At 75.0% G+C, this 97529-nt stretch carries 54 protein-coding genes and 1 pseudogene; 26 read left to right on the top strand and 29 right to left on the bottom strand.

The window, feature by feature from the left end:
- Window positions 1-131 precede the first annotated feature (131 nt).
- Window positions 132-1769, bottom strand: a complete 1638-nt coding sequence (locus tag ACPXCB_RS25845; protein WP_425878219.1) for a BCCT family transporter — start codon at window positions 1767-1769, stop codon at window positions 132-134.
- A 571-nt stretch (window positions 1770-2340) separates the two neighbouring features.
- Here ACPXCB_RS25845 and ACPXCB_RS25840 point away from each other — a divergent pair.
- Window positions 2341-2931 (top strand): D-alanyl-D-alanine carboxypeptidase family protein, encoded by a 591-nt coding sequence (locus ACPXCB_RS25840; protein ID WP_425878217.1) that lies wholly within the window; start codon window positions 2341-2343, stop codon window positions 2929-2931.
- Window positions 2932-2962: 31 nt separating this feature from the next.
- On the top strand, window positions 2963-4219 hold the full coding sequence (locus tag ACPXCB_RS25835) for a hypothetical protein (protein ID WP_425878215.1): 1257 nt from the start codon (window positions 2963-2965) through the stop codon (window positions 4217-4219).
- 3 nt (window positions 4220-4222) lie between these two features.
- Here ACPXCB_RS25835 and ACPXCB_RS25830 read toward each other — a convergent pair whose 3' ends face one another.
- The 6 genes from ACPXCB_RS25830 to ACPXCB_RS25805 form a co-directional block, all read right to left on the bottom strand.
- Entirely contained in the window at window positions 4223-5176 is a 954-nt protein-coding gene (locus ACPXCB_RS25830) for a TauD/TfdA family dioxygenase (RefSeq protein ID WP_425878214.1), read from the bottom strand.
- A gap of 84 nt (window positions 5177-5260) precedes the next feature.
- Window positions 5261-6019: a thioesterase II family protein gene (locus ACPXCB_RS25825; RefSeq protein WP_425878213.1), complete on the bottom strand. Its 759-nt coding sequence runs from the start codon at window positions 6017-6019 to the stop codon at window positions 5261-5263.
- A gap of 269 nt (window positions 6020-6288) precedes the next feature.
- Window positions 6289-6678, bottom strand: a complete 390-nt coding sequence (locus tag ACPXCB_RS25820; protein WP_425878211.1) for a DUF2267 domain-containing protein — start codon at window positions 6676-6678, stop codon at window positions 6289-6291.
- Window positions 6679-6820: 142 nt separating this feature from the next.
- Window positions 6821-8182 (bottom strand): MGH1-like glycoside hydrolase domain-containing protein, encoded by a 1362-nt coding sequence (locus ACPXCB_RS25815; protein ID WP_425878210.1) that lies wholly within the window; start codon window positions 8180-8182, stop codon window positions 6821-6823.
- Window positions 8179-8997 (bottom strand): sugar phosphate isomerase/epimerase family protein, encoded by an 819-nt coding sequence (locus ACPXCB_RS25810; RefSeq protein ID WP_425878208.1) that lies wholly within the window; start codon window positions 8995-8997, stop codon window positions 8179-8181. Before ACPXCB_RS25810 ends, ACPXCB_RS25815 begins: the two co-directional genes overlap by 4 nt.
- Window positions 8994-10034 carry a zinc-binding dehydrogenase gene (locus tag ACPXCB_RS25805; protein WP_425878206.1) on the bottom strand — a complete coding sequence of 347 codons (1041 nt, stop codon included), beginning with the start codon at window positions 10032-10034 and terminating at the stop codon, window positions 8994-8996. Before ACPXCB_RS25805 ends, ACPXCB_RS25810 begins: the two co-directional genes overlap by 4 nt.
- Before the next feature lie 116 nt (window positions 10035-10150).
- Between ACPXCB_RS25805 and ACPXCB_RS25800 the strand changes: the two genes are divergently transcribed.
- The 5 genes from ACPXCB_RS25800 (at window position 10151) to ACPXCB_RS25780 (ending at window position 14744) form a co-directional block, all read left to right on the top strand.
- A complete protein-coding gene (locus ACPXCB_RS25800; RefSeq protein WP_425878205.1) occupies window positions 10151-11545 on the top strand; it encodes an ABC transporter substrate-binding protein in 1395 nt (464 codons plus the stop codon).
- Window positions 11542-12504, top strand: a complete 963-nt coding sequence (locus tag ACPXCB_RS25795; protein WP_151454691.1) for a carbohydrate ABC transporter permease — start codon at window positions 11542-11544, stop codon at window positions 12502-12504. Before ACPXCB_RS25800 ends, ACPXCB_RS25795 begins: the two co-directional genes overlap by 4 nt.
- Entirely contained in the window at window positions 12504-13370 is an 867-nt protein-coding gene (locus ACPXCB_RS25790; protein WP_425878203.1) for a carbohydrate ABC transporter permease, read from the top strand. The genes ACPXCB_RS25795 and ACPXCB_RS25790 overlap by 1 nt, the downstream gene beginning before the upstream one ends.
- 50 nt (window positions 13371-13420) lie before the next feature.
- Window positions 13421-14017 (top strand): GNAT family N-acetyltransferase, encoded by a 597-nt coding sequence (locus tag ACPXCB_RS25785; RefSeq protein WP_425878201.1) that lies wholly within the window; start codon window positions 13421-13423, stop codon window positions 14015-14017.
- 121 nt (window positions 14018-14138) lie between these two features.
- Complete coding sequence (locus ACPXCB_RS25780; RefSeq protein ID WP_425878199.1) at window positions 14139-14744, top strand: class I SAM-dependent methyltransferase; 606 nt, start codon at window positions 14139-14141, stop codon at window positions 14742-14744.
- A 126-nt stretch (window positions 14745-14870) separates the two neighbouring features.
- Here the strand turns inward: ACPXCB_RS25780 and eccB are convergent, their stop codons facing one another.
- Window positions 14871-16256, bottom strand: a complete 1386-nt coding sequence (gene eccB, locus ACPXCB_RS25775; protein WP_425878197.1) for a type VII secretion protein EccB — start codon at window positions 16254-16256, stop codon at window positions 14871-14873.
- Window positions 16257-16468: 212 nt separating this feature from the next.
- On the opposite strand from eccB, the gene ACPXCB_RS25770 reads away from it, so the two are divergent.
- The 6 genes from ACPXCB_RS25770 (at window position 16469) to ACPXCB_RS25745 (ending at window position 21906) form a co-directional block, all read left to right on the top strand.
- Window positions 16469-16738: a metal-sensitive transcriptional regulator gene (locus ACPXCB_RS25770; protein WP_089000744.1), complete on the top strand. Its 270-nt coding sequence runs from the start codon at window positions 16469-16471 to the stop codon at window positions 16736-16738.
- A 136-nt stretch (window positions 16739-16874) separates the two neighbouring features.
- Window positions 16875-18278 (top strand): MBL fold metallo-hydrolase, encoded by a 1404-nt coding sequence (locus tag ACPXCB_RS25765; protein ID WP_425878196.1) that lies wholly within the window; start codon window positions 16875-16877, stop codon window positions 18276-18278.
- A 139-nt stretch (window positions 18279-18417) separates the two neighbouring features.
- Window positions 18418-19020: a rhodanese-like domain-containing protein gene (locus ACPXCB_RS25760; protein ID WP_425878195.1), complete on the top strand. Its 603-nt coding sequence runs from the start codon at window positions 18418-18420 to the stop codon at window positions 19018-19020.
- A complete protein-coding gene (locus tag ACPXCB_RS25755) occupies window positions 19017-20048 on the top strand; it encodes a TSUP family transporter (protein ID WP_425878193.1) in 1032 nt (343 codons plus the stop codon). Before ACPXCB_RS25760 ends, ACPXCB_RS25755 begins: the two co-directional genes overlap by 4 nt.
- A gap of 259 nt (window positions 20049-20307) precedes the next feature.
- Window positions 20308-21021: a spermidine synthase gene (locus tag ACPXCB_RS25750; protein WP_425878192.1), complete on the top strand. Its 714-nt coding sequence runs from the start codon at window positions 20308-20310 to the stop codon at window positions 21019-21021.
- Window positions 21022-21729: 708 nt separating this feature from the next.
- A complete protein-coding gene (locus tag ACPXCB_RS25745; protein ID WP_192581396.1) occupies window positions 21730-21906 on the top strand; it encodes a hypothetical protein in 177 nt (58 codons plus the stop codon).
- Here the strand turns inward: ACPXCB_RS25745 and ACPXCB_RS25740 are convergent.
- A complete protein-coding gene (locus ACPXCB_RS25740; RefSeq protein ID WP_425878190.1) occupies window positions 21863-23491 on the bottom strand; it encodes a glycosyltransferase 87 family protein in 1629 nt (542 codons plus the stop codon). The two genes, ACPXCB_RS25745 and ACPXCB_RS25740, sit on opposite strands and share 44 nt — an antisense overlap.
- Before the next feature lie 109 nt (window positions 23492-23600).
- On the opposite strand from ACPXCB_RS25740, the gene ACPXCB_RS25735 reads away from it, so the two are divergent.
- A complete protein-coding gene (locus tag ACPXCB_RS25735; RefSeq protein ID WP_425878188.1) occupies window positions 23601-25295 on the top strand; it encodes a long-chain-fatty-acid--CoA ligase in 1695 nt (564 codons plus the stop codon).
- 191 nt (window positions 25296-25486) lie between these two features.
- Here ACPXCB_RS25735 and ACPXCB_RS25730 read toward each other — a convergent pair whose 3' ends face one another.
- Window positions 25487-25852 (bottom strand): hypothetical protein, encoded by a 366-nt coding sequence (locus tag ACPXCB_RS25730; RefSeq protein ID WP_425878186.1) that lies wholly within the window; start codon window positions 25850-25852, stop codon window positions 25487-25489.
- Between the two features lie 84 nt (window positions 25853-25936).
- Window positions 25937-27754 (bottom strand): acyl-CoA dehydrogenase, encoded by a 1818-nt coding sequence (locus ACPXCB_RS25725; protein WP_425878185.1) that lies wholly within the window; start codon window positions 27752-27754, stop codon window positions 25937-25939.
- A 709-nt stretch (window positions 27755-28463) separates the two neighbouring features.
- Between ACPXCB_RS25725 and ACPXCB_RS25720 the strand changes: the two genes are divergently transcribed.
- Window positions 28464-30044 carry a pectate lyase family protein gene (locus tag ACPXCB_RS25720; RefSeq protein WP_425878184.1) on the top strand — a complete coding sequence of 527 codons (1581 nt, stop codon included), beginning with the start codon at window positions 28464-28466 and terminating at the stop codon, window positions 30042-30044.
- 249 nt (window positions 30045-30293) lie between these two features.
- Here ACPXCB_RS25720 and ACPXCB_RS25715 read toward each other — a convergent pair whose 3' ends face one another.
- The 3 genes from ACPXCB_RS25715 to ACPXCB_RS25705 form a co-directional block, all read right to left on the bottom strand.
- Window positions 30294-31466 carry an alanine--tRNA ligase-related protein gene (locus ACPXCB_RS25715; protein WP_425878182.1) on the bottom strand — a complete coding sequence of 391 codons (1173 nt, stop codon included), beginning with the start codon at window positions 31464-31466 and terminating at the stop codon, window positions 30294-30296.
- A 257-nt stretch (window positions 31467-31723) separates the two neighbouring features.
- The gene (locus ACPXCB_RS25710; RefSeq protein WP_425878180.1) at window positions 31724-32866 is read right to left on the bottom strand and encodes a fatty acid desaturase family protein; all 1143 of its coding nucleotides are present in this window, start codon (window positions 32864-32866) and stop codon (window positions 31724-31726) included.
- A 15-nt stretch (window positions 32867-32881) separates the two neighbouring features.
- Window positions 32882-33973 (bottom strand): ferredoxin reductase, encoded by a 1092-nt coding sequence (locus tag ACPXCB_RS25705; protein WP_425878179.1) that lies wholly within the window; start codon window positions 33971-33973, stop codon window positions 32882-32884.
- Window positions 33974-34058: 85 nt separating this feature from the next.
- On the opposite strand from ACPXCB_RS25705, the gene ACPXCB_RS25700 reads away from it, so the two are divergent.
- From ACPXCB_RS25700 to ACPXCB_RS25670, 7 genes are all read left to right on the top strand, one after another.
- Window positions 34059-35297, top strand: a complete 1239-nt coding sequence (locus tag ACPXCB_RS25700; RefSeq protein ID WP_425878177.1) for a PucR family transcriptional regulator — start codon at window positions 34059-34061, stop codon at window positions 35295-35297.
- 244 nt (window positions 35298-35541) lie between these two features.
- Entirely contained in the window at window positions 35542-36936 is a 1395-nt protein-coding gene (locus ACPXCB_RS25695; RefSeq protein WP_425878176.1) for a hypothetical protein, read from the top strand.
- Window positions 36933-38009 (top strand): transporter substrate-binding domain-containing protein, encoded by a 1077-nt coding sequence (locus ACPXCB_RS25690; RefSeq protein WP_425878174.1) that lies wholly within the window; start codon window positions 36933-36935, stop codon window positions 38007-38009. Before ACPXCB_RS25695 ends, ACPXCB_RS25690 begins: the two co-directional genes overlap by 4 nt.
- Window positions 38010-38023: 14 nt before the next feature.
- Window positions 38024-38893, top strand: a complete 870-nt coding sequence (locus ACPXCB_RS25685; protein ID WP_425878172.1) for a hypothetical protein — start codon at window positions 38024-38026, stop codon at window positions 38891-38893.
- Window positions 38890-41067 (top strand): tetratricopeptide repeat protein, encoded by a 2178-nt coding sequence (locus tag ACPXCB_RS25680; RefSeq protein ID WP_425878170.1) that lies wholly within the window; start codon window positions 38890-38892, stop codon window positions 41065-41067. Before ACPXCB_RS25685 ends, ACPXCB_RS25680 begins: the two co-directional genes overlap by 4 nt.
- A gap of 35 nt (window positions 41068-41102) precedes the next feature.
- Complete coding sequence (locus ACPXCB_RS25675) at window positions 41103-42551, top strand: VWA domain-containing protein (RefSeq protein ID WP_425878168.1); 1449 nt, start codon at window positions 41103-41105, stop codon at window positions 42549-42551.
- 6 nt (window positions 42552-42557) lie between these two features.
- Entirely contained in the window at window positions 42558-44288 is a 1731-nt protein-coding gene (locus ACPXCB_RS25670; RefSeq protein WP_425878166.1) for a hypothetical protein, read from the top strand.
- A 32-nt stretch (window positions 44289-44320) separates the two neighbouring features.
- Here ACPXCB_RS25670 and ACPXCB_RS25665 read toward each other — a convergent pair whose 3' ends face one another.
- The 5 genes from ACPXCB_RS25665 to ACPXCB_RS25645 all read right to left on the bottom strand — a co-directional run bounded on the left by ACPXCB_RS25665 (window position 44321) and on the right by ACPXCB_RS25645 (window position 47850).
- On the bottom strand, window positions 44321-44701 hold the full coding sequence (locus ACPXCB_RS25665; protein ID WP_425878164.1) for a VOC family protein: 381 nt from the start codon (window positions 44699-44701) through the stop codon (window positions 44321-44323).
- Between the two features lie 21 nt (window positions 44702-44722).
- Window positions 44723-44968, bottom strand: a complete 246-nt coding sequence (locus ACPXCB_RS25660) for a DUF5988 family protein (protein ID WP_425878162.1) — start codon at window positions 44966-44968, stop codon at window positions 44723-44725.
- A gap of 254 nt (window positions 44969-45222) precedes the next feature.
- Window positions 45223-45960 carry an ABC transporter permease gene (locus tag ACPXCB_RS25655; RefSeq protein ID WP_121397818.1) on the bottom strand — a complete coding sequence of 246 codons (738 nt, stop codon included), beginning with the start codon at window positions 45958-45960 and terminating at the stop codon, window positions 45223-45225.
- Window positions 45957-46898 carry an ABC transporter ATP-binding protein gene (locus ACPXCB_RS25650; protein ID WP_425878160.1) on the bottom strand — a complete coding sequence of 314 codons (942 nt, stop codon included), beginning with the start codon at window positions 46896-46898 and terminating at the stop codon, window positions 45957-45959. The genes ACPXCB_RS25655 and ACPXCB_RS25650 overlap by 4 nt, the downstream gene beginning before the upstream one ends.
- Before the next feature lie 277 nt (window positions 46899-47175).
- Window positions 47176-47850 carry an HAD-IA family hydrolase gene (locus ACPXCB_RS25645; protein WP_132240274.1) on the bottom strand — a complete coding sequence of 225 codons (675 nt, stop codon included), beginning with the start codon at window positions 47848-47850 and terminating at the stop codon, window positions 47176-47178.
- 238 nt (window positions 47851-48088) lie between these two features.
- Between ACPXCB_RS25645 and ACPXCB_RS25640 the strand changes: the two genes are divergently transcribed.
- Window positions 48089-49498, top strand: a complete 1410-nt coding sequence (locus tag ACPXCB_RS25640; protein WP_425878157.1) for an acyl-CoA synthetase — start codon at window positions 48089-48091, stop codon at window positions 49496-49498.
- On the opposite strand, the gene ACPXCB_RS25635 is transcribed toward ACPXCB_RS25640, so the two are convergent.
- Window positions 49495-50157 (bottom strand): 4'-phosphopantetheinyl transferase family protein, encoded by a 663-nt coding sequence (locus ACPXCB_RS25635; RefSeq protein WP_425878155.1) that lies wholly within the window; start codon window positions 50155-50157, stop codon window positions 49495-49497. The two genes, ACPXCB_RS25640 and ACPXCB_RS25635, sit on opposite strands and share 4 nt — an antisense overlap.
- Before the next feature lie 173 nt (window positions 50158-50330).
- Between ACPXCB_RS25635 and ACPXCB_RS25630 the strand changes: the two genes are divergently transcribed.
- Window positions 50331-50810, top strand: coding sequence for a cold-shock protein (locus ACPXCB_RS25630; RefSeq protein ID WP_425878153.1), 480 nt, complete (start codon window positions 50331-50333; stop codon window positions 50808-50810).
- A 45-nt stretch (window positions 50811-50855) separates the two neighbouring features.
- Here the strand turns inward: ACPXCB_RS25630 and ACPXCB_RS25625 are convergent, their stop codons facing one another.
- Window positions 50856-52238, bottom strand: a complete 1383-nt coding sequence (locus ACPXCB_RS25625; RefSeq protein WP_425878151.1) for an AMP-binding protein — start codon at window positions 52236-52238, stop codon at window positions 50856-50858.
- 1393 nt (window positions 52239-53631) lie between these two features.
- Between ACPXCB_RS25625 and ACPXCB_RS25620 the strand changes: the two genes are divergently transcribed.
- Together ACPXCB_RS25620 and ACPXCB_RS25615 are read left to right on the top strand one after the other, a co-directional pair.
- Window positions 53632-56484, top strand: a complete 2853-nt coding sequence (locus tag ACPXCB_RS25620) for an AAA family ATPase (protein ID WP_425878149.1) — start codon at window positions 53632-53634, stop codon at window positions 56482-56484.
- 743 nt (window positions 56485-57227) lie between these two features.
- Complete coding sequence (locus ACPXCB_RS25615; protein WP_425878147.1) at window positions 57228-60044, top strand: helix-turn-helix transcriptional regulator; 2817 nt, start codon at window positions 57228-57230, stop codon at window positions 60042-60044.
- Between the two features lie 67 nt (window positions 60045-60111).
- Here the strand turns inward: ACPXCB_RS25615 and ACPXCB_RS25610 are convergent, their stop codons facing one another.
- From ACPXCB_RS25610 to ACPXCB_RS25575, 8 genes and pseudogenes are all read right to left on the bottom strand, one after another.
- Window positions 60112-61518 (bottom strand): glycosyltransferase, encoded by a 1407-nt coding sequence (locus ACPXCB_RS25610; protein WP_425878244.1) that lies wholly within the window; start codon window positions 61516-61518, stop codon window positions 60112-60114.
- Window positions 61519-61967: 449 nt separating this feature from the next.
- Complete coding sequence (locus ACPXCB_RS25605) at window positions 61968-62807, bottom strand: ABC transporter permease (protein ID WP_425878146.1); 840 nt, start codon at window positions 62805-62807, stop codon at window positions 61968-61970.
- Window positions 62804-63856, bottom strand: a complete 1053-nt coding sequence (locus tag ACPXCB_RS25600; protein ID WP_425878145.1) for an ABC transporter ATP-binding protein — start codon at window positions 63854-63856, stop codon at window positions 62804-62806. The genes ACPXCB_RS25605 and ACPXCB_RS25600 overlap by 4 nt, the downstream gene beginning before the upstream one ends.
- An 87-nt stretch (window positions 63857-63943) precedes the next feature.
- Window positions 63944-69421 (bottom strand): annotated as a pseudogene (locus ACPXCB_RS25595) (type I polyketide synthase); the annotation flags it as partial.
- 25 nt (window positions 69422-69446) lie between these two features.
- On the bottom strand, window positions 69447-78953 hold the full coding sequence (locus ACPXCB_RS25590; protein ID WP_425878143.1) for a type I polyketide synthase: 9507 nt from the start codon (window positions 78951-78953) through the stop codon (window positions 69447-69449).
- A gap of 49 nt (window positions 78954-79002) precedes the next feature.
- Window positions 79003-84003 carry a type I polyketide synthase gene (locus tag ACPXCB_RS25585; RefSeq protein WP_425878141.1) on the bottom strand — a complete coding sequence of 1667 codons (5001 nt, stop codon included), beginning with the start codon at window positions 84001-84003 and terminating at the stop codon, window positions 79003-79005.
- A 36-nt stretch (window positions 84004-84039) separates the two neighbouring features.
- Window positions 84040-94986: an SDR family NAD(P)-dependent oxidoreductase gene (locus ACPXCB_RS25580; RefSeq protein ID WP_425878139.1), complete on the bottom strand. Its 10947-nt coding sequence runs from the start codon at window positions 94984-94986 to the stop codon at window positions 84040-84042.
- 47 nt (window positions 94987-95033) lie between these two features.
- On the bottom strand, window positions 95034-97529 hold a 2496-nt coding region (locus ACPXCB_RS25575), incomplete at its 5' end, for an SDR family NAD(P)-dependent oxidoreductase (protein WP_425878137.1).

Genomic DNA, 97529 nt, shown 5'->3' with positions numbered 1-97529 from the left:
CCGGGTCCGCTGTCCTGGAAGCAGGACAAGTCCCGGGCGTGAGGTCCCGAGGTCGGGCGGGGGGGGGGGGGGGGCCCCCCCCCGGCCCCCCCCGGGGGGGGCGGGCCCCCCCCCCCCCCCCCGCGCCGGGGTCAGGAGGACTCAGGCCTCGTGGCGGCCGGTGCCGCGCCGGCGGACACGAGGGCCCGCAGTTCCGGGGCCATCGTGGCGCTGTGCGGCTCGCGCCGCAGCTCGCGGAGCAGGCCGACGACCATGCCGACCATGACGAACAGGAACGGCAGCGCGGCGAGGATGGTCAGCGACTGCAGGGCGGACAGTCCGCCGGCGAGCAGCAGCACCGCGGCCACCAGGCCGGTCAGGACGCCCCACATTGAGACGAGCCAGGCCTTCGGCTCCAGGCTGCCGCGCGAGGAGAGCGTACCCATCACCACCGAGGCGGCGTCGGCGCCGCTGACGAAGAAGAGCGCCACCAGCACCATGACCAGGATCGCGGTGACGGTGAAGAACGGGAACTCCCGCAGGACCGCGAAGAGCGCCGCCTCCGGGCTCTCCTTCACCGCGGCCGACAGGTCGGTGCCGTTGAGTTGCAGGTTGACGGCGGTACCGCCGAACACCGAGAACCAGACGAAGCTGACGAGGCTCGGGATGGCCACCACACCGAGGACGAACTGGCGGATGGTGCGGCCCTTGGAGATGCGGGCGATGAAGGCGCCGACGAACGGGGTCCAGGAGATCCACCACGCCCAGTAGAAGATGGTCCAGCCCGCCATCCACTGCTCGCCGCCGAAGGCGCCGGTGCGGAAGCTCATCGGGATGAGGTCGTAGAGGTACCCGCCGGTCGACGCGGTGAGCGTGTTGAGGACGAAGACCGTCGGGCCCACCACGAGCAGGAAGAACATCAGCGCCACCGCGAGCACCATGTTGGTGTTCGACAGGAACTGGATGCCCCGCTTGACGCCCGTGACGGCGGAGACCACGAACGCCACGGTGAGCACCGCGATGATGCCGATCGCCAGTGGGGTGGACTTCGGCACGTCCCAGAGGTTCGTCAGGCCGCTGTTGATCTGCAGGGCGCCCAGCCCGAGGGAGACGGCCGACCCGAACAGCGTCGCGAAGATCGCGAAGATGTCGATGGCCCGGCCGGGTCCCCGGTTGGCGCGCTCCCCGATGAGCGGGAAGAAGGCGCTGCTGATCAGGCCGCGCCGACCCTTGCGGAAGGTGAAGTAGGCCAGCGCGAGGCCCACCACGGCGTAGATCGCCCACGGGTGCAGCGCCCAGTGGAAGAAGGAGTACTCCATGGCCACCCGCGCGGCCTGCGGGGAGTTCGGTTCGTTGAGGCCACGCGGCGGGGTCGCCAGGTGCGACAGCGGCTCGGCGGCGCCCCAGAACATCAGGCCGATGCCCATGCCGGCGCTGAACATCATCGCCACCCAGGAGACGGTGGAGAACTCGGGCTCGTCGTCGTCGCGGCCGAGCTTGATCCGGCCGTACCGGCTGAACGCCAGCCAGATCGACAGCACCACGAAGCCGGTGCTGGCCAGCACGAAGACCCAGCCGAACGACCGGACCACCCAGTCGAGCGCGGTGTCGGTGACCGAGGCGAGGTTGTCGGTGGCGACGATGCCCCACGCGACGAAGAGAACGGTCACCGCGGCGGCGACGCCCAGCACCGTCCGGTCGATGCCCTGCGCGGGGCGGCCAGGCTCAGGTGGTGCGTCGCCCGGCGGGGTGTTGTCGTCGGTTGCCGGACCTGTCGCGGACACGGTCATGGTCTGTGGACCTCCGTGGGCGGCCCGGCCCGCGGGCCGTGTTCCCGGCTCCGCGCGCACCGGTCGGCCCGCATGTCGGGTTGTCCCGCGCCCCGTCCGGGGCCCGGAAACTCGGAAAGTTGTCGCCGCCGGTGCCGACGTCGTTCCGGCGGGCGTACGGGTCCGCCGAGGCTCGGCGGCCACGGACGTCGGCGACGACCGGCGATCACTCTCGGCGTCAATGTTGGAGGCGACCCTGCGGTCTCATGACAGTCCGGTGACAAAACCGGCGGGGCGGCACGGGTAGCGGACGTTCGCGTCCGGCGCAAGCCGCGTCGGGGCCGCGATCGCTCCGTGCGGCGCGAGGGCCTGGCCGCGCAGGAACTGGCGCACCTGCGGCCGCACGCTGAGTAGCCGTACTCAGGCCCGAGCGTGACAGTTGCGGAAGTCTGACTCCATGATTCCGGTCGATGACGTGGAGTGCCACGGGTCAGGGGCATCGACGAGGCGACGGTCTCCCGTTCGGCCGCAGTCGCCGGCCGGGCCCCGGGTCAGGTCCGTCGTCGTCCGCCTGGCCCGGCAGGCGAACATCATGAGCGCGGCCCGGGCCGCCCGGCGCCGCGATCGCGTGTACGAGGCCGTCACGCTGACTCTCGCGGTGGTGCTCCTGCCGGTGGCGTTCGTCGTCGCGCGCGGCCGGGCGAAGCACGTGGCCTGCCAGTGGGCACTGGCGACGCGATTTCCGGCCGAGGACCTGACCGGCCTGACGCCCGCCACGCGCGCGGCCTTCGAGGCCGCCCGGGCGCAGGCCCTGTGGCGCGACGGTGAGTTGATCGGGCTCACGTCCGGGCACCGGACCGCCGAGGAGCAGGCACGCCTGTTCGCCGAGGCGGTCCGGTGCGCCGGGTCCCCGCAGGCGGCCCGGCTGCGGGTACTGCCGCCGCACGAGTCGCGGCACGTCGCGGGCACGGCCCTCGACGTACGGCCCGCCGAGGGCGCGCGCTGGTTGGAGACGTACGGCGCGCGCCACCATCTGCATCGGGTGTACGACAACGAGTGGTGGCACTTCGAGTACCGACCCGGTCGCCGTCCCGAGCGGCTGCCCCACCCGGGTGCCTCGACGCCCCCGGCCGTGGCCCCCGCCTGGCCGTCGCGACTGGTGCGGCTGACCGACAGGTGGTGACGGCGGCCCGCCGAGCGGGCACAGTGAAGCGGTGACCACCGACATCCGTACCCCCCTGGCCCGCTACGCCGACCGCCTGCACGCCGTGATCGGCGACGGGCACCACGTCGCCTCCCCGCTCGGCGCGTGGCTGCTGCTGGCGCTCGCCGCACCGGCCGCCACCGGCCCGACCCGCGCGGCGCTGGAGGAGGTGCTCGGCACCGACGTGGAGACCGCCGCCACGGCCGCCGGCGCCCTGCTGGCGGCGCCGCACCCGCTGGTGCCCTCGGCGACCGCGTTCTGGCACCGGCCCGGCATCGGGACGCACGGGCTTGACGGGTGGCGTGCCGCCCTGCCCGCGTCGACCGCGACCGGGGCCCTGCCCGACCAGGCGGAGCTCGACGCGTGGGCCCGCGAGCACACGCTCGGCCTCGTCGAGGGGTTCCCGCTGAAGGTCTCGCCGCGGGTGCTGCTGGTGCTGGCAAGCGCCCTGGCCACCCGGGTCTCGTGGGCGGCCCCGTTCGAGGTGGCGCCGGCCGGCGCGCTCGGGCCCGGCAGCGCCTGGGCCGGCGGGCTGCACCGGGTGCTGCGCAGCCCGGAGTACGGCCACCGCTGCTGGATCGCCGACACCGCGCGGGCCGGCACCGTCGCCGTGCACGCCGCCCCCGCCCAGCCGGCGCGGGCCGACGGCGGCGGGGCCGGGCTGCTGGTGGTCTCCGTCGTCGCGGCACCCGACGTGCCGGCCGGGGACGTCCTCGCGGCGGCCCAGGAGCTGGCGACGGCCGTCGCCGACACGCCGGAGCATGAGCTGCCCGCACAGCGGCGTTCCCTGTTCGACGTGCCGCTGGGTGAGGGCCCGCTCTGGACGCTGCGCGAGGAGCCGACCCACACGTACGCGCCGGACGGCCGGGAGGAGCGGGTGACGGCGGTGCTGCCCTGCTGGTCGGCCCGCAGCCGGCACGAGCTGACCGCCCCCGGGCTGGGCTTCCCCGCCGTCGCCGGGGTGTTCGGCGAGTTGCTGGACTCGCCGGGGCTCGAGTTCGAGGCGGCCCAGGCGGCGACGGCAAGCTACGGCCGGTACGGCTTCGAGGCGGCGGCCGTCACCGGCTTCGCCTCGGCGGTCAGCCTGCCGCCGGAGGGGGTGGCCCGGGTGGCCGAGTTGCGCTTCGGCCACCCGTACGCCGTGGTCGCGGTCGCCACCGACAGCCGGGCCGGTGGCACGACCGGCCCGTGGCACGGCCTGCCGGTCTTCTCCGCCTGGGTCGCGAACCCGGAGGAGCTGCCGGAGACCGACGTCGCCGACCGGTAGGCGTCACCTGCCGTTGGCCGCCACGGGGTCGTGCGGCTCGGCCATCGCGACGGCGATCTTGCGAGGGCCGGTGAACGGCTCCCGGCCGTGCGCGGCGGTCATGTTGTCCACGACCAGCACGTCGTCGCGCCGATAGTCGAAGCGGACGCTGGCCGCCCGGTACGCGGCCCGCAGGTGGTCCATGACGTCGGCGGGTATCTCGCCGCCGTCGCCGTAGTAGGTGTTGGCCGGCAGCCCGTCGGTGCCGAACATGGCCAGCAGCCCCTCCTGGAGGTCCTTGGCGAGGGTGCTCACGTGGAAGAACGTGGCGTGGTTGAACCAGCGCGGGGTGTCCGAGCCGGGCCGGTGGTGCACGACGTCGCGCACCGCGCGGGTACGCAGCCCGTCGGCGCCCCGCCACTCCAGCGCGATCCGGTTCGCCGCCGCGTACGCCTCGACCTCGGCGCGGTCGTCGGTGCCTAAGACGTGCTGCCACGGGGTGCCGAAGTCACCGTGGAAGTTGCGCACCAGCATCCAGCGGCGGCGGACGAACTCCTCGCGTACCGCCGGATCGATCTCGGCGTACACCCGGCGGACGTCGGCCAGTGGGGTGGCGCCCCGCGTCTGCGGCGGGGTCAGGCAGTAGAAGAACAACGTCAACGGCCAGCGGGCCTGGTACGAGTTCTCGTTGTGCAGGAAGATCTCCTCGTCCGGCGGGTAGTCGGTCGAGGTGTAGACCCGGCCGGCGATGGCGTGCCGGGGTGACGACCGCTCGGTGTAGACCAGCGGCTCGCCGGAGAGCGCCCGTACCGCCCGGTCGAAGCCCTCGACGCCGCCGACGTCGAACCCGCGGAACAGCAGCCCGCCGTGCTCGACCAGGCCCGCCCGCAGCTCCGCGCGGCGGGCGGCGATCAGCTCGGTCAGCTCACGGCCGTCGTTCTCGACGACGATCGGCAGCGTGGCGATCCGGTCACTCATGCTCTCGCTCCTGTCGTCGCCCGCCGTCGCGGGCGGCCGCGGAACAGCGGGATGGCGGCCCGGACGGCGGCCGTGGCGGGCGGCTCACCCCTGGTGGCGGGTGGCCGCGTCGGTACGGGCGGCGGTGAGGTCCGCCCGGATCACGGCGAGCAGGTCGGGCAGCCGCTCGTTGAGGAAGAAGTGCCCACCGTCGATCTCGTGCAGGGTGAAGCCGGCGGCGGTGTGCTCCCGCCAGCCGGCGCTGTGCTCCCGCTGGACGGTGTCGTCGCCGCGCCCGCTGAACGCCACGATCGGCATCGGCAGCGGCTCCTCAGGGGTGTAGCGGTAGTCGTCCACCCGGGCGAGGTCGGCGCGCAGCAGGGGCAGCAGCAGCTCGACCAGCTCCGGGTAGTCCAGCAGCCCGGCCGGCAGTCCGCCGCCGGCCGCCAGGCGACGCAGCAGTTCGTCGTCGTCCACCCGGGACAGCCCGTCGAAGTGGCTGGGCGCGCTGACGTGCGGGGCGCGGGCACCGCCGACGTAGAGCCGCAGCGGCAGCGGACGCCCGGTGCGGCGCAGCTCGCGGACGACCTCGAAGGCGACCCGGCCGCCCATCGAGTGGCCGTAGATGGCGTACGGGCCACGGATCCGCTCGGCGATGGCGTGCGCGACGTCGACGACCTTGAACACCGGGCTCTCGCTGATCCGGTTCTCGCGGCCGGGCAGTTGCACCGGCAGCACCTCGACGTCGGGGCCAAGCTCGTCCTGCCAGCGCCGGTAGACGGTCGCGCCCCCGCCCGCGTAGGGCAGGCAGAAGAGTTGGACCGGCGCAGGGTGCCAGCCGCCGGCGGAGAGGAACCAGGTCACCGCGCGCCTTTCGTCGAGAGGGGCCGTTCCGGTGCCGCTGGCGCCGGAACGGGTGGTGGGTCGCTCCGGCGCGCCGGAGCGACCCGAGGTGCGGCGCCCTCCGAGGCATCGGCGGGCCGACCGCGATCGGGCCGACCGCCATGCTCCAGGAGGGGCCTCATGATCTGCCTATACCTTCGGGTCGGAAGCAGCATAAGGCTCGATGCCCGCCGCGAGGATCCGCGGGGCGGGCCGCCGCGACGGTACGTGGGCGGTGGCGGGGTGGCCGGTCAGGCGTCGTCCGGCCGGGGTATCGGTTGGGTCATGCCGTCGAAGTCCCGGGGCAGCCGGGCCACCATGTCGCGGAACTCGTCGACGGTGACCGCCTCCCGCAGGGTGGCGAAGACGGCACCGGTTCCCGCCCGGGCGGTGGCCTCGTCCGTCCCGGCCCGCTCCCCCACCCGACGCACGAAGTCCGCCGGACCGGGGGCGCCGGGCGGGCCGTCGCCGGCACCGGCCCCCACGAGATAGCCGTCGAGTTCGTCGGGGAGGTAACCGGCCGCACCGCCGCTCATCCGTTCCACCATGGTCTGCAACACGGCGCGGGCGATCGTGGCGGCCTGGGCGGTGGGTAGTCCGGCGCGGCGGGACACCGCGTCGACGAAGAGGGGGAACCGCACGGCAGCCTCCTGTCGTCAGCGGCCCCACGCTTACCCGCACCCGACACCGGCAAACGACCCCGCCGGACGGGCGGGTCCAGGTGCGGGGCCGTCGACGGACGTCGTACCCGCCGGCTGCCCGGGGACGACGACCCGGCCGGGATCAGCCGGCCGGGTCGTCGGCGAGGACGTCGAGCAGCAGCGCGGCCGTCCAGCCGAACGCCGGTGAGCCCAGCCCGGCCCCGGTGTCCGGGTGGAAGTACTCGTGGCAGCCGGAGCGGGCCACCAGCTCGATCATCGAGTCGCGCAGGCCGGCCGCCAGGTCCGGGCGGCCGTGGCGCAGCAGCCCCCGGCGCACCAGCCAGTTGACGTTCATCCAGCTCGGCCCGCGCCAGTAGCGCAGCGGCTCGAAGTCCGGCGCGGTGCGGTCGTGGCTGGGCAGCGGCCGGTCCATCCGGGCGGCCAGCCCGAAGCGCGGCGAGCAGGCCTCGGCGACCAGCGCCGACACCTGCCGCGCGGGCAGGTCGGGTAGGACCAGCGGGGCGAGGCCGAGCACCGTCCGGGCCGGCACGAGGCGGTCGGCGCGCAGGTCCCGGGGGTGGAAGGTGCCCGTCGTCGGGTCGTACAGCCGGCGCACCAGGGCCTCGGTGATCCGCGCGGCGCGCTCCCGGTGCGGGCCGGCATCGGCGCCGACCAGCGGCGCGATCCGGGCGAGGGCGTGCTCGGCGGCGCCCATGGCGGCGTTGACCAGCGGGCACTCCACCAGGAACGGGTGCCGGCCGGCGAGGTCGTCGTCGCGGTAGCGGCGCTCGCGGTAGGACGCCACGATCGCGACGTAGCGCGCGTAGTCGAGGTCCGTGGGTCGGTGCGCGGCGTCGGCGTGCGCGGTGTCGTGCCGGCGGTACGCGCCCATGACGGCCGCGTCGGCGGGCACCGCCGCCATCGGCGCGTCCCAGGCGGGGCTGTTGTCCAGCCCGGACTCCCACGGGTGGACGATGCAGGCCAGCCCGCCCCCGCCGACGTCCCGGCGGGTGGCGAGGTAGCGCTGCTGGGCCACCAGCCGGGGATAGAGCCGGCGCAGCGCCGCCCGCCCGGCCTCGGAGGGGCACCGCCGGTACGCGAACCAGGCGGCGGGCGCGTGCACGGGCGGCTGGATCAGCCCGGAGGTGGCGGCCGCCGGGGCGCCCTCGGCGAGCCCCGACTCCCAGAACTCCGGGCCCGGGAAGTACGAGCCGACGCGCAGGGCCGGGTTGAACACGATGTGCGGCACCCGCCCGTCGACCCACTGGGCGCGGAACAGGCTGGCCAGCTCGCACCAGGCGCGCTCGGGGCGGACGTGGGACCAGCCGATGGCGATGAACGCCGAGTCCCAGCTCCACTGGTGCGGGTAGAGGGTGCGCGAGGGCACCGTGTGGTCGTGTTCCCAGTTGGCGTCGAGGGTGGCGACGGCGAGGCGGCGCAGGGCTCCGGCATCCCGGGCCCCGGCGTCGGCGGTGTGCGGGCCGCCGGCGGTCCCGGTGCTCACGCCGCCGCCTGTCGGGGCTGGGCGTGACGCAGCACGGCGGCGGCCTGGTGCAGGGCGCGTACGGGGTCGCCGCGCAGCCGGCACTCCAGTGCCAGCCAGCCCCGGTAGTCGAGCTCCAGCAGGGTGCGGAGCAGCGCCGGCCAGTCGAGGTGCCCGGCGCCGGGCTGGTAGCGGTTGGAGTCGCTGACCTGCACGTGCCCGAGGTACGGGGCGGCGGCGCGCAGCGCCCGGTGCACGTCGTCCTCCTCGATGTTCATGTGGAAGGTGTCCGCCACCACCCGCACCGTGGGCAGCCCGACAGCCGCGCAGAGGGCGACCGCGTCGGCGAGCCGGTTGACCATGTGGTCCTCGTACCGGTTGAGCGGTTCCAGGAAGAGGGTGACCCCCTCGGCGCGGGCGTGCTCCCCCAGCTCGCCCAGGGCGTCGACGAGCACCTGCCGGTCGGCGGCGGGTGAGCGGGGCGGCTCGAACGGCGGCAGCCGCCGGGAGAACATCCCCCACGCGGCCGGGGTCATCGCGCCGACGCCGCCCAGCTCGGCGATCACGGAGAGCTGGGAGCGCAGGTTGCGTACGGCGTCGCGGGAGCGCTCGGGGTCGAAGTCGCCGATGAAGTGGTCCATCTCCACGCAGACGGTGGGCATGACCACCCCGGCGGCGCGGGCCCGGCGCAGCTCGGGCAGCCGGCGGGCGAGGCCGAGGTCGCCGGAGCCGCGCAGCTCGATCGCGTCGTAGCCGAGCGCGGTGGCGAGCGCGTACTTCTGGATCAGGTCGGTGCCCGGCAGGAGCTGTTCCTGGCAGGCCAGGGGAATCGTCATGGGAACCTCAGCACCACTTGGAGGGCGTCCGCGTCACCGCGGTCGAGCAGCGCCAGCGCGTCGGCCACCGCGCTCGCGTCGACGACGTGGCTCACGAGCGGCAGCGGGTCGACGCTGCCCTCGGCCACCAGGTCCATGAAGGTGTGTGCGACACGGGCCCCGGTCCACCGGCCGGCCATGCCGGGCGCCGGGGTCGACCCGGAGACCTGGGCCGCCACCAGCTGGATCCGGTTGTGGTGGAACTCCTCACCCAGGCCGAGCCCGTCGGCCTGTCCCTGGTAGAAGCCGGCGGCCACGACGCGACCGGCGTGGGCGGTGGAGCGGATCGCCTCGTGCAGCGCCGGGTACGCCCCGGACAGTTCCAGGCAGACGTCCGCGCCCCGGCCGCCGGTGGCGCGGCGCAGCACGGCCGCGGCGGACTCGGCGCCCGCGTCGACGACGATCCGGGCGCCGAGTCGGCCGGCGTGCGCCAGCCGGGTGGGCACCCGGTCGACGGCGACCACGCGTGCGCCGGAGAGGGCGGCGAGCCGGGTGGCGAGCAGCCCGATGACGCCTTGGCCGAAGACCGCGACCCAGTCGCCCAGGTGCAGGTCGCCGGCGAGCACGGCGGTGAGGGCGATCGCCCCCGGGCGGGCGAAGACCGCCGCGAGGGGGTCCAGCCCGGCGGGCAGCGGATGCACCGTGTCGGCGGGCACGACGGCCTCGGCGCGGTGCCCCCAGATGCCCCAGACGACCTGCCCGGCCCGGCGGTCGGCCACGTCGGGCGCGACCTCGACGATCTCGCCGACCTCCTCGTAGCCGAAGCCCACCAGCGGGTACGGCACGGCGGTCTGCCGGGGCACGAACATCCGGCTGACGTCGTCCCAGTCCTTGCTCAGCCGGGGGTTGCTGCCCCGGTAGAGGGTGAGTTCCGTGCCGGCCGAGATGCCGGAGTAGCAGGTGCGGACGCGGACCCGGCCGGGGCCGAGCGGGTCCGGGGGGCAGGGCTCGAGGCTGATCCGTCGGGGCCCGGCGAGTGAGACAACCCAGTTGACCATGAGTCACATCCCGGTAGCACTGGGCTCCATCGTAGGCAATAAATCGGCATATGTCTTGTAATTGATCAATCGAAGGGGTTGAATCCCTTGTATACCCTTCGAGAGGAGTGCCACCGATGTCAGCACCTCCGATGCGGATCCTCGCCGCCACCCTGATCATGGCAGTCACCGGGGCCAGCCTGCTGGGCTGCGGCGACGAACAATCCGACAGCAACAGCAGGAAGATCACCGTGTGGAGCCTGGAGGACGTGGCCGACCGGGTCACCGCCACCAAGGCGATCATCGCGGACTTCACCGCCAGCACCGGGATCGCCGTCGACCTGGTCACCGTCAACGAGGACCAGTTCCCCGCCCTGATCGCCACCAGCGCCGCCGCCGGGGAACTGCCCGACGTGGTCGGTTCGGTGTCGCTCGCCGGCGTGCGCACCCTCGCCGGCAACGAACTGCTGCACTCCTCGGCGAACGCGGAGGTCGTCGAGAAGCTCGGCCGGCAGACCTTCTCGCCGCGGGCCCTGGAGCTGACCGCGGACGACGGCAGGCAGCTCGCCGTGCCCAGCGACGGCTGGGGCCAGCTGCTCGTCTACCGCAAGGACCTGTTCGCCGCCGCCGGGCTGCCCGCCCCCGACACGTACGAGAGGATCGCCGCCGCCGCGACGAGGCTCCACGCCGGCGGCGTCGCGGGCGTCACCGCCGCCACCGCCCCCGGCGACGTGTTCACCCAGCAGACCTTCGAACACCTCGCGCTGGCCAACAACTGCCAGCTCACCGACGACTCCGGGGCCGTGAAACTGGACTCCCCGGAGTGCGTCGAGGCGTTCCGGTTCTACGGCGACCTGATGCGCACCAGCTCGGTCAGGGGCGCGCAGGACGTCGACACCACCCGGGCCACCTACTTCGCCGGCAAGGCGGCCATGCTGGTCTGGTCGCCGTTCATCCTCGACGAGCTGGCCGGCCTGCGCGACGACGCCAGGCCGACCTGCCCGCAGTGCCAGGCCGACCCGGCGTTCCTCGCGAAGAACAGCGGCTTCGTCACCGCGATCAAGGGCCCGAACGGCGCCGAACCCGCCCAGTACGGCGAGATCAGCTCCTGGGCCGTGCTCGACGGCGCCGCCGCCGACCCGGCGAGGTCCTTCGTGGAGCACATGCTCGGCGACGGCTACCCGCGCTGGTTCGGCATGTCCCCCGAGGGGCGCTTCCCCGTCCGCAAGGGCACCGCGCAGGAGCCGGAGAAGTTCCTCACCGCCTGGAACACCAGCCAGGCCGGCGTCGACACCAGGAAGCCGCTCGCCGAGGTCTACGGCGACGAGGTGCTCGCGGCCCTGCGCCGCAGCCCCGACACCTTCCAGCGGTGGGGCCTCACCCAGGGCCAGGGCAAGCTCGTCGGCGCGATCCTCGGCGAGCTGCCGGTGCCCAAGGCCCTGAACGACGTGGTCGCCGGCAAGACCGACGCCGCCGCGGCCGCCGGACGGGCGAAGAAGGACGTGGAGGCGATCAAGGCGGGCGTCAATTGACCACCGCCCCACCGGACACCGGCCGCTCCCCCGCCCGGGAGCGGCCGGCCCCGGCCCGCCGCCGCAGACCACTGACCCTGCGCCGCCGCGAGTCCCGCGCCGGGCTCGCGCTGGTCGCCCCGACCCTGCTCGTCGTGGTCGCCGTGATCGGCATCCCCATCGTCTGGACCGTCGTGCTGGCCTTCCAGCGGGTACGCCTGGCGACGCTGCGGCGTACCGGGCTGTTCGGCGAGTTCACGATGGACAACGTCGAGCGGGTGCTGAACACCCCCGGCTTCGCCGACACGCTGTGGACCACGCTGGTCTACGCCGTGGCCAGCACCGCCGGCTCGATCGTGCTCGGGCTGGTGGCGGCGCTGGTCGTACGCCGGCCGTTCCGGGGTCGCACCCTGGTACGCGCGTCGATGCTGCTGCCGTACGTGGCGCCGGTCGTCGCGGTCACCTTCGTCTGGCAGGTGATGCTCGACCCGCAGCTCGGCATCGTCAACGACTGGGGCCGGCGGTTCCTCGGCTGGGACACCCCGGTGCCGTTCCTGTCCCAGGAGTCGACCGCCCTGGCCACCGTCGTCGCCTTCGAGGCGTGGCGCTACTTCCCCTTCGCGTTCCTGTTCCTGCTCGCCCGGCTCCAGGCGGTGCCGGGGGAACTGGAGGAGGCGGCCCGGGTCGACGGGGCCACGCCCACCCAGCGGTTCCGGCACATCCTGCTGCCGCAGCTGCTGCCGGTGATCGGCCTGCTGGGGGTGCTGCGCTTCATCATGACGTTCAACAAGTTCGACGACGTCTACCTGCTCACCGGCGGGGCCGCCGGCACCGAGGTGGTCAGCGTCCGGGTCTACGAGTTCCTGACCGCGCGTACGGACATCGGCGCGGCGGCGGCGCAGGCGGTCGTGCTCGCCGTGGTGCTCATCGTGTTCGTGGTGGTGTACCTGCGCTTCTTCGGCGGACGGAGGGACGGCTGATGGACCGGGACCGGATCGAGACGGTGGGCCTGCGCTGGCTGCGCCGGCTGGTGATCGCCGCGTTCCTGCTGGTCACCGTCTTTCCCTTCTACTACATGCTGGTGCTCTCGGTGCGCCCCATCGAGCGACTGCTGCTCGACCCCGGCTCGCTGGTGGTGGGGCTGGGCGAGCTGACCTTCGACACGTACGCCGAGGTGGTCAGGGCCGTCGACGACGGCGGCCAGGGTTTCCTGACCTTCATGCGCAACAGCGGCCTGGTCGCCGTCGCGGCGACGCTGCTGACGCTGGCCGTGGCGATCCCCGGCGCGTACGCGGTCGCCCGGCTGCGGTTCTTCGGCCGGCGGCAGGTCGACTTCCTCTTCCTGGCGGTCTACCTGTTCCCGTCGATCGTCATCGCCATCCCGCTCTTCGTGGTCTTCACCCGGGCCGGGCTGCGCGGCTCGCTGCTCGGCCTGGTGCTGGTCTACATCTCGCAGACCCTGCCGGTCTCGGTCTACATGCTGCGCAACTACTTCGAGACGATCCCGGTCAGCCTGGAGGAGTCGGCCGCGATCGACGGCGCCGGGCGGCTCGGCATCATCCGCCGGGTCAGCCTCCCCCTCGCGGCGCCGTCCATCATGGCCGTCGCCCTGTACGACTTCATGATCGCCTGGAACGAGTTCCTGTTCGCCCTGCTGTTCCTGGTCGACAAGCCGCACCGGTGGACGGTGTCGCTGGGGTTGGCGCAGCTCGCGGACGGCGTCGAGGTGCCCAAGACGGTGCTGATGGCCGGCTCGGTGATCCTCACCCTGCCCATCGTGATCCTCTTCTTCGCCAGCGAGCGCCTGCTCACCGAGGGGCTCACCAGCGGCGCGGAGAAGGGCTGAGGCGGCGGGCGGGGTTGCCGCGCGGTGGGCGCTGACCGAGGATGTGCCGGGTGGATGCCTCCCCCGGCGCGGTCCCCGACGACCCGCCCACGGCTGCCCCGCCCGAGGTCGGGATGCGGCTGCGCGACGTGGAGCCGGGCGACCTCGACGCGTACGTGCGGATGCGCTGCGATCCGGCCGTGATGGCGGAGCTGGGCGGCCCGCAGCCGCGTGAGCGCGTACCCACCCAGCTCCGGCGTGACCTCGAGACCGTCCGGGACGGTAGCGCCTGGATCAAGATGATCGTCCCTGGCGACTCCGCGCAGGTGGCGGGGACGGTGACGGTGTACTCGCACGGGGGCGTCTCCGAGATCGGCTGGATGGTCGTGCCGGAGTTCCAGGGCAGGGGCCTGGCGGGCAGAGCCGTCCGCGCGGTGCTCGCCCTGGCCCGGGCCGACGGCCGGTGGGGCCTCATCCACGCCTTCCCCGCCACGACCAACGCCGCGTCGAACGCCATCTGCCGATCGGCCGGCTTCGCCCTCGTTGGCGAGGAGCAGACGGAGTTCGCCGGACGCCTCTTCCGCACCAACCACTGGGTTGTCGATCCGTCGGCCGGCGCTGCCGGCTCGTCGGCGGGAGGCCCGGGCGGCGACGTCCCGCCGGCCTGAGCAGCCACGGCTTCCCCGGCCCACGGCACCGGCAGGGCATTGCCCGCCCGCCCCACCCCCGGGGCAACGCCCGTCCGCCCCGCCCCCCGGGGAGCACCGGGGACCCGGCTACGGTGGCGGCATGGCAAACCCGACCCGTTGGCAGACCGAGACCGGTCCGGAGCACTCGCAGTGGTACATCGACCGGTTCCGCCGGCTGGCCGCCGAAGGGGCCGACCTGGCCGGCGAGGCCCGCCTGCTGGACGCGCTGGTCGCACCCGGGTCCCGGATCCTCGACGCCGGCTGCGGCACCGGCCGGGTGGGCGCGGCGCTGGCCGCCCGGGGCCACACGGTGATCGGGGTGGACGCCGACCCGGCGCTGGTGGAGGCCGCCCGCACCGACCACCCGGGCCCGCGCTGGCTCGTCGCCGACCTGGCCGAGCTGGACCTGGCGGCGGCCGGCGAGCCGGAGCCGTTCGACGCGGCGGTCGTGGCCGGGAACGTGCTGGCCTTCGTCGCCCCCGACACCGAGCGGGAGGTGCTGCGCCGCGTCGCCGCCCACCTGCGCCCCGACGGCGTACTGGCGGTCGGCTTCGGCACCGACCGGGGCTACCCGCTGACCGGGTTCGACGCCGACGCGGTGGCCGCCGGCCTGCGGCTGGAGCACCGCTTCGCCACCTGGGACCTGCGCCCGTGGCGCGACGACGCCGACTTCGCCGTCACCGTGCTGCGCCGCCCCGCCGCCTGAGCCCGCCCGACCGGTTCGCCCTCGCCGTGGCCATCGAAGGTCGCGGCGGGGCTCCGGCAACGGCACCGGCCCGGTCGGCGGCGCGACTCCGGCGGAGGCACGGCACCGGCCCGGCCGGTGGCGCGCTCAGGCGGGGGCGGCGACGACCCGCGCGGCGGCCGGGTCGAGCGTGGCGCCGGCGGGCACCAGGGCGACCAGGCTGGCCGGCAGCCGCACCGGCCGCACGTCGCGGTAGCCGAGCGTGCCCAGCACCTCGCCGCCGGCGAGGACGTAGCGTCGGCCCAGGTCGGTGACCACGGAGACCGCGCCGCCGGTCGCACCGGGCGCCGCGACCGCCTCGACCACCGCGCCACGGCCCGGCTCCACCACGACGTGGTCGGCGCGCACCCCACCCCCGGCCGCCGGGACGGTGCGCGGCGCGGCGGCGAGGTCGGGCAGCCGTACGCCGAGCCGGACCTCCGTGACGCCGCCGTCGTCGCCCACCCGGGCGCAGAGCCCCGCCCCGTCGGAGGCGGCCAGCCGGGGCGGCCCGGTCGGCGGGGCCGTGGGCCCCGTCGGGGCCAGGTCGGGCAGCTTGGGCAGCGCCGCGAACCGCCCGAGCGTGATCGGCTCCGGCTCGCCCTGGCCGGTGCGGGCCAGCAGCAGGCCGGCCTGCAACTCGGTGATGCCGGCCAGGCCGTCCCGCAGCGCGACGGCGTACTGCCGGCCACCGCCGGAGTTGCGCACCAGGTAGACGTCGCCGATCCGCGCCCCGGACACCCGCGCGGAGCGCTCCCCCTCGGCCGGCAGGGCGAGCGGGGCGAGGTCGGCGCCGGCGGGCAGGCTGTTGAGCAGGGCCGGGGCCGCCGGGACCGCCCGGGCCCGGGTGGCCGCCAGGGCGGCCAGCACCCGGTTGGTGTCGCGCACCAGGTAGCGGCGCTGGTGCCAGACGAGGTGCAGCCCGCCGTCGGGGTGGCGCAGCAGCAGCGCGTCCTCGCCGAGGGCCCGGCCGCCACCGGCGGTCACGCCGATCAGCAGCGCCGAGCGGGGCGTCGTCCGGTCGGCCTCGCCGGCGGCGGAGCAGACCGTCCACGGCGCGGTGGAGAGCCGGTCCCTGGCGGGCAGCGAGTCGGGGGCGTCGGCGATGCCCAGCGGCAGCCCGCGCGGCACCCCGTCGATGGCGCGACGGGAGACGAGCACCGTCTTCGGCCGCTCGGCACCGATGATCAGCAGGGCCGAGGCGTAGTTGAGCACCGGGTGCAGCTTCTCCTCCCGGTAGACGAACCGGGCCCCGGACTCCTTCTCCACGATCACCGCGCCCGGGTCGCGCCACGTGCTGCCGCCCCCGGTGAAGAGGCCGTAGAGGGCGAAGCCGCCCAGGCCGATGGCCGCGACCAGCACGCTGGCCAGGCCGGCGCCCGCGAGCCGCCGGAACGGCGACTGCGCCGGGTCGGTCTCCCGCATCACCAGGGCGGCGACGGCCCGCTGGACGGTGAACTGGTACGAGTGCAGCTGGTCCTGCCGCGACGGCATCGCATCCCTTCCGATGGGCGGTCGGGGCACAGGATAAGCGTTGCGTCGATGCCCCGAGGCCCCTGCGTCGCGGCACCGGGATTCCCGGTGCCGGGCCCCGCCGGAGCGACCAGGATCACCGCGCGGACGCGGACGCCTCTCGCCTGAGGGGATAGCATGGGCACGTACGGGTACCCCCCGGGGTATGCCGGGAGAGAGCGAGGAGGCGCGTGGTGAAGCTGCGACCCGAGATGACGAGCGAGGCCCTGACCCGCCTGAAGCGGGCCCGGGGTCAGCTCAACGCGGTCATCGAGATGATGGAGACCGGCCAGGACTGCCGCGAGGCGCTGACCCAGCTCGCGGCGGTGTCGAAGGCGATCGACCGGGCCGGCTTCAAGATCATCGCCTCCGGCATGCGGCACTGCACCGCCGCCCGCGAGCGGGGCGACTCCCCGGAGATGACCGAGGAGGAGCTGGAGAAGCTCTTCCTCGCCCTCGCCTGACCACCACCGGAAGAAACGCACCGCACACGTTGCGTGACAGCGACGTGTGCGGGTAGACAGATTGCACACGTCACCACCCCCGACGTGTGTCCGCCGCATACCCCCCGGGGTATCTGATCCCACAAGGAGCACGGCAATGGCAGTTGAGGTGTCCGTCATCGCGACGTCCTCGCTCGGCGACCGCAGCTACCTGGCCTCCGACGGCACGGTGGCGATCGTGGTCGACCCGCAGCGCGACATCGACCGGATCCTGTACCTCGCGGGCGAGAAGGGCGTACGCGTCACCCACGTGGTGGAGACCCACATCCACAACGACTACGTCTCCGGCGGCCTGGAGCTGGCCCGGCTGACCGGGGCCCGCTATTTCGTCGCCGCGGACGACGAGGTCGACTTCGACCGGACGCCGGTCGCCGACGGCGACACCGTGCCCGTCTCCGGCGCGCTGCGGCTGCGGGTGCTCGCCACGCCGGGACACACGTTCCACCACCTGTCGTACGTGCTCGAGGAGGCCGACGACTCCGGCTGGCGCCCGGTCGGCGTCTTCACCGGCGGCTCGCTGCTCTTCGGCACCACCGGGCGCACCGACCTGCTCGGCGGGGAGCACGCCCACGAACTCGCCCACCACCAGCACGCCTCGGCCCGGCGCCTGGCCGACCTGCTGCCCGACGGCGCCGAGGTGTGGCCGACCCACGGCTTCGGCAGCTTCTGCTCCGCCAGCCAGGCCGACGCGCCCGAGTCGACGATCGGCCGGGAGAGGCGGGCGAACCCCGTGCTGCGACTCGCCGCCGACGAGTTCGTCACCGAGACCCTCGCCGGGCTCGACGCCTACCCTGCGTACTACGCCCACATGGGGGTGGCGAACCTCGCCGGCCCGGCGCCGGTGGACCTCACCCCGGTCGCCCGGGCCGACGCCGCCGCGCTGCGGGAGCGGATCGCCGCCGGCCAGTGGGTCGTCGACCTGCGCCACCGCAAGGCGTACGCCACGTCGCACCTGGCGGGCACGGTCGCCCTCGGACTCGACGGCCCGATGTCGACCTGGCTCGGCTGGCTCATCGACTGGGGCGCACCGCTCACCCTGCTGGCGGAGACCGAGGAACAGGTCGCCGACGCCCAGCGCGAACTGGTGCGCATCGGCATCGACCGGCCGGCCGCCCAGGCCACCGGCGACCCCGACCGGTGGTCCACCGGGCCGGGACAGCTCCGCGAGCTGCGGATGGCCGACTTCCCCGCGCTGGCCGCCGCCCGGGCCGGCGACACCCCGGCGGGGCTGCCCGCCCCGGACGTGGTGCTCGACGTCCGGATGACCAACGAGTGGACCGCGGGTCACGTCGAGGGCGCCGTGCACGTACCCCTGCCCGACCTGCCCGGGCGCCTCGCCGAGCTGCCCGCCGGCACCGTCTGGGTGCACTGCGGCTCCGGCTACCGGGCCACCGCCGCCGCCTCGCTGCTGGCCAACGCGGGCCGCGAGGTCGTCGTGATCGACGACAAGTTCGGCCGGGCCGAAGCCGCCGGGGTCGCCATGAGCCCCGGCGACGCCTGACCGACCCCGCACCGCCGACCCCTGCGTACGCGCCGGGCCGCCACCGGTCGTCCGCACGGCCCTGTGCGCCCGCCGCCGAGCGGCGCCGGGCCGGTTCACCCTGCCCTTCCACGGGCGATCGAGCACTGAACGAGGAGAGATGACCACTTCACCGGGCGCCCCGCCCACCCTCGACGCCGCCACGCTGCGCGAGCTGATCGACTCCGGCCGCGCTCCGCGCATGCTGGACGTGCGCACCCCCGCGGAGTTCGGGACGGCCCACGTACCCGGCACCTACAACGTGCCGCTCGACGTGCTCAGGGAGCACCGCGAGGAGCTGCGGCGGCACCTCGACGAGACGGTGGTGCTCATCTGCCGCTCCGGGGCCCGCGCCACCCGGGCCGGGCAGGCCCTCGCTGACGTCGGGCTGCCCGACCTCAGGATCCTCGACGGCGGGATGACCGCGTGGCAGGCCGCCGAGGGACCGGTCCGACGGGGCACGCCCCGCTGGGAGCTGGAGCGACAGGTACGCCTCGTCGCCGGCTCGATCGTCCTGCTCAGCGTCCTCGGTTCGGTGTTCGTACCCGGCCTGAAGTGGGTCGCCGGCCTCATCGGCGCCGGCCTCACCTTCGCCGCCGTCACCGACACCTGCGCGATGGGCATGCTGCTCGGCAGGCTCCCCTACAACCGCGGCGCGAGCTGCGACGTGGAGACCATCATCGGTCGACTGGGAGACCACCCGACGCCCCGGCCCCTGCCGTGACCGGCAGCCTCGCGCTGACCGTCGCGCTGGCCGTCCTCATCGGGGTGAGCCTCGGCCTGCTCGGCGGTGGCGGGTCCATCCTCGCCGTGCCGCTGCTGGTCTACGTGGCCGACCTGCCGGCCCGCGAGGCGATCGCCACCTCGCTGCTCGTCGTCGGGGTGACCAGTGCCGTCGGCGCGCTGCCGCACGCCCGGGCCGGCCGGGTCCGGTGGCGCACCGGCCTGCTCTTCGGTGCCGCGGGCATGGCCGGCGCGTACGGCGGCGGACGCCTCGCCGCGTTCGTTCCGCCCGCCGTCCTGCTCGCCGGCTTCGCCGTCATGATGATCGCCACCGCGACGGCCATGCTTCGGGGCCGGCACGACGGCCCCGGGCGGCAGCGGCGTGAGCTGCCCGTGGCGCGGGTGCTCCTCGACGGCGTCGTGGTCGGGCTGGTCACCGGGCTGGTCGGCGCGGGCGGCGGGTTCCTGGTGGTGCCGGCCCTCGCGCTGCTGGGCGGCCTGCCGATGCCGGTCGCCGTCGGCACCTCCCTCGTGGTCATCGCGATGAAGTCGTTCGCCGGGCTGGCCGGCTACCTGTCCACCGTCGACATCGACCCGGGCCTGGCCACCGCCGTCACCGCCGCGGCCGTGCTCGGCAGCCTGGCCGGCGGCCGGCTGGCCGGACGCGTCCGCGAGGACGTGCTGCGCCGGGCGTTCGGCTGGTTCGTCGCGGCGATGGGCGTGTCCGTCCTGGCCGGGCAACTGCCCGCACAGCTGCGGACGGACCCCCTGCTGTGGGCCGTCGCCCTGGTGACAGCGGCGACGGCGGCTACGGCGGTCGCGGTCGTGCGGCGCCGCCGCCGCTTCGGCCGACCCGACCACCGGGACCGGCCCGACCATCGGAGCCCACCCGACCGGCGGGACCGGCCCGACCATCAGAGCCCACCCGACCGGCGGGACCGGCCCGACCATCAAAGGCCACCCGACCAACGGGACCGGCCCGACCATCAGAGCCCACCCGAGCGTCGGGACCGGCCCGACCGGACGTAGCGGGATCGGTCCATCGGACAGGCAGACCCGGCTGCCTCGGCCCTGACGCGCACCTGCTTGTCCTGCGGCTCGGGCACCGACTCCATCCGCAGCGCCCGTTCCGTCAGGTGCAGCCGTCCGGCCAGCATGTCCGCCACCGCGCGCCCCATGCCCGGCCCCCGGTCGGGTGGCCCTCGACGGGTGGGCATACCCGGCCGGGCGAAAGGAATGGCGTGCCGGCCGCCGGGGCCCGGGGCGGCGGCGGGTAGCATCCGGGCCCGTGGGCGTGCGATTCGAGGAACTGGCCTGGCGGGAGACCCCGATCGGCCTCATCAGCCTGCGCCGGCGCCGCGACCCGGCGCTCGACGTCGAGGTGTACGAGGTCAAGCTCGACGACGAGTACCTGATGTCCAGCCTCTTCCCCGTCGCGGAGATCGAGCTGGCCCGGCTGGGCCTGGCTCCCCTGTCCAGGGAGGGGCTCGACGTGGTCGTCGGCGGCCTCGGCCTCGGCTACACCGCCCGCACCGTGCTCGCCGACGAGCGGGTCGGCTCGCTGCTGGTGGTGGAGGCGATCGAGGACGTCATCGACTGGCACCGCCGGGAGCTGCTGCCCTTCGCCGCCGGGCTGGCCGCCGACCCGCGTACCCGGTTCGTGCGGGCCGACTTCTTCGCCGCGGTGGCCGACGGCACCGGCTTCGACCCGCAGGAGCCGGGGCGTCGGTTCCACGCCGTGCTGCTCGACGTGGACCACTCGCCACGCAACGTGCTGCACCCCGGCCACGCCCCCTTCTACACCCCCGAGGGCCTGCGCCGGCTCGCCGCGCACCTGCACCCCGACGGGGTGTTCGCCCTCTGGTCGGACGATCCGCCCGATGCCGACTTCGAGGCCGTCCTCGCCGAGGTGTTCCGCACCGCGCGGGCGCACGTCGTCCCGTTCGCCAACCCGCTGACCGGCGGGCAGTCGGCCAACACCGTCTACGTCGCCCAGCGCTGACGCGGTCACCGGACGCCCCGGACGGGCGGCGACCGGAACGCTGCGCCGCCTGAGCGAGAGCCGCGGAAACGGACGGCCCCGCTGCCCCACCCGACGAAGGCCCACCGAACTGAACATCGGGACACCGCGCCTGCTCGGAACGGACGTTGCCGCCCGCACCGCCGACATCCACTCGCGATCTTGGACAGTTGTCGTTACGCGGGAACGACAACTGTCCAAGATCCACCCTGTCGGCCGGCAGCGGAGCGGCCGCGCCGGACGGCCCCGGCGGTGGCGACCGTGCCGGGCCCCCTCGGACGCCAGTCAGTCGAGTGGTCGGCGGACCGTCGCGGAAGATGTCGGCGGACCGTCGCGGAGGATATCCGCGGACCGTCGCGGAGGATATCCGCGGACCGTCGCGGAGGATATCCGCGGACCGTCGCGGAGGATGTCGGCGGACAATCGCGGAGGATATCCGCGGACCGTCGCGGAGGATATCCGCGGACCGTCGCGGACCTCCGGGCGTGCTCCCGTACCGCCGGCTTCCGGGCGGCGCTGGACGCGGTGCCGGCCGACGCGACGGCCCGGACCACGACGGTGAGGTCAGCGAAAATGGTCCGTCACCGGCGTGCCGCGCGGACTTCGCCCGTCGCGGCGGCATGGCCGGGTGCGGGCCGGGAAGGCAGCGGGCCAGGCCGCGCCGCGCGGCCGGAGTCACGGGAGGTGGACATGCGGGCCATGCTCTGGGCCGTCGGCGTCGTCGCCGGCGCGCTCATCCTGCTCGGGCTGCTGCTGGAGGCGGTCCGCTGGCTGGTGATCATCGGCGTGGTGGCGCTGGTCGCGGTCGTCGTCATGGGGGTGGTCAAGGGCCGGCGGGCGGTGCGCCATTCCGCCGGGCACCGCTGACGTCGAGCGCGGCGGCCAACTCCTCGTCGTAGGTCGCGAGCGGGCGCCCGTCGGCCGCATAGGCGACCAGCCGGCCGTGGGCCATGGTCGCCGACCGGAACGAGAACGTCCGGGGGCCCGGGTAGGGCGCGAGCAGCGGAATGACCCGGGGCGGGCCACCGGGGGCGGAGTGGTATTCCAGCCGGGTGACGGCGGGCGACACCACCCCGTTGACGCGGACCTTGGTCTTCTCCCTGCGGGTGCCGAAGGTGACCGGCGCGTCCGTGCCGTACGCGGCGCACTGCGCCGGGCCCCGGCAGACGAAGAAGTAGCGCGGGTTGGCGACGTCGGAGAGCGCGTACGCCTTGAAGGTCGGATCGGCGCCGGCGGGCAGCGGCTGCACGGCGAAGAACGCCACGGCCAGCGCGGCGGTCGTGCCCACCCGCAGCCAGCCCCGCCCCGCCGGGGTCCGTCGGCCCGCGCTGGCCGCGGCCAGCGCCGCCCCGCCAAACCCGGCGAGGCAGAGCACACCGACGCCGAGGGCCCGGGCGTTCTCGAGGAGGAACTGCACCCCGGACGTGGTCGAGACCGGCCTGAGCGCCACCCCCAGCGAGACCACCATGGTCACCAGCAGGGCGCCGCCGGCGACCCGCCGGGCGACCCCGTCGGCCCCGATCAGCAGCATCGCCGCCAACACCGGCCAGATCTGGTGGTGCGTCCAGGACACGGGGGACGCGGCGACGGTCGCGCAGCCGACGAGCACGGCGGCGTGGCCGGGGCGCCCGTGTGCCGCCAGGTGCCGTGCCCGCAGCAGGGCCACCGCGCAGACGACGGCCACCAGAGCCGCCCAGAGCAGCGGGAGCAACGCCTGGTCGAGGCCGAGGCGCAGCAGCATGCCGTGCACCGACTGGTTGCCCAGCGAGGCCAGGTTGCCGATCCGGGACGTGTTACGCACCGCCTCGGTCCAGTACGTCCAGCTCTCCGCCGGGAGAACCACCGCGCCCAGCGCGGCGCAGGCCAGGAACGTGACGACGGCCCGCCCGGCGTCCCGGTAGCGGCCCGTGACGAGGAAGTAGACCACGAACAGCAGCGGGGTCAGTTTGATCGCGGCGGCCACCCCGACGAGCACGCCCCGCAGCCGGGCCGGGGGGACGCCCATGCCGTCGAGCAGCGCGAGCAGCACGATGAAGACGCTGACCTGGCCGAAGCGCAGGTTGCTCTGCACCGGCGCGGAGAGCATCAGGGCGCAGGCGACGGCCGGCACGACCAGGTGCCGCCGGGGCCCGCCGACCAGCACGCGGCCGACCGGCACCGCGATGGCGACCACCGCGAGGCAGGTCAGCGCCAGCCAGGCCCCCTGCACGACCCCCTCGGCGACGGCCGCGACCGGCCAGAGCACGAGCGCGGCGAACGGCGGGTAGGTGAAGGGGCCGCCGTTCTCGGCGGCGAACTCGTACAGCGGCCGACCGGCCTGCAGGTGCAGCAGTGCGCCACGATAGATGTGCAGGTCGGAGAGGCGGTCGGGGCGGAGCGTGACGAGCGCCGACGACCCGGCGGCGAGCAGGACGAACACCGACCACAGCGCCACGACCCGTCGATCCCGCACCGTCGGAGTCTACGGCCGGGGCCGGTCGGACGGGGGGACCCCACCACTACCTACGCGACCGTAGGTTACCGTTAAGTAGGAAGTGGTCCGGCGCGGGCGGAGGAGAGACATGGACCTGAGTGCCGAGCGGCCCTGGCTGCGCAGCTACGCCCCGGGCGTGCCGGCGACCGTGGCGCCGTCCGACGAGTCGCTCGTCGACCTGCTGCGCGGGGCCGCCCGCCGGTTCGGCTCCCGGGTCGCGCTGGACTTCTTCGGCGCCACCACCACGTACGCCGAACTGGACGACCAGGTGGGCCGGGGGGCCGAGGCGCTGCGCCGGCTCGGCGTCGGCCGCGGCGACCGGGTGGCGCTGGTGCTGCCGAACTGCCCGCAGCACGTGGTCGCCTTCTACGCCGCGCTGCGGCTCGGCGCGGTGGTGGTGGAGCACAACCCGCTCTACACCGCGCAGGAGCTCACCCGGCAACTCGCCGACCACGGCGCCCGGGTCGCGGTGGTCTGGGACAAGGTGGCCCCCCTCGTCCGCGACAGCGCGGGCGCGACAGCCGTCGAGACCGTGGTCGCGGTCGACCTCACCCGGGCCCTGCCCCGGCGCAAGCGCTGGGCGCTGCGGCTGCCGCTGGCCCGGGCGCGGGCCACCCGCGCGGCGATGACCGGGCCCGCGCCCGGAGCGCTGTCCTGGGAGCGGCTGGTGGCCGAGGCCGGCCCGCTAGCCGCCGCGCACCCCGCCCCCGGGCCGGACGACACGGCGCTGTTGCAGTACACGGGCGGCACCACCGGCACGCCGAAGGGCGCCATCCTGAGCCACCGCAACCTGCGGACCAACGCGGCGCAGGGCCGCGCCTGGGTGCCGGGCCTGCGCGACGGCGAGGAGACGGTGTACGCGGTGCTGCCGCTGTTCCACGCGTACGGGCTGACGCTCTGCCTCACCTTCTCGGTGGGCATCGGCGCCACGCTGGTGCTGTTCCCCCGCTTCGACCTGGACCAGACGCTGGCGGCGGTGCGTCGCCGGCCGCCGACCTTCCTGCCCGCCGTCCCGCCGATCTACGAGAAGCTCGCCACGACCGCCCGGGAACGCGGGATCGACCTCACCTCGGCCCGGTACGCCATCTCCGGCGCCATGGCGCTGCCCCCGGCGACGGTCGAGCTGTGGGAGTCGGTCACCGGCGGGCTGCTCGTCGAGGGCTACGGCATGACCGAGACCTCCCCCGTCGCGCTCGGCAACCCGGTCTCCCCCGCCCGGCGGCCGGGCACGGTCGGCGTGCCGTTCCCGTCCACCGACATCCGCATCGTCGACCCCGAGGACCCGTCGCGCGAGCGCGCCCCGGGTGAGGCGGGCGAGCTGCTGATCCGGGGGCCGCAGGTGTTCGCCGGCTACTGGAACCGCCCGGCGGAGACGGCCGCGGCGCTGCTGCCCGACGGCTGGCTGCGCACCGGGGACGTCGTGGTGGCCGACGCTGACGGCTTCGTCAGCGTGGTCGACCGGATCAAGGAGCTGATCATCACCGGCGGGTTCAACGTCTACCCGTCGGAGGTGGAGGACGCGCTGCGCCGCGTTCCCGGCGTCCGCGACGCCGCGGTGGTCGGCCTGCCCGGCGAGCACGGCGGCGAGGAGGTGGTGGGGGCGGTCGTCCTGGACGAGGGCGCCGAGCCGCCTGACGAGGCGAGCCTGCGGGCGGCGTGCCGGCGACACCTGGCCGGGTACAAGGTGCCCCGCCGCGTGGTCGTCGTCGAGGACCTGCCCCGCTCCCAGATCGGCAAGGTCCTGCGCCGCGAGGTCCGCGACCGGCTGCTCGCCGACGGCTGAGACGACCGGGCTCGGCGCCGGAATGGTGGGTGAGGCGGTGTCGTGGGCCGGGCGGTGCGGCGGCGGGCGGTGCGGATCGGGGCGGGCGGCTGGCAACCCGTCGGGCGGCATTCGTCCGCCGGCACCCGTCGAGCGGCCCCCCGTCGAGCGGCCCCCCGTCGGGTGGCACGGTCGCCCCGGCCGCCGCGCGGTCAGGCGACGGGCGGGCCGGCCCGCAGGACGCGCCGGGCCCGGCGGCGGTCGAGCCACCGTGGCTCGGGCGGGTCCGTCGGATCGACGCCGGTGGCCAGATCCAGCAGGATGAGCGCCCAGAAGCCGGCCGCGCTGAGCATGTTGCGGGCGCGGCCCGGCTCCGGCGCTCCCGGCGGCAGCACGACCTGCGCCCACCGCCAGGCCACCCAGGCGATCTCCCGGTCCGGGTGGTGCCGTCCGGAGCGGCTGAGCAGCCGGACCTCGCGTCGCGCGGGAGCCGGCAGCCGCCACCAGCGCCGCAGGGTCTCCAGCCGGTCCTCGGCTCCGTCTGCGGGCGGCGGGGCGGTCACGTCACCGGGGCTCATGGCTGGCAAGGATAGGCGGGCCGCGCACCGACGGTCCCGGCGGGACAGCGCTCCCCGCGGGGGCGGCGGTACCGGCGAGGCGGGTCAGAACCAGTCGTCGCGCATCTCCAGCGTGGTCCGGTCGAGGCTGTCCAGCAGGTCGAACTGCGGGCCGGTGCGGGGCAGCTCGTGCCGGAAGAAGTACCGGGCGGCCTGCCGCTTGCCGGCGTGCAGGTCGGCGTCCGGGCCGTCGCCGGGGCCGCCGGCCGCCTCGACGACGAGAAGCTGCTCCAGCCACATCCACGCGATCACCACGTGGCCGACCGCCTCCAGGTAGACGCTGGCGTTGGCCAGCGCCACCTCCGGATCGCCGGTGCTCCACAGTCGCCGGGTGACCAGGGCGACCCGGTCGAGGGCGGCGCCGAGCGGGGCGGCCAGCTCGGCGGCCTCGCCCCCGGCCTGCCACGCGCGGGTGGTCGTGGCCCGGACCGTCTCCACCAGCAGCGCCAGCCCGGCCCCGTTGCGCATGGTGACCTTGCGCCCCAGCAGGTCCAGCGCCTGGATGCCGTGGGTGCCCTCGTGGATCGGGTTGAGCCGGTTGTCGCGCCAGTGCTGCTCGACGTCGTAGTCGCGGGTGTAGCCGGAGCCGCCGTGCACCTGGATGGCCAGGTCGTTGGCGGCCAGGCACCACTGCGACGGCCAGCTCTTCGCGATCGGGGTGAGCACGTCCAGCAGCAGCCGCGCCCGCTCCCGGTCCGCCGCCTCCGGCGCGGTCTTCTCCTCGTCGAGCAGCCGGCCGCAGTACAGGACGAGCGCCAGGGCGCCCTCCACGTAGCTCTTCTGCGCCAGCAGCATCCGTCGCACGTCCGGGTGGGCGACGATGGGCACCTGCGGCGTGGCCGGGTCCTTGTCGGCCAGCGGTCGGCCCTGTGGCCGCTGGCGGGCGTACGCGAGGGACTTGAGGTAGCCGGTGTAGCCGAGGGCGGTGGCGCCGGCACCCACCCCGACGCGCGCCTCGTTCATCATGTGGAACATCTGCGCCAGGCCCTGGTGCGGCTCGCCGACCAGGTAGCCGACCGCGCCGGGGCGCCCGCCGGGCCGGTGCACGCCCTCGCCGAAGTTGAGCAGCGTGTTGGTGGTGCCCCGGTAGCCCATCTTGTGGTTGAGGCCGACCAGCACGACGTCGTTGCGGGCGCCGAGCGCGCCGTCCTCGCCCAGCAGCACCTTCGGGACGATGAACAGCGAGATCCCCTTGACCCCGGGCGGGCCGCCGGGGATCCGGGCCAGCACCAGGTGGACGATGTTCTCCGACAGCTCGTGGTCGCCGCCGGAGATCCACATCTTGGTGCCGTGCAGCCGGTACGTCCCGTCGTCCTGCGGCTCGGCGCGGGTGGTGATGTCGGCGAGCGAGCTGCCGGCCTGCGGCTCGGACAGGCACATCGTGCCGAAGAAGCGCCCCTGCACCATCGGGCGGACCCAGGTGTCGATCTGCTCGGGGCTGCCGTGCGCCAGCAGCAGGTTGGCGTTGCCGAGGGTCAGCAAGGGGTACGCCGAGGTGCCGGCGTTGGCGGCCTGGAGCCAGGCGAAGCAGGCGGCCCGTACGACGTGCGGTAGCTGCATGCCGCCGACGGACGCGTCCATGCCGGCGCCCAGCAGCCCGGTCTCGGCGAAGACGTCGAGGGCCTGCTTGACCTGCGCGATGGTGTGCACCCGGCGGCCGTCGAAGGTGGGCTCGGCGAGGTCGGCGGCCCGGTTGTGCGGGGCGAACCGCTCGGCGGCGACCCGCTCGGCGAGTTCCAGCACGGCGTCGAAGGTCTCCCGGGAGTGCTCGGCGTAGCGGTGCCGCGCGGTCAGCCGGGTCACGTCCAGCCAGTCGTGCAGCAGGAAGCGCAGGTCGCGACGGGAGAGCAGGGTGGACGACACGGGTCTCCTTCCGTCGACGGGCGGGCCGTCGGCCGCGGCGCGGCCCGGCGACGCCCTCGCGCAGGTCATCCTGTCTGATCCGGCCCGCCACCGCACCACCCGACGCCGCCTCATCGGGGCGGCCCGGGGCGGTGGCGCGGCAACGCCGCCGGGCCACCGGCCGGCCCGTCCGGTCGGGACGAAGCGCGCCACCGGCGCCCGCGGCAACCCGCTGGCGGCCCGCGTCCGTCCCCCACCACCGGCGCCTGCGGCCCCCGCGCTGGCGGCCCAGGTCCGTGCCCCCGCCACCGGCGCCCGCCGCCCCCGCGCTGGCGGCCGCGTCCGTGCCCCCGTTACCGGCGGCGGCGCGGACGGCTGCTGTCGGGGTGGGCGGAGCGGGGCATCAGACCGCAATCCGGACAGGTTCTTGCCATATCGATAGACGGATCCCTATCCTCGCTGGAAAGCGCTTTCCGGGCATGGGCGACGGCACCACGACAGGCGGAACGGGCGGGAGCACGGTCACGGCGGCCTCGCGGCCGACGACCTCGACGGTCGAGGCCGGGCGGAACCGCCGACCCGCTCCGCATCGAGAAGAGCACCCCCACAGCCGGGTCGACGAGCGAGCCGTCCGGCGGCCGGCGACACGTCGGCAGCCTCGACGGCCCCGCCGACCGGATCACGGCACGTGACAGCAACACCCGGCATTTCATACGAAGGTGAGGCGAGGATGAGACGACCAGTCGCACTGCGACTCCAGGTGGCACTGGCCACGACAGCCGTCGGGGCCGCGATCGGCGTGGCGGCCCTGCCGATGCAGCAGGCGTCGGCAGCCGCCGGCGCCGCCACCGGTTACGCGACCCAGAACGGCGGCACGACCGGCGGCGCGGGCGGGCAGACGGTACGGGTCAGCACGGGCACCGGGATCCACACGGCCCTCTGCACCCGGGCCAGCAGCAGCACCCCGATCATCATCGAGGTGCAGGGGACCATCAACCACGGCAACACGGCCAAGGTGTCGGGCGACAGCTGCAACACCGCCGCCGGCGTGATCGAGCTCAAGCAGATCAGCAACGTCACGATCATCGGGGTCGGCAGCGGAGCCGTCTTCGACCAGCTGGGCATCCACATCCGCGACTCCAGCAACATCATCATCCGGAACGTGACGGTCCGGAACGTCAAGAAGTCGGGCTCGCCCACGTCCAACGGCGGTGACGCCATCGGCATGGAGAGCACCGTCCGCAACGTCTGGGTCGACCACGCCACCCTGGAGGCCTCGGGCGGGGAGTCGGAGGGGTACGACGGCCTCTTCGACATGAAGGACAACGTCCAGTACGTGACGCTGTCGTACAGCATCCTGCGCAACTCCGGCCGGGGCGGCCTCATCGGGTCCAGCGAGAGCGACCGCTCGAACGGCTTCGTCACGTTCCACCACAACCTGTACGAGAACATCGACTCCCGTACGCCCCTGCTGCGCGGCGGCATCGCGCACATCTACAACAACCACTACGTGAGCCTCCACGAGTCCGGCATCAACTCGCGGGCCGGGGCCAGGGCCAAGGTGGAGAACAACTACTTCCGGAACTCCAAGGACGTCCTGGGCACCTTCTACACCAGCGAGGCCGGTTACTGGCAGGTCGCCGGCAACGTCTTCGACAACGTGACCTGGTCCAGCCCTGGCAGCGACAACAACCCGGCCGGCCCGAACCCGGTGTCCAACACCAGCGTCAGCATCCCGTACTCCTACAGCCTGGACGGGGCTGCCTGCGTGCCGGACGTCGTCCGCCAGACGGCGGGCGCCAACACGGGCCTGCGGGAGTCGAACGGCAGCTGCTCGCCGCAGACGCCGGCACCGACGCCGACCACCCCCACGCCGGGGCCGACCACCAGCCCCACGCCCGGGCCCACCAGCAGTCCCACGCCGGGACCGACCCAGCAGCCCGGCGGACCCAACCTCAGCATCGGGGCCGGCTCCGACGGCTCCAGCAAGGCCGACGGCACGAGCTACGGCAACGTGCGCGACGGCAGCCTGAGCACCCACTGGTCGCCGTCCGGCGCGACCGGCGACATCTCGATCAAGTGGGGCTCCGCCACCAGGGTGGCCCGGGTCGTCATCCGCGAGCCGTCGGGCACCCAGGGCAGCATCGGGTCCTGGCAGCTCGTCAACCACGGCACCGGCGCCGTCCTGGCCTCCGGCAGCGGGGCGGGCGTCATCACCTTCTCCGCGACGTCCCTCACCAAGATCACGTTCAGGATCACCGGCTCGAGCGGCGCGCCGAAGGTCGCCGAGTTCGAGACCTACGCCAGCTAGTTGCCAGCTCCCGCTGCCGTCCGGGACCGGCGACCCGGTCCCGGACGGCAGCGGCGACCCCCGTCCCGGACGGCAGCGGCGACCCCCGTCCCGGGCGGCAGCGGTGACCCGGTTCCGGACGGCAGCGGCGACCCCCGTCCCGGACGGCAGCGGTGACCCGCCCGGCGTCGGCGCGGCAAGCGCGGCCGCCACCGGTCCCCCGGCAGCGGGCGACGGGCGACGAGGCGACGAGGCGACGAGGCGACGAGGTCAGGCCACCTCGGCGAGCAGGCCGTCGACGAGGTCGCGCGGCAGCCCGTGGGTGTCGTGCAGATCGCGGTAGTCCGCCTCGGTCAGCGGTCCCCGGGACCGGCGCCGGGAGACCACCGGCCGCCCGCGCCGCAGCAGCTCCCGGAACCGCCGTTCCTCGCCGGCGAACACGTCCCGCACCTCGTCCACGCCGACGGGCTGCCGGAACCCGTCGAGGGTGTGCCGTACCGGCCCGGCCGGCAGGTCGGACAGGGTCCTGGACGCGTCGTCGCGCCACAGCGTGGTGAGCGTCCGGCGCAACAGCCGGCGCAGCACGTAGCCGCGGCCGGTGTTCGAGGGTCGTACGCCGTCGCCGACCACCGCCACGCCCGTACGCAGGTGGTCGCCGACCACGCGCAGCGACCCGTCGCGCAGGCCCCACACGTCGGACACGCCGCGCACCCACGGCACGAAGCCCTCGCCCTCGTGGACCGAGCGGTGCCCGCGCAGTACCATCTCCAGCCGTTCGAGGCCCATCCCGGTGTCCACGTTGGGTTGCCGCAGCGGCGTCAGCCGGCCGTCGGGGTGCCGGTGGTAGCGCATTCCCACGTGGTTCCAGACCTCCATCCACCGCTCGTCGGTGCCGGGGGTGCCGTGGGGCGGGCCGTCGCCGGTCCAGACGAAGATCTCGGTGTCTGGTCCGCAGGGCCCGGTCGGGCCGTTGGACCACCAGTTCTCCTCCCCGGTCAGCTCCACGGGCACGCCCAGCTCACCCCAGGTGCGCAGCGAGGGCTCGTCGGGGCCGACCCGGTCGTCGCCGCCGAAGACCGTCACGTGCATCCGGTCGTGCGGCACGCCGAAGCCGTCGCGCAGCAGCTCGTAGCCCCACCGCAGGCTGCGGGGCAGGTCGTAGTCGCCGAGCGACCAGGAGCCCAGCATCCGGAACAGGGTCAGGTGGGTGGAGTCGCCCACCTCGTCCAGGTCGGTGGTGCGCAGGCAGCGCTGCACGTTCACCAGCCGCCGGCCCAGCGGGTGGGGCCGACCCTCCAGGTAGGGGGTCAGGGCGTGCATCCCGGAGGTGGTGAAGAGCACCGGGTCGCCCGGCGGCGGGATCAGGGAGCCGTCGGGCACGAGTTCGTGGCCCCGCTCGCGGAAGAAGTCGAGGAAGGTGCGGCTGATCGGGTCGTACGTCATGGCGGTGGCCTTTCCGGGTGGGACGACCGGAAAGGGTCCGCCGCCGGACGACCGGCGGGCCGACGGGAACGAGAAAGCCGGCGGACCGTTTCCGGTCGCCGGCGGGTGATGGTGAGGTCAGGCGGCGGCGACCGACGAGCGCGAAGCTCGCGCGGCCGCGGCGGCGAAGGGGTGCCTGATCTCCATGCCCTGACTGTACGGGGACGCCGCGCCGCCGCCCAGCGCGTTTCGCGGCGGGCGGCGGCGTCGGCGGCGGGTCAGACGCCGGACGTGGCGAGCACGGGCGCGGGACGGTCGTCGACCGGGCGGGGCGCCTTCCGGTTCGGCAGCGACAACCGGACGACCTTCCTCCACGCGGAGAAGACCTGCCGGGGCAGCGAACCGGTGGTGTACTTCAGCCCGTAGCGGTCGAACAGGGCCCGCACCTCGGGGGCGACCTCCTGGTAGCGGTTGCTGGGCAGGTCCGGGAAGAGGTGGTGCTCGATCTGGAACGACAGGTTGCCGGTCATGATGTGCATCAGCCGGCTGCCGCTGATGTTGGCTGAGCCGAGCATCTGCCGCAGGTACCACTCGCCGCGGGTCTCGCCCTCGATCGAGCGCCGGGAGAAGGTCTCCACGCCCTCCGGGAAGTGCCCGCACATGATCACCGAGTGGCTCCACAGGTTGCGCAGGAGGTTGGCGGTGAAGGTGGCGGCCAGCGTGTGCAGGAACGAGGGCCCCGACAGCAGCGGGTGCACCACGTAGTCCTTGAGCACCTGCCGGCGGATCTTGCGGCCCACCGCCCGGGCCCGGGCCCGGAACTCGGGCTTCTTGTGCCGGCCCTTGCGCAGGTTGCGCCCCAGTTCCAGGTCGTACGCGGCGATGCCGTACTCGAAGAAGCAGGCGTTGATGAAGTTCCACAGCGGCTGACCCAGGTGGAACGGGTGCCACCGCTGGTCCTCGTCGACGCGCATGATGCCGTAGCCGAGGTCGTTGTCCTTGCCGAGGACGTTCGTGTACGTGTGGTGCAGCTCGTTGTGCGAGTGCTTCCACTGCTCGGCGGGCGAGACGTGGTCCCACTCCCAGGTGGTGGAGTGGATCTTCGGGTCGCGCATCCAGTCCCACTGGCCGTGCAGGACGTTGTGGCCGACCTCCATGTTCTCCAGGATCTTGGCCACGGTCAGGCCGGCCGTGCCCACGATCCAGGCGGGCGGGAAGAGGGAGAACAGCAGCACGACCCGGCTGCCCAGTTCCAGCTTGCGCTGCGTCGAGATGACCCGGCGGATGTACGCGGCGTCCCGCTCACCCCGGTCGGCGACCACCCGGGCGCGGATGGCGTCGAGTTCCCTGCCGATGGTCTCGATGTCCTCGGCGGTGAGGTGGGCGATCGGGTTGACGGGCTTGTTCTGAATCACGGTCACGTCAGGTACTCCGGGTCAGTGGTCGATGTCGCAGGGGCCGGCCGCCGCCGACACGCAGGTCTGGATGCGGACGCCGTCGCCGGGCACCGCCGTGGTCAGTTCCCCGTTGCGCAGGTCCCGAACCGCGCCCTGGCGCAGCGGCAGGACGCAGCCGAAGCAGATGCCCATCCGGCAGCCCGAGGGCATCAGCACCCCCGCGTTCTCGCCAGCGTCGAGCAGCGGGGTGGCGCCGTCGGCGTCGACGGTGACGCCCGAGCGGGCGAAGGTGACGGTGCCGCCCTCGCCGGGCGAGATGACAGTCGGCCGGAACCGCTCGGTGTGCAGCCGGTCGCCGCACCCCCCGGCCGTCCAGTGCTCCTCGAGGGCGTCGAGCAGGCCGAGCGGGCCGCAGGCCCAGGTCTCCCGGTCGAGGTGGTCGGGCACGAGGCGGTCGAGGTCGGCCACGGTGAGCAGCCCGTCGGTGTCGGTGTGCCGCTCCACCAGCCGGATCGCGCCCCGCGCGGCCAGGTCCCGCAGCTCGGCGCCGAAGATCACGTCGGCGGGGGTGGGCGCCGAGTGCACCACGACGACGTCGGCGTCGCCCACCACGCCGGCGCGCAGCATCCCCATCACGGGGGTGACGCCGCTGCCCGCGGTCACGAAGAGCACCCGGGCCGGCGGCCGGCCCGGCAGCACGAAGTCGCCCTGGGCCTGGTCGAGCTGGACCAGCGTCCCGGGTCGGGTCCGCCGGACGAGATGGTTGCTGACGACCCCGTCGGGGATGGCCTTCACGGTGACCGAGATCGGCCCGGCCCGGCGCGTGGGGGCCGAGGTGACCGAGTAGGCCCGCCACTGGCGTACGCCGTCGACGTCGACGCCGAGGCGGACGTACTGCCCGGGGGTGTGCCCGCGCCAGTCGCGGCCGGGCCGGATCACCAGCGTCGCCGCGTCGGCGGTCTCGGGGCGCACGGCGAGGATCCGGCCGCGCAGTTCGGCGCCGGAGCGCAGCGGGGCGACCATGTCGAGGTAGTCGTCGGGCAGCAACGGGGTGGTGACCGACGCGGCCAGCCGAAGGATCCGGCCCCGCAGGGCCGCCTTCCCGGAGGGGTTCGGGACGGTGGTGGTCATGATTCGATGGTCGCCGGCAGAATGGCATAAAATCTTGACCTGCGAAGGTGAACCGGACGAGTCTTTTTGTGCGGAGGGAACAAACGTGTCCGAACGCTCGGAGGCCACCCGGCGCGCGGCCCGCCTCGAGTTGGACGCCCGGGTGGCCGGCGCGCTGCACGACCGGCTGCCCTTGCTCGCCGAGCGCACGGTGACCGCCATCACCGCCGAGGTGCCCAGCTACTCCGGCGCCCTGACCGGCCAGATGCGCGAGAAGATCGAGACAGCGGTGCAGATCGCGCTCGGCACGTTCCTCCAGCTCATCGGCCGCTCCCAGGGCAGCGACCCGAGCACCCCGCTCGTCGGCGCGCTGGAGGCCGCGTACGCCCTCGGCAGCGGCGAGGCACGCTCCGGCCGGAGCGTGGACGCCCTGCTCGCCGCGTACCGCGTCGGCGCCCGGGTCTCCTGGCGGGAGATGTCCACCACCACCGTGCAGGGCGGATCGTCGGCCGCCACCGTCGCCGAGTTCGCCGAGCTGATGTTCGCGTACATCGACGAGCTCTCCGCCGCCAGCGTGGCCGGGCACGCCGACGAGCTGGCCAGCGCCGGCCGGGCCCGGCGACGCAACCTGGAGCGGCTCACCCAGCGGCTGCTCGCCGGGGAGCCCGAGGAGGCGCTGCTGCGCAGCGCCGAGCGGGCCGACTGGCCGCCGCCGCAGACCCTCACCGTCGTCCTGCTGCCCCGGGCCAGCCTCCGCGCGGCGCTCGCACGGCTGCACCCGCACACCCTGGAGAGCGGCGACGACCTCCCGGCGGGCGGGGCGGGCGAGGACCTGGCGGTGCTGCTGGTGCCCGACACGCACGGTGACCGGCGGCGGCAGCTCGCCCGGGTGCTGCACGGCCGCCACGCCCTGCTCGGCCCCGCCCGGCCCTGGGCCCTGGTCGCCTCCTCCTACCAGCGGGCGGTCCGGGCCCTGTCGCTCGGCCTGCGCCCGGCCGACGACGGGCCGGCGCTGGACACCGAGGAGCACCTGGCCGAGCTGGTGCTGAGCACCGACCCGGAAGGGCTCGCCGACCTGCGCGCCCGGGTCCTGGCGCCGCTCGCGTCGCTGCCGCCCGGCACCGCCGACCGGCTCGCCGAGACCCTGCGCTCCTGGCTGCTGCACCAGGGCCGGCGCGACGACGTGGCCGCCGACCTCTTCGTGCACGCGCAGACCGTCCGCTACCGGATGGGCAAGCTCCGCGAGCTGTACGGCGAGCGCCTGACCGACCCGGCGACCGTCCTCGACCTCACCCTCGCCCTGGCCTTCCCACCCCGGACCGAGGCCGACGACCCAGCCCTCTGACCGGACTGGCCACTCCCCTGCGTGTCGGACCGGTGACGCTCAGGTCAGATACCGGACAAACGCGTGCCACCCGTGCCGCCACGGTGCCACCCTGATCCTCCCCGCCCGCGATCACCCGCCCGGCCGCCGGACTCCGCCGATGGCCGCCCGGCTGACCGCCCGGCGGGGCGGACGGGGCCGCCTCCGGTACCGCGACGCCTTCCGCCAGGAGGCCGCCGGAGGCCCGGCGAGCGGGAGGACGGGCATGGCGTCGCACACGGGGGACGAGCCCGGGGCCGACCGGCCCGCCCCGGCCAGCGGGCCGGCCCGTCCCGGCGGCACCGGCCGGCTGCGCGACGCGCTCCGGACGACCCCGGCGCTGATCGTGCTCAGCGGCGCCGTACTGGTCGCCGCGCTGGCCGCCACCGCCGCCGTGGCCGTGCAGTCCCGCGCGTCGGCCACCACGCTGGGCGAGCGGTCCGCGGCGACCGCCGTGGGCACCAGCACGACCGCCCGGCAGATCTACCAGGGCCTCGCCGACGCGGACGTCGCCGCCAGCGCCGTCTTCCTGCTGCCGCCAGCCGAGGACCGACGGGCCCCGCTGGTGGCCGCCTACGACGCGTCCGTCCACGAGGTGGAGCGCACGCTGACCGACTCGATGGGCAACGCCGTCGGCGACCCGGACCGCCTCACCCGGCTGGCGACCATCGCCGCCCGGCTGAAGGTCTACCGCGACGTGGTGTGCGCCGCCCTGCGGGTCGCCGGTCCACTCTCCGCGACGGCCACGGGCAACCGGCAGCCCTGCCCACCGGCCGGGGCGGCGGAGCAGGCCGGGACGGGCAGTCCGGCGGCCCGCGCGGTGCTCGCCTCCGCCTACGCGCGGGAGGCGTCGCACTACATGTCCACCGAGCTGCTCACCGCGGCCCAGGGCCTGTGGAACTACGACACCAGGCTGCTGCTCGACGCCCGCGCCGACGCCCGCCCCTGGCTGGCCGCGTCCGTGCTGGTGCCGCTGGGGGCCCTCGCCGCCCTCGTGGTGGTGCAGGTGTGGCTGCGCCGGCGGACCCGGCGCCGGCTGAACGCGGGCCTGCTGCTGGCCTCGGTGGCCACCACGGCCGTGCTGGCCATGCTGGTCTCCTCGTGGTGGCACTGGCCGGACGCCGACCGGGGGTTCCCGGAACTGGAACGGGCGATCGACGCGCAGAGCGCCACCCAGCAGCGGCTCGGCGCCCTGCTGGCCGGCCGGGCCGACGTCTACCTGGGGCTCGGCGCGAGCGTCGACCCGGCCGGGCACAAGGCGGACTTCGACAGCCGGGACCTCTGCCTCGAGCCCGCCGGGGGGCGGGAACCACCGAAGGACCGGATCGACTGCACCGCCCTGGCGCGGGACGTCTGGCCGGCCCGCCAGATCAAGACGCCCAACGCGTTCCGCGACGCGGTCGGCACCGTGCTCGCCGAGGGATCGGCGGGCCGGGCGTTCGTCGCGGCGGAGGGCCACCTGCTGACCGAACTGACCACCCGCAACGAGGAGGTCACCCGGATGGTCGCCGGGCTGCCCGAGGCACGCCGCCACCTGGGCGGCCCAGCCGCCTGGGTCACCCTGCTCGCCGCCGCCGGTGTGGTGGCCGGGCTGCGCCAGCGCCACCTGGAGTACCAGTGACCACAGCCCGGCGGACCCCGACGCGGCCCCGGGTCGCGTCGCTCGCGCTCCTGGCGGCGCTGGCCGGGTGCGCCGGGCCGGCGGCACCCGCACCGGCGCCCCCCGCGCGGCCGCCGGGGGTGGCCACGACGCCGACCACCGACGCGACCGGCGGGGTCTGCCCGGTACGCCGCAGTCTCCCGCCCGACCCGACGCCCCCGCGCCAGATCCTCGACAAGGGCGAACTGGTCGCCGGCGTGGACCCGTCCGACGCCACCATGAGCCACTGGGACGCCAGCACCCAGCGGTTCGAGGGTTTCAACATCGAGCTGATGCTGGCGGTGGCCCGCGCCCTCTGGCCGGCCGACGACCCGCGCAACCGGCTGACCTTCAAGGCCGTGCCGCCCGGCCAGGGCGCCTTCGCCATGCTCGACAAGGGGGAGATCGACGTCGTCGCCACGTCGCTGACCGCGTCCTGCGAGCGGGCCCGGCGGGTGCTGTTCTCCAACGACTACCTCGACTCCGGGCAGACGGTGCTGGTCCGCAAAAACGCCGACGGCACGCCCGAGTTCGCGGGCATGGAACAGCTCGGCGGCCGGCGGGTCTGCGCCGCCACGGACACCACCTCGCTGGCGATGATCGCCGGCTACCGCACCGCGGGCGGCCTGCGGCCGGTCCCGGTGCACGCCCCGCACCCGGTCGACTGCCTGGTCATGCTGCGTCAAAAGCAGGTCGACGGGGTCAGCACCGACGACAACATCCTGCTGGGCTTCGCTCGGATGGCCCCGGACACGACGCTGGTGACCGAGGCGCCCCGGCCGGAGAGGCGGTCCTGCGACCAGCACCGGGACGAGGAATGCACCTGGTTCACCGACGAGCCGCACGCCTTCGCGTTCCGCCTCACCGACGGCCGGGAGCTGGTCGCGTTCGTCAACCACGTGCTGGCGCAGCCGCGTACGGCGGTGGTGTGGCAGCAGGCCCACGACCGGTGGCTCGCCGGCCACCGGGACCGGGGCATGCCGTCGCCCGGGCCGGTCACCACCGGGTGGCCGCCCCCCGACCCCGCGCCGGCCACCCCCCGGCCGGCCGACTGATGGGCGGTGGGCGGATGGCCGTGCGGGAACGCCTCGACGCCACCCTGGCCGCGCACGCCTGGGTCTGCGAGCACCTGCTCGACGTGCAGCAGCTGGTCACCGACGCCTTCCGGCAGCCCGACGGCCCGGCCGCCGCGCCCGCGCAGGAGGCCCGGGACCTGCTGCACCGGCTCGGCTGCCTGTCGCTGGCCCTCGACCGGCTGGTCGACGACCTCGACGGGATCGACCGGTCGACGGACGCGGGCGAGGAGGCCCTGGCCCGGCTGCTGACCGGCCCGTGCGAGGTCCGGTTCACCGCCGCCACCGGCGAGCCGGTGCAGGTGCAGGCGATGGACGTCCAGGAGATCCTGCTCGCGGCCCGCGAGCATGTGGCCCGGATCCGCCGGATCGTCGACGCGTACGGCCGGGACCGGCTGGCGGTCCGGGCGCAGCGGCTGCGTTCCTCGGTCGAGCGGCTCCGGCAGCTCGCGACGGAGGCCGCCGGCGAGGGGCTGGGCGACGGGACGGATCCCCTGGCGGCGCTCGCGCTCGACGGGCTGCTGGACCGGCTCACCGCCGCCGAGGCGGCGGGCCGTGGCCAGTGGTGGCGGGGGGACGTCCAGCCGGAACGCGACGACGGCTCGCTGCGGGCCGCCGTCGACCGCGCGGTCGAGCGGACCGACACCGCGCGGCGCCGGCTGCGCCGGGGCTGCCACGCGGAGCTGACCGGCCGGCTGGAGGCGTACCGGCAGAAGGCCGCCGACGAGGGCCGGGCAGAGCACCCGCGGGTCGAGCTGGCCTACCGGGAGGCACTGGCCGCACTGCGCCCCGACGCCTTCACCGTGACCGCCGCGAGCCGGGCGGTGCGGGCCTACCAGCAGGCCGTGAACGGGGGTACGCGATGACGGCGAGCCGCGGCTGCGCGGAACGCAACTGCCCCGGCACCGTCGACCAGGACGGGTTCTGCCGGCTCTGGGGGCACGAGTGCGTCGGGGCCGGCGCCGGGCTCAGCGCCCCCGGCGGGCCGGTCCCGGCCGCGGAGGTCGGCCCACGGCCGCTGCGCACGACGTCCCGGCCCTGGGAGCGACCGGCCGTGCTGCCGACCGCCCGGCCCCACGATCCCCTGACGGCGGTGGTGTCGCAGGCGGTCGTGCCCGAGCACTCCCGCTACTGCGGCAACACGAGGTGCCCCCGCCACCGCGGTCCCCGGCTGCCCCGGGTCGCCGGCTTCTGCCCCGACTGCGGCACCCGGTACTCCTTCACCCCGCCACTGGCCGACGGCGACCTGCGCGCCGGGCGGTACCGGATCGAGGGCTGCCTCGGCAACGGCGGGGTCGGCTGGGTGTTCCTCGCCCGGGACGAGGACATGGACGGCGCCTGGCGGGTGCTGAAGGGGCAGCGCAACCCGGAGGACCGGGAGGCCATCGCGGCGTTCGTCGCCGAGCGGCAGGCGCTGATCGCGCTGAACCACCCGAGGATCGTCACCATCACCCACGCGCTGCGGCCCGAGTCCGACCGGGACGCCGGCTACCTGGTGATGGAGTACGTCAACGGCGGCACCCTGGAGGAGGCCCGCAGCGCGGCCGGCCCGGGCGGCGGGTCCACCGCCGTGGACGTGGCGCAGGCGCTGGGATACGCCGTACAGATCCTCGACGCCTTCGAGTACCTGCACGACCAGGGCTGGCTCTACTGCGACCTGAAGCCCGAGAACGTGATGCGGGTCGGCGGCCAGGGCACCAACGACCCGATCAAGCTGGTCGACTTCGGCGCGGCCCGCCGGATCGACAACACGGTGAGCCCGGCGTGGGGCACCGCGGGCTACACCGCGCCGGAGGTGGAGCGCCTGGGGCCCGCCGGTCCGAGCGTGCGGTCGGACCTCTACACCGTCGGCCGGACCCTCGCCGCGCTGACCCTGGTGCCCCGGTCCACCGAGGTCACCCGGGTCCCGCCGGGGCAGGACGTGCTGCGGCTGCCCGTGCCCGCGCGGCTCGACCCGTTCCTGCGGCTGCTCGCCCGGGCCACCGCCGCCGCACCGGAGGACCGGTTCGCCGCCGCGGCCGAGATGCGCGAACAGGTCCGGGGCGTACGACGGCAGGTCAGCTCGGCGGCCGACGGCGTGCCCCGGCCGACCCGGTCCACCCTGTTCAGCCCGTCCGCGTGCGCCTTCGCCCTGCACACCGACCGCGACGCCCTGGACGCCGTGGAGATCATGCTCGGCCTGCCCGTACCCCTGGTCGACGGCGCCGACCCGGCCGCCGGGTTCCTCGCCTCGCTCGGCGCCGCCGACCCGGCCGAACTCATCGAGCTGCTGCGGACCGCCCCGGAGCGCACCGCGCAGGTGACCTACCGCGCCGTCCGGGCCCACCTCGCCACCGGGCGGGTGGACGAGGCCGGCCCGCTGCTCGCCGACTTCCCGGAGGAGTCGCGGGACTGGGCACTGTGGTGGCACCGCGCCCTGGTGGCCCTCGTGGGGCGGGACACCGGCACCGCCCGGCGCTGGTTCGCGCAGGTCTACGGCTGGCTGCCCGGCGAGGTGTCCACGCGGCTCGCGTACGCGGTGGCCTGCGAACTCGACGGTGACCCGCGCACGGCGGCCGACCACTACCGGGGGGTGTGGGACGCCGACCCGGGCGTGGTGGGCGCGGCGTTCGGGCTGGCCCGCTGCCTGCTGGAGACGGCGGACGCGCGCAGCGCGGCGGACGCCCTGCTGCGGGTGCCGGAGTCCTCCCGCGCCTCGACGGCGGCGGTGACCTGTGCGGTGCGCATCCTGCTCGACGCGCCGGACGACGGGCACCGGCTCGACACGGCGCTCGACGCCGCCGCGATCGTCGACAAGCTGCCTCCGTTCGGCGAACGCGAGGAGGTGGAGGCGCACATCCTGCGGATCGCGCTGGACTGCGACCTGACCGAGGAGCACCACGGCGGCCGGCGGCTTTTCGGTCACCGGCTCGACGAGGACGCCCTCCGCCGCGCCTTCGAGCGCCGCTGCCGCTCCCGCGCCCGGCGCACCGCCGACCGGCGCGAGCGGATCGCGCTCGTCGAGCTGGCCAACGCGTACCGGCCGGTGACGTGGTGGTGATCCCGGCCGCCGGCCCCGACGGAAAGAGGTCACCCGTGTCCCCCGCCAACGATCTGCCGCTGCGGCTGCGCGCGCACCACACCGAGTGCGTCTCCGCCGACGGGGCGGTCCTCGACGTGGTCGCCACCGTCCGGGGCGAGGAACCCGTCCACGCCGACGTCCGGCACGACGACCTCGCGGAGGTGATCCTGCTCGACAGCTCAGGCTCGATGGGCGCGCCCCAGGCCAAGATGCGCGCCGCCTGGCGGGCCACCGCCGCAGCCATCGACGCCCTGCCCGACGGCGTCGCGTTCGCGGTGGTGGCCGGCACCGCCCACGCCACGATGGTCTACCCGGTCGACCGGCGGCTGGCGGTCGCCGACGAGACCACCCGGGCCGCCGCCCGCAAGGCGCTGCGGCACGTGACGCCGCACGGCGGCACCGCCATCGGCACGTGGCTGCTGCTGGCACGCCACCTGCTGGCCACGCGGCCGGACGCGATCGGGCACGTCATCCTGCTCACCGACGGGCGCAACGAGTCCCAGCTCCCCGCCGACCTGCGGGCGGCGGTGGACGCGTGCGTGGGCCGGTTCACCGTCGACTGCCGCGCCATCGGCTCCGCGGACGGCGTGCACGACTGGGACGCGGCGGAACTGCTCGGCATCGCGGAGGCGCTGGGCGCCAACCCCGTCGTGCCGGTCGAGGACCTCACCGGGCTCGCCGACGACTTCCGGGCGGTGCTGACCCGCGCGATGTCCCGGCGGGTCCCCGACGTCCGGCTCCGGGTGCGTACCACCGGGCTGGCCCGGGTCCGCTTCGTCAAGCAGGTGCACCCGGCGCTGGCCGACCTGAGCGGGCGCGGCGAGCCGGCCGGCGAGCTGGGCACCGACTACCCGGTCGGCGCGTGGAGCCCGCACGACCAGCGGGACTACCACGTCGCCCTGGAGGTCGACGCGATGGCGCCCGGGGCGAGCCGGCGCATCGGCTGGTTGAGCGTCCACGCGGGTGCGGACACCACGCCGGTCGAGGTGCCGCTCGACGTGGAGTGGACCGAGGACGCCCTGCGGTACTCGGAGATCAACGAGAGCGTCGCGTACTACACCCGCCAGCAGGACTACGCGGCGGCGGTCCAGCAGGGGCTGGCCGCCGCCCGGGCGGGCCGGGTCGCCGAGGCGGAGGAGCAGCTCGGGCGCGCGGTGGCGCTCGCCCACGCCACGGGCCGCGACGACGACGTCGCCCTGCTCGCCCGCGTCGTGGACGTCCTGGACTCCGCCGACGGCCGGGTCCGCCTCAAGCCCGACGTCGACGCCCGACTCACGCAGTCCTCCCTGGTCGTGGCCCACCACACGTCCCGGTGGGGACCGCAGGAGCCGCCGGCGCAGCGGGTCGCGCCGGCCGGACCGCCCGCGCCGTGGCGGCACTGCCGCGAGGAGCAGACCGGCGCGTACTGCCAGGGCTGCGGCACCCACCACCTGTCGGCGGACCGGCCTGCCGGGCGGTCCTGACCGGCGATGGACCTGGACGTCTCGGACAAGGTCGCCAGCGTCGTCAGCGGCACGCTGGCGCTCGCCACCGCCGTCGTCGCCGTCCGCCGCCACACCCGGAGCCGGCGCGGCTGGTGGGCCGCGCTGCGCCCGGTCTGGCGCGGCGAGGCCGACGCCGGCATCGTCCACCCGCACCGCTTCGGCGGCTACGTCAAGCCGCTGTCCGAGGTGTACGTGCCGCGCCGCGCGGTGCCACGGCTCGCCCCGTCCGGCGACGGCGACAGCGTCGACGTGGCGGACCTGCTCACCGGCGCCGGCAACGTGCTGCTGATCGGGGAGCCGGGCAGCGGGAAGACGGCGCTCGTGCGCTACGAGAGCGCCCGCTCGGCGCAGCGGTGGCTCGCCGGGCGCGGGCGGCGACGGCGCTGCCCGCCCGGGCCGGTGCTGGTGAGCCTTCCGGCCGTCGCCCTGGTGCACCAGCCGCTGTCCGCGGCGCTCGCCGAGGCGTACCCGCGCGACGGCGCCCCGCTCGACGTCGACCAGGCCCCCGTCCCCGGCCGGCGGTGGCTGGTCTGCGTCGACGCGCTCGACGCCGTCGCCGACCCGGACGAGCGGGCCGTCGTCCTCAACCGCCTCGCGGAGCTGGCCCGCTCCCCCGGCCCGGCCGGCCCGCCGAGGCCCTGGCGGGTCCTGGTGACCACGCGGCACCTGGCGGAGGACGAACTGGCCGTGCTGGGCGACGGCTATCCGGCGTACCACCTGGCGCACTTCACCGACGCGGACGTGGCGCTGCTGGCGGCCCGCTGGTTCCCCGACGGCGCCACGGCCCGCACGTTCCTGGACTGGACCCACGCCCAGCGCATCACCGGGCCGGTGCGCAATCCGCTCACCGCCACCGTCGCGGTGCTGGTCTGGGAGGGCGGGCAGGTGGAGGCGGCCACGCCGGCGGGCCCGGCCGCCCTGCTCGACGAGTTCGTCCGCGCCCTGCTGCGCGGCGGCCGGGCCAGCCTCGACGCCGCCTGCGCGGCGCTGCGGCTCCGCCCGCCCGACGGAGGGGCGGTCGCCGCCTGGCTGGACACCCGGCACACCGACCTCGTCGAGGTGGCGGCGACCGCCGCCGCCGCTGGCGGCGACCCGGTGGCGGCGGTCGTCGACTGGTCGGCGGCCCACGCCCCTGCTCCCCCTGCGACGGTGCTGCCCGACTGGCCCGCGCGCGTACGGCAGATCCTGCTCGCCACCGACCTCTTCCGGGCCGACCGCCACGCCCTGGCCTCGGTCTGGCCCAGCCTGGTGGAGTACCTGGCGGCCGGACCGCTCGCCCGCGACTGGCGGCCGGACGAGTGGGTGACGCTGATGAACACCGGCTCGGCCCGGTTCGTCGCGTTGCAGGCGATCAGCCGGGCCGCCGTCCCGCCGGCCTTCCTGCGCGCCCGGCTGACCGAGCCGGTCGGGGCGATCGCCGCCGGTCACCTGCTCGCCGGCCGGGGCACGGCCGCCGGCGGCGCGCCGGCGTTCCGGGCCGACGTGCTGGCGGCGCTGCTCACCCACTGGTCCGACGGCGCGGACGGCCCCGGCGGCCGGGACGCCGCCCGGGAGTGCTTCTCGCTGTTGACCACGCTGGCGGCGGACCGCGCCGACCGGGACCTGTTGCACGAGATCGCCACGGATCCGCAACGACCGGGTGAGATCCGGCGGGCCGCGGCGCTCTTCTTCGCCCTGCGCACCCGCAACGCCCACCGCTCCCGGGCGGTGCGATGACCGACGGAGCGGTGGGCGTCGCGGGTGTTCGCCTACGCCGCCCGCTGCGGGCCGACGACGGTCCAGCACAGGCCGGCGGGATCGCGCAGCGTCACCTGACGCGACGGATCCGCCGGCGTCTCGACGCGGGCACCGGCGGCCACCGCCCGCCGCAGCACCGACTCGGGGTCGGTCCGCTCGATGGTCAGCACGTCGTCGCGGCTCTCCACCGTCGACGGCGCGCCCGCCTCGTACCACTCGCTGACGGTCAGGCGGTGGCCGCCGACGGCCAGTTCCGCGTGCAGGACGTGCCCGTCGAGCAGACACTCCCGCACGATCGCGACGGCGTCGAAGACATCCGTGTAGAAGGCGATGGCCTCGTTCGTGTCGCTGACCGTCAGGTGGGGACCCGGCCGGTGGTTCTGTGCCCTCATGTGACTGGTGCCGCCCTTCCCCTACTCGGCGATCCGGGTCCGACCGGTCCAGCGGAAGACCACCGGAAGGTCGACCGCCAGCGGGGTGGCGCCCCGTTCGAAGTGCTCGTACCCGCCGTAGTGCAGGACCTTGATCTTCTCCTCCACCCGCGCCACCTGACGGCTGCGCAGGTCGGCCGGCAGATCGACCGGACCGCCCTCCAGGACGACGTCGATGACGCCGACTGCGTCCCGGGTGACCGGATCAGCTTGCGAAACGTCCTTCATGGCACGACCTCCGTCGCATTCCGCACACCTCGGACGAGCCGCCGCACTGCGGCGGACGCGTCCACACAGGCCTGACGACACCCGTTGCCGGGTGAACGGACGCCTCGCGGTCGAACGTCCTTGTCCGGTGACCGGGCGCCCGTTCTGCTGCGAACGTAATCCAGATCACATTCGGCGGACACCCTTAGGCCACCCCTAGGAACGGCCCTGGGCAGCGACGACGTCCCCCGCACCGGTTACCCGGGTGCGGAGGATCACTCCCAGCGGAAGAACCGGGTGGCCGCCGCGGAGCCGACCACGGCCGTCACCGCCAGCGCGATCAGCTGGGGCAGCTCCGGGTTGGCGCCCGCCCACGCCGCACCGAGGGTGTCCACCGTGGCACCCAGCGGCGAGTAGTCGGCGATGGCGGCCAGCGCGCTCGGCATCCGGTCGCGCGGCAGCCAGGCGCCCGCCAGGAAGAGCAGCGGGAAGAACAGCGCGGGGCCGATCGACTGCGCCGCCCGGGCGGACGGCGCCAGCGCCGCGATCAGCAGACCGACGGCGAAGAGGCACGCCACCCCGAGCAGGAAGGCCAACACGAAGCCGGGAACGTTGGCCGGCGCCGGCTGGTCCAGCAGGAACCGTACGGCGATCGCGGTGACCACCGCGCCGAGCACGCCCATCACGAGGTTGACCACCACCTGCGCCACCAGCAGGAGGCCGGGCTGCACCGGGGTGGTCGCCAGGCGGCGCAGCACCCGGCGTTCCCGGTAGATGCCGAGCGCCATCGGCAGGGTGAAGAGCGCGAGCATGCCGATGGTGAGGGCGAGCGCCAGGGACGGCAGGAAGGTCTGCTCGGCGTGCTGCCCGGTGTCGGCGGCCGTGCCGGCGCGCTGCGGCAACCCGAAGACGAGCATCAGGCCGATCGGCAGGGCGAAGACGAAGAACAACGACACCGGTTCCCGGAGGAACAGCTTCGTCTCGACGGCGATCAGCTTGGACAGGGCGCTCACGACGACCTCCCGTCGGTCGGGGACTGCGCGGCGGTCCGGCCCGAGCGGCCGGTGAGGGAGACGAACGCGTCGTCGAGGGTGGGTTGCTCGACCCGCAGCGCGTCGTAGCGGATCCCGCGCTCGTTGAGCACGGACAGGACCGACTGGAGCACGTCCTTCGTGCCGGTCACCGTCACCTCGTCGCGGTAACGGGACACCCCCGTCACGTCGGGCGCCGCGAGCAGCAGGGCGTCCTCGACCGGCTCGGCGGGACGGAAGTGCACCCGGTGCTCGCTGCCGACCCGGGTGAGCAGGCCGGCGGGGCTGTCGATGGCCACCACCCGCCCCTTGTCGATGATCGCGAGCCGGTCGCAGAGGCGTTGCGCCTCCTCCATGAAGTGGGTGACCAGCACGACGGTGACGCCCCGGTCGCGGATCCGCTCGACCAGGTCCCAGGTGTCCCGGCGGCCCTGCGGGTCGAGGCCGGTGGTCAGCTCGTCGAGGATGGCGACCTCCGGCCTGCCGACCAGTGCCAGGGCCACCGACAGCCGCTGCTTCTGCCCGCCGGAGAGCTTCTGGAAGTAGGTGTTGCGCTGCTCGGCCAGGCCGAGGTCGGTCAGCAGCTCGTCGATGTCGGCCCGGTTGCGGTAGAAGGACCGGTACAGGTCCAGCGCCTCCCACACCCGTATTTTGTCCGGCAGCTGGCTCTCCTGGAGCTGGGCGCCGACGCGCTGCCGTACCTCCGTGCGGTCGCGGACCGGGTCGAGCCCGAGCACCCGGATGGTGCCGCCGTCGGGACGACGCAACCCCTGCACGCACTCGACCGTGGTGGTCTTGCCGGCCCCGTTCGGGCCGAGCACGCCGAAGATCTCGCCCTGTTCCACGGTGAAGGAGACGTCGTCGACCGCGATCTTCTCGCCGTACCGTTTCTGCAGATGATCGACTTCGATGACCGGCATTGGGGGTGGTCCTCCTTCACGTGCGGGTTGCCGTCGAGAAGGGCGGGACCCCTCGGCTGATCGCGGCGTCGGCTTGCGGGAACGGGCCGGCCGGCCGGCGCCAGGCCGACCGACGCCCGACATCATCCGGCCAACCGATGTGTCGATCAACTGATCAGCTGATAAATCGGGGGTATCGAACCGGGAATCGACCCGGGACAGGGGTGCCGACCGCGAACGCGGCGCGGGGGCAGGGGTGCTGTCCGGTCACCGCAGGGTGTCCGGCCACGCGTACCGGTCACCGGCGGGCCGGGCAGAACGGCAGCAGCTCGTCGAGTCGGGTCAGGACGACGTCCGGGCCGGCGGCGCGCAGGGTCTCCTCGTCGGACTCGCCCCACAGCGCGGCCACCGCCAGCACCCCGGCCGCCCGCGCGCTGGCCAGGTCGCTGGGGGCGTCGCCGACCATCAGCGCCTCCCCGGGGCGGGCTCCGAGCAGGCGCAGCGCCCGCCGCACGATGTCCGGAGCGGGCTTCGGCCGGGGCACCTCGTCCGAGCCCACCACGTGGTCGACCAGTGGCAGCAGACCGAGCCGGCCGAGCAGGTCGCGGGCGCGGACCCCGCTGCGGCCGGTGGCCACGGCCAGCCCGATCCCCCGCCGGCGCAGGGTGCGGAGCAGCTCCGGCACCCCGTCGACGGGGGTGACCCGGTGCGCGAGGCGGTTGCTCTCCCGCACGAACGGTCCGGCCAGCGTCGCCGGCAGGCCCATCAGCTCCAGCACCTCCGGCAGGTACCGGCCCGGGTGGCGGCAGTACTCCTCGACCGGGGCGACGCCGTCGCCGACCACCTCGGCGTACGCGAGGGCGAACGCCTCCCTGGCCACGGCGAGGCTGTCGACCAGCACCCCGTCGAGGTCGAGCACCACGGCCCGGACACCGCCCGGTACCGCCGTCCACGCCGTCGCGTCCGCGACCACCGACGTCACCTCCCGCCCGTCCGACCCGGCCGCGCCGCCCGGTAGGGGTGGCAGGCCGGGGTGCCCCCGACTACGGTCAGGACCGTCGTTCCGGGCCCACCGGCGCGGCGCACCGCGCCCACCTGGATCCGCCGGCGCCCCACCGACCCTACCGGCGTCCCGGGTGCCCGTCGTCCGGCCGCCGCGGCACGCCCGGCCGGACCGGCCCGGGCCCGAGCCGCTGGAGAGGGGTCGCACCATGCCGCTGCTGAGCTGGCTCGCGGGAGGCACCGACGAGCGTCCGGACGCGATCCGCGTCGACGACCGCGCCGTGTCCTGGGTGGAGCTGCGCCGCCTGGCCGCGGCGGTGGCCGACGAGCTGCACGGCGTCGACCGGGTCGCCATCGAGGCCACCGCGACCCTGGAGACGGTGGTCGGGGTGGTCGGCGCCCTCACCGCCGGGGCGGCGGTCGTGCCGGTCCCGCCGGACGCCGGGCCGATGGAGCGCGACCACATCCTGCGTGACTCGCGAGCGACGGCGCTGCTGGTCCCGGCCGGCGCGGAGCGCACCGCCGGGGGCGCGGGCCGGGCCGTCGTGCCCGTCGACCTGAGCCGGCGCTCGGACACCGTCCACCCCGAGCCGGACCCGGCCAGCACCGCGGTGATCCTCTACACCAGCGGCACCACCGGCGCCCCGAAGGGCGCCGTGATCTCCCGCCGGGCCGTCGCCGCCTGCCTGGACGGGCTCGCCGACGCCTGGGCGTGGACGCCGGACGACCTGCTGGTGCACGGCCTGCCGCTGTTCCACGTGCACGGGCTGGTGCTCGGCGTGCTCGGGCCGCTGCGGCTGGGTGGCCGGCTGCACCACGTGGGCCGGCCGCGACCCGAACGGTACGCCGCCGCCAACGGCTCGATGTACTTCGGCGTGCCGACCGTGTGGTCCCGGATCGCCGCCGACCCGGACGCGGCCCGGGCGCTGCGTCCGGCGCGGCTGCTCGTCTCGGGCAGCGCGGCGCTGCCGGCAGCGGTCTTCGCGGACCTCGCCACCCTCACCGGGCACCGGCCCGTCGAGCGGTACGGGATGACCGAGACCCTGATCACGGTGAGCGCCCGGGCCGACGGTCCGCGCCGGCCGGGCACCGTCGGGCTGCCGCTGCCCGGCGTGCGTACGCGGCTGGTCGACGAGAACGGCGCCACGCTCCCCGCCGACGGGGCGGCGATGGGCGAGCTCCAGGTCGACGGCCCCACCCTGTTCGACGGCTACCTGAACCGTCCGGACGCCGACGCGGCGAGCCGCACCCCGGACGGCTGGTTCCGCACCGGGGACGTCGCCACCGTCGACCCGGACGGCTGGCACCGGATCGTCGGGCGGGCGTCCACCGACCTGATCAAGAGCGGCGGCTACCGGATCGGCGCCGGCGAGGTGGAGGACGCCCTGCTGGCGCACCCGGGGGTCCGCGAGGCCGCCGTGGTGGGCACCCCGCACCCCGACCTCGGCCAGCAGGTCACCGCGTACGTGGTGGGCGACGGGGTGGACGGGGCCGAACTGATCGACTTCGTGGCCCGGCACCTGTCGGCGCACAAGCGGCCACGCGAGGTACGCCTGGTCGACGCGCTGCCCCGCAACGCCCTCGGCAAGGTGCAGAAGACCAGGCTGACGGCGGACTAGGGCCGGACGGCCGGGATGCTGATCGCGGTGGCGACCAGTCCCCGCTCGACCAGGAACCTGCCGGCGAAGGCCGTCACCGGGATCCCGCCGAGGACCGGGCCGGGCACCAGCAGCCGGGCCTCGAACGTGCCGGCCGGATCGATCACGATGTCCGCCTCCGAGAAGTCCAGCCACCGGCCGGTGAGCGGGAACCACGCCTTGTACACCGACTCCTTCGCGCTGAACAGCAGGCGGTCCCAGCAGACGGCGGGGCGGGCCGCGCCCAGCGTGGCGGTGCGCGCCCGCTCGGCCGGCAGGGCGATCGCGTCAAGCACCCCGTCGGGCAGCGGCGCGTGCGGCTCGGCGTCCACGCCGAGGGTGGCGAACGCGGTCGTACGGCCGAGGACCGCCGCCCGGTAGCCGTCGCAGTGCGTCATGCTGCCGACCACGCCGGCCGGCCAGACCGGGGCGCCGCGGGCGCCGGAGACGATCGGCACCGGCGCGAGGCCCAGCTCGCCGAGGGCCGTGCGGGCGCAGTGCCGCACGGTGGTGAACTCCCGGCGACGCTTCTCCACCGACCGGGCCACCAGCGCCTCTTCCTCGGGGAACAGGGTCAGGTCGGCGGGGTCCGTGAAGGCCTCGGCCACCGCCACGGCGGGGGGCAGGATCTGCTCGATCACGTCCGCCGATGCTAGGCGTTGCGGCGAGCCGCGCCGCGCCGGCACCGACGGTACGGTGCACCATAGGGGTCGGGTACGGGTGCCGGGCCACGCGGGCGGCTGCCAGTCTGGGGGCGGGCCCCGGTTCCATGGGCGGGGCACGCGGATCTTGGTCGGATGGATGCGGGAAAGTGATGCTCACTGGCAAGGTGGTGCGGTTCGACGAGGTGCGGGGCTACGGGTTCATCGCCCCGGACGACGGCAGCGACGACGTGTTCGTGCACGCGAACATGTTGGACGGCGACAAGTGGGCGCTGACGCCCGGTGTCCCGGTGGAGTACGAGGCGGTGGGGACCGACCGTGGCCCCAAGGCCGTGCTGGTGCGGGTGGTGGGCGCTGCCGGGGGCGGGGAGCGGAACGGGGCGGCCGGCACCGCGGCGCCCGCACGGGCCGGCGTGGCGTTCACCGGCGGGCGCAGCAGGGACGGCGGGCTGGCCACGGGCGGTGCGGAGGACGACGAGGGGCTGTGCGACGTGCTCTCCGAGAGAGCCTTCTGCACGGAGACCACCGAGGCGCTGGTCACCTCCGTGTCGGACCTGACCGGGGCGCAGATCGTGGCGGTGCGTGCCCGGATGCTGGACCTTGCCAGACGGCACGGCTGGGTGGAGGGCTGACCGCGGGGCCGACGTCGGTGGACCGCCGCCCACGGCCCGGTCGGCTCAACAACCGCCGGCGATCAGCAGGGACTTCCTGATCCGGCCGAGCGGGCTGCGCGGCAGCTCGTCGACGAAGTGCACCCGCCGGGGCCGTTGACCCGCGGAGAGATACCGGCCGACGTGGTCGATGAGCACCTGCGCGGTCAATCCCTCGGCGACGACGTACGCGGTGACCTGCTCGCCGAGCGCGTGGTGCGGCGTGCCGACGACGGCGGCCTCCCGGACGCCGGGATGGCTCAGCAACGCCTCCTCGATCTGCCCGGCGTGCATCCGCCGGCCCCGGCAGTGCAGCACGTCGAGCCCGCGCCGCCCGATGATCCGGTACGAGCCGTCGGCGGCCACGGTGGCCAGGTCGCCGGTGGCGTGCCAGTGACCGGCGGCAGCGCCCCGCCCGCCCTCGACGTAGCCGCTGAACAACGTCGGCCCGCAGATGCTCAACTCGCCGACCGACTCACCGTCGGCCGGCACCGGTCGGGCCTCGCGGTCCAGCACCCGGGTCTCCACCCCGGGCAGGGGGGTGCCGACGGCACCGGCGACCGTGGGGTCGTCGGCCCGCCCGGTCAGCGCGATGAGCGTCTCGGTGGTGCCGTACGCCTGGACCGGCGTGTGCGAGGTGAGCAGCCGGAGGCGTTCGGCCACGGCGCGGGCCAGTGGGGCGTCCGCGGAGATCAGGATCCGCGCCGCCGACAGCGACCGGGCCCACCGGGCGTCCAGCGCGATCTTCGCCCACTGCTCGGGCAACCCCAGGTACATGGTGCCGACCGGTCCGGCGGCGGCGTTGCGGTCGAGGTGGACGAAGCGGCTGCCGACCCGCAACGCGCCGAGCAGGCCGACGACCAGGCCGTACGCCCGGAACAGCGGCGCGCCCTGGACCACGACGTCCTCTTCGCTCCACCGCCACGCGTCGGCCAGCAGGTCGAGGTCGGCGGCGATGGCGCGACGCGAGATGCGTACCCCGCGCGACGGCCCGCCGGCGCCCCCGGTGTAGAGGATGACCGCGTCGGTGCCCGGCGCCGGCTCAGGGTGCGGTGTCGAGGAGCGCTCCCGCAGGTCGACCGGGACGGTGGGCAGCCGGTGGGTGTCGGACCGGTTGCGGCCGAGGAGCACCGTCGCCCCGGACTGCCGCAGGATGCGGCCCCGTTCGCACTCGTCCGCGTCGGGGGGCAGTGGTACGAGCGGGACGCCCGCGTGGACGGCGCCGAGCATTCCCACCACCGTCTCCAGGGTCGGTGTGCCGTCGACGGCGACCGCGACCGCACCCCTGATCCGGTCGGCGACCGCGGTGACGCAGCCGAGCAGGGCCTCGCTGGAGAGCGTGCCGCCGCCCACCGTGACCGCATCGGCCCGGTCCGCGCCGAATCCCCGCAGCGCCGGCAGCAGTGTCATCTGCGCTATCCCCTGCGGAGGGCGGCAACGAGTCGCGGCAGCAGGTGGAACATCACGACGGCCACAGAACCCTTCAGGTCACGGGGAAGGCCCCATATCCGACTATCCCGATGGTGGAAACGGGTGCCCCGAAATTAGGCCGGGCTATCGGCCCGGCACAACCCCTAGCTGCCCGGACCGGGTCCCCTGCGAGGGCGACAGGCCAGGTAGGACAGGATCTCGTCCGGTTTTCGACAGCGGCGGGCCGGACCACCCTTTCCCGTGGCCGACACTATGGATGGACGACGACTCGCCGACAGTGGCGGACATTGGAGTCGACTTTTGACAAGAAATTGTGGATCAGCACTAATGGAGCGCCAAGACATTGATGTCGGTTACGCTTATCCGACCGCATTCCGTCGGCCCTGCAGCGACACCGTTGCCCACCGACAAGCCCCTGGGCGCATAATTCTTTTTTAACAACATAATCGGTGAATTTCCCAAAGGTCCGAATCGGGTGGCGCATCGGCGACGCGCGCCGAGTCCCGATCCCGGGCGACCCGGCGGCCCGCAGTCGCACTTCGGGCAGGCGATGTCGCACGCCGCAACAATCGGGAACCTTTAACAATTGTCGAGCCGCCCACCCGGGCCCGGAGCGGCTCGTCGCCGACCCGGGCCCGGCGAGCCGGCAGGCACCCCCGATCCCCTTCCGGACGACAGCGCTCCCACGCCGGTCCGCACCGCGCCCGGGGCCACCGGCCCACCCGCCGGCCATGCTGACACTGAGTTGAGCAGCGCTTACACGGGATGACCCTCGAGGGCTTCCGACCCACCCCGACGCGGGACGGCCGCCGCCGGGAGGGCGGCTTCGCCGCCGACGGGTCGACGACGGGAGCGCCGTCGCGGTGACGATATGGACACGCACCGGACGCTTAGCACGCAAGAACGGGTCCGCCAATCGCCGAGCGGGCCGGAAAAGGCGCGACCAATGGGCCACGACGCCATGCTGTCACGTTACGGGACCGCCCGGCGACTTTCCGCTGTCAACCGTACGCACGAAGGCCCGCTCGGGCCGACGCGAGACAGAACCGATGTTTGCTCATCCTTTACAAACCTCGGCTTGCCGCCCAATTGCCGAACTGCCATACTCCCACCATCACGGTGGTCGATAGGGGGAAGGCCGGCCCGGAGAGGCTGGGAATTATCACCGACGCTGGTGGGGGCGCGACCCGGAGTCGCCAGCCGGTCAAGTCGATCGATGGTTCGCCGGCCATGCTCGACGGTCGTCTATATTTGCTAATAATGGAATGGGTCAAGAATTGCCGGTCTCCGATTTCGTCGAGCTCCAGGGGCGCGCAGGGCGGGCGGCCCCTCCGGTGACCGCGGACCGCACGTTCCTCCGGGGGCCGCGTCGATGGAGCTGACCGAGCGGTCGTGCCTGCTCAGCATGCTGGAACGCCGGCTGACGGACCTGTCCCGCACCGAGGCCTCCCCCACCGACCGGACCGTTGCCGTGCTGACCGGTCCGGTCGGCTCCGGCAAGACCACGCTGTTGCAGACCTTCGCCCGGCGGGCCTGTGACTCCGGGGCGCGTGTCCTCGGCGCGAGTGCCTCCCGCGCCGAACGCACCGTCCCGCTGGAGGTCATCCGGCAGCTCGTGCGGGCGGCGCCGTTGAGTGGAGCCGGCAACCCCGACCTCTGGGCCCGCCTCGGGCGGCTGCTGGACGCGGGCGCCCTCACCTGGACCGACGCCGACGACACGGACCACGAGGACACCGCCCTGGCCACCGCCGCGATCGGTGGGGCCCTGCTGGAGATGACCACGCAGGGGCCGCTGGTCATCGCGGTCGACGACGTCCACCACGCCGACGTGCCGTCGCTGCGTTGCCTCGACTACGTGGCCCGACGGATCTCCGGGCTACCCGTGCTGATCATCCTGACGGAGGCGCCGCGCACCCGGCCGTGGCGGCCCGACGTGCACGCCGAGCTGTTGCAACCCGCGCGGCTGCAGCGCATCCGGCTGCCGCAGCTCACCGCCGACGGGACGTTCCAACTGCTCGCCCGGCGACTCGGCGTTCCGGTCGCCCGGACCATCGCCGAGGAGAGCCATCGGATCAGCGGCGGCAACCCGCTGCTGGTGCAGGCGCTCGCCGAGGACCAGGCGGCCGCGCCCCGGCCCGCCGACCGTCCCGTGACCGGGGAGTCGTTCCGGGAGGCCGTGCTGAGCTGCCTGTACCGCTGCGACCAGCTGGTACTCAACGCCGCCCGCGTGCTGGCGGTGACCGGCGAGCCGCTGCACGGCACCCTGCTGCCCCACCTCGTCGACGCACGGTTCCGGGCCGCACTCGGTGCGATCGACGACTCGACCAGCGCGGGACTGATCACCGAGCAGGGGCTGCGCCATCCGGCGGTGAGCCAGGCCGTCATCGACGGCATGACCGCCGAGGAACGCGCACGGCTGCATCTGGAGGCGGCCTGCCTGCTGCACGACGACGGCGCGGCCCCGGCCCGGATCGCGCCGCATCTGGTCGGGATCGACGAGCTGACCGAGCCCTGGATGGCGCAGACCCTGCTGGACGCGGGCGAGCAGGCGTTGCGCGACGGCGAGATGGAGACCGCGCTGCGTTACCTGCGCCGCGCGCACCGGGGCGGCGCCGGCGAGTGCCTGCGGGCGCGGATCCGTTCCGCGCTGGCCCGCGCCGAGTGGCGTCTCGACCCGCAGGCCGCGATCCCCCACCTGGTCGGCGTCGTCACCGCCATCCGCGCCGGGCACCTCGGCAGCCAGCAGGCCGCCGGCGCCATCCATTACCTGCTCTGGCACGGCGAGATCGACAAGGCCGTCGATCTCGTCAACCACCTGAGCGAACGGGCGGACAGCGTCGACCCGAGGTCCGCCGCCGAACTGCTCGTCACCACGGCCTGGATGTCGACCCTCTACCCCGGCGTGATGGTCGACCGCCCCGCACCCGCCGTGGCCGCCCGGGACCCGCTCACTCTGGCCAAGGTCAAGCGCGGGATCGAGGGCGCCACCCTGCTGTCCGCCGTGCTCGACCGCGGCGACGCCAGCGCGGTCGAACAGGCCGAGCGGGCGCTGTCGACCACCGGGCTGGACGACGAACCGAACATGTGGACCGCTGTCTGCGCACTCATCGCCATAATCTACGCCGACCGGCTGGACCTGGCCGACGACTGGTGCGACCGGCTGGGCCGCAACCCCGCCACCCCGCGCTACCCCACCCCGTCGGCGACGCTCGCGGCACTCCGGGCGGCCGTCGCCGGACGGCTCGGCGACCTGCCCCGCGCCGAGAAGCTGGCCGACGAGGCGCTCGGTCAGCTCTCGGCGAAGGGCTGGGGAGTGGTGATCGGGATACCGCTCGCCGTCCGGGTACGGGCCCTCACCTTCATGGACCAGCTCGACGCGGCAGCGGCCTCCCTCCAGGTGCCGGTGCCCGCGGCGATGTTCGAGACCCCGATCGGGCTGCACTACCTGCAGGCCCGCGGGATGCACGCCCTCGCCGCGGGAAGCCCGGAGGCGGCCCTGGCCGACTTCCAGCTCTGCGGGCAGCTGATGAACCGCTGGCGGCTGGACTTCTCGGGCCTCGTCCCGTGGCGGACCGAGTCCGCGCGGGCATTGCTCCGGATGGGCCGCCGTCAGCAGGCCGGCCGGTTGGTCCGCGAAGAGCTGGCCCGGCTGCGGCCCGTGCACGTGCGGCACCGGGCCGCCGCCCTGCGGGTCCTGGCCGCCACGGAGGACGGGCCGGACCGGATCCCGCACCTGCGCAGCGCCGTCCGGCTGCTGCGGCAGTGCGGTGACCGGATGGAGCTGGCGCACAACCTGGCCGACCTCGGTCAGGCCTACCAGCAGGCCGGCGACCGGCGGCAGGCCCGCGTCGCGGCGCGGTCGGCCCGGGTCCTCGCCGAGGAGTGCGGGATCCCGATGCTGCGGCCCGGCCTCTCCCCCAGGAGCGGCGGCGCCGAGGGCGCCGGCGCGACGGCCGTCGTCCGGGGACTGACCGACGCGGAGTGCAACGTGGCCACCCTGGCCGCCCAGGGCCACACCAACCGCGAGATCGCCGAGAAGCTCTTCCTGACCGTCAGTGCCATCGAGCAGCGGCTGACCCGGATCTACCGGAAGCTGGACGTCACTTCGCGCAGCGACTTGGCCGCCCGACTGCGCATGAACCGACCCGGCGCGACGGTCCTGGACCCACCGCCGCGAGGCAGGGACGACCCGGGCCACCGGCCCGCCGGGCCCCGGCCGCGCTGACCTTCGCCGGTCGACCACCTCTCCTGCCCCGCCGACCGTCCCGGCTGCCGCTCCTGCACCGCCGACCGTCCCGGCCGCCGCTCACCGCCGACCATGGCCTCCTGGGCCTGTCCACGGACCGGTTCGTCGACCTGCCGTCGCGCGAGGTCCGCACGACCACGTCGAACGGCACCCGCGGCCACCTTCGGCGTGGGCCGTCGCCGGCCGTCCGCCGCCGTTCGCCCCGGCTTCCGCCGGTCTTTTCAGTCGACTGTGGAAGGTTGGGCTCGGCCGCCACCTGCGCCGACCGTCGCCGCGCGTCCGCAGCCCAGCACTGAGCGTGCAACCGGGCGTGCGTCGCGAAGCCCGATGTGACACCATCAAGCCGCACACCCGACACCAGCCACTCACCGTGTCGCCATCTCCCCCGCCGGGTCGAGTCCGACACCCCTTCATCGCACTTCGCGCAACCCCTAAATATGTTTCGGGGCCGCAGGTTTGTGCGCGAAACGATGGGGTCTCGCGCCCGTTGTCGCACACCCACGCCGGTGCCAGACTCCCCTCAGCACGCGGACCGTACGGCGAGAACCCCCGGTCCGGCGAAAGAAGTCCAGGTCCACCCGGCACGGCGGCCCGGTGCGCTCCACCCCTACCCGGAAGACGCGGGTGGAGGGGCGGCTGTCCGGCAAGGGGGAGGCGGCGTCGGCAACACCGGGGTTCCCGGTCCCGCGCCGCGTACGAGAAGGGCTGACACGTTGGTGTTGGTGCAGCAAGAGGAACAGACGACCCGTCTCCGGCGCGCATTCCAGGCTTGTGAGGACCAGCAGCGCGGACACGTCGCGCTGGTCACCGGCGCCGTGGGCAGCGGCAAGACGAGCCTGCTGGAGTCGTTCAGCGAGTGGGCGGCGGGCGCCGGCGGGCAGGTGCTGAGCGCCGCCGGCTCCCGGGCCGAGCGCGGGCTCCACCTGGGAGTGGTCGGGCAGCTGTTCCACGGTGCACGGCTCACGCCGGAGGCCGCGGCCCGGGTCGAGAAGCTGATGCGGGACGCCACCTTCGCCGTACCGCTGCCCGAGCCCGGCGCTGAGGCGGCCGACGGCGACCGGGCCTGGGCCCCCCTGCTGCACGGTCTCTTCGCCACCCTGCTCGACCTGACCGCCGCCGGACCCCTGGTCCTCGTCGTCGACGACGTGCACCACGCGGACCCGGCCTCGCTGCACTGCCTTCTCTATGTGACCCGCCGGCTGCGCCACGCCCGGATCATGGTCGTGCTCGCGGAGGCCTCGACGCTGCGCCCGCCGCACCCGCTGTTCCGCGCCGAGCTGCTCAGCCAGCCGCACTTCTCCCGGATCGGCCTGCCGCCGCTGACCGTCGACGCCGTCGCCCGGCTGGTCGGTGGCGAGGCCGACAACGCCGACGCCCGGCGGACGGCGGAACGCTGCCTCCGCATGACCGGCGGCAATCCGCTGCTCACCCGGGCGCTGCTCGAGGAGCGGGCCAGCACGGAGACGAACGACGAGTACGGTGCGCCGGTCGGCGACGCCTTCGACCAGGCGGTGCTCGGCTGCCTGTACCGGCACGAGCCGGGGGTGCGCCGGGTGGCCCAGGCGCTCGCGGTGCTCAACCGGCCCGCGACGACCGACCTGCTCGGCCACCTCCTCGACGTGGTGCCCGAGTCGACGGCCCCGGCGGTACGGGTGCTGCGCACCTCGGGCCTGATGGAGGGCGACCAGCTGCGCCACCCGCGCATCCTGCGGTCGATCCTCGGCGACATGTCGGCCGACGAACGGCGGAGCCTGCACCAGCGCGCCGCCGAGGTGCTGCACGACCACGGCGCCGAGCCGAGCGTGGTCGCCGAGCACCTGGTGGCCGCCGGCTCGGCGAGCGCGCCCTGGGTGGTGCCGGTGCTCCAGGACGCCGCCGGCCACGCCCTGGCGTCGGGCCGGCCCGACGTGGCCGCCGCGTGCCTGCGCCTGGTCTCCCGCGCCCCGGTGGACGCGCAGCAGCGGACCGCCACCACCGAGATGCTGGTGAACGCCCGCTGGCAGATCAACCCGCTGACCGTGAACGGGCAGCTGACCGAGCTGGTGGAGACGGCGCGGGCCGCCGGGTGGTCCACCGACGCGGGCCTGTCCGCCGTGCCCTACCTGCTCTGGCAGGGCCGGGTGGACGAGGCCACCGAGGCGGTCAGCGCCTTCCCGACGGACGAGGAGCACGGCCCGGCCGGCACGGCCGGTCGCCTGCGGATGATGCAGCTGCTGGTCTCCCTCTCCCACCCGGAGCACCTGGCCACCGTGCGGGAGACCCCGAGCACCTGGAGCCGGGCGGCGAGCGCGCCGACCACGATCAGCCCGCTGCTCCAGGCGGTGACGGTGCTCGGCAGCGCGCTGACGCCGGCCGCGGACAACGACACCGTGGCAACCGCCGAGCAGCTTCTCCAGCGCCACCACACGGACGACGGCGCGCTGGGTCTGCTGACCGCTCCCCTGCTGGCGCTGCTCTGGGCGGGTCGGTCCGACCGGGCCGCGGCCTGGGGGGACGTGCTGCTCGGCCGGCCGGTGGCCCAGCACGCCCCGGTGTGGCGGGCCGTCATCCGGGCGGTCCGGGCGGAGGCGGCGTTGCGCGTCGGCGACCTGCCCGGCGCGGAGCACCACGCGCGGGCGGCCCTGGAGGACATGCCCGCCCCGGCCTGGGGGGTGGCCATCGCCGGCCCACTGGCCACGTTGGTCGCCTGCGCGACGGAGTCGGGCCGGTTCTCCGAGGCCGAACGGTGGCTCGCCCACCCCGTCCCGTCCGGCATGTTCCGCACCCCGCTGGGCCTGCACTACCTGGCCGCCCGGGCCCGGCACCACCTGGCCGTGCGCCGGCCGCACGCCGCCACCACCGACCTGCGCCGGTGCGGCGAGCTGATGCGCGCCTGGGGCATCGACGCGGCCGGGCTGGTGCCGTGGCGGCTGGAGCTGGCCCGGGTGCAGCTCAGCGTCGGCAACAAGACGCAGGCCACGCAGCTTCTCCAGGAGCAGCTACGGGTGCCGCACGGGGTCGACGACCGCACCCGGGGCCGGACGCTCCGGCTGCTCGCCACCACCGCCGCTCAGGACCACCGGCGCAAGCTGCTCTCCGAAGCGGTCAACCTGCTCCAGTCCAGCGGCGACCGGCTGGAACTCGTCCGGGCCCTCGGCGACACCGGTCAGACGCTCCAACGTGCCGGGGACTCCGCCCGCGCCCGACTGCTCGTCCGCCGGGCCTACCAGCTCGCCCAGGACTGCGGCGCGTCGGTGCTGGCCCAGCGGCTGATCCGCCGGGAGCCGGGCAGCGGACTGCCGGCGTACCCGGCCGCCGCCGAGTTGCAGGAGCCGGACGACGGGCTGAGCGACGCCGAACGCCGGGTCGCCGCGCTGGCCGCCCAGGGACACACCAACCGGCAGATCTCCAGCAAGCTCTTCATCACCGTCAGCACCGTGGAGCAGCACCTGACCCGGGTCTACCGCAAGCTCGACGTCAAGCGGCGCACGGACCTGCCGTCCCGACTCGTCGCGTACGCGGAGGCGCTGGCTGACGAGACCCAGGGCGCCGCGTCCTGACCGACGTCGCGGGGGCGCGGTGGGTGTGACCCACCGCGCCCCCGCGGCGCGTACGACGACCGGGAGATCAGCCGACGGCCAGCCCGACGGTACGACGGGCCGCCGCCTCGTCGCGGTGTTCCAGCACGAGGTCGGCGGCGGCGGTGACCCCGCCGGCCTGCCGCATCCGCCGGCTCCACAGCTGCGCCCGCGCCCGGAACGTCTCCTCGCCCAGCAACCGCGCGAGCTTGGCCAGGACGTCCTCGACGTCCAGCGAGTCGGCGCGCTCGACGGACAGGGCCACCCCGCTGTCGACCGCGCGCACCGCCCCGTCGGGGCAGTCCAGCCAGAACGGCATCACCAGCTGCGGCACGGCGAAGTGGACCGCCTCGTGGATGGCGTTGGCGGCGCCGTGGTTGAAGAAGACCCGCACGTGCGGGTGGGCCAGCACCCGGTGCTGCGACGGCACCCACGCCTCCACCCGCAGGTTGCCCGGCAGCCGCTGCGCCGGCGGCAGGAGGTGCTGCTGGCGCGCGGGCACCTTCCACAGCACGGCGTGCTCGGGCCCGAGCCGGTCGGCGATCTCGACGATCGCGTCCACCTGCCCGCGCGACAGCCGCATGATGGTGCCGAAGCCGACGTAGACCACCGAGGGGTGCTCGTCGAGCCACCGGGTCAACTCATCGTCACCGTCGACCGGCGGCAGTTCCCTGGGCACCACGGGACCGAGCATCCGCAGCTTCTCCGGGGCGGTCGCGAAGGGGTACTCGAAGCCGAACACCGTGTACGCCATGAGCGCCTCGGCGGCCTCGACGTAGCCGGCCGGACGCATCTCCGGGTTGTGGATGCCGGCCGCCTTGCGGGCGGCCACGGCCGCGAGGCTGCGCCGCAGCCGCTGCGGCTCCATCAGTGCCCGCACCAGCCGGTTGCGGAAGCCGACGTTGGCCGCCTGCTGCCGGGGCGTCATCCGCTCCGGCAGCCCCGAGAACGGGGCGGGGTAGCGCGTCGGCAGCTGCTCCTGGAAGAAGTTGGACGGCGGCAGCGAGATGCTGACCACGTAGGGCAGCTGCCGGGTCTGCGCCGCGTCCATCGCCCAGCTGGCGAGGCTGTCGATCACGGCCACCACCGGCCCGACCTCGTCGATGACCTGAAGGCAACGCCGGTAGAGCTGCCCCACGTGGTCGTAGTCGGTGCTGACGTCGAGGTACCGGGCGAAGCTGGTCGCCCGGTCGCCCGTGGTCAGCAGCCGGTACGTCGCGTCGTCCCAGCTGTCCGGTGACGACCGCGGCCGGGCCGGGCCGAGCGAGACGAACGAGACCTCGCCCGGCCCGCGCAGTCCCTCGACGTCTGCCCGGCGATCCTCGGTCGATGCGAACCAGACGTTCCCGACGCCCCGGGCCTTCAACTCGCCCACGATGCTGAGCAACGGGTTGAACATCCCCGCGCTGTTGTAGGCGACGACGAGTACCGCCCGGTCACGGTCGTTTCCGGTCATGTCCACCGTCCGTCACTCCTTTCCGCCTGTGCGGCGACCCGCGCCGTCCGACCCTGGAGTACGCCGCGCCGGCGGGCTGTTCGTGGAGCCGTTCGGTCTGCGGCGGATCGACATCGATACATATCGATGCAGCAACGTGCGGCGAAGCTCGGGTCAAAAGGGCTGGCACTCCGGAACGGCCGGGACCACGAGCTGGCGCCCTCTGCACAGACTGCCACGGGTCTCGTGGCAGCGCTCGCTGGAGAGGCGGGTTATGTGCCGATTATTTCGGACTAACCTACCATGTCGATATTCGTGCCTGCCGATGGGGTGCAACCACCGACGCCGATGGCCCGGGCCGCGGAAGCGGCTCGGGCCATCGGCGTCGAGGTGGTACGGGAAACGGAGGCGGGGACCGCCGGGCTGCGCGCGCCCCTCTCGGGGCCACGCGGTCCGCGACCGCGGTTCGGCTAGTCCACGGCGCGGCGCATGAAGCCACGCATGCCGATCATCGAGAACACCACGAAGACCCCGGCGAGGACGCACATGCACAGCCAGAGCGGCAGCGACTCGACCCCCGGCGGACCGACCAGCGACCGGGTCCCCTCGCTGATGTAGGTCAGCGGGTTCAGCGAGCAGATCACCTGGTACCAGCGCAGCGAGTCCAGGCCCAGCAGCGGGAACTGGGTCGCGCCGGTGAACATGATCGGGGTCATCACCACGGTGAACATGATCTGGATGTGCTGCGTCGGCACCAGCGTGCCGAAGGCGAGGCCCACCGCCGCACCGACCAGCGCGCCGATCGCCAACACCCCGACCACCTTGAGCACGACCGCCCAGGGCCAGGTGACACCGAGCATGAGCATGCCGACCGGGATCAGCACCACGCCGGCGATCAGGCCGCGGATGCCGCCGAAGACGATCTTCTCCAGGGCCACCAGCGGAATCGCCATGGGCGACAGGAGGCGGTCCTCGATCTCCCGGGTGAAGGAGAAGTCCATCATCATCGGCAGCGCGGTGTTCTCCAGGCCGATCAGGAAGGCGTTCAGCGCGATGACGCCGGGCAGCAGCACGTTGGAGAAGTCGTCGCTGGCGTAGCCCAGGTCGCTGAGCACCTTGCCGAAGATCAGCAGCATGAACAGCGGCTGGATGAAGACCTGGAGCAGGAAGCCGATCAACTCCCGGCCGGTGACGAACAGGTCCCGCGAGAGCACCGCCCGGAACGTGGCGAACTGGTCCAGCGCGCGCACCGGCGGCGGCGACGAGGCCGGCGACGGCGCGGACGGGGGGGCGGGGGCGGCGACGCTCACCGAAGTTCCCTTCCGGTCAGGTGGATGAAGACATCTTCCAGGCTGGGCTGGCCGATGTTCAGGTCACGAACCTCGCAGCCCAGGTCGGCGAGGATCTTCATCGCCATCGGGATGGCGTTGGCCGGCTGGCCGCTGGTGTAGACCCGGAAGGAGAGCGGGGCGTCCGGGTCGACGGGCGCGTCGGGGGCCGGCGCGGGCACCGGCATCGCCGGCATGCCGGGGAACGCCGGCGCGGCGGCGGGCGCCGGGGCGGTCACCTTGAAGTGTTCCACCTGCTCCACGTCGGGGATCGCGTCGAGCGCGGCCCGCACCTCCTCGGCGGGGGCGCCGGGGGTCACCACGAGGGTCAGGGTGCTGCTGCCCGGCAGCGTACGGGTCAGCGCGGACGGGGTGTCCAGGGTGAGCAGCTTGCCGTGGTCGACGATGCCGACGCGGTCGCAGAGCTTCTCCGCCTCGTCCATGTCGTGCGTGGTGACCACCACGGTCACCCCGGACCGCTTCAGCTCGGCGACCCGGTCGTGCACGAAGAGCCGGGACTGCGGGTCGAGACCCGCGGACGGCTCGTCGAGGAAGAGCACCCGGGGCGAGTGCATCAGCGCGCGGGCGATCATCGTGCGCTGGGCGAGGCCGCCGGACAGGAAATCGGTACGGTGGTTCGCGAATTCCTTGAGCCCCATCTGGTCCAGCAGCTCGTCCGCCCGCCGGATGCGCTCCGCCCGGGGCACGCGGTGGTACGCCGCGTGGAACAGCAGGTTCTGCCGGACGGTCAGCGCCCGGTCCAGGTTCACCCGCTGCGGTACGACCGCCAGCAACTGCCGCGCGACAGCGGGCGCGCCGATCACGTCCGCGCCGCACACCCGGGCCCGGCCCGAGGTGGCCCGCACCCGAGTGGTCAGCACCCCGATCGTCGTCGTCTTGCCCGCGCCGTTCGGCCCGAGCAGGCCGAAGACCTCACCGGCGGCGACGGAGAAACTCAGCCCGTCCACCGCCGGTGGCATGTTGGGCTGGTACCGCTTGACCAGCTCCGTGACCACCACTGCCTCGTCCACGTCGTCATGCTCCGTCCTGCAACGTCGGTTCGATAGATGTGTGTGCGCCGATAGGGGGCGCTAGGGGCACGCCAGGGGCGGGAACGGTCACAGGCCCCGCGCGGCCAGCCACCGCTGGAGCGTGCCGGCGAGTTCCGGCCCCCGGTCGGCGACCATGCTGAAGTGGTCACCGGCCGCGTCCGCCACCTCGTGCGGGTAGGGCCAGCGGGACCGCCAGCCGCCCTCCTCGCCGTCCCACTCCCCCAACGGCTCGCTGGCCCGGACCAGCAGGGTCGGCACCGCCATCTCGGTCGGCTGCCAGTCCAGGAACAGGGGCAGGTAGCCGGCCCACGCGGTCGTCCGCCAGTCGTCCATCGGCGTGTACGCGGTCTCCCTGTCGATCATCCCGTCGAGCAGCTGCGGCACCCACCCGCCGAGCACCTCGCTGTTCGCCGGGTAGGTGTCCATCAGCACCACCGCGTCCGGCGAGCGGCCCTGGCGTTCCAGCTCGCCGGCGAGCAGGTTGGCCACCATCGCGCCACCCGAGTGACCGGCCAGCACGAACGGGCCGGCGCCGACGGCGCGCAGCACCGTGTCGGCGTGCACCCGCAGCAGGGCGTCGAGGTCGGCGGGCAGCTCCTCGCCCACGCCGAACCCGGGGTTGGGCAGGGCCCAGACGTTGCGCACCCCCCGGAAGCCGGCGGCCAGCCGGGCGTACTCGTGGGCGCCGGAGAGCAGGGACATGGTGCAGCAGCACACCAGCTGCGCCGCGGCACTGCCCTCGGCCAGCCGGAGGATGCCGGCCGGGCGGGTGAGCTGCGCCGGCTCGCTGAAGCTGGGCCGGAACTGCGCGAGCTTGACCAGGAGTTCGGCGTACCCGGCGGGATCCTCGCGCGCCTTCGGCTGGTTGAAGAGCCCGCCGAGCAGTCCGCCGCCGGAACTCTCCGCAGCGGGTCCCCCGGCGTCGTCCGCGCCGTCCCCGACCGCGTCCGCGCCGCCGAGCTGACCGAGCAGGTGGCGGGCGAGCGCCGTAGGGGTCGGATGGTCGAAGAGCAGGGTGGCCGACAGCTCCGCCCCGGTCTCCTGGCACAACGCGTCGCGCAGCTCCAGTGCGGTCAGCGAGTCGAAGCCGAGCTCCAGGAAGTCCCGGTCGGCCTCGACCGCCCCGGGCGAGGCGTGCCCGAGCACCGTGGCCACGCGCGCGCGGACCAGATCCAGCAGGATCCCGTGCCGATCGCCGGCCGGGGTGCCGGCCAGCCGGTCCCGGAAGGCCCGGGCCGGGTCGGTCGCCTCGCCGGCGGGGCCGGCGTCCCGGTCCGCGGCTGCCGCCGCCTCGGGCACGCCGCGCAGCAGCGGTGCGGGCCGTACGGCGGTGAAGGCCGGCACGAACGCCGACCAGTCGAGGTCGGCGACCGCGAGCTGGTCGTCGCCGCGGCCCACGGCCTGCTGCAACGCGGACACGGCCAGTTCGGCGGGGAGCGGACGGACCCCCCGGCGGCGCAGCTGTGCCGGGTCGGTGACCTCGTCAACCCAGGGCACCCACGCGACGACAGTGGCCGGGCGGCCGGCGGCGCGGCGGCCGGCGGCCAGCGCCTCCAGCCCGGCGCCGGCGGCGGCGGCGACTGCCGCTCCCCCGCTGCCCCAGACGGCGGCGGTGGAGGTGAAGACCACGAACTCGTCAATCGGCCGGCCCGCGCAGGCCCGGTCGAGCAGCTCCACCCCGGCGGTACGGGCGGCCACGGCGTGGGCCAGGTCGCGCGGGTCCAGCGCCGCGACCGGTTCGCCGGCCCCGTCGGAGTCGGCGACGTGCAGGACGGTGCGGACCACGGTCCCGGCGTCGGCCAGCCGGTCCAGCGCCTCGGGCAGCCCGTCGAGGTCGTCGACGACGGTGACGGCGACGTCCCGGTCGACCGTGCCGGCGGGTACCCCGGGACCGGCGAGGACGAGATGGGTGGCGCCGCGGTCGGCGAGCCACCGCAGCAGGTGCGGGGTGCGTACCGCCGCGGCCCCGTGCACCAGGACCGCACCCCGGGGCCGCCAGTCCGCGTCGGCGGCGGTGCCGGCCGGGGCGCGCGACAGCCGCCGCGCGTACACCTCGCCGGAACGCACCGCCAGCTGGTCCTCGTCGCCGCCGGCCGCGACGAGCCGGGCGAACGCGGCGAGCGCGGCGTCGTCCGGCTCCGCCGGCAGGTCGACCAGCCCGCCCCAGAGGCGCGGCTGTTCCAACGCCAGCACCCGACCCAGGCCCCAGAGGTACGCGCCGGCGACGCCGGGCGCGGCATCGTCGGCGTCGACGGCCACCGCGCCCCGGGTCACGGTCCACACCGGCGCGCTGCCCCCGGTGCCGGCGAGGGCCCGGACGAGCGCGGCCGTCCCGGCCAGTGCGACCGTCCCCGTGGCCTCCGCCGCCAGCAGCGAGACCACGACCGACGGGGTGCCTCCGGCGTGCTCGACGGCCCGGGCGACCTCGTCCGGGTCGTCGCCCACGGTCACGAGCACCGGGTCCAGTCCCTCGGCGCGCAGTGCGGCCAGCACGCCCGTGGCGTCGGTCCCCGTCCCGGCCACCACCAGGCATCCGCCGGTCGTCGCGGTGCCGGAGGGCGCGGCGACGCGGACCCAGTCGGCGCGGTACCGCAGGCCGTCCAGCGCGGAGCCGCGGCGCCGCCGGTCCCGGTAGGACGCCAGGGCGGGCAGCAGGTCGGCGAGCGCCTCCTGCCGGTCGGCGTCCAGGCCGAGCGCGGCGGCCAGCGCGGCCGGCCGGTCCTGGGTCACGGCGGCCCAGAACTCCTCGTCGTCGCTCGGCGCGGCGGGCTGACGGAGGTCGACGGCGGGCGGATCCGGCCAGTACCGCTCGTGGTGGAAGGCGTAGGTGGGCAGCTCGACGCGCGCGGCGTCACTGCCGGCGAAGAGGGCCGGCCAGTCCACCCCGGCGCCGCGCAGGTCGACGGCGGCGAGCGCGGCGAGCAGGCTGGCCGGCTCGGGCTGGTCCCGGCGGCCGAGCGGCACGAAGGCCGCCGGCTCGACGTCGGGCAGGCACTCGCGGGCCAGCGCGGTCAGGGCGCCGTCGGGGCCGAGCTCCAGGAAGGTCCCCACGCCGGCGGCGGCCAGGGTGGCGACACCCTCGTGGAAGCGGACGGTGTCCCGGACGTGGTCGACCCAGTAGCCCGGGTCGGTGGCCTGGGCGGCGGTGAGCGCCTCGCCGGTGCGGTCGGAGACGACCGGCAGGGTCGGCGGATGCCAGGTGACCTTCTCCGCGACCACCCGGAAGTCGGCCAGCATGGCGTCCATCCGGGCGGAGTGGAAGGCGTGGCTGACCCGCAGCCGGCGGGACCGCCGGCCCTCGGCGGCCAGCTGCCGACCCGCCGCGAGCACGGCCTCCTCGTCGCCGGAGAGCACCACCGACCGGGGACCGTTCACGGCGGCCAGCGACACCCGCTCGTCGAGCAGCGGGGTCACCTCGGCCTCCGACGCCCGCACCGCCAGCATCGCCCCGCCGGGCGGCAGCTGCTGCATCAGCCGGCCCCGGGCGGCCACCAGGGCCGCAGCGTCGGCCAGCGACAGCACGCCGGCGACGTGCGCCGCGGCCAGCTCGCCGACCGAGTGGCCGAGCAGGTGCTGCGGGCGCAGCCCCCACGCCGTGACCAGCCGGTAGGCGGCGACCTCGTAGGCGAACAGTGCCGGCTGGGTGAACTCGGTACGGTCCAGCAGCGCCGCCTCGGGCGAGTCGGGATCGGCGAAGACCACCTCCCGCAGCGGCCGGCTCAGGTGCCGGTCCAGTTCCCCGGCCACCTCGTCGAAGGCGGCGGCGAACACCGGGAACCGGCGGCACAGCTCGGCGCCCATGCCGAGGCGCTGGGCGCCCTGGCCGGTGAAGAGGAAGGCGACCTTGCCGGCCGGGCGGGCCACCCCGCGTACCACGCCGGACGTGTTGCGCTCCTCGGCGACCGCGCGCAGGCCGGCCAGCAGCGCGTCGCGGTCGTCGCCGATCACCGCTGCCCGGTGCGGCAGGGCCGCGCGGGTGGTGACCAGCGAGTACGCCACGTCGGCCGGGGCCAGGTCCGGGTCGTCGGCCAGGTGCGCCAGCAGCCGCTGGGCCTGCCCGGCCAGGGCCGGCGCGGAGCGGGCGGAGACGATCCACGGCGCCGGCGGGGCGGGCGTACCGGCCGGGCGGGCGTCGTCGGTGTCCGCCTCGGCGGCCTGCTCGATGATGACGTGCGCGTTGGTGCCGCTGATCCCGAACGCGGAGACCCCGGCCCGGCGCGGCTGCCCGGTCTCCGGCCAGGGCTCCGCCCCGGTCAGCAGGGACACCGCCCCAGCCGACCAGTCGACGTGCGGGGTGGGCTCGTCCACGTGCAGGGTGGGCGGCAGCACCCCGTGCCGCATCGCCAGGACCATCTTCATCACCCCGGCGACGCCCGCCGCCGCCTGGGTGTGCCCGATGTTCGACTTCACCGACCCCAGCCACAACGGCCGGTCGGCACGGCGGTCCTTCCCGTACGTGGCCAGCAACGCCTGCGCCTCGATGGGGTCGCCGAGCGTGGTGCCGGTGCCGTGCGCCTCGACGACGTCCACCTGGTCGGCGGTCAGCCCCGCGCTGGTCAGGGCCTGCCGGATCACCCGCCGCTGGGACGGGCCGTTCGGGGCGGTCAGCCCGCTGCTCGCCCCGTCCTGGTTGACCGCGCTGCCGCGCACCACGGCGAGGACCGGGTGACCGTTGCGGCGGGCGTCGGAGAGCCGCTCGACCAGCAGCATGCCGGCCCCCTCGGACCAGCCGGTGCCGTCGGCGGCGGCGGCGAACGACTTGCACCGGCCGTCGGTGGACAGGCCGCGCTGGCGGGAGAACTCCACGAAGACGGTCGGGGTGGCCATCACCGACACCCCGCCGACCAGCGCCATGGTGCACTCGCCCAGCCGCAGCGCCTGGCAGGCGAGGTGCAACGCGACCAGGGAGGAACTGCAGGCGGTGTCCACGGTGACCGCCGGCCCCTCCAGTCCCAGGGCGTACGAGATCCGGCCGCTGGCCACGGCGGCGGCGCTCCCGGTGCCGAGGTAGCCCTCGACCCCGCCGCTGACCCCGGTGAGCAGCGCGGCGTAGTCGCCCTGGCTGCTGGTCGCCGCGTACACGCCGGTGGGCGCGCCGCGCAGCGTGGTCGGGTCGATGCCGGCCCGCTCGAACGCCTCCCAGGCGGTCTCCAGCAACAGCCGCTGCTGCGGGTCCATCGCGAGCGCCTCGCGGGGGCTGATGCCGAAGAAGGCGGGGTCGAAGTCCCCGGCGGAGTAGAGGAACCCGCCCTCCCGCACGTACGACGTGCCCCGGCTGTCCGGGTCGGGATCGGGGTCGTAGAGCGCCCCCAGGTCCCAGCCCCGGTCGTCGGGGAACGCCGACATCGCGTCGGTGCCGTCGGCCACCAGGTCCCACAGCTGCTCCGGCGACCCGACGCCGCCGGGGAACCGGCAGCTCATGCCGATGATCGCCACCGGCTCGCTGAGCGCGGCGGTGAGCTGCTGGTTCTGCTGCTTGAGCTTCTGGTTGTCGAGCAGGGACGCGCGCAGCGCGCCGACGACCTCGTCCAGTGAAACACTCATCGGGGGCTCCTCAGGGCCGGCCGGGTCACGAGTCGGAGCCTTCCAGGGCCATCCGGACCAGGCCCGCGACGTCGAGTTCGTGGATCTGCGCCTCGGGCGCGGCCGGGGCGGCGGGCGCCACGGCCGGCGGACCGGCGCTCGTGCGGGCCAACTGGAGCAGCTGGTCGAGCAGGCCCGTCCGCCGCAGCTCGTCCAGCGGGATCGCGGCGAGGGCCCGGCGGACCGACTCCTCGTCGCCGTCCTCGCCGAACTCCCCGTCGCCGTCGGCGAAGAGCTCCTCGTACAGGTGGTCGGCCAGGCCGGCCGGCGTCGGGTAGTCGAAGACGACCGTGGTGGGCAGGTCGTGCCCGGTGGCCGCGGTGAGCAGGTTGCGCAGCTCCACGGCGGTGAGCGAGTCGAAGCCGAGGTCCAGGAAGCCCCGGTCCGTCTCGATCACGTCTGCGGAGGAGTGGCCGAGCACCTTGGCCGCGTCGATGCGCACCATCTCCAGCAGGGCGGCCCGCCGCTCGTCGCCGGGCAACGCCCGCAACTCGGCGAGCAGGTCCCGGGCGACGGGCGCGGAGGCGTCCGGCGCGTCGGCGGGGGTGACGGCCAGCTCGCGTACGGCCGGCAGGTCGGCCAGCAGCGGGCTGGGCCGCAGCGAGGTGAACAGCGGCGCGAAGGTGCCCCACTCGACGTCGGCGACGGTGACGCAGGTGTCGCCGACGGCCAGGGCGTGCCGCAGCCCCGCCATCGCCACGCCGGGCGGCATCACCCGCAGGCCGCGGCGACGCAGCTGCTCCGCCGCCCCCTCGGTGTACATGCCGGACTCGGTCCACGGCCCCCAGGCGACGGAGGTGGCCGCCAGGCCCCGGCCCCGGCGCCGCTCGGCGAGGGCGTCCAGGTAGGCGTTGCCGGCCGCGTACGCGCCCTGCCCGCCGCTGCCCCACACCGCCGAGATGGACGAGAAGAGCACGAACGCGTCCAGGTCGACGCCGTCGAGCAGCTCGTCGAGGTGCTCGGCGCCGGACAGCTTCGGGGCGATGACGTACGCCAGGTCCTCCAGGGTGGTGTCGGCCAGCGGCACCACCTCGCTGACCCCCGCGGCGTGCACCACCGCGCGCAGCGGCGGTCCCTCCCGCCCGAGGTCGGCCAGGAGCTCGGCCACCGCGTTCCGGTCGGCGGCGTCGCAGCGGGCGACCCGGCAGTCCACCCCGAGGCCGGTCAGCTCGGCGAGCAGCTCGGCGGCGCCGGGGGTGTCGGTGCCGCGCCGGCTGGTCAGCACCACCCGTTCCGCGCCGGCGCCGGCCACCCAGCGGGCCACGTGCCCGCCGAGCGCGCCGGTGCCGCCGGTGATCAGCACCGTGCCCCGGGGCTGCCACGGCGCGGGCTCCCCGTCGGTGACGGCCGGGACGAGCCGCCGCACCAGCACCCCGGACTCGCGGACGGCGAGTTGGTCCTCCACGCCGCCGCCCGTGAGGATGCCGCCGAGCCGCATCGCCGTCCAGGGCTCGAGGTCGGTGGGCAGGTCGACCAGACCGGCCCAGCGGGCGGGCTGTTCCAGCGCGGCCACCCGGCCCAGGCCCCACAGCATCGCCTGCCGCGGGTTGGCCGGGACGTCGCCGTCGCCGACCCCGACGGCACCCTGGGTCACGGACCAGAGCCGGGCCGGGGCGTCGAGGTCGACGAGCTGCTGGAGCAGGTGCACGGTCGCGGCGAGGCCACGCGGCAGCGCCGGGTGCTCGGCGTGCGGGGCGTCGTCCAGGCCGAGGAAGGAGAGGATCGACAGCGGTCCCCCGTCCTCGCCGAGTGCCTCGGTGAGCACGTCGGCGAACCCGCCGCACAGCTCGTCGGGGTCCGCGCCGGTGTCCACGGGCACGATGGTCACGTCGGTGCCCAGGGCCCAGGTGCAGGAGTTCAGGTCGGGATCGTCGGCCCGGTCGGCGGGCAGCAGCACCAGCCAGCGGCCGGGATCCTGCTCTTCCGGGGTCTCCTCGATGGGCTCCCAGACGACCCGGTACCGGCTGCCGTCGACCAGGGACCGTTCCCGGCCGCGCCGCCGCCACGCGGAGAGCGCGGGCAGCACCGTCCCGAACGGCTGGTCGCGGTCCACGTCCAGGTCGCGGGCCAGCGACTCGAGGTCCTCGGCCTCGACGGCCGCCCAGAAGCGGCGCTCGACGTCGGTGCGGTCGTCCTCGGCCGCCAGGCTGGCCCACGGCGGCGGCTCCGGCCAGTAGCGCTGCCGGTCGAACGTGTAGGTGGGCAGGTCGACCCGCTGCGCGCCGGTGCCCGCGTAGAGGGCGAACCAGTCCGGGGAGACGCCGTGGGTGTGCAGCGCGGCGACCGCCCGCAGCAGGGTGGTCGGCTCGGAGCGGTCCCGGCGCAGGGCGGGCACGACCAGCGGGGGCCGGCCGCCGGTCGGGGCGTCCTCGGCCAGGACGGCCTGGGCGAGGGCGGTGAGCACCCCGTCCGGGCCGATCTCGACGTAGCCGGTGACGTTGCGCTCCCGCAGCGCCGCGACGGCGTCGGCGAAGCGCACGGCGTCGCGGGCGTGCCGCACCCAGTACTCCGGCGTGCCGATCTCCGCCGCGTCGACCGGCGCGCCGGTGACGGTGGAGATCATCGGGATGCTCGGGTCCTGGTACCGCAGCCGTCCGGCGACGGCGGCGAGGTCGTCGAGCACCGGTTCCATCAGCGGGCTGTGGAACGCGTGGCTGACCGTCAGCCGCCGGATCCGGACGCCCCGCGCGGTCCACTCGGCGGCCAGCTCCTCGACGGCGTCGCCGGCCCCGGACACCACGACGGCGGCGGGACCGTTGACGGCGGCGACGGAGACCCGGTCGGCGCGGTCGCCGAGCCCGGCGGTCACCTCGGCCTCGGTGGCGGCGATGGCGAGCATCGCCCCGCCGGCCGGCAGCGCCTGCATCAGCCGGCCCCGGGCGGCGACCAGCTCGGCGGCATCGGCCAGGGAGAGCACCCCGGCGGCGTGGGCCGCGGCGAACTCGCCGATGGAGTGCCCGGCGACCGCGTCGGGGCGCACCCCCCACGCCTCGAACAGCCGGAACAGCGCCACCTCCACGGCGAAGAGCGCCGGCTGGGTGAACTCGGTCCGGTCCAGCGCCTCGGCCTCTCCGGTGTCGGGCTCGGCGAAGAGCAGCGGCTTCAGCGGGCGGGGCAGGTGCTGGTCGAGTGCGGCGCAGGCCTCGTCGAGTGCGGCGGCGAAGACCGGGAACGCCTCGGCCAGCTCGCGACCCATCCCGGCCCGCTGCGCCCCCTGCCCGGAGAACAGGTACGCCACCTTCGGCCGGGACGCGGCCACGCCGGTGACCACCAGCGGCGAGTCCTCACCGGCGCCGAGGGCGCGCAGCCCGGCGCCCAGCGCGATCCGGTCGGTGGCCAGCACGACGGCCCGGTGCTCCAGGGTGGCCCGGGAGACCGCCGACGACCAGCCCACGTCGACCGTCCGGGGGGCCTCCAGCCCGGTGAGCTGCTCGGCCCAGCGGTCCGCCTGGGCGGCCAGCGCGACCGCCGTACGTCCCGACAGCAGCACCGGCACCACCGGCAGCCCGGCCGGCTCCCCCGTCGGCGGCTCGACGACGGACGGCTCCGGGGCCTGCTCCAGGATGGTGTGCGCGTTGGTGCCGCTGATGCCGAACGAGGAGACGGCAGCGCGGCGCGGGTGCTCGGTGACCGGCCAGGGGCGGCCCTCGCCGAGCAGCTCGACCGCGCCGACGGACCAGTCCACCTGGTCGGTCGGCTCGTCGACGTGCAGGGTCTGCGGCAGGTAGCCGTGCCGCAGCGCCAGCACCATCTTGATGATCCCGGCGACGCCGGCGGCGGCCTGCGTGTGCCCGATGTTGGACTTGATCGAGCCGAGCCAGAGCGGCTGGTCGGCGGGCCGCTGGCCGTACGTGGCGAGCAGGGCCTGCGCCTCGATGGGGTCGCCGAGCTTCGTGCCGGTGCCGTGCGCCTCGACGGCGTCCACGTCGGCCGGGGTGAGGCCGGCGTTGGCGAGCGCCTGCCGGATCACCCGCTGCTGCGACGGCCCGTTCGGGGCGGTCAGGCCGTTGGAGGCGCCGTCCTGGTTGACGGCGCTGCCCCGGATCACGGCGAGCACGGGGTGGCCGTTGCGGCGGGCGTCGGAGAGCCGCTCGACGAGCAGCAGGCCGAGGCCCTCGCCCCAGCTGGTGCCGTCGGCGGCGGAGGCGAACGCCTTGACCCGGCTGTCCGGGGCGAGCCCCCGCTGCCGGCTGAAGCCGACGAACACCCCGGGGGTGGACATGACGGTGACGCCGCCGACGAGGGCGAGGGAGCACTCCGAGCGGCGCAGCGCCTGGCAGGCCCAGTGCAGCGCGACCAGCGACGACGAGCAGGCGGTGTCGACCGAGACGGCGGGCCCCTCCAGCCCGAGGGTGTACGACACCCGGCCGGAGAGCACGCTGCCGGCGTTGCCGGTCATCAGGTGCCCCTCGGCGCCCTCGGCGCTGAACATCAGGTTCCGGTAGTCCTGGTAGTTGGTGCCGACGAAGACGCCGGTGGGGCTGCCGCGCAGCGCGTGCGGGTCGATGCCGGCCCGCTCGATCGCCTCCCAGGACGCCTCCAGCAGGAGCCGCTGCTGCGGGTCCATGGCCAGGGCCTCGCGGGGGCTGATGCCGAAGAAGCCGGCGTCGAAGTCGGCGGCCCCGGTGACGAATCCGCCCTCGCGGGCGTAGCTGGTGCCCTCCTTCTCCGGGTCGGAGTCGAAGAGCCGGTCGAGGTCCCAGCCCCGGTCGGTGGGGAACTCGCCGATCGCGTCGCCGCCGCCGGCGAGGAGCTGCCACAGCTGCTCCGGGGTGTCCGCCCCGCCGGGCAGGCGGCAGCTCATCGCCACGATGGCGATCGGATCGTCGTCCTCGGCCAGGGCGGCCGGGGCGGGGGTGGCCACGTCCGGGGCGGCCCCGGTGAGCAGTTCGTCGAGGTGCGCGGCGAGCGCCGTCGGGTTCGGGTAGTCGAAGGCGAGCGTCGCGGGCAGCCGCAGGTCGGTGGCGGTGGCCAGGAAGTTGCGCATGTCCACGGCGGTCAGCGAGTCCAGGCCGAGGTCGCGGAAGGGCAGGGTGGCGGGGATGTCGTCGGCCGCGCCGTAGCCGAGCGCGGTCGCCGCGCACTGGCGGACCAGCTCCAGCAGCGTCGCGGCGCGCTCCGCCGCGGCGAGCCCGGCGAGCCGCCGCGCCAGGGCCGACGGTACGTCCGGCGCCTCCTCGGCGGCCTCCTGCGGGTCCGGCCGCGTCGCCTCGCGCACCTCGGCGAGGTCGCCGATCAGCGGGCTGGGCCGGACCAGGGTGAACGCGGGGGCGAACCGGGCCCAGTCGATGTCGGCGATCAGGGTCGTGGTCTCACCGCGCCGCAGCGCCCGGGCGAGGGCCTCGACGGCCAGCTCCGGGTCCATGCCGAGCATGCCGCCCCGGCGCAGCCGCTGCTGGGCGCGTTCGTTGTCGGCGGGCAGCCCGGCCCCGCTCCACGCGCCCCAGGCCACCGACAGTGCGGCCAGGCCCTCGGCCCGGCGCCGCTCGGCGAGGGCGTCGAGGAACGCGTTCGCCGCCCCGTACGCGCCCTGCCCGGCGTTGCCGGTGGTGCCGGCGACCGAGGAGAACAGCACGAAGGCGTCCAGGTCGAGGTCCCGGGTCAGCTCGTCCAGGTGGACGGCGGCGGCGCACTTGGGCGCGGCGACGGTGTGCAGGCGCTGCGGGGTGACGGTGTCGACGATCCCGTCGTCGAGGACGGCGGCGGTGTGCAGCACGGCGGTCACCGGGGCGTCGGCGGGGACGGCGGCCAGCAGGTCGGCCACCTGTGCCCGGTCGGCGACGTCGCAGCGGGCCACGGTGACCCGTACGCCGAGGCCGGTCAGCTCCGCCTCCAGCTCGGCGGCGCCCGGGGCGTCCGGGCCGCGCCGGCTGGCCAGCAGGACGTGCGCGGCGCCGGATCGGGCCGCCCAGCGGGCCAGGTGCCCGCCCAGCCCGCCGGTGCCGCCGGTGATCAGCACGGTGCCGCGCATCCGCCAGGTGTCGTCGACGGCGTCGCCGGACGCGCTCGGCTCGGGTTCGGTGAGCCGGGTGAGTCGGCGGACGAAGACCCCGGACCCGCGCACGGCGAGCTGGTCCTCGCCGCCGCCGGACCGCTCCGCGCCGTCGTCGTCGCCGAACTGGTCCGCGCCACCGCCGAACGGGTCCTCGCCGCTGGCGCCGAGCGCCGCGCAGAGCAGGGCGCCGGCCTGCGCGTCGAGGGTGTGCGGCAGGTCGAGCAGGCCGCCCCAGCGGGCGGGGTGTTCGAGGGCGACCGCGCGGCCGAGCCCCCAGACGGAGGCGGCGACGGGGCTCGGCGCCGGGTCGTCGGCGCTGACCGCGACGGCTCCCCGGGTCGCGCACCACAGCGGCGCCTCGACGCCGAGCGTCCCGAGCGCCTGCACCAGCAGGGCGGTGCCCGAGACGGCCAGCGAGGTCGCCGGGTGCTCCGGGTGCGCCCGCTCGTCCAGGCCCAGCAGGGAGAGCACGGCGACGGGTCCGTCCGGGCCGGGGAGCGCGGCGCGCAGCAGCTCGGCCAGCGCCGCCGGGTCGTCGGTGGCGTCCAGTTCCACGGGTACGACGTCCGCGCCGAAGTTGCCGAGCGCCGACAGCACGTCGGCGACCAGGGGGTCCCCGGCCAGCGCCGCGGGCACCGGGACGAGCCAGGTGCCGGCGAGCCAGGTCAGCGGCAGGTCGGGCACGGCCTGCCAGGTGACCCGGTAGCGCCACCGGTCGAGGTCCGGCTCGCCGTCGGCCGCGGCGAGGAAGGCCGGCGGGGCGGGCCAGTACCGGTGGTGGTCGAAGGCGTACGTGGGCAGGTCGACGGTGGGCGCGGCGGGCAGGACCTTCGTCAGGTCGACGGGCAGGCCGATGGCGTGCGCCGCGGCGAGGTTGGTCAGCAGCCGGGTCGCGTCGTCGTCGTCGCGGCGCAGGCTGCCCAGGGTGTTACCGGTGACGCCGGTGTCGTCGAGGATCGCCGTGACCGGCATCGTCAGCACGGGGTGCGGGCTGATCTCCACGAACGTGGTGTGCCCGGCGGCGACGGCCACCCGCACCGCCGTGTCGAAGAGCACCGTCCGACGCAGGTTGTCGTACCAGTAGTCCGCGCCCATGGAGATCGGGTCGGCCCAGTCCCCGGTGAGGGTGGAGACCAGGCGGGTGTGGCCGACCTGCGGCGTGACGTCGGCCAGGTCGGCGCGCAGCTGCTCGGCGACCTCCTGCACGGCGGGCGAGTGCGACGCGTAGTCCACGGGGATCAACCGGGCCCGGACGCCCTCGGCCTGGCACGCCTGCACCAGGTCGGCGACGTGCTGCGGCGGGCCGGAGACCACGACGGTGGACGGGCCGTTGACCGCCGCCACCCCGACGCCCGGGAAGGCCGGCAGCCGCTCGGCGACCGCCTCTGCCGACAGGTCCACCGACGCCATCGTCCCGGTGCCGCGCAGCACGGTCAGGGCGCGAGAGCGCAGCGCCACCGCCTTCGCGGCGTCGTCCAGGCTGAGGATGCCGGCCACGCACGCCGCGCCGATCTCGCCCTGCGAGTGGCCGATCACCGCGGCCGGGGTCACCCCCGCGTGCTGCCACACCGCGGCGAGGGCCACGCCGACGGCCCACAGCACCGGCTGCACGACCTCGACCCGCTCCAGCCACGACTCGTCGTCGCCGGTCAGCACCGACACCACGTCGACGGCGAGGTGCGGGTCGAGGGCCCGCTGGCACTCGGCCAGCTTCGCGTCGAACACCGGCGTACGGCCGACCAGGCCGGCGGCCATCCGCGCCGACTGCGCGCCCTGACCGGGGAAGACGAACACCGGGCCCGCGCCGGGGCCCGACGCCACACCGCTGACCACGTTCCCGGCGGGCAGGCCGGCCGCGACCGCGTCCAGCCCCGCCAGCAGCTCGTCGGCGGTCGAGCCGACCACGGCGGCGCGGTGGTCGAACGTCGACCGGGTGGCCGCCAGGGACCAGCCCACCGCGGCCGGCTCCAGCCCGTCGCGCTGCCGCAGGTGCGACGCGAGCCGGGCGGCCTGCGCGGCCAGGGCGGCCTTCGACCGGGCCGACACCGGCCAGAGGAGCGCGTCGGCCGCGACCAGCCCGGGGGCGGAGTCGGAGCGGCGCTCCTCGGCCGACTCGTCCGGCTGCTCGATGATCACGTGGGCGTTGGTGCCGGAGATGCCGAACGAGGACACGGCGCCACGCCGCGCCCGGCCCGTCTCGGGCCACGGCCGGGCCTCGGTGGCCAGTTCCACCGCGCCGGCCGTCCAGTCGATGTGCGGGGACGGCGCGTCGACGTGCAGCGTCGCCGGGACGACGCCGTGCCGGATGGCGAGCACCAGCTTGATCACCCCGGCCACGCCGGCGGCGGCCTGGGCGTGGCCGATGTTCGACTTCACCGAGCCGAGCAGCAGCGGCGGGGCCTCCCCCCGGTCCTGCCCGTACGTGGCGATGAGCGCCTGCGCCTCGATCGGGTCGCCCAGCTTGGTGCCGGTGCCGTGCGCCTCCACGACGTCGACGTCGGCGGTGGAGAGCCGGGCGGAGGCGAGGGCCTGGCTGATGACCCGCTGCTGCGCCGGCCCGTTCGGGGCGGTCAGCCCGTTCGACGCGCCGTCCTGGTTGACGGCGGTGCCGCGGACCACCGCGAGGACGTGGTGGCCGTTGCGGCGGGCGTCCGACAGCCGCTCGACCAGCAGCCAGCCGACGCCCTCGGAAAACCCGGCGCCGTCGGCGCTGGCGGCGAACGACCGGCACCGCCCGTCGGTGGAGAGGGCGCGCTGCCGGCTGGATCCGATGTAGAGGCCCGGGGTGGCCATCACGGTCACCCCACCGGCCAGCGCCAGGTCGCACTCCCCCGCCCGCAGCGCCTGCACCGCGAGGTGCAGTGCCACCAGCGACGACGAGCAGGCCGTGTCGATGGAGACGGCCGGCCCTTCGAGCCCGAGGGTGTACGACACCCGGCCCGACGCGACGGCCGCCGCGCCCCCGGTCATCGAGTGCCCCTCGTCGCCGTCCGGCGACATCATCAGCAGGGTGCCGTAGTCCTGCCCGTTGGTGCCGACGAACACCCCGGTCCGGCTGCCGCGCAGCGAGGCCGGGTCGATCCCGGCGGCCTCGACCGCCTCCCAGGACGTCTCCAGCAGCAACCGCTGCTGGGGGTCCATGGTCAACGCCTCGCGGGGCGAGATGCCGAAGAAGGCGGAGTCGAAGTCCCCGGCCCCGTCGACGAACCCGCCCTCCCGGGCGTACGAGGTGCCCGGGTGGTCGGGGTCGGGGTGGTAGAGGCGCTCCAGGTCCCAGCCCCGGTCGTCGGGGAAGGGGGTGACCGCGTCCCGGCCGTTTCGCAACAGCTCCCACAGGTCGTCGGGGTTGCGCACCCCGCCCGGCAACCGGCAGCTCATCGCCACGATCGCCACCGGCTCCAGTTCCTGGGACTGTGCCTCACTGAGCCGGCGACGGGTGTCGTGGAGATCAGCCATGACCCGCTTGAGGTAGTCGCGGAGCTTGTCTTCGTTGGCCATCGGAGTGCCGCTTCCTCGAAAGGGACGGGAGAGAGCTGGAGCTGGAAGGTCAGGAGATGCCGAGGTCCTTGTCGACCATCGCGAACAACTCGTCGTCGGTGGCGTCGTCGAGGTGCCGGCCGATGTCGGCGCCACCGCTGTCCTGGGCGAGCCGGGACAGCATCGCCTGCAGGCGTACGGTGGCCCGCACCCGGGCCGCCTCGTCCCGCGCCACCACGTCGAGGCTGTCGGCGATCCGGTCCAGATCGTCGAGGAGGGCGGTCGGGGTGACCACGTCGTCGTGGGCGACCTCGGCGAAGAGGTACTCCGCCAGGGTCGTCGGGGTCGGGTAGTCGAAGACCAGGGTGACCGGCAGGGCCACGCCGGTGGCCGAGCCGAGCCGGTTGCGCAGCTCGACGGCGGTGACGGAGTCGAAGCCCAGCTCCCGGAACGCCCGGTGCTCGTCCACCGACTCGGCGGACGGGTAGTTGAGCACGGCGGCGACCTGGCTGCGGACGAGGCCGAGCAGCACGGCGAGCCGCTCGGCGGCGGGCAGGCCGGCGAGCCGGTCCTGCAACGTCTCCGGGCCGTCGCCGGCCTCCACGCTGGCCACCTGCTCGGCCGTGACGAGCCGCCGCACGTCCGGCAGGTCGTTGATCAGCGGGCCGGGCCGGGTGGCGGTGAAGGCGACGGAGAACCGTTCCCAGGCGATGTCGGCGATGGTCAGGAACGCCTCACCGTGGTCCACGGCCTGGTGCAGCGCGGCGATGGCCGCCTCGGGGGTCATCTCGGGTACGCCGTGTCGGTGCAGCAGCTCGCCGAGCAGCCCGTCGGCCATGCCGCCGCCGGCCCACGCCCCCCAGGCGATGGAGGTGGCGGTCAGGCCGAGGCCACGCCGGTGCTGGGCGAGGGCGTCGAGGAACGCGTTGCTCGGGGCGTAGTTGCCGACGCCGGAGCTGGCCACGCTGCCGGCGAAGGACGAGAACATGATGAACGCCGACAGCTCGTGGTCGAGGGTCAGCTCGTGCAGGTTGTACGCGACGTCGACCTTGGCCTGGAGCACCCGCTCGATCTGCTCCGGCCGGATGTCGTTGATCATGGCGTCGTCGAGCACGGCGGAAGCGTGCACGACCGTGGTGAGCGGGTACTCGGCGGGGATCGCGTCGATCAGGTCGGCCAGCGCGTCCCGGTCGGAGGCGTCGCACTCGACCACGGTGGCCTGGGCGCCCAGCTCGGTGAGGTCGTCGACGAGCTGCTGCGCGCCCGGCGCGGCCATGCCCCGCCGGCTGACGACCACGATGTTCTCCACGCCGCTGCGGGCCAGCCAGCGGGCGGCGTGCCCACCGAGCGCGCCCGTGCCGCCGGTGACCAGCGCCGTGCCGTACGGCTGCCACGGGTTCGCGGGCTGGCTCTCGCCGAGCGGGACCCGGGTGAGCCGGCGGGCGAGCAGTCCGCCGGGGCGTACCGCGATCTGGTCCTCCTCCCCGGCGGCGGTGAGGGCCGCGACCAGCAGCTCGGCGCAGCGCTCGTCGACGGCCTCCGGCAGGTCCACGAGACCGCCCCAGCGCTGCGGGTGCTCCAGCGCGGCGACCCGGCCGAAGCCCCAGACCAGCGACTGCACCGGGGAGCGCAGCAGGTCGGCCATGCCGACGGACGCGGCGCCCGAGGTGACGCTCCACATCGGGGCGCGCAAACCGAGGTCGCCGAGGGCCTGGAAGAGCGCCACGGTGGCGGCGAAGCCGCCGGGCACCGACGGGTGCAGCGGGTGCGCCAGCTCGTCGAACGCGAGCAGCGAGACCACGCCGGTCACCTCGGCGGCGGCGTCGTCGCCACCCGGCGCGGCGGCGAGCGCCTCCTGGAGCAGCTTGCCGAACTGGTCGCGGTCGACGTCGGGGGTGGAGACGGGCACCGGGACGAGCGTCGCGCCGGCCGCCGCGAACGCCTCGACGCAGGCGTCCTGCCAGGGCTCGATGATGTCGCCGGTGGGCAGGACGACGACCCAGGTGCCGCTCATGCCCCGGTTGGCGACGCCGGTCAGCGGCTTCCAGGTGTCCTGGTAGCGCCAGCTGTCGATGTCGGACTGGCGGCGCCGCTGCCGGCGCCAGGAGGTGAGCAGCGGCAGGGCCGGCAGCAGCGCGTCGAGGACCTCGTGGGCCGGGGTGTCCTCGGTGGCGATGGTCTCGGCGAGGGCGGTGACGTCCCCGCGTTCCACGGCCGCCCAGAAGCTCGTGTCGCTGGGGTCGCCGCCGGCCGCGCCCTGGAGCAGGCTCTGCAGGTCGGGGCCGCCGCTGCCGTCCAGCCAGAACCGCTGGTGGTCGAAGGCGTACGTGGGCAGCGGCGCCACCTCGGTCTCGGCGAGGACGTTCGCCAGGTCGACGGGCAGGCCGATGGCGTACGCGGTGGCGAGGTTGGCCAGCAGCCGGGTCGCGTCGTCGTCGCCGCGGCGCAGGCTGCCCAGGGTGTGCCCGGTGACGCCGGTGTCCTCGAGGATCGCCGTCACCGGCATCGTCAGCACGGGGTGCGGGCTGATCTCCACGAACGTGGTGTGCCCGGCGGCGATCGCCGTCCGGACGGCGGCGTCGAACCGCACGGTGCGGCGCAGGTTGTCGTACCAGTAGTCCGCGGTCATCGAGGCCGGGTCGACCCAGTCCCCGGTGAGCGTGGAGACGAGGCGGGTGTGGCCGGCCTGCGGGGTGACGTCGGCCAGGTCCGCGCGCAGTTGCTCGGCGACCTGCTGCACGGCCTCGGAGTGGGAGGCGTAGTCCACGGGGATGAGCCGGCCGCGCAGGCCCTCGGCCTGGCACGCCGCGACGAGGTCGGCGACGGGCTGCGGCGGGCCGGAGACCACGACGGTGGACGGGCCGTTGACCGCCGCCACCCCGACGCCCGGGAACGCCGGCAGGCGCTCGGCGACCGCGTCGGCCGACAGGTCCACCGACGCCATCGTGCCGGTGCCGCGCAGCACGGTCAGCGCCCGCGAGCGCAGGGCCACGGCCTTCGCGGCGTCCTCCAGGCTGAGGATGCCGGCCACGCACGCCGCGCCGATCTCGCCCTGCGAGTGGCCGACGACCGCGTCCGGGACGACGCCCGCCGCGCGCCACACGGCCGCGAGGGCGATGCCGACGGCCCACAGCACGGGCTGCACGACCTCGACCCGCTCCAGCCACGACTCGTCGTCGCCGGTCAGCACCGACACGAGGTCCACGTCCAGGTACGGGGCGAGGGCCCGCTGGCACTCGGCCAGCTTCGCGTCGAACACCGGCGTCCGGCCGACCAGGCCGGCGGCCATCCGCGCCGACTGCGCACCCTGGCCCGGGAAGACGAAGACGGGGCCGGCGCCGGCGCTGGTGACCGTGCCGGTGACGAGGTTGCCGGCCGGGTGGCCGGCGGCGAGGGCGTCCAGCCCGGCGAGCAGCTCGTCGGTGCCGAGGCCGACCACGGCGGCGCGGTGGTCGAACGTCGACCGGGTGGTGGTCAGCGACCAGCCGACGGCCGCCGGGGCGAGGTCGCCGTGCTCGCGCACGTGCCGCGCGAGTCGGGCGGCCTGCCCGGCGAGGGCGGAGCGCGACCGGGCCGACACCGGCCAGAGGGTCACGTCCGAGCCGACCAGGCCGGGGCGTCGCGCGGGCTCGACGGCGGTGGCCTCGACGGCCTCGTCGCCGTCGACGGACGCCGGTTCGGCGACGCGCGGCCGGTACTCCTCCAGGATCACGTGCGCGTTGGTGCCGCTGACGCCGAATGAGGAGACGCCGCCGCGGCGGGGGCGGTCCAGCTCGGGCCACGGCTTGGACTCGGTGAGCAGGGAGACCGCCCCGGCGGTCCAGTCCACGTGCGGGGAGGGCTCGTCAACGTGCAGGGTCTCCGGCATGACGCCGTTGCGCAGCGCCATCACCATCTTGACCAGGCCGGCGACGCCGGCGGCGCTCTGGGTGTGGCCGATGTTCGACTTCACCGAGCCCAGCCACAGCGGCCGGTCGGCGGGCCGGTCCTGCCCGTACGTGGCGATGAGCGCCTGCGCCTCGATGGGGTCGCCGAGGGTGGTGCCGGTGCCGTGCGCCTCGACCATGTCGACGTCGGCGGTGCCGAGCCGGGCGTTCGCGAGGGCCTGCCGGATGACCCGCTGCTGGGAGGGGCCGTTCGGGGCGGTGAGCCCGTTGGACGCGCCGTCCTGGTTGAGGGCGCTGCCCCGGATCACGGCGAGGATCGGGTGGCCGTTGCGCTCGGCGTCGGCCAGCCGCTCCACGACGAGCACGCCGCCGCCCTCGCCCCAGCCGGTGCCGTCCGCGCCGGCCGCGAAGGCCCTGCACCGGCCGTCGACGGACATGCCGCGCTGCCGGGAGAAGACGACGAAGACGCCGGGGGTGACCATCACGGTGACGCCACCGGCGATGGCCAGGTCGCACTCGCCGCGGCGCAGCGCGTTCACGGCGAGGTGCAGGGCCACCAGCGAGGAGGAGCAGGCGGTGTCGACGGTGACGGCGGGGCCGTTGAGACCGAGGGTGAACGAGATCCGGCCGGACGCGACGCTCGTGGTGTTGCCGGTGCCGATGTACATGTCGACGCCCTCGGGCACGTGCGGCAGACCCATGCCGTAGTTCGAGGTGCTCAGCCCGACGAAGACACCGGTGGAGCTGCCACGCAGCGACAGCGGGTCGATGCCGGCACGCTCGATGGCCTCCCAGGACGTCTCCAGCAGCAGCCGCTGCTGCGGGTCCATGGCGAGGGCCTCACGCGGCGAGATGCCGAACAGGGACGGGTCGAAGTCACCGGCGCCGTCGAGGAACCCGCCGATGCGCGTGTAGCTCTTGCCCGGCTTGTTGGGGTCGGGGTCGTAGAGCGCCTCCAGGTCCCAACCCCGGTCGTCCGGGAACTCGGTGAGCGCGTCCCGGCCGTCGGCGACGAGGTCCCACAGGGCTTCCGGCGACCGGACCCCACCGGGGAAGCGGCAGCTCATCGAGACGATGGCCAGGGGCTCCTGGTCGCGCGCCTCGACGGTCTGCAGCTTGCGCTTGGTCTCGTGCAGGTCGGCGGTGACCCGCTTGAGGAAGTACCGCAGCTTGTCATCGCTCATCGGGGGGCACCTGCCTCGATTGGAAGGTTGGTCATCTCAGGAGATTCCAAACTCTTTGCTGATGAAGTCGAAGATCTCGTCGTCGCTGGCCGAGTCGAGGTCAGGCCGGTCCGGTTCGGCGGCGGGTCCGGCCGCCAGGTCGGACGCCTTGGCGAGCAGGTCCTGCATCCGGGCGGTGAACCGGGCCCGGGCCGCCGGGTCGAGCGGGATGGCGTTGAGCAGGCTCTCCACCGTGTCGATCCCCTGGAAGAGGGGTTGCGTGGAGGGCGCCGCGTCGGCGGCGATCTCGCTGGTCAGCTTCTCGGCGAGCGCGGTCGGCGTCGGGTAGTCGAAGACCAGCGTCGCCGGCAGCCGCAGCCCGGACAGGCCGTTGAGCCGGTTGCGCAGGTCGACGGCGGTGAGCGAGTCGAAGCCCAGGTCGGTGAAGAGCCGGTTCGGGTCGACGGCGTCGGCACCGGCGTGGCCGAGGACGGCGGCGATGTTCGCCCGTACCACGTCGAGCACCACCTTGAGCCGTTCCGGGCCGGCCAGGCCGGCGAGCCGCTGGCTGAGCTGCACCCCGCCGGAGCGGGCGCCCGTGGCGTCGACGGAGCGCCGCATCGGCACCCGGACCAGGGCCCGGAGCATCGGCGCGAGGGTGCCGGCCTCGGCCTGCCCGCGCAGCGTCCCGACGTCCAGGCGCATCGGCACGACGGCCGCCGCGTCGAGCCGCCACGCGGCGTCGAAGAGGTTCAGCGCCTGCTCGGTGGCGAGGCCGGCGGCGCCCTGCTCGGCCATCCGCCGCACGTCGTCGTCGCCGAGGTGGCCGGTCATGCCGCTGGCCTGCTCCCAGAGGCCCCACGCGAGCGAGATGCCGGCGAGCCCGCGGGCCCGGCGGTGCGCCGCGAGGGCGTCGAGGAAGGCGTTCGACGCGGCGTAGTTGGACTGGCCGGCGCTGCCCAGGGTGGCCGCCGCCGAGGAGAACAGGACGAAGGCCGCGAGGTCCGCGTCGGCCGTGAGGCGGTGCAGGTGCCACGCCGCGTCGATCTTCGGCACGGCGACCGCGTCCACCCGTTCGGGCGTCATCGACTCCAGCACGCCGTCGTCGAGGACACCGGCGGCGTGCACCACGGCGGTGAGCGGGTGCGCCGCGGGCACCCCGGCCAGCAGCGCCGACAGGGCGTCGGGGTCGGCGGCGTCGCAGGCCGCGACGGTCACCTCCGTACCGGCGCCGGCGAGTTCGGTGACGAGGTCGTCGATCCCCTCGGCCGCCGCGCCGCGCCGCCCGGCCAGCAGCAGGTGCCGCACGCCGTGGGTGGTGGCGAGGTGGCGGGCCAGGATGCGGCCCAGCACGCCCGTGCCGCCGGTGATCAGCACGGTGCCGTCCGGGTCGATCCCGCCGGGCAGCGGCTCGACGCCGGCCGGGACCCGCCCGAGCCGTGGCGTGCGCACCTGCCCGGCCCGCACGGCGAGCTGCGGCTCGCCGGAGGCGATCGCGGCGGCCAGCGCGGTGGCGCTGTCCGGGGTGTCGTCGAGGTCGACGAGCTGGCACCGGCCCGGGTGTTCGAGCTGGGCGGTGCGCAGCAGACCCCAGACCGGGGCCTGGCGCAGGTCGACCACCTGCTGCTCGCCCGCCGCGACCGCGTCGCGGGTGACCAGCACCAGCCGGGACTCGGCGAACCGGTCGTCGGCGAGCCAGGTCCGCAACGCGGCGAGGGTACGGTGCGTGGTGGCCCGCGCCTGCCCGGCCAGCGCCGGGTCCGTCGGGTCTCCGGCGTCGCCGATCGGCACGATCACCGCCTCGGGCGCCGGCTCACCCCCCGCGAGCAGGTCGCCCAGCGAGTCGAGGTCGACGTCGGTACGCACCCGGGCGCCGGCCGCCTCGCAGGCGGCGCTGAGCGCCAGGTCGTCGCCGAGCGCCACCCAGCGGGTGGCCGCCGGCACGGGGCCGGTGGGCACCGGCAGCGCCGGCCAGTCCACCTGGAACAGCGACTCGTGCCGGCCGGAGCGGGCCGCGCCGAGCGAGTCGCCGGAGACCCGGCGCATGATCAGCGAGTCGACGTGCAGCACCGGGGCGCCGGTGGCGTCGGCCACCTGGAAGGAGACGCCGACCTCGCCGGCGGCGGCGACGCGTACGCGCAGGGCGGTGGCCCCGGCGGCGAGCAGCGACACCCCGGTCCAGGCGAACGGCAGGCGGGGCACGCTGGCGTCGGCGCCGTCGCCCATCCGGCCGAGGAAGCCGCCGATCGACATGGCCTGCAACGCGCCGTCCAGTAGCGCCGGGTGCACCCCGAAGCGGCCGGCCTCGGCGTGGTGGTCGGCGGGCAGTTCGACCTCGGCGAAGACCTCGTCGTCGCGGGTCCACGCGGCGCGCAGGCCACGGAACGCCGGGCCGTACCCGAAGACGGTCGCCTCGATGCCGGAGTAGAAGTCGTCGGCCTCGACGCGCGTCGCGCCGGGCGGCGGCCACACCCCCAGGTCGAACGCGGGCGCGGCGTCGGCCGGCTGCGGACCGAGCAGGCCGGTGGCGTGGCAGGTCCAGGCGACGTCGGCCAGGATCTCGTCGGAGCCGTCCCGGTAGGGCCGGGAGTAGAGCTGGACGGTGCGCCGCCCGTCGTCGTCCCGGTCGCCGACCATCAGCTGCACCTGGAGCGCGCCGAGTTCGGGCAGGACGAGCGGGGCGAGCAGGGTCAGCTCCTCCACCGTCGGGCAGCCGGCCTGCTCACCGGCGTACGTGGCCAGTTCGACGAAGGCGGTGCCGGGCAGCAGGATGTTGTCCATCACCCGGTGCTCGCCGAGCCACGGGTGGGTACGCACCGACAGCCGCCCGGTGAAGACCATCCGCTCGCTGTCGGGGAAGGTCAGCGTGGCGCTGAGCAGCGGGTGCCCGGCGTCCTGGAGGCCGGCGGAGCTGACGTCCTGCGCCCGGTGCAGCGGCGGCTCGACCCAGTACCGCTGGTGGTCGAAGGCGTACGTGGGCAGCGCCATGACGGCGGTCTCGGCGAGGACCGTGCCCAGGTCGACCGGCAGGCCGATCGTGTGGGCGGTGGCGAGGTTCGTCAGCAGCCGCGTCGCGTCGTCGTCGCCACGACGCAGGCTGCCCAGCGTGTGCCCGGTCGCGCCGGCGTCGTCCAGGATCGCCGTCACCGGCATCGTCAACACCGGATGCGGGGAGATCTCGACGAACGTGGTGTGCCCGGCGGCGACCGCGACGCGCACGGCGGCGTCGAACTGCACGGTCTGCCGCAGGTTGTCGTACCAGTAGCCGGCCGTCATCGACGCCGGGTCGACCCAGTCCCCCGTCAACGTCGACACCAGCCGGGTGTGGCCCTGCTGCGGCGCGACGTCGGCGAGATCGGCGCGCAGTTGCTCGGCGACGTCCTGCACCGCCACGGAGTGCGACGCGTAGTCCACCGGGATCAACCGGGCGCGCACCCCGTCGGCCTGGCACGACTCGACCAGGTCGGCGACCGGCTGCGGCGGACCCGACACCACGACGGTGGACGGGCCGTTCACCGCCGCCACCCCGACACCCGGGAACGCCGGCAGCCGCTCGGCCACCGCCTCGGCCGACAGGTCCACCGAGGCCATCGTCCCGGTGCCCCGCAGCACCGTCAGCGCCCGCGACCGCAGCGCGACGGCCTTCGCCGCGTCCTCCAGAGACAGGATCCCGGCCACGCACGCGGCACCGATCTCCCCCTGCGAGTGACCGACCACCGCCGCCGGAACCACACCGGCGTGCTGCCACACCGCGGCGAGGGCCATGCCGACAGCCCACAGCACCGGCTGCACGACCTCGACGCGCGCCAACCACGACTCGTCGTCGCCGGTCAACACCGAGACGAGGTCCACGTCCAGGTACGGGGCGAGGGCCCGCTGGCACTCCGCCAGCCGCGCGTCGAACACCGGCGTACGACCGACGAGACCGGCCGCCATCCGCGCCGACTGCGCACCCTGACCCGGGAACACGAACACCGGACCCGCGCCGTGAGGCGTGGCGGTGCCGGCGACGACGTTGCCAGCCGGTGACCCGGACGCCAGGGCGTCCAGCCCCGCCAGCAGCTCCTCCGTGCTCGACCCGACGACGGCCGCCCGCTGGTCGAACACCGACCGGGTGGCGGCGAGGGACCAGCCCACCGCCGCCGCGTCGATGTCGCCGTGCTCGCGCACGTACTCCGCCAGGCGGGCCGCCTGGCCGGTCAGGGCGCCCTTCGACCGCCCCGACAGCGACCACAGCACCGCGTCGGCGGTCACGAGCCCGGGGCCGGGCTCGGCCGGAGCCACGGCCTGCGGCTCGTCGGCCTGCTCGATGATCACGTGGGCGTTGGTGCCGGAGATGCCGAACGAGGACACCGCCGCCCGGCGCGGCCGGTCCACCGCCGGCCACGGCCGCGACTCCGTCGCCAGTTCGACGGCGCCGGAGGTCCAGTCGATGTGCGGGGACGGCTCGTCCACGTGCAGCGTCGCCGGGACGAGGCCGTGCCGGATGGCCTGCACCATCTTGATCACGCCGGCGACACCGGCGGCGGCCTGGGCGTGGCCGATGTTCGACTTGATCGAGCCGAGCAGCAGCGGTCGGTCGGCGGGCCGCTCCCGCCCGTACGTGGCGAGCAGGGCCTGCGCCTCGATCGGGTCGCCGAGGGTGGTGCCCGTGCCGTGCGCCTCGACCACGTCCACGTCGGCGGTCGTGAGCCGCGCCGACGCGAGGGCCTGCCGGATCACCCGCTGCTGCGAGGGGCCGTTCGGGGCGGTCAGCCCATTGGAGGCGCCGTCCTGGTTGATCGCGGAGCCGCGCACCACCGCGTACACGGTGCGGCCCTGCCGGCGGGCGTCGGAGAGCCGCTGCACGAGCAGCATGCCGACGCCCTCGGACCAGCCGGTGCCGTCGGCGGACGCGGCGAACGACTTGCACCGGCCGTCGGCGGCCAGGCCGCGCTGCCGGGAGAACTCGACGAACGCGGTCGGGGTGGCCATCACCATGACGCCGCCGGCGAGGGCCATGTCGCACTCGCCGCGCCGCAGCGCCTGACCGGCCCAGTGCAGCGCGACGAGGGAGGACGAGCAGGCGGTGTCCAGCGACACCGCCGGCCCCTCCAGCCCGAACGTGTACGCCACCCGTCCCGAGATGACGCTGCTGGTCATCCCGGTCAGCATGTAGCCCTCGGCGGCCTCCGGCGAGTACGCGAGCAGCGAGCCGTAGTCCTGGCCGCTGGTGCCGACGAAGACGCCGGTGCTGCTGCCCCGTACGTCGGCCGGGTCGATGCCGGCGGACTCGAAGGACTCCCAGGTGGTCTCCAGCAGCAGCCGCTGCTGCGGGTCCATGGCCAGGGCCTCGCGGGGCGAGATGCCGAAGAAGCCGGGGTCGAAGCGGTCGACGCCGCTGAGGAAGCCGCCGCCCCGGGCGTAGAAGGTGCCGGGGGCATCCGGGTCGGGGCTGTAGAGGCTGTCGAGGTCCCAGCCCCGGTCGGTCGGCAGGTCGCTGATCGCGTCGACGCCGTCGACCACCAGCCGCCACAGGTCGTCGGGCGACCACACGCCGCCGGGCAGCCGGCAGGCCATGCCGATGATCGCCAGGGGCTCGTCGTCGCCGACCGACACGGCGGTCGTCGTGGGTCGCACGGGGACCGGGGTGCCGGCGATCTCCGTACCCAGGAAGGCCGCCAGGTCGTGCGGGGTCGGGTAGTCGAAGACGAGGGTGGCCGGCAGCCGCATCCCGAAGGCGTTGTTGAGCCGGTTGCGCATCTCGACGGCGGTGAGCGAGTCGAAGCCGAACTCGCTGAACGCCCGGCGCGGCTCGATGGCCGCCGGGTCGGGGTAGCCGAGCACGGCGGCGGCCTGGCCCCGGACGATCTCGACCAGCGCGGCGGCCCGCTCGGCGTCGCCGAGCCCGGCGAGCTGCTGCACGAGCGACGCGCCGGTGGTGGCCGCGGCGGCGCGGGCGGGCATGCGGATCAGCGCCCGGTACAGCGGCGGGATGCTCCCGCCGGCGAACTGCACCTTCATCGCGGCGAGGTCCAGCCGGGCCGGGACGAGCGCGGCGTCGGTGGTGCGGCAGGCCGCGTCGAAGAGGGCGAGCCCCTCCTCGGCCTCCATGGCGGCGACGCCGGAGCGGGAGATCCGGTTGAGGTGGACGTCGTCCAGCTCGGTGGTCATGCCGCTGCGGTCGGCCCAGAGGCCCCAGGCGAGGGTGAGGGCGGCGAGGCCGCGCGCCTTGCGGTGCTGGGCCAGCCCGTCGAGGAACGCGTTGGCGGCGGCGTAGTTGCCCTGGCCCGGGCCGCCGGCGGTGGCGGCGAGGGAGGAGTACGAGACGAACGCCTTCAGGTCGAGGTCGGCGGTCAGCTCGTGCAGGTGCCAGGCGGCGTCGACCTTGGGCCGCAGCACGCCGTCCATCCGCTCGGGGGTGAGCGAGGAGATGACGCCGTCGTCGCGGACGCCGGCGGCGTGGATGACGGCGGTGAGCGGGTGCTCCGCCGGGATGCCGGCCAGCAGCTCGGCCACGGCGCCGCGGTCGGCGACGTCGCAGGCGGCGACGGTGACGCTCACGCCGAGCGCCTCCAACTCGGCGCAGAGCTCCGCGACGCCCCCGGCGGCGCGGCCGCGTCGGCTGGTGAGGATCAGGTGCCGGACGCCGTACGTGTCCACGAGGTGCCGGCTCATGAGCTGGCCGAGGGTGCCGGTGGCGCCGGTGATCAGGACGGTGCCGTCGGAGTCGAACGGGGCGGCCGGCGGCTCGGTCGGGGCGGGGACCCGGGTGAGCCGGGCGCCGGCGGCGACGCCCGCCCGGATCACGACCTGCGGCTCGTCGGTGGCGACGGCCGGGACGAGCGCGGCGGCGGAGCCGGTGAGGTCGTCGACGTCGACCAGCACGAACCGGTCGGGGTTCTCCGACTGGGCGGAGCGGAGCAGGCCGATCACGGCGGCGCCGGCCAGGTCGGTCAGGTCGGTGTCCCAATCGGTGGCGACCGCGCCCGAGGTCAGCACCACCAGCCGGGAGTCCGCGTAGCGGTCGTCGGCGAGGAACTGCTGGAGCACGGCGAGCGCCCGGTGGGTCACCTCGGCGACGGCCCCGGGCACGTCCGCCGACGCGGGCGGGTCGAGGAACGGCACGAGCAGCACGCCGGGCGTGCCCGTCCCGTCGTCCATCGCCGTGGCCAGGGCGGTCAGGTCGGCGTACGCCGTCACGGTCGTGCCGGTGGCGGCGACCGCGTCGGTGAGCGCCGCCGCGTCGCCGATGACCGCCCAGTCGACGGTGGACGGGCCGGCGGGCAGCGCGAGGGGGGCCCACTCCACCCGGAACAGCGACTCGGCGCCGCCGCCCCCGGCGGTACGGAGCTGGTCGGCGGAGACCGGCCGCAGGACCAGGGAGCCGACGGAGATGACGGGCGCCCCGGTGACGTCGGTGAGCAGCAGCGAGATGCTGTCGGGGCCGGTGTGCGAGACCCGGACGCGGGCCGCCGCGGCGCCGGCGCCGTGCAGGGCGACGTCGTTCCAGGAGAACGGCAGCCGGCCGTACCCCGACGGCATGTCCGCCCCGGAGGGCTCCCCGGCCGGCGTGGTCAGGCCGAGGGTGTGCAGCGCCGCGTCTAGCAGGGCCGGGTGCAGGCCGTACCCGCCGGCCTCGGCGGCGGGGGCCTCGGGCAGCGCCAGCTCGGCGAAGAGGTCGTCGCCGCGCCGCCAGGCGGAACGCAGGGCGATGAACGACGGGCCGTAGTCGTAGCCCTGGGCGGCGAGGTTCAGGTAGAGGTCGTCGGTGCCGACCTCGGTCGCGCCCGGCGGGGGCCAGGTGGTCAGGTCGGACCAGCCGGCGGGGCCGTTCGGCACGGCCGGGCCGCTGGCCAGCACGCCGCTGGCGTTGCGGGTCCAGGCCCGCTCGCCCTCGGCCGGCTCGCCGTCCTGGGCGGAGTGCAGCGACACGGACCGGCAGCCGGTCTCGTCCGCCGGGCCGATCCAGAGCTGGATGTCGACGCCCCCGGTCTCCGGCAGGATCAGCGGCGACTCCAAGGTGAGTTCGCGGACGTGGTCAGCGCCGACGTGCGCGCCCGCCTGGAGGGCGAGTTCGACGAAGCCCGTGCCGGGCAGCAGCACGGTGTCGAAGACGACGTGGTCGGAGATCCACGGGTGGGTACGCCGGGCCAGCCGGCCGGTGAACAGGAAGCCCTCGGCGTGCGCGACGCCGACGGCGGCCCCGAGCAGGGGGTGTTGCGCGGGCCGCAGGCCGAACGCGGTGACGTCGCCGGTCCACCCGGCGCCCGCCTCGGGCCAGTAGCGCTGGTGCTGGAACGCGTACGTGGGCAGGTCCACCCGCCGCGCGCCGGTGTCGGCGAACCACGGCTGCCAATCGACGGCCACCCCGTACGCGTGCAGCTCGGCCAGCCCGGCCAGCAGCGCGTGCACGGCGGGCCGGTCCTTGCGCTGCACGGCGACGGCCAGCACGCCGTCGTCGCCGGGCAGGATGTCCGCCGCCATTGCGGTCAGTACGCTCTGCGGCCCGACCTCCAGGAACGTGTCCGCCCCGGCGGCGCGCAGCGCGGCGACCCCGTCGGCGAAACGCACGGCCTGCCGCACGTGGCGCACCCAGTAGTCGGCGCTGCGGATCTCGTCGGCGTCGGCGAGCGCCCCGGTCACGTTCGACACGATCGGCAGCGCCGGCGCGGAGAACTCCAGCCCGTCCAGGACCGTCCGGAACTCGGCGAGCATCGGCTCCATCAGCGGACTGTGGAACGCGTGGCTGACCGTGAGCCGACGCGTGCGCACGCCCCGCTCCCGCCAGAGCCGCTCCACCTCGTCCAGCGCGTCGACGGCACCGGAGACGACCACCGAGGTCGGCCCATTGACGGCCGCGATCCCCACGTCGGCGAGCCCGTCGAGCGTGGCGAGGACGTCGGCCTCGGTGGCCGCGACGGCGAGCATCCCGCCGCCGGTAGGCAGCGCCTGCATCAGCCGGCCCCGCGCCGCCACCAGCGCCGCCGCATCGGCCAGCGACAGCACCCCGGCCACGTGCGCCGCCGCGACCTCGCCGATCGAGTGGCCGCCCACGAAGTCCGGTGCGATCCCGAAGGACTCCACGAGCCGGAACAACGCCACCTCGACGGCGAACAGACCGGCCTGGGTGAACGCGGTCTGGTCCAGCAGCTCCGCCTCGGCGGAACCCTCGGGAGCGAACAGCACGTCCTTCAGCGGGCGCGGCAGCAGCGCGTCGAGGTACACGCACACCTCGTCGAGCGCGGCGGCGAAGACCGGGAACTCGGCGTACAACTCCCGACCCATGCCGGCACGCTGCGCGCCCTGGCCGGAGAAGAGCACCGCCAGCGTTCCCCGGCCGCCGGCCTGGCCCGTGACGACGGCGCCCGACGGCTCCCCGGCGGCGAGGGCGCGCAGCCCGGCCAGCAGGTCGTCGCGGCCGGTCGCGGAGACCACGGCCCGGTGGTCCAGGGTGGAGCGGGAGATGACCGACGAGAACGCCACGTCCAGGGGGCGCAGGGTCTCGTCGGCGGCGATCCGGGCCGCCCAGCGGCCCGCCTGCGCGGCGAGGCCGGCGGCGTCCCGGGCCGACACCGGCACCGGCACGACCGGCCGCTCGACCACCGGCGCGGCGGCGGCCGACGGGGACTGCTGGGGCGCCGGGGCCTGCTCCAGGATGGTGTGCGCGTTGGTGCCGGACACCCCGAACGAGGAGACCGCCGAGCGGCGCGGGCGGCCCACCGCCGGCCACGGCGTCGCCTCGGTCACCAGCGACACCTCGCCGGCCGACCAGTCGACCTCGGGCGTCGGCTCGTCCACGTGCAGGGTGGGCGGGACGACGCCGTGCCGCATCGCCATGACCATCTTGATCACACCGGCGACCCCGGCGGCGGCCTGGGCGTGCCCGATGTTCGACTTGACCGACCCGAGCAGCAGCGGCGCCGAGTCCCCCCGGTCCTGCCCGTACGTGGCGAGCAGCGCCTGCGCCTCGATCGGGTCGCCGAGCCGGGTGCCGGTGCCGTGCGCCTCGACCACGTCCACGCCGCCGGCGGCGAGACCGGCGTTGGCCAGGGCCTGCTGGATCACCCGCTGCTGCGACGGCCCGTTCGGGGCGCTCAGGCCGTTGGAGGCGCCGTCCTGGTTCACCGCGCTGCCCCGCACCACGGCGAGGATCGGGTGGCCGTTGCGCTGCGCGTCCGACAGCCGCTCCAGCACCAGGACGCCGACGCCCTCGGACCAGCCGGTCCCGTCGGCGGCGGCGGCGAACGCCTTGCACCGGCCGTCGGCGGCGAGGCCGCGCTGCCGGGAGAACTCGACGAAGGCGGCCGGGGTGCACATGGCGGTGACCCCGGCGACGATGGCCAGGGTGCACTCGCGCTGCCGCAACGCCTGCCCCGCGAGGTGCAGGGCGACCAGGGACGACGAGCAGGCGGTGTCGATGGTGACCGCCGGCCCCTCCAGCCCGAAGGTGTAGGCGATCCGGCCGGAGACCACGCTGCCGGCGTTGCCGGTCATCAGGTGCCCTTCGAGGCCCTGAGCGGCACCCATCAGCACGGTGCCGTAGTCCTGGCCGGTGCTGCCGGCGAAGACGCCGGTGCGGCTGCCCTTCAGCGAGTGCGGGTCGATGCCGGCCCGCTCCAGGGCCTCCCACGAGGTCTCCAGCAGCCAGCGCTGCTGCGGGTCCATCGCCAGCGCCTCCCGGGGGGAGATCGCGAAGAAGCCCGGGTCGAAGTCGGCCAGGTCGTGGACGAAGCCGCCCTGCCGCGTGTACGACGTGCCGCTCTGCTCCGGGTCGCTGTCGTAGAGCGACCCGAGGTCCCAGCCGCGGTCCTCCGGGAAGTCGGAGACCACGTCCCGGCCGGACGCGACGACCTCCCACAGGTCCTCGGGCGACCGCACCCCGCCGGGATAGCGGCAGCTCATGGAGACGATGGCGACCGGTTCCTGTTCACCGGCCTCCACCTCGCGCAGGCGCTGGCGCACCTGGTGCAGGTCAGCGGTGACCCGCTTGAGGTAGTCGAGAAGCTTCGCCTCGTCAGCCATGGACCGCGCACTCCTTGTGTTGACCCGTCGTCGCAGCAGCGATCACGTCAGGACATCCCCAGCTCGCGGTCGATGAAGTCGAAGACCTCGTCCGGCGTCGCGTCCTGGAGCTTCTCGGCGACGGTGTCGCCGTCCGCCGGCGCGTCGGCCTCGTTGAGGGAGGCCAGCAGCGCCCGCAGCCGCTCGGTGATCCGAATTCGGGCGCTGCGGTCCGGCGCCGAGCCGGAGAGCGCCGCTTCCAACCTGTCCAGCTCACCGAAGACCGGTGCGACCCCGACCACGCCGCCGTCGACGATGGCGGCCCGCACGTACTCGGCCAGCCCTGCGGCGGTCGGGTAGTCGAAGACGACCGTGGCGGGCAGCCGGACGCCGGTCGCCGCGGTGAGCCGGTTGCGCAGCTCCACGGCGGTCAGCGAGTCGAAGCCGAGTTCGCGGAACGCCCGGTCCGGCTCGACGGCGTCCATCGAGGCGTGGCCGAGGACCGCGGCGGCCTGCCCGCGTACCAGCTCCAGCAGGGTCTTGCGTCGTTCGGCGTCGGTCTGCCCGGCGAGCAGGGCGGCCAGGGACTCCGCGGAGACGCCGGTGTCCTCGGCCCGCTCGGCGACGGCCCGCCGTGCCTCGGCCACGCCCGCGATGAGCGGGCTGGGCCGCACGGCCACGAACCCGGGAACGTAGCGGGCCCAGTCGATGCCGGCCACCATCGTCGCCGGCTCGTCCCGCGCGACGCACTGCGCGAGCGCCGTGAGTGCGGCTTCGGTGTCGAGGCGGGCCACGCCGGTGCGGCGGCGGCGTTCCTCCACGGCCTGGTCGGTGGCGGCCATCCCGCCGGCCGCCCAGGGGCCCCAGGCGACCGAGGTGGCCGGCAGGCCCTGCCGGTGCCGCTGCTCGGCGAGGGCGTCGAGGTAGGCGTTGGCGGCGGCGTAGCTGCCCTGACCGGCGGCGCCGAGCTGGCCGGCCAGCGCGGAGAACAGCACGAACGCGCGCAGTTCCCGCCCGACGGTCAGCTCGTGCAGGTGCAGGGCGCCGAGCACCTTGGGCCGCAGGACGGTGGCGAGGCGGTCGGCGGTGAGCCCGTCGAGCACCCCGTCCTCCAGGACGCCCGCCGCGTGCACCACGCTGGTCAGCGGTGCGTCGGCGGGTACCTCGTCGAGCAGCTTCGCCAGCGCCGCCCGGTCGGCCACGTCGCAGGCCGCGACGGTCACCCGGGTGCCCGCCCCGGTCAGCTCCCGGGCCAGTTCGGTGGCGCCGGGAGCGTCCGCGCCGCGACGGCTCACCAGCATCAGGTGCTCGGCGCCCCGGGCGGCCAGCCAGCGGGCCACCTCCGCGCCGAGCGCGCCGGTGCCGCCGGTGACCAGGGTCGTGCCCGGGTAGCCGGCCTCGTCGGTGGCCGCCTCGCCGCCGGGCGCCCGCACCAGCCGGCGGACGAGGATGGTGGCGCCGTCGACCGCGAGCTGATCCTCGCCGTCGAGGCCGGCGAGCGCGGCGCAGAGCAGGTCCCAGCCGTGGTCGTCCAGGGTGGCCGGCACGTCGACCAGGCCGCCCCACCGCTCGGGGTGTTCGAGGGCCACGACCCGGCCGAGGCCCCAGAGCAGCGACTGCTCCGGCCGGCCGGGCGTGCCGCTGCGGGTGGTACCGGCGGCGCCCCGGGTGACGCACCACAGCGGCGCGGCCACGTCGAGGTCCCCGAGCGCCTGGATCAGCGCCAGCGAGCGGGCGAGGAAGGGCGGCACCGGCTGGGTGTCGTCGACCGCGCCGTCGGCGAGGGCGAGCAGCGACAGCACCCCGTCCACCGGAGCCGGTACGCCGTCGGGGGTGCGGACGGCACCGCTCAGGTGCGCGGTGAGGGCGGCCCGGTCGGTCAGGTTCTCCGGCACCAGCACCAGTCGGACGTCGGCGCCCCGGCGGGTCAGCTCGACGATCGCGGCCTCGCCCTCCTCCGGGTGCCGCTCGTCGGCGACGACCCACCAGGCGCCGGGCAGGAAGCTGACCGGCGTCCCGGTGTACGGCTGCCAGACGCTGCGGTACCGCAGGTCGTCGAGGCTGGACCGGTTGCGCTGCTGCCGCCGCCAGGAGGCGAGCACCGGCAGTGCGGCGCCCAGCCGTTCCAGGGAGTCCGCCGCCTCCTGCTCGGTGAGTTCCGCGAGCGCGGCCAGGTCCTCACTTTCGACGGCCGCCCAGAACGCGGAGTCGACGCCGCTCGGGGTCTCCTCGGTGTCGCCCTGCCCGGTCACCGCGGTCGGCCAGAAGCGGTTGCGGTCGAAGGCGTACGTGGGCAGCGCCACGACGTCGGTCTCGGCGAGGACCGTGCCCAGGTCGACCGGCAGGCCGATCGTGTGCGCGGTGGCGAGGTTCGTCAGCAGCCGCGTCGCGTCGTCATCACCACGACGCAGGCTGCCCAGCGTGTGCCCAGTGGCGCCGGCGTCGTCCAGGATCGCCGTCACCGGCATCGTCAACACCGGATGCGGAGAGATCTCCACGAACGTGGTGTGCCCGGCGGCGACCGCGACGCGCACGGCGGCGTCGAACTGCACGGTCTGCCGCAG

Origin of the sequence: Micromonospora sp. DT62, assembly GCF_049847285.1 — a bacterium.
Taxonomy (GTDB): domain Bacteria; phylum Actinomycetota; class Actinomycetes; order Mycobacteriales; family Micromonosporaceae; genus Micromonospora; species Micromonospora reichwaldensis.
This window is presented reverse-complemented; position numbering and strand designations above follow the sequence as displayed.

What these genes read in the sequence shown, in the direction of transcription:
- ACPXCB_RS25705 (WP_425878179.1), bottom strand. Translation starts at nt 33,973, where the DNA reads ATGACCACCACCGTCCCGAACCCCTCCGGGAAGGCGGCCCTGCGGGGC.
- ACPXCB_RS25685 (WP_425878172.1), top strand. Translation starts at nt 38,024, where the DNA reads ATGGCCGTGCGGGAACGCCTCGACGCCACCCTGGCCGCGCACGCCTGG.
- ACPXCB_RS25695 (WP_425878176.1), top strand. Translation starts at nt 35,542, where the DNA reads ATGGCGTCGCACACGGGGGACGAGCCCGGGGCCGACCGGCCCGCCCCG.
- ACPXCB_RS25765 (WP_425878196.1), top strand. Translation starts at nt 16,875, where the DNA reads ATGGCAGTTGAGGTGTCCGTCATCGCGACGTCCTCGCTCGGCGACCGC.
- ACPXCB_RS25735 (WP_425878188.1), top strand. Translation starts at nt 23,601, where the DNA reads ATGGACCTGAGTGCCGAGCGGCCCTGGCTGCGCAGCTACGCCCCGGGC.
- ACPXCB_RS25610 (WP_425878244.1), bottom strand. Translation starts at nt 61,518, where the DNA reads ATGACCGGAAACGACCGTGACCGGGCGGTACTCGTCGTCGCCTACAAC.
- eccB (WP_425878197.1), bottom strand. Translation starts at nt 16,256, where the DNA reads ATGCCGTCGCGGCAGGACCAGCTGCACTCGTACCAGTTCACCGTCCAG.
- ACPXCB_RS25665 (WP_425878164.1), bottom strand. Translation starts at nt 44,701, where the DNA reads ATGAGGGCACAGAACCACCGGCCGGGTCCCCACCTGACGGTCAGCGAC.
- ACPXCB_RS25660 (WP_425878162.1), bottom strand. Translation starts at nt 44,968, where the DNA reads ATGAAGGACGTTTCGCAAGCTGATCCGGTCACCCGGGACGCAGTCGGC.
- ACPXCB_RS25630 (WP_425878153.1), top strand. Translation starts at nt 50,331, where the DNA reads ATGCTCACTGGCAAGGTGGTGCGGTTCGACGAGGTGCGGGGCTACGGG.
- ACPXCB_RS25650 (WP_425878160.1), bottom strand. Translation starts at nt 46,898, where the DNA reads ATGCCGGTCATCGAAGTCGATCATCTGCAGAAACGGTACGGCGAGAAG.
- ACPXCB_RS25805 (WP_425878206.1), bottom strand. Translation starts at nt 10,034, where the DNA reads ATGGTCAACTGGGTTGTCTCACTCGCCGGGCCCCGACGGATCAGCCTC.
- ACPXCB_RS25680 (WP_425878170.1), top strand. Translation starts at nt 38,890, where the DNA reads ATGACGGCGAGCCGCGGCTGCGCGGAACGCAACTGCCCCGGCACCGTC.
- ACPXCB_RS25730 (WP_425878186.1), bottom strand. Translation starts at nt 25,852, where the DNA reads ATGAGCCCCGGTGACGTGACCGCCCCGCCGCCCGCAGACGGAGCCGAG.
- ACPXCB_RS25580 (WP_425878139.1), bottom strand. Translation starts at nt 94,986, where the DNA reads ATGGCTGACGAGGCGAAGCTTCTCGACTACCTCAAGCGGGTCACCGCT.
- ACPXCB_RS25720 (WP_425878184.1), top strand. Translation starts at nt 28,464, where the DNA reads ATGAGACGACCAGTCGCACTGCGACTCCAGGTGGCACTGGCCACGACA.
- ACPXCB_RS25790 (WP_425878203.1), top strand. Translation starts at nt 12,504, where the DNA reads ATGGACCGGGACCGGATCGAGACGGTGGGCCTGCGCTGGCTGCGCCGG.
- ACPXCB_RS25800 (WP_425878205.1), top strand. Translation starts at nt 10,151, where the DNA reads ATGTCAGCACCTCCGATGCGGATCCTCGCCGCCACCCTGATCATGGCA.
- ACPXCB_RS25620 (WP_425878149.1), top strand. Translation starts at nt 53,632, where the DNA reads ATGGAGCTGACCGAGCGGTCGTGCCTGCTCAGCATGCTGGAACGCCGG.
- ACPXCB_RS25715 (WP_425878182.1), bottom strand. Translation starts at nt 31,466, where the DNA reads ATGACGTACGACCCGATCAGCCGCACCTTCCTCGACTTCTTCCGCGAG.
- ACPXCB_RS25745 (WP_192581396.1), top strand. Translation starts at nt 21,730, where the DNA reads ATGCGGGCCATGCTCTGGGCCGTCGGCGTCGTCGCCGGCGCGCTCATC.
- ACPXCB_RS25845 (WP_425878219.1), bottom strand. Translation starts at nt 1,769, where the DNA reads ATGACCGTGTCCGCGACAGGTCCGGCAACCGACGACAACACCCCGCCG.
- ACPXCB_RS25810 (WP_425878208.1), bottom strand. Translation starts at nt 8,997, where the DNA reads ATGACGATTCCCCTGGCCTGCCAGGAACAGCTCCTGCCGGGCACCGAC.
- ACPXCB_RS25585 (WP_425878141.1), bottom strand. Translation starts at nt 84,003, where the DNA reads ATGAGCGATGACAAGCTGCGGTACTTCCTCAAGCGGGTCACCGCCGAC.
- ACPXCB_RS25590 (WP_425878143.1), bottom strand. Translation starts at nt 78,953, where the DNA reads ATGGCCAACGAAGACAAGCTCCGCGACTACCTCAAGCGGGTCATGGCT.
- ACPXCB_RS25830 (WP_425878214.1), bottom strand. Translation starts at nt 5,176, where the DNA reads ATGAGTGACCGGATCGCCACGCTGCCGATCGTCGTCGAGAACGACGGC.
- ACPXCB_RS25670 (WP_425878166.1), top strand. Translation starts at nt 42,558, where the DNA reads ATGGACCTGGACGTCTCGGACAAGGTCGCCAGCGTCGTCAGCGGCACG.
- ACPXCB_RS25640 (WP_425878157.1), top strand. Translation starts at nt 48,089, where the DNA reads ATGCCGCTGCTGAGCTGGCTCGCGGGAGGCACCGACGAGCGTCCGGAC.
- ACPXCB_RS25760 (WP_425878195.1), top strand. Translation starts at nt 18,418, where the DNA reads ATGACCACTTCACCGGGCGCCCCGCCCACCCTCGACGCCGCCACGCTG.
- ACPXCB_RS25840 (WP_425878217.1), top strand. Translation starts at nt 2,341, where the DNA reads ATGAGCGCGGCCCGGGCCGCCCGGCGCCGCGATCGCGTGTACGAGGCC.
- ACPXCB_RS25780 (WP_425878199.1), top strand. Translation starts at nt 14,139, where the DNA reads ATGGCAAACCCGACCCGTTGGCAGACCGAGACCGGTCCGGAGCACTCG.
- ACPXCB_RS25625 (WP_425878151.1), bottom strand. Translation starts at nt 52,238, where the DNA reads ATGACACTGCTGCCGGCGCTGCGGGGATTCGGCGCGGACCGGGCCGAT.